Origin of the sequence: Methylobacterium endophyticum (genome assembly GCF_050591105.1) — a bacterium.
In the GTDB taxonomy this organism is placed as follows: domain Bacteria; phylum Pseudomonadota; class Alphaproteobacteria; order Rhizobiales; family Beijerinckiaceae; genus Methylobacterium.
In genome coordinates this window covers 108670-218798 of sequence record NZ_JBNHES010000004.1, presented here as the reverse complement: position 1 = coordinate 218798, position 110129 = coordinate 108670, and the positions used below count along the sequence as shown (strand labels likewise).

The following is a 110129-nucleotide window of genomic DNA, read 5'->3' as shown; positions in this document are numbered from 1 at the left end:
CGCCGAGGATCTGGTGAAGGAGGGCCGGGCCGAGGCGGTGAAGGCCTATCTCGCGCGGATCGCGGCCGGCGGCTACGCGTGAGGCTGACGGGCCAGGTCTACCGGGCCCATCACCCGCGCTGGGCGTTCGCCCCGGCCTCGGGGCAGGGCGCCGCCCTGCATGGAGGCCGCTTCAACCCGAAGGGCCTGGCGGCGCTCTACACCTCCCGCCGGCTGGAGACGGCCTGGCTCGAGGCGCAGCAGGCGTTTCCGTTCAAGGCCCAGCCGATGACGCTGTGCGCCTACGAGGTCGACTGCGCGGATGTCGCCGATCTCACCGATCCGGCGGAACGGAGCCGGCTCGGGATTGCGGAAGCCGATCTCGCCTGCGCCTGGGAGGACATCGCCGCGCGCGGGGCGATCCCGCCGAGCTGGGATCTCGCGCTCCGGCTGCTGGCGGCGGGGGCGAGCGGCATCCTGGTCCGCAGCTTCGCGGCGGCGGCCGGGCCGCGCGACGTCAACGCGGTGTTCTGGCGATGGGCGGACGCGCCGCCGCATCGGGTCCGCGCCGTCGACGACGCGGACCGTCTGCCGAAGGACGATTCCTCCTGGCGGTGAGCCGGCTCAGAACAGCCCGTCGATCTGGCCGTTGGCGTCGAGGCGGATGGTGTCCGCGGCCGGCACCTTGGGCAGGCCGGGCATGGTCATGATCTCCCCGCAGATCGCCACCACGAAGCCGGCGCCCGCCGAGAGGCGCACGTCGCGCACCGCGATGACGTGCCCGCTCGGCGCGCCCATCAGGCCGGGATCGGTGGAGAACGAGTACTGGGTCTTGGCCATGCAGACCGGCAGGTGGCCGTAGCCCTCCTTCTCGAAGGAGGCGAGCTTCTGCGCGGCCTTCGATTCGATCTGCACCGAGCCCGCCCCGTAGAGCTTGGTCGCGATGGCGTTGATCTTGTCGGAGAGCTTGGCCTCGGACTCGTAGGCGTAAGCAAGCGGCTGCTGCGGCCCTTCCGCGAGCTTCACCACGGCCTGCGCCAGACCCTCGGCGCCGGCGCCGCCATCCGCCCAGTGCTTGCAGGTGATCGCCTCGACGCCGAGCCTGTCCCGGCAGAGCGTCTTCAGCGCGTCGTGCTCGGCGTCGGTATCGGCATGGAAGTGGTTCACGCCCACCACCACCGGCAGGCCGAAGTCGCGCACGTTGGCGACGTGGCGCTCGAGATTCGCGAACCCCTTCTCCAGGGCGGCGATGTTCTCGGAGCCCAGCGACTTCTTGTCGACGCCGCCATGCATCTTGAGGGCGCGCACGGTGGCGACGATCACCACGGCCGAGGGCTTGAGCCCCGTCTGCCGGCACTTGATGTCCAGGAACTTCTCCGCGCCGAGATCGGCGCCGAAGCCGGCTTCCGTCACCGCGTATTCGCCGAGCTTCAGCGCGGTGCGGGTGGCGATCACCGAGTTGCAGCCATGGGCGATGTTGGCGAAGGGGCCGCCATGGATGAGGGCCGGGTTGCCCTCCAGCGTCTGCACGAGGTTCGGCTGGAGCGCGTCCTTCAGGAGCACCGTCATGGCGCCCGTGGCCTTCACGTCCTTGAGGGTGACGAGCTTGCGGTCGCGGGTCTCGGCGATGACGATCTTGCCGAGGCGCTCTTCCAGATCGGCGAGGTCCTTCGCCAGGCAGAACACCGCCATCACCTCGGAGGCGACGGTGATGTCGAAGCCGTCTTCCCTCGGAAAACCGTTGGCGACGCCGCCGAGCGACTGGTTGATGGCGCGCAGCGCCCGGTCGTTCATGTCGACCACGCGCCGCCAGAAGATGCGCCGCACGTCGATGTTGAGCTCGTTCGTCCAGTAGACGTGGTTGTCGATGAGCGCGGCCGCGAGGGAGTGCGCCGAGGTGATGGCGTGGAAGTCGCCGGTGAAGTGCAGGTTGATCTGCTCCATCGGCACGACCTGCGACTTGCCGCCGCCGGCCGCCCCGCCCTTCATGCCGAAGCAGGGGCCGAGCGAGGGCTCGCGCAGGGCGATCACCGCCTTCTTGCCGATGCGGTTCAGGGCATCGCCGAGGCCGACCGTGGTGGTGGTCTTGCCCTCGCCGGCCGGCGTCGGCGAGATCGCGGTGACGAGGATCAGCTTGCCGTCGGGCCTGCCCTCCAGCGAGGCGATGTAGCCGTGGTCGATCTTGGCGATGTGCTTGCCGTAGTTGTGGAGCGCATCGTCCGGGACGCCGAGCTTTTCCGCGACATGGGCGATGGGCTTCAGGGTCGCCGCGCGGGCGATCTCGATGTCGGAGGGCATGTTTTCCTCACCTCACGTCTTTAGCGTGGCGTCCGCCATTCGGCGCGCTTCGGCCCCGCGGGACCGCCGGCCGCTTGTGTACGGCGTTAGGCCATCTTGATAGCCCGATCCCCGCACTCTGGGCGAGAGGGCGCGAAAAAGCGCGTTGGATGTTTTTCGAGGCGCCGCAAAAATAAGTTGAGGTCCGCCCTGCGAACCGATCCGCCTAGCGTGTCGGGCCGACCGTCGCGGTGAGGCGAACGTTGAGGGTCTTGAGCACCCGCATGGCGGTATCGAGGCTCGGATTGCCGTCCTCGGACAGGGCCCGATACAGGCTTTCGCGGGAGAGGCCGGCCTCGCGGGCGATCTGGGTCATGCCGCGCGCGCGCGCGACGACTCCGAGCGCATGCCGGAACAGCGCCGCGTCCCCCTCCTCGACGGCCGCCGCGAGATACTCGGCGACGGCCTCGTCGGTGCCGAGATATTCGGCGGAATCGTAGGGCCTGGTCTCCGGCATCGTTCCCTCGATCCTCAGACGGTCGCCGCCAGCGCCTTGGCCTTCGCGATGTCCCGGTCCTGGCTTCCCTTGTCGCCCCCGCAGAGCAGGACGATCAGCGCCTCGCCCCGGAGCACGAAATAGACGCGGTAGCCCGGCCCGTGATCGATGCGCAGCTCGCTCACGCCCTCGCCCACCGGCTTGACGTCGCCGGCGTGCCCGAGGGCGAGACGATCGATGCGCAACGCGATCCGGGCTTTCGCCCGCTCGTCTCGCAACCCCTTGATCCATGCGTCGAAACGCTCGGTTCGCAGGATCCTCGGCATGGCAATGCGTATCCTATAGGCTACACACGATCAATGGCCGGCGACGCCGGGCCTCACGCCACCGCCCGGATCGCTCCCGCCAGACCGTCGACGATCTCGCCGATCTGGTCCTCGCTCACGATCAGCGGGGGGGTGATCGCCAGGGTGTCGCCGCCGGCGCGCACGACGAAGCCCGCGTCGAAGGCGTGGTCCATGGCCTCGAACGCGCGAAGACCCGGCGCGCCGGGGCGCGGGGCGAGGTCGATGGCGGCCGACAGGCCGAGCGTGCGGATGTCGAGGACGTTCGGCAGGCCGCGCAGGCTCATCACGGCTTCCGCCAGCACCGGCTCCAGGGCGCGGGCGCGGGCGAAGAGATCCTCGTCGCGGTAGAGGTCGAGGGTGGCCAGCGCGGCGGCGCAGGCGAGCGGATGCCCGGAATAGGTGTAGCCGTGGAAGAGCTCGACCATGTGGTCGGGCCCCTGCATGAGGGCGTCGAAGACCGGCTCGCGCGCGATCACGCCGCCGAGCGGCACGGTTCCCGAGTTCACCGCCTTGGCGAAGCAGATCATGTCCGGCACCACGCCGTAGCGCTCGGCGGCGAAGGCATGGCCGAGACGCCCGAACCCGGTGATGACCTCGTCGAAGATCAACAGCAGGCCATGGCGGTCGCAGAGCGCGCGCAGCCGCTCCAGATAGCCCTTCGGCGGCGGCAGCACGCCGGTGGAACCCGCCATCGGCTCGACGATCACGGCGGCGATGGTGGAGGCGTCGTGAAGCGCCACGATGCGTTCGAGATCGTCGGCGAGATGGGCGCCCCAGTCCGGCTCGCCCATGGAGAACGCCTGCCGCTCCCGGTCGTAGGTGTGGGGCAGGTGGTCGATGCCCGGCAGCCCGGTGCCGAACGCCTTGCGGTTGGCCGCGATGCCCCCCACCGAGATGCCGCCGAAGCCGACGCCGTGATAGCCGCGCTCGCGCCCGACGATCCGGGTGCGCCGGCCCTCCCCCCTGGCCTGCCAGTAGGCGAGGGCGATCTTGAGCGCGGTGTCGACGGATTCCGAGCCGGAGTTGCAGAAGAACACCCGGTCGAGGTCGCCGGGCGCGAGATGGGCGATGCGCGAGGCCAGCGCGAAGGCGCCGGGATGGCCGAACTGGAAGGGCGGCGCGTAGTCGAGCGCCGCCGCCTGGCGCTGGATCGCGGCGGTGATCGGCGCGCGGTTGTGCCCGGCGTTGCAGCACCACAGGCCGGCGATGCCGTCGAGGACGCGCCGCCCGTCCGGGGTGAGATAGTGCATCCCCTCGGCGCCCGCGATCAGGCGCGGCTTGCGGCGGAAGGCGCGGTTGGCCGTGAACGGCATCCACCACGCGTCGAGGTCGTTCGGGCCGGCGGGCAGCGTCCGCATGGTCTTCCAGTCCCGTGAGGTTCGAGGGCGCGGCGCAGGCATCGGCCGCGCGCCGTGGGTTTCGGGTCTCACCCGGCGGGATGCAAGCGCGCGACCACCCAGATTGCGGTGGAATCGCCCTTCCGGGGGGCCCCCTCCGCTTGCCCGGAACCGAACGGTCGGCGACAACTTCAACGCGATGTCCGGCGGCAGGCCGCATCGCCGACCCCACCCGCCCGTGAGCGTCACCCTGTCGCGGAAGTATCGAGAATCCCGATGGCCCGGTCCCTAGGCCAATCCGCGCGCCTCCTCGTTCCCGGCCTCCTCGCCCTCGTCGTGCTGGCGCCGCTCGCGGTGCTCTCGCCGACCGTCGCCGCCCTCTCGCTCGCCGCGCTCGGCGGGGCGGTGGCCTGGCTCGCCCGCGCTCGCGCGGCGGCGCTCGCGGCCCGCTGCGACAAGCTCTCGACGGAGTTCGGCGTGCTCTCGGAGCGCCTGCTGCGGCTCGAGGCGCTGGCGGGCGCCGAGAAGCTGCGGGCCGACACGGCGCGGGCGGCCGGCGCCGAGGCGCTCTCGGCCGGGGTCGAGGAGGTGACGGTGGAGATCGGCCTGCTCAGCGGCATCGTGCGCGATCTCGCCGCCGTCGTGGCCGCCCAGGACGGCGAGATCGCCCGCCTCAAGGAGGCGCCCCCGCCGGAGCCCGCCGCCCCCGTGCCGCAGAGCCTCGCCGCGCCGGCGGCGCCTCCTCCGCCCGAGCCCTCCCCGCCGGCGCCGCGCCCCGTGCTGCCGGAGATGCCCGCCTCTCCCCGCCCGATCCCGCCGCGCCGCCCCGACCCGGCGGCCTTCGACGCGCTCGATGAGGAACCGCGCGGGAGACGGGGAGACGGCGGCGAGGCGGCGATGGTCGCCGCCTTCGACGGGGCGGGGCTCGAGGTCCATCTCCAGCCGATCGTGACGCTGCCGCAGCGCAAGGTGTCCTCCTACGAGGCGTCGGCGCGTCTGCGGGTCGAGGGTGTCCTGCTGGCGCCGGAGACCTTCGTGCCCGTGCTCGAGCGGCACGGCCGCACCACCGATCTCGACCGGCGCATGCTCCAGCGCGTCGCCACCATCGCCCGCCACCTCGCCGGGCGCGGCAGCGAGGCGGCGGTGTCCTACGGGCTGTCGCCGCTCTCGCTGTTCGAGCCGGGCTTCCTGCGCTCGCTCGCGCGCATCGTCGCGGAGCCGGCGCTGGCCGGACGGCTGGTGCTGGCGCTGCCGCAGGAGAGCTGGCGCAGCCTCGACGCCGAGCAGGCGAGCGCGCTGGCGGCGCTGCGCGGGCGCGTCGGCTTCACCCTCGACCGTCCGACCGACCTGCGCTTCGACGCCCTCTCGCTCGCCGAGCGCGGCGTCGGCCAGGTGAAGGTGCCGGCCGAGCTGCTGCTGCGGGCCGCCGCCGGCCGGCGCGGGCTCTCCGACATCGCCGTCGAGGACCTCGTCGCGGCGCTCGCGCGCTCGGGCATCCGGCTCGTGGCCGACCGGGTCGAGCGCGAGGCCGACGTGCCCGACCTCATCGATCTCGACGTGCCCTTCGCGCAGGGCGGCGTCTTCGCCGGCCCCCGCGCGGTGCGCGCCGAGGTGCTCGCGACGCCGGCCCCCGCCCCCGTTCCCCCCGAGCCGGAGCAGGAACCCGAGCCGCCCGCGCCGCGCCGCAACTTCCGCGATTTCCTGCGCCGGGCGGGCTGACCCGCCCCCGGCGGGGCCGGCGCGTGCGTTGCATCATGGGCCGGCGGCGCCTATGCGGACGGCCTCGCGCCCACTCCTGTCGAGGACATGCCGATGCCGGCCCAGGCCATCCCGGCGGCCAGACCGCCCGCCGACCCGACGCCCCCGGTCCTCGACGGGCTGCGCCAGATCGCGGAGGGGTACGACCTGATCCTCTGCGACGTCTGGGGCGTGCTCCATGACGGCATCCGCGGGCACCGCGCCGCCGCCGAGGCGCTGATCCGCTTCCGCGCGCTGCCGCCGGACGGACGGCCCCGGCGGGTGGTGCTGGTCTCGAACGCGCCGCGCCCCTGGGAGGGCGTGCAGCGCATTCTCGACGGCTTCGGCGTCGACCGCGACGCCTACGACGCCATCCTCACCTCGGGGGACCTCACGCGCGGCATGATCGCCACGGTGCAGGCCGAGCGGGGGCGCGACATCCCCATCCATCATCTCGGGCCGGAGCGGGACGCGGGCATCTTCGACGGGCTCGGGCTGAGCCTCGTGCCGGCCACCGATTGCCGCCTCGTCGTCTGCACCGGCCTGTTGGACGACGACGTCGAGACCGTGGAGGACTACCGCGCGCGCCTCGCCGATTTCCGCGGGCGCGGGGTGCCGATGATCTGCGCCAACCCCGACCTCGTGGTGGAGCGCGGCGGCCGGCTGATCCCCTGCGCGGGCCTGATCGCGGCAGCCTTCGCCGAGAGCGGCGGCGTCGTGACCTATGCCGGAAAGCCCCATCGCCCGATCTACGAGGAGGCGCTCGCCATGGCGGGGCGTCTCGACGGGCGGGAGCCGCCGGCGAAGGCGCGGGTGCTGGCGCTGGGCGACGCGCTGCGCACCGACATCGCGGGGGCGGACGGCTTCGGCCTGCCGAACCTGCTCGTCGCACGCGGGATCCACGCCGCCGAGCTCGGCCTCACGGCCGATTCGGGCGATCTCGGCGGGCTCGCCGACTGGCTCGCGACCAAGCCCGTGCGGCCCGGCGCGGTGATCGAGCACCTGACCTGGTAGACCCGTCTCAGGCGAACAGGGCGTCGATGTCGTTCTGGGAGGTCTCGGGGCCGGCGATCTGCGGGCCGTTGAGGAGCAGGCGCTCGGCGCGCGCCTTGCGCTCGGCTTCCGCCGGATCGTAGCCGGCCTCGTCGCGGGCCTTCACGGCGGCGGCGAAGCGCGCGAGCCGCAGCTCCAGATGGCGCAGGGCCTCCACCACCTTGCCGATGCGCTGGCCGGTGATGTCCTGGAAGGCGCAGGCCTCGAAGATCTCGTAGATCTTCCCCTCGACGTTCTCGCGGTAGCTCGCGTCGTCGGGCAGGGCGAGCATCGCCTCGGCGGAGGCCATGATGGTGTTGGTGGCCCCGGCGGTCGCCGCGAGCACGCTGCCGAGCTCCTCATGCGCCATCGGGATGCGGTCGCGCGTGATCTCGTTCGCGCGCAGCGCGGCGATCTCGGTGCGCATGTGGCTGATGTAGTCGGCGATCTCCACGAGCTCGCGGATGACGCGGCCGGACGCGTCCTCGAAGCCGTTCTCGCCGGTCTTGATCTGAAATCCCATGGCCGTCCCCATCCCGCAGGGCACTCGTCCGACGGAGCGCGTCCGACGCCGCGGCCGGAAAGCCGCGGCGGCCGGCGCGAAGGCGGCTCAGGCGCCGCAGACGGCCTCGATCTTGGTCTTGAGCGTCGCCGCGTTGAACGGCTTGACGATGTAGTTGTTCACGCCGGCCTTCTTGGCGGCGATGACGTTCTCGGTCTTGGACTCGGCCGTGACCATGATGAAGGGCGTCGTGCGCAGGCCCTCGTCGGCGCGCACATGACGGAGCAGCTCGTAGCCCGTCATCGGCTCCATGTTCCAGTCGGAGATCACGAGGCCGTATTTGCGGTTCTTCAGGCGGGCGAGGGCGGCGGTGCCGTCGGAGGCGTCGTCGACCTCCTCGAAGCCGAGCTGCTTCAGGAGGTTGCGGATGATGCGGACCATGGTCTGGTAGTCGTCGACGACCAGGATCGGCATGCTGAGATCGAGGGCCATGGGCTGTCTGCTCCGGGATCGGGGAGCCGGTGCCGCGGCTCCTCGGTGACGCACAAGGGGGCGAGGCGACCTGCGGAAGCCTCTTGCCCGGACATTACGCCCGGTCGGATTGCGAAGCGGTTAACCGCCGCGCGCCCGCGCCGCATCGCGTGACGGTTCCCGCTCGCTTGACCGGGAGGGCGGATTTCTCCAGGGTCCGGCCGCGCCGGAGGCCGGGCATCCGGCCCGGAACGCCCTTCGCAACGCGAGCCTTCAGGATTCGATGTCGTCAGGCGACGAGACGCCCGCGCGGCCCTTCATCCTCTGCCGCGAGGGCGAGGCCGTCCCGGCGGCGCTCGCGGGAGCCGTCGCCGCGCTCGGCAATTTCGACGGAGTGCATCGCGGCCACCGGGCGCTGATCGAGACGGTGCGCGCCCGCGCGGCCCGTGCCGGACGCCCCGCCGTGGTGCTCACGTTCGAGCCGCATCCGCGCGCCTTCTTCTCGCCCGCCCTGCCGATGTTCCGCCTCACCGGGCCGGGCGCGAAGGAGGTCGTCTTCCGGCGCCTGGGGCTCGACGGGCTGATCGTGCGCCGCTTCGACGCGGCGCTCGCCGGCACCGGGGCGCGGGACTTCGTGCACGGCCTGCTGAAGGGCGAGCTCGGCCTGTCGGGGGTGGTGATCGGGCACGACTTCCATTTCGGGCGCGGCCGGGAGGGCAACCCGGCGATCCTCGCCGATCTCTGCCGCGAGGCGGGGCTCGACTGCGTCGTCGTGCCCGCCGTCTCGCTGGAGGCGGGTGCCGAGCCGGTCTCGTCGAGCGCCATCCGCAGGGCGCTGACGGAAGGCGACGTCGCCGCCGCCAACGCGCTTCTCGGCTACCGCTGGTTCGTGGAGGGCCGCGTGCGCCACGGCGACAAGCGCGGCCGCGTGCTGGGCTTTCCCACCGCCAACGTGGCGCTCGGCGACTGCGCCCTGGCGCACGGGATCTATGCGGTGCGCGCGCGCCTCGCCGACGGCCGCGTGGTCGACGGGGTGGCGAGCTACGGCCGCCGCCCGACCTTCGACGACGGCGCGCCGCTCCTCGAGGTCAATCTGTTCGACTTCTCGGGCGACCTCTACGGACAGGACATCGCCGTGGAGCTCGTGGACTTCATCCGCGGCGAGGAGCGCTTCCCCGACGCCGACGCCCTCGTCGCGCGCATGGAGATCGATGCGCGCGAGGCGCGGGAACGCCTCGCGGCGGACGCCGTGCCCTCGATGCTCGGAGCCTGAACCGGGCTCAGCGCCTGGGAAGGTCCGTCGCGGCGAGCCTGCCGGCGGCCCGCGAGAGCGTCTCGTCGCGCGGGCCGCTCAGCGCATAGGCCGAGGCGCCCGAGGTCCAGTAGGCGGTGGCGCCGTCCTCGGAGCGGGTCACGAGGCCGGGCTGGCCCTCGATCCGGCTGCGGGTGGCGAAGAGCGACAGGTCGCCGAGATCGCCGGCATCGATGGCGACCTCGACGCCGGTGCCGTTGCGGGCGGGATAGATCTGCACGTCGCGCACGGTCCAGCCCGTGGGCAGCGCCGGCAGCGCCACCCCGGTCGCCGCCTCGATGCCCGCGCGGTCATAGGCGGTCACGGGCTGCTGCGAGGCGAGGCCCAGGCGCAGACGGGCGGTCTCGCGGGCCTTCTGGGCCTCGGCCACCACCGCCGGGTCGATGGAGGCGGCGAAGGTCTCGGGCACGCCGAACTCGTTGATCTCGCCATGCGCCAGCCAGCCCGCGCCGACCAGCACGGCGATGGCGGCGGCCCGCTTCAGCCGGGCGGCGAAACGGTCCCAGCGCAGCGCCCGCTCGAAGCGGCGGGCGGCGAGCAGGAGTCGGTCGGGCCCCGGACCGGGCTGGTGGGCGAAGGCCTCGCGCAGGGCGTCGCGGTCGTGGAGGTCGGCCATCACCTGCGCCGCGATCTCCGGGTTGCGGGCGAGATGGGCCTCCACGTCGAGGCGGCGCAGGGGATCGATCTGCCCGTCGACATAGCCGGCGAGGTCGATATCCGTGATCGGGTCGGTCATGGCATCGGTCATGGCACTGGTATCCGTCCTCGCGAAGCGGCGGCCCCGCCGTGGAATGCGTGACGGGGTCCGCCGCGCCGGTCTCCCGCGCGCGAACTCCCGTGGTTTCGGGGCGTAACGGGCGGCGTCAGCCGTCGCCGACCGCGCGGCGCCCCTCCTGGAAATCGTCGTCCGACTCGTCCGGTCCCACCAGCCTCAGGCGCGGCCTTGCCGGTCGAGGGTCGGGGGTCTCGTCGCGGGCAGGCTTGAGCCGTCCGCCGCCGTCCTCGAAGGCCCGCAGCGCCGCCCGGCCCCGGCCGAGCCGCGACATCAGCGTCCCGATCGGGATGCCGAGCACGGCGGCCGCCTCGGCATAGGCGAGCCCCTCGATGGTCACGAGATGGAGCGCTGCCCGCTGCTCCTCGGGAAGCGCCTCGAAGGCGCGGCGGATCTGCGCGAGGCGCAGCTGCGATTCCTGGGCGGGCAGCGCCACCTCGTCGCTCAACTGGACGAGCACGTCCGCGTGGCGGGCCTCGACGCGCTTGCGGCGCTGCTCGTCGATGAAGACGTTGTGCAGCACCGTCATCATCCAGGTGCGCAGGTTGGTGTTCGGCCGCAGCCCGGCCCGCGATTCGAGGGCGCGCACCAGGGTATCGTGGACGAGGTCGTCGGCGCGCAGGCTGTCGCGCGTCAGCGCCCGCGCGTAGCGCCGCAGCGGCACCAGCAGCTCCACGATGTCCTGGCGCTTCGCGGAATCCTGGCTCGATGAACCCTGGGCGGCGTCGCGGCGCTTAGAGAAATCGACGATCATGAATAGCCAACGCGCGGGGAGCGAGATTTAATCCGCGCTTCCCCGCACGAGATTTCCCCGCACGAGCGCTACTGGTAGGCCATGCGCAGGTCGACGGAGCTGTCGCGGCCGACATCCTCGTAATGGGCGTCGAGCCAGGCCCTCGCCGCGTCCCGGCCCCGGTCGCGAAGGGTCCCGAAGGCCTCCCAGCGGGTGTCCATGCGCGAGGACGCGGCCTGGTCGTCGAGGAGGTCGGTGCCGTCGATGCGGTGGACGAGGACCTTCTTGTAGTCGCCCTTCCCCAGAACGCCGTCCTCGATCAGGGTGTCGAGGAAGTCGATCGCCCGCAATTCGCGCATCAGGTTGGCGTTGAAGGTGATCTCGTTCAGCCGGTCGCGGATCTCGTCCTGGGTGCGCGGGGTGTGCCGGCGCTCGACGGGGTTGATCTGCACCAGCACGATGTCGCGGGTCAGCGCGCCGCGATGCAGGGGATAGAGCGGCGGGTTGCCGAGATAGCCGCCGTCCCAATAGGGCACGCCCTCGATTTCCACCGCCTGGAACACCGTCGGCAGGCAGGCCGAGGCCATCAGGTGGTCGGCGGTGAGGCGCTCGCGCTCGAACACCGCGAGCTTGCCCGTCCAGACATTGGTGGCCGAGACGTAGATCCCGGCGGTGTCGGCCTCGCGCAGGCGCTCGAAATCCACCTGCGCCACCAGCGCCTTGCGCAGCGGGTTGATGTTGAGCGGATTGGTGACGTAGGGGCTCGGCGACAGCACCTTCGACCAGAGCGTGGCGAGCGGGCTGTCCTTCCACAGGCCGAGCAGCCCGTCGACGGCCCGGCGCTGCGCCGGCCAGAGATCGCCGTCGAGGCTGACCTCGCGCCAGAAGCGCGCCAGCCCGTCGCGGGCGCCCTCCGGGCCGCCCTTCAGCCAGCCATCCGTCATCACCACGGCGTTCATGGCGCCGGCACTGGCGCCCGTCACCGCCTCGAAGGCGAGCCGGCCGTCCTCGATCAGCGCGTCGAGCACGCCCCAGGTGAAGGCGCCGTGCGCGCCACCGCCCTGGAGGGCGAGGGACACCGTCTTCTCCGCGCGCGGACCGGCGAGGATGCGGCGGGGAGGATGGGTGACGGGCCGGTCCTCGGCCTCTCCGGGGATGGCGGTCGCCGGGTTGAGCGGCTCGGCGCCGCGGGCGTGGGAATCGCTCATTGGCTTCTGCATGCTCATGGGTGAGGCGTCCCGAACGGGGCCGTCTCGTCCGGCCTGACATGGGATGTTGCAGTGCGGTAGCAACGGCTACGCCAGTGTGACCTGATCTCCCATGCGCCCGGCGCAAGGCCCGATCGGCCGTGCGCTTCCGCACCGCGCCGGGGCGCCGAACTCGACATCGGCGCCGGGATGGGACATGACACGCGCGGACGCGGGCCGTTCCGCCGCATTCTTGACGCGGCGCGGCGTCACGCTCAGCTAACGGATCGGGCGTAGACGGGTCGTCCGGCCGAGACACTCCGATTCGCGCGGCCGGCGGACGAGCCGCCCCGGACGCGTCCGGGGCTCGGGCAGGCGCCGCAACCGCAGAAGGCCAGGGCAGGGTCCACGATGCAAGCCACCACAGCCGCCCTCGCGAACGAGCCGCTCGGCGGAGCGGGTCCCGAGATCGCCGGCCCCACGCCCCGGCATCGCACGGTGGGCGTGCGCGTCGGCGAGGGCGAGGGCGCCGTCACCGTGGGCGGGGGCGCTCCCATCGTCGTCCAGTCGATGACCAACACCGACACCGCCGACATCGACGCCACGGTGGCGCAGGTGAGCCAGCTCGCCCGCGCCGGCTCGGAGCTGGTGCGCATCACCGTCGACCGCGACGAGGCCGCCGCCGCCGTCCCGAAGATCCGCGAGCGGCTCGACCGCATCGGCGTGCATGTGCCGCTGGTGGGCGACTTCCACTACATCGGCCACAAGCTCCTCTCCGACCATCCGGCCTGCGCCGAGGCGCTGGCCAAGTACCGGATCAACCCCGGCAATGTCGGCTTCAAGGAGAAGAAGGACACCCAGTTCTCGACCATCGTCGAGCAGGCGATCAAGTACGGGAAGACCGTGCGCATCGGCGCCAACTGGGGCTCCCTCGACGAGGCCCTGCTCACGCATCTCATGGACGAGAACGCGAAGCTCCCCCGCCCCATCGACGCGCGCGCCGTGATGCGCGAGGCGATGGTGCGCTCGGCGCTGACCTCCGCCGACCGCGCCGTGGAGATCGGCCTGCCGAAGGACCGCATCATCCTCTCCGCCAAGGTCTCGGCGGTGCAGGACCTGATCGCGGTCTACCGCGAGGTCGCGCGCCGCTCGGACTACGCCATCCATCTCGGGCTCACCGAGGCGGGCATGGGCTCGAAGGGCCTGGTCGCGGCCTCCGCCGCCATCGGCGTGCTGCTCCAGGAGGGCATCGGCGATACCATCCGCTACTCGCTGACCCCCGAGCCCGGCGGCGACCGCACCGTCGAGGTGAAGGCCAGCCAGGAGCTCCTCCAGACCATGGGCTTCCGCACCTTCGTGCCGATGGTCGCGGCCTGCCCCGGCTGCGGGCGGACCACCTCCACGACCTTCCAGGAGCTCGCCCGCGACATCCAGAGCTGGATCATCTCCTCCATGCCGGAGTGGAAGAAGACCTATCCGGGCGTCGAGGGCCTCAACGTCGCGGTGATGGGCTGCATCGTGAACGGGCCGGGCGAATCGAAGCACGCCGATATCGGCATCTCGCTCCCCGGCACCGGCGAGACCCCGACCGCGCCGGTCTTCATCGACGGCAAGAAGGCGATGACGCTGCGCGGCGCCACCCTCGCCAAGGATTTCGAGACGGTGGTGATCGACTATATCGAGCGCCGCTTCGGCCAGGGCGGCGGCGGCACCCGCGACGCGGCCGAGTAGGGAACCCGGCCGGCCCGACTTCCACGGGCCGGGCTCGGCGGCACGCGACACGGCGGCCATGGGTGACGGAAACGGCTTTCGGGACGCTCACGAGCGCCCGGACGTCCGGCCGATCAGACTCGCCCCACCCTCGAACCTCATCCTGACGTACTGCGACGCAGCCTAGAAGGAGCCCTCCAGCCGGCAGCAGGCCGGCCTGGAGACTTGAGGGCCGCCGACTCGGGCGACTTGTGGAGTGAAGTCGAGCCGGGCTCGGCGGGCGGAACGCGCTTCGGAACCCGAAACGGCCCGCCTAGCCGGCGCCCGTCGCTCAGGGCGCCTCGTCGAGCTGCTTCCTGGCGCGGGCGACGGCCGCCTCGCAGCCGGCGTGGTCGCCCTTGCCCTCGGCGGTCCGCGCCTCCTCGATGGCGACCCTGGCCTGCTGGGCCTTGTCGCCGCCCTTGCCGGCCTCCGCCGACTTCTCGGGAGGCGCCTCGGAGACCTTCGGCTCCCCCTTACGCGAGGCGTCCGCGCCCTGGCCCTCGCGCGCGGCGGCGACGCTTTTGCCCCCGGTGGAGGAGGCGATCGCCCCCGTCGCGGCCGCCTTTGCGCGCGTATCGAGAGTGGCGATGTCGTCGGCGCAGGCGGCGACCGCCGGGCCGGCGAGCGCGCCGAGGAGAGCGGCGGCGGTGAGGAAGCGCATCATCGTGTCGGATATCCCGTGTCGGGCCCGCCCCGTCGGCGGGCCTCCCATGAGAGACGGAAACGGCGGACGGGCCTCCGCCGATCCCGATTCTTTTCCGTTCAGGCGCTGAGCTGGTCGCGGATCGGCAGCTCGCGGATGCGCCGGCCGGTGGCCGAGAACACCGCGTTGGCGATGGCCGGCGCCACGGGCGGCACCCCTGGCTCGCCGACGCCGCCGAGCGGCCCGTCATAGGCACCCGAGGGCACCAGATGGACGCGGATCGCCTTCGGAGCGGCGTCGATGCGCACGACCTCGTAGCCGTCGAAGTTGTTCTGCTCGGCGCGGCCGTTCCTGAAGGTGATCTTCGAGGTGAGCGCGAGGCCCATCCCCATCACCACGGCGCCCTCCATCTGCGAGCGGATGCGCTCCGGGTTCACCTGCGGCCCGCAATCGACGGCGATGTCGATGGCGTGGACCTTCACGTTGCCCTTGTCGTCGACCTCCACCTCGGCGGCCACCGCCGTGTAGGTCACGAAGCTGTAATGCCCGGCGATGCCGAGACCCCGGCCCTTCTCGAGCTTGCGGCCCCAGCCGGCGCCGCCGGCCACGGTCTCGATCACCCGGCGCAGGCGCCCGGTGTCGATCGGGTAGCGCTTCGGGTCCTCGCCGTGGTTCCAGACATCGCCGATCTCGGTCGGATCGATGATGCGGGAGGGCCCGATGAGGTCGAGCAGGTAGTCCTTCTGGTCCCGACCCGCGGCATGCGCCAACTCGGCGACAAACGACTGGATCGCGAAGGCGTGCGGGATGTTCGAGACGGAGCGGAACCAGCCGATACGCACATGCGCGTCGGCCTCCGGGTTCTCGAGCCGGATGTTCGGCAGGGCGAAGGGCGTGTTGACGAGCCCCATGCCGAGCTCGAAGGGCAACTCGTGCTTGGCGCCGGGCGCGAAGATCGAGCCGATGGTCGGCGCCACGCTGCGGTGGAGCCAGGCCACCGGCATGCCCTTGTCGTCGAGCCCCGCCTCGAGATGCTCCACCGAGATCGTGTGGTAGTAGCCGTGGTGGATGTCGTCCTCGCGGGTCCAGACGAGCTTGACCGGCGCGCCGCCGACCTCGCGGCTGCACAGCGCCGCCTCGACCACGTAGTCGGGCTTGGACTTGCGGCCGAACCCGCCGCCGAGCAGCGTCACGTTCACGCGCACCTTGTCGGTGGGCAGGCCGAGGCGCTTGGCGATGCGGTCATGGGCCGCCTGCGGGCCCTGCGTGCAGGCCCAGGCTTCGCAGAACCCGTCCTTCACCCGCGCCACGGCAGCCGGCGGCTCCATGGGGGCCTGGGCGAGATGGGGCACGAAATACTCGGCCTGCACCTTGGTCTTGGCCTTCGCCATGGCGGCGTCGACGTCGCCCTGGTTGCGCACCACCTTGCCGGGCGCGCGCGCCGAGGTCTCCAGCGTCTTGCGGAAGGCATCGGTGTCGTAAGCGGCGTTGGGGCCGTCGTCCCAGACGATCTTGAGGGCCTCCCGGCCCTTCATCGCCGCCCAGGTGTTCCTGGCCACCACCGCGACGCCGCCGAGGGGCATGAATTCCGAAGGCAGGTCCACGGCGTCGATCTTGAAGACCTTGACGACGCCCGGCACCTTCTTCGCCTCGCTGTCGTCGTAGCTCTTCACCCGGCCGCCATAGACGGCGGGACGCGCGACGAGGGCGTAGAGCATCCCGTCGAGCTTGGTGTCGAGGCCGTACATCGCCTTGCCGGTGGTGATGTCGCGATTGTCGATGAGGCCGATCTTGCCCTTGCCGATGTAGCGGAAGGCCTCGGGCTTCTTCAGCACCACGCTCTCGCGCGACGGCACGGGCAGGGCGGCTGCCGCTTCCGCGACCTCGCCGTAACCCATCTTGCGGCCGGACTTGGCGTGGGCGAGCACATGGTTCTCGGCCGTGATCTCGGACGCCGGCACGCCCCACTTGGTGGCGGCGGCGGAGACCAGCATCGCCTTCGCGGCGGCGCCGACATGGCGGAACGGCATGAAGAAGTGGCGCAAGCTCCGCGAGCCGTCCGTATCTTGGTTGCCGAAGCGCTCTTCGTCGCCCCAAGCCTGGACCACCTTCACCTTCGACCAGTCGGCCTCCAGCTCGTCGGCGACGGTGAGCGCGATGGAGGTGCGCACCCCCGTGCCCATGTCGGAACGGTGATTCGTCACGGTGACGGTGCCGTCGGAAGCGATGGCGACGAAGACCTTCGGGTCGTCGCGCCAGCCATGCGGCATGCCGTCGGCGCCGAATTTCTTTTCCTGCTGCTCCTTGGTCTGGCCCTCGTCGGCGCGCGCGGTGTCGCGCAGGGACAGGGCCAGCACGAAGGCGCCGAGCCCCGCCACGATGGTGCGGCGGCTGACATTGTCGATGAGGGCGGGGGGCGTGTCGGCCTGCGGCTTAGAGGCGGCGAGCTCGGCCATCAATTTCGCTTCGTGGATCACAGGCGGCCTCCCTGGCTGGAGGCGCCGGCATCCGCCGCCTGATGGATCGCGGCGCGGATGCGCGGGTAGGTCCCGCAGCGACAGATATTGCCGCTCATGCCCTCGTCGATCTGCGCGTCGGTGGGCTTCGGGGTGTCCTTGAGGAGCGAGGCGGCCTGCATGATCTGGCCGCACTGGCAGTAGCCGCACTGGGCCACGTTGAGGTCGCGCCAGGCCACCTGGACCGGATGGTTCCCGTCCGGCGACAGGCCCTCGATGGTCGTGACCTCCTGGTCGGCGGCGGCCGAGACGGGAGTGATGCAGGAGCGGGTGGCGGTGCCGCCGAGATGGATGGTGCAGGCGCCGCAGAGGGCCTGTCCGCAGCCGAACTTGGTGCCGGTGAGCCCGAGCTCGTCGCGCAGGAACCAGAGCAGCGGCATGTCCGGGTCGCCGTCGAAGCTGCGTTTGGCTCCGTTCACGGTGAGAGTGATCATCGCTTCGTCCTGTGCTGGTGCCGGAAACGCCGGAGACCCGAGGGGTTCCGGCGTCGGGTGGCTGTCGCTGTCGCGCGCGAAGGCTTCGGCGCGGGTTGCATTGGCGGCTCGGCCGCCGGGCCCCACCCGCGCTTCATAGTCAGAATAATGCCAATCTAAGACAGCGCCGGCGCGGGGCGATCCCGGTCCGCTCGCGCGGTGTGCCAATTCGCACGAGGCGTCGGCGCCGGCCCTTGACCCGCCCGGCGCGTCCCCGATCCGGCTCGGACGGTCAGGTCAGACCGTCACCTGCGTGCCCACCTCGACCACGCGGCCCGTGGGGATCTGGAAGAAGTCGGTGGCGTCGTTGGCGTTCTTGGCCAGGGTGATGAAGATCTTGTCCTGCCAGAGCGGCATGCCCGAATGCGCGGCCGGACGGATCGAGCGCCGCGACAGGAAGAACGACGTCGCCATGATGTCGAACTTGAAGCCCTCGCGGCGCAGCAGGGTGAGCGTGCGGGGGATGTTCGGCGTCTCCATGTAGCCGAACTTCATCACGACCTTGTAGAAATGCGGCCCGATCGGCTCGATCCGCACCTTGTCGGCGGCGGCCGAGCGCGGCGTGTCCACGGTCTCGACGGTGAGCACGACGTTCTTCTCGTGCAGCACCTTGTTGTGCTTGAGGTTGTGCAGCAGCGCGGCCGGCGCGATCTCGGGGTCGCTGGTGAGGAACACGGCGGTGCCGCGCACATGGTGCGGGGGACTCTTCTCCAGCATGCCGACGAGCTCGATCAGCGGCACGTCGGTCTTGCGGGTCTTGTTGAACAGGATCGTGACCCCGCGCACCCAGGTCCACATCAGGACGATCAGGCAGCCGGCCACCAGCAGCGGCACGTAGCCGCCCTCGAACACCTTCAGCAGATTCGAGAGCAGGAACAGGAACTCGATCACGATGAAGGGCATGATCGCCGCCGCCGCGAGGATCGGCGAGAGCTTCCAGTAGCGCCACAGCACGATGAAGGAGAGGCTCGCGGTGAGCAGCATCGTGCCGGTCACGGCGATGCCGTAGGCCGAGGCCAACGCCGAGGAGGAGCGGAACAGGATCGCCAGCACCACCACGCCGATCATCAGCAGCGTGTTGATCTGCGGCAGGAAGATCTGGCCCGAATGCGACTCCGAGGTGTGGCGGATCTCCAGGCGCGGCAGCAGGCCGAGCTGGATCGCCTGCCGCGACAGCGAGAAGGCGCCGGTGATGACCGCCTGGCTCGCGGTGACGGTGGCGAGCGTCGCCAGGATCACCATCGGGATCAGGCCCCATTCCGGCACGAGCTGGTAGAACGGGTCGGTGGTCTCGGGCTTGGCCAGCACCAGCGCCGCCTGGCCCAGGTAGTTCAGCGCGAGGCAGGGGAAGACCAGCCCGATCCAGGCGAATTGGATCGGACGGCGGCCGAAATGCCCGAGATCGGCGAAGAGCGCCTCGGCTCCCGTCACCGCCAGGAACACCGCGCCCAGCGCGATCAGCGCCCCGCTGCCGTGGCCGAGCAGGTAATGCACCGCGTGCCAGGGGTTGAGCGCCTGGAACACCGAGGGGCTGACGATGATCGCCGGAACGGCCGCCGCGGCGAGCGCCAGGAACCAGACCACCATGATCGGCCCGAAGAACTTGGCGACGCGCTCCGTGCCATGGCTCTGGACGAGGAACAGCGCGAGGACGATCGCCACCGTGATCGGCAGCACGTAATGCTCCAGGGCCGGGGTGACGAGCTTCAGGCCCTCCACCGCCGAGAGCACCGAGATCGCGGGGGTGATGACCGAATCGCCGTAGAACAGCGAGGCGCCGAGCAGCCCGAGGATGAAGACGGTGCGCGAGCCGCCGAGCGCCTTCCGGGCGAGCGCCATCAGCGAGAGGATGCCGCCCTCGCCGTTGTTGTCCATGCGCAGCAGGATGATGACGTACTTGACCGTGACGATGAGGAACAGCGCCCACAGGATCAGCGAGACCGTGCCGACGACCTCCTCCGCGAGCAGGACGTTGTCCGCCCGCGCGGGCGCCAGCGCCTCGCGGAAGGCGTAGAGCGGGCTTGTCCCGATATCGCCGTAGACGACGCCGATGCAGCCCACGAGCAGCGTGCGGAAACCGGCCTTGGCATGGTCGTGGCCGGCCTCGGCGCCGTCGAGAGCGCCGGCCGGCACGGCCGCCTTGCCGCCCCCCTCGCCGGACGCGGGGCCGGGGGCCGCCGCCGGTTGCGCGGCGTCGGGCTGAGCGGCGGAGACGCTCGGATGCACGGGCTGGGTCATGGAGAGTGATCGAGGCTCGGGCGTGGCCGGCGATGGACGAAGGGGCTCACCGGTGTCCTCACGAGAGGAAGCGAAAAGCCTGCCGGCTGCGGGGATGGCCTCTCGGCCCGCCGCTCAAGGGATCGTGGGGCATCTGCTACCACGCCCCCGCGCGGGCGTGAACAGCGACCTTGTGGCCGGGCGGCGAAACAGGCGAGCCGCCGTACCGCGCCTCGGATACCGGCGCGGCCGGCCCGCTTCAGGCGGGCTCCTGCGACAGGCCCAGGCGCGCGGACAGCCGGTCCGCCAGCAGGTTCTCCGAGCTGAAGATGTAATCGAGCTGGCGCACGGTGACGGAGCGGGCGCCCATCCTCACCAGATCGTCGGAGAGGTCGAAGGCCGCGTCCGCCGGGCAGCGGAGGACGGTCTCCTCGCCCGACAGCGCGACCACCCCGCCGCGCCGCCCGATGGCGGCCTCCAGGGCGGCGCCGTCGAGGCCCGACGCGGCGAAGCGAATCTCGCGGCTGGTGCGGGCGGCCTCCTCGGCGGCGATGCGGCGCAGGACGACCTGCACCGTCCGCCATTGCGAGGGCGTCCACTCCGCCTTGAGGGAGGCGACCAGATTCGCCTGCGAGCGCAGGATGACGCCGTCGTCGACGATCTTCAGGGCATTGGCCTTCAAGGTCGCGCCCGTCGTCGTGATGTCGACGATGAGCTCGGCGGAGCCGATCGCCGGGGCTCCCTCCGTCGCGCCCAGGCTCTCGACGATGCGATAGTCGCCGACGCCCTTCTCGGCGAAGAAGCGCCGGGTGAGGTTCAGGTACTTGGTCGCCACCCGCAGCCTGCGCCCGTGCCGGAGACGCATCTCCACGGCGATCTCGTCGAGGTCGCGCATGGTGCGCACGTCGATCCAGGCCTGGGGCACGGCGACGACCACCGTCGCCTGCCCGAACCCGAGGGGCGTCAGCAGCTCCACCTGCGATTCGGCGACCGGAAGGGTCTCGCGGATCAGGTCCTCCCCGGTGACGCCGAGATGGACGGCCCCGTTCGCGAGCTGGTTGGCGATCTCCGAGGCCGAGAGGTAGCGCACCTCCAGGTTCGGCACGCCCGCGATCCGGCCCGTGTAGTCCCGCGCCCCGGTCCCCTGTGAGAGGCTCAGGCCAGCCCGCGCGAAGAAGGCCGTCGCGTTCTCCTGGAGCCGCCCCTTCGACGGCATGGCGAGGACGAGCGGCCTCTCGCCGGCGGCAGTGCCGGGAGCCACCTTGCGATCAGGCATGACGCTCCCCCGAGGACACGATCCGATCGAGCCAGAACGAGCAGCCGACCGCCGGCAGCGGCGTCGCGCTGCCGAGCTGGGCCAGCAGGTTGTCGTAGCGGCCGCCGCCCACGAGGACGCCCTCGGCCGCCTCCGTCGCGTCGGCCGGACCCGCGACGATCTCGAAGATGAAGCCTGTGTAGTAGTCGAGGTTTCGCGCGAACCCGCCGTGGAAGCGCAGATCGACCTCGGTGCCGGCGCGGGCCTCGATGAAGCCGATCCGCTCCTCGAACAGGTCGATCGCCTGCCGGAAGGCGGCGCCTTGCAGGTTCGCCTCGCGCGCCAGGCCCTTCAGGGCGTCGAGGGCCTGGTCGGGAGAGCCTTTGATCGCCTGATAGCGCTCGATGACGGCGCGGTTCTCCGGGTTCAGCCCGGTGCCGCCGCTGGCCTTGGCCGCCGCCTTGTCGAGGAACCGCTCCGCGATATCCGCCGCGCTCCGGCCGCCGACATGGGAGAAGCCCGCGATGGACAGCACGTTCTCGACGAAGACGCGCGCCGCCGAGGGATCCTGCCCCTCGATGGCGGTGAGGAGCCCGTCATTGGGATCGTCGTGGGACGAGACCGTGGTGATCTCGTCGAGGGGCCGCCGCGCCGCCAGGGCCCGCAGCGTCCGCCGCTTCACGGGGGGCGGAACCTGGAGCGCGTCGAGCAGGGCGATGGTCAGCCCCATGTCGCCGAAGCGGACCGCCGCGTGCGGGCGGCCGAGGAGCCGCAGCCCCTCGATGGCGAAGCCGAGGATCTCCGCGTCCGCCGCGGCGATGTCCTCGCGGCCGATCGACTCGATGCCCGCCTGGAAGACCTCGCTCGGTCCCGCCGTGGTCAGCCGGAAGATCGGGCCGCAATAGCTGTAATCGGCGGCCTCGCCCGCGTTGCGCAGGTGATGGGCCCGGCAGACGGGAATCGTGAATTCCGGGCGCAGGCACAGCTCCGCGCCGTTGGCGTCCTGCGTCACGAAGATGCGGCGGCGGATGTCCTCCCCGGACAGCTCGAGAAACGTCTCCACCGGCTGAAGCACGGGCGTCGTGACGGGTCTGTAGCCGGCCTGGGCGAAGAAGGCGCCGAGCCGTTCCTGCATGGCCCAACTGGGGGCGTCGTCTCCTGCCGGCGCGGTCATGATCGGTCCGTACGGTCTGTCGGCCGCTCCTCTAGCAAGGGACGGCAGCCTTGGCGACACCGCGCGGCGCCCAATGACTGCGCAGGGTTATCGGTCCTACCCGCCGGCGATCAGGGGAAGTGCTCGGCGAGCAGCGCCTTCACGCGGTCGACCATCTGGGCTTCGGGCACGGAGAACTGCGCCGGCCGGGCCGATTTCCACTCGGCGTTGCTGGCGATGCCTTCCGATGCCTTGGCCCCCGCGATCAGATCCTTGATCTGGATCTCGCCGGCCTCGCGCTCGTTCGAGCCCTGGATCACGACGAGGGGCGCATGCCGCCGGTCGGCGTATTTCATCTGGGCCTTCATGCCCGCGCTGCCGAGATAGATCTCGGCACGGATCCCGGCCCGGCGCAGGGAGGAGACGAGCCGCTGGTAGTCGGCGACGTTCTCGCGGTCGAGGACGAGCACGACCACGGGTCCTGGAGCGGCCACCGGGGCGGCGAGGGGGCTGCCCACCGCCTGCAACGCGGAGAACAGGCGCGACACCCCGATGGAGAAGCCGGTCGCCGGCACCGGCTCCGCGCGGAAGCGGCCGACGAGGCCGTCGTAGCGCCCGCCCCCCGCCACCGATCCGAACCGGATGAGCTGGCCGTCCTCGTTCGTGACGGGAAAGGTCAGCTCCGCCTCGTAGACGGGGCCGGTGTAGTATTCGAGCCCGCGCACGATGCCGGCATCGGCACGGATGCGGTCGCTGCCATACCCGGCGGCGGAGCACAGGCGCGTGATCTCGCGCAGTTCCGCGATGCCCTCCCGGCCGCTCTCCGAATGGCCCACCGCCGCGAACCAGGGGGCGAAGGCGTCCTCGCCCTCCGGCGCGCCGGGGCCGGACGATTCGGTATAGGCCAGGATATGCCGGATGGCGTCGTCGGAGAGATGGGCGCCCTTGGTGAAATCGCCGCTCTCGTCCTTGCGGCCGGGGCCGAGAAGCTGGGCGACGCCGTCGCGGCCCAGCCGGTCGAGCTTGTCGATGGCGCGCAGGACGGTCAGCCGGCGGCCCGCCTCGCCGTCCCCGAGCAGCCCGACGGCTTCCATGACCCCGTCGAGGACTTTGCGGTTGTTGAGCTTGACGATGTACTGCCCCGCCAGACCGAGACGGTCGAGCGTGTCGGCGGCCATCATGCAGATCTCGGCATCGGCCACGGACCCGCTGGCGCCGACGATATCCGCGTCGAACTGCATGAACTGGCGGAAGCGGCCGGGGCCGGGCTTCTCGTTGCGGAAGACGTAGCCGTTGCGGAAGCTGCGATAGGGCTTGGGCAGCGCGTCGAAATTCTCGGCGACGAACCGGGCGAGAGGCGCCGTGAGGTCGTAGCGGAGCGAGAGCCAGGATTCGTCGTCGTCCTGGAACGAGAAGACGCCCTCGTTCGGCCGGTCGAGATCCGGCAGGAACTTACCCAGCGCCTCGGTGTACTCGATGAAGGGCGTCTCGAGCGCCTCGAACCCGTAGAGCGCGAAGGTCTGCCGGATCACCTCCAGCATCCTGCCCTGGGCGAGGATCTCGCCCTCGCGCCGGTCGGCCAGGCCGCGCGGCAGCCGGGGCTTGAGGGTGTCGGCCTTGCTGGTTCCGGCTTTCGCCATCGGGATCGTCCGCCTGCGGGCTGTCCGCCCTCCCGGATGCGTGACGGCGGTCTGTCTCAAGAGCGAGGCCCGGCACGAGAGGCGCCGGGCCGGTTTCAGGTCTCGTGCGTCCGCGTCAGGGCGGAGCGCCGGTCCTCAGGAGGCGAGCGGCGCGCCGGCCTGCTGCGCTTCCATCGCCTTCTGGCGGTAGAGGCCGACGAAATCGATCGGATCGATGTAGAGCGGCGGGAAGCCGCCGTTGCGGACCGCCTCGGCCACGATCTGACGGGCGAAGGGGAACAGCAGGCGCGGGCACTCGATCATGACCGCCGGGTGCAGCTGGTCCTGCGGGATGTTGCGCATGCGGAAGACGCCGGCATATTTCAGGTCGAAGGCGAAGAGCACCTCGTCCTTGATCTTGGCGTTGCCCTCGAGGGTCAGCTCGACCTCGAAATCCGCCTCGGCGAGCTGCTGCGCGTTGACGTTCACCTGGATGCTGATCTGCGGGCCGGTCCCTTCCTGCGGCTGAAGGGAGCGCGGTGCGTTCGGGTTCTCGAACGACAGGTCCTTGGCGTATTGCGCCAGCGCGTTGATCGCGGGAGCGTCGTCGGTGTGCGGCGTTGCGCCGCCGTTGCCGTTCGGTGCCGGGGAATCGGCCATGGCGTCTGGTCCTCTCCGAATGGTGTCCGTCGCGGCCGGCGTGGTGACGGACGCCGATCCCGAACGTTGCCGGATCTTGCCTGCGCCCAGCGTCTCCGCGAGGGCCTTCCGCAGATGCCGAGCGCGCTAACACGGCGACCCGGTGGGGACAAGCACCCGCCCGCCGCCCTGCCTCCGGCGCGTCTTCCCGCGCGGACGGCCACATGAAAGCGGCCGCCTCTCTGGAATGCCTCCCGGATTCACGCCATATGCGGAGCATGAATAAGGCGGGGCCTCGCGGCGTCGTCCTTAGCGCGTGACTTCACGGTGCGGGTCCGGCACGACGAGCGGATTGCCGACTTCCGGTTCGTGAACGCGGACAGGCGCCAGCGGATTGGTGATGCAGGACAGCTTCGATATTACGACCGTCATCTTCCTGGCCCTGGCGGCGTTCGTGATCTGGCGGCTCCGGTCGGTGCTCGGCCAGAAGACCGGCACCGAGCGCTCTCCCTTCAAGCCCGTGGAGCGCAACCGGATGGAGCCGCCCCCGCGCGGGGACGGCGACAACGTCGTGCGCCTGCCGGGCGCCGACCGGGCCGCCGCGCCGGAACGGCCCGGCCCCGCGCCCGCCACGCCCGATTGGAGCGGTCTCGCGGAACCGGGCTCGGCGGTCGCCCGAGGGCTCGACGCCGCCGTCCAGGCCGAGCCGGGGTTCGATCCGCGCTCCTTCCTCGAGGGCGCCAAGGGCGCCTACGAGGCGATCGTGATGGCCTTCGCCAAGGGCGACCGAAAGACCCTGCGGTCGCTGCTGTCGCGCGAGGTCGGCGATGGCTTCGAGCGGGCCATCGACGAGCGCGAGAAGACGCATCGCGTCATGGAGACCACCTTCGTCTCCATCGACAAGGCGGACATCGTCGGCGTGGACGTACGCAACCGCGTCGCCCAGATCACGGTCCATTTCGTCTCGCACCTCATCACCGTCACCCGCGACGCGGAGGGCAAGACGGTGGACGGGAACGCCGAGGCGGTGGTCGAGGTGCCCGACGTCTGGACCTTCTCGCGCACGCTGGGCTCGCGCGATCCGAACTGGCTGCTCGTGGCCACCGAAGCCGGCTCCTGAACCGACCGCGCGGGCGATGACGGCCGATCGCAGAGTCGTGCTTGCCGGCGGCCTTGCTGCCGCCCTGCTGCTCTCGGGCGCGGCGGTGGCCACGGCGGCGCCGCAGCGGGTCGGCGACGCGGTGCTCGAACCCGTGCCGCTGCGCGAACTGCCGGGCTTTCCGGGGCCCGATCCGGGCGCGGCGCTTCTCCATCTCCGCGCGGTGTGCGGCAGCCGGCTCCCCGCGCCGGTCTCCTATCCCGTGGCGGATCTCGACGCGGACCTGGCGCGGCTCTGCCGGGACGCGGCGAGCCTGGCGCCCGAGGAGGCGGCCACCTTCTTCGCGACCCGGTTCGACGCCTTCCGCATCCTGCGCCCGGCGAACGGGACGGTGCCGGAACGGCGCACGGGCTTCCTGACGGGATATTTCGAGCCCGAGCTCGACGGCGCGCTCGAGCGGTCGGCGGCCTATCCGGTCGCCGTGCTGGGGCGGCCGGACGATCTCGTCAGCTTCCAGACGGGGGAGTCGCCCGCCGGGCTCGACCCGGCGCTACGCGCGGCCCGCCGCGTGGGAGACCGCCTGGAAGCCTATCCCGACCGCGCCTCCATCGAGGACGGCACCCTCGGCGACAAGGCGCGCCCCCTCCTGTTCCTGCGCGACGCGGTGGACCTGTTCGTCCTCCAGGTCCAGGGCTCGGGGCGGGTGCGCCTACCCGACGGCCGCTCGGTCCGCGTGCTCTATGACGGCCGCAACGGGCGCCCCTACACCTCCATCGCCAAGCTGATCGTGGCGGAGGGCCATCTCCCCCTGGAAGGGCTGACGCTGGCGCGCTGGACGGGGTGGCTGCGCGACCACCCGGAGGACGGCAGACGCCTGATGCGGGCGAACGCGTCCTACATCTTCTTCCGGCTCGAAGAGGTCGCCGATCCCGCTCTCGGACCGCCGGGAGCCGCCAAGGCGCCCCTGGTTCCGGGGCGCAGCCTCGCGGTGGATGCCGGCCTCTGGCCCTACGGCACCGTGTTCTGGCTCGAAGGGCGTCTTCCGGGCGCCGGCCGGGAGGATCGCGGCCGGCTCGTCGTGGCGGCGGATACGGGATCGGCGATCGTCGGCCCGGCGCGCGGCGACCTGTTCGTCGGCACGGGGGCGCAGGCCGGCGCCGTCGCGGGCGACCTGCGCGACGCGGTCGGCTTCGTCGTGCTGCTGCCGAAGCGCGGAGCGGCGAGCCCGTGAACGGCCGGGGACCGCGACGGCCGAGACGCCTCTCGGGCGAGGAATCCCGCCTGTGGAGCGAGGTCGCCCGCTTCATCACGCCCCTGCGCGGACGCGCCGTGCCGGTGCCGGCCTCCGCGCCCAAGGAGGTCGTCTTGGCCGTGGAATCGCCGAAACCGGCGACCGTCGCGCGGGCCCCGATGCTTCCTACGAGCGCGCCCTACCAGGCTCCCGCGCCCCGGCCGCTGCCGGCGGACGGCCTGGAGCACCGCACGCGCAAGGGTCTGTCGCGCGGCAGCCTGCGGATCGACGCCCGCATCGACCTCCACGGAATGTATCAGGCCGACGCCCACGCGGCCCTGAGCGGATTCCTCATCCGGGCCCGCGCGGCCGGTCATCTCCACGTCCTCGTCGTGACCGGCAAGGGCGGAGCCGGCTTCGACGACGCCTTCTCGGAACGCGGCGTGCTGCGACGGAGCGTGCCCCACTGGCTGCGCTCGCCGTCCCTGAGCCACGTCGTCCTCGGGTTCGAGGAAGCCGGCCGGCGCCACGGCGGCGCGGGCGCCCTCTACGTGCGCCTGAGGCGGCGCTGACGCGAGGGCCTTGAGCCGGCGTTCGATTTCCTGTAAGGCTGCCGGCACCCTCCTGATAAGCGCCGTCAAGCATCGCGAGCCGCAAGGGCTCACCCGAGAACGATGCAGGAAGGCCCGCCGCCCGCGCGGGTCCTGTCTCAGACGCCAGACGCGTCCGGCGCACCATCCCCGACGCCTTCGCTCCCTTCTCCTCCTCGATCCAGAATTCCCATGACGCCAGATCACGACGTCCTCGCCGCGGCATCGCAGACCGAGGATCCCGTAGCCGCCGACATCGTCGCGGTGCGCGAGGTCAAGCTCCAGGACCTCAAGTCCAAGACGCCCACCGACCTCATCGCCTTCGCCGAGGAGGTCGAGGTCGAGAACGCCTCGACCATGCGCAAGCAGGAGCTGATGTTCGCGATCCTGAAGCAGCTCGCTGCCAAGGAGGTCGAGATCATCGGCGCCGGCACCGTCGAGGTGCTTCAGGACGGCTTCGGCTTCCTGCGCTCGTCGGATTCGAACTACCTGCCCGGCCCCGACGACATTTACATCTCGCCCACCCAGATCCGCCGCTTCGGCCTGCGCACCGGCGACACCGTCGAGGGGCCGATCCGGGGTCCGAAGGACGGCGAGCGCTACTTCGCCCTGCTCAAGGTCAACACGATCAATTTCGAGAACCCCGAGAAGATCAAGCACAAGGTCCATTTCGACAACCTGACGCCGCTCTTCCCGACGAAGCGCTTCAAGCTCGAGCTCGAGAACCCGACCAAGAAGGACTTCTCGCCGCGCATCATCGACATCGTCGCGCCCATCGGCAAAGGCCAGCGCGCCCTGATCGTGGCGCCGCCGCGCACCGGCAAGACGGTGCTGATGCAGAACATCGCCCAGTCGATCACCCTCAACCATCCCGAGTGCTACCTCATCGTGCTGCTCATCGACGAGCGCCCGGAAGAGGTGACGGACATGATCCGCTCGGTGAAGGGCGAGGTCATCGCCTCGACCTTCGACGAGCCGGCGACCCGCCACGTCCAAGTGGCCGAGATGGTCATCGAGAAGGCCAAGCGCCTTGTCGAGCACGGCCGCGACGTGGTCATCCTGCTCGATTCGATCACGCGCCTGGGACGCGCCTACAACACCGTGGTGCCGTCCTCCGGCAAGGTGCTGACCGGCGGCGTCGACGCCAACGCCCTCCAGCGGCCGAAGCGCTTCTTCGGCGCGGCCCGCAACATCGAGGAGGGCGGCTCGCTCTCCATCATCGCCACCGCGCTCATCGACACCGGCTCGCGCATGGACGAGGTGATCTTCGAGGAGTTCAAGGGCACCGGCAACTCCGAGATCATCCTCGACCGCAAGGTGTCGGACAAGCGCATCTTCCCGGCCATCGACATCACCCGCTCCGGCACCCGCAAGGAGGAGCTGCTGGTGCCGCCGGACGCGCTCAAGAAGACCTACGTGCTGCGCCGCATCCTCAACCCGATGGGCGTCACCGACGCCATCGAGTTCCTCATGGACAAGCTGCGCCAGACCAAGAGCAACGGCGACTTCTTCGATTCGATGAACACCTGAGGGTGTCAGCCGGATGAGCGACGACGGTCTGACGCTGTTCGCTCCGGCGAGCGGCTTCGGGCGCGCCGCCGTCTCCGTCATGCGCATCAGCGGGCCGGCCTCCGGTCCGCTGATCGAGGCCCTGGGCCGGAGCCGCCCACCCGCGCGACGGCTCGCCCTGAGAGCCCTGCGCGACCCCGCCGACGGGACCCTGCTCGACAGGGCCCTCGTCGTCTTCATGCCGGGCCCCGACACGTTCACCGGCGAGGACATGGCCGAGCTGCACCTGCATGGCGGCCTCGCCGTGCGGCAGGCGGTGTTTCGCGCCCTCGCCGCCTTTCCCGGATGCCGTCCGGCCCTGCCGGGGGAGTTCGCGCGCCGGGCGGTGCTGAACGGCCGGATCGGCCTGACCGAGGCCGAGGGCATCGCCGATCTCGTCGACGCCGAAACGGAGGCGCAGCGCCGGCAGGCCCTGCGCCAGCTCGACGGGGCGCTCGCGCGCCAGGTCGATCTCTGGCGCGACGAGGCCCTCGATTGCCTCGCCGGCGCGGAAGCCGCCCTCGACTTCTCCGACGAAGGCGATGTCGACGACCAGGGCCTCGACCGCGTGGTGCAGGCGCGGACGCGGGCGCTTCACCAGGCCGTCACGGCGGTCCTGGCGGACGAACGGGCGGGCGAGCGGCTCCGGGACGGCTTCGTCGTGGTGCTGGCCGGGCCGCCCAATGCCGGCAAATCGACCCTCCTGAACACCCTCAGCCGGCGCGACGCGGCGATCGTCTCCCCCATCCCCGGCACGACCCGCGACAGCATCGAGGTCCGCTGCGACCTGCGCGGCCTGCCGGTGGTGCTGATCGACACCGCGGGCCTGCGCGAGTCCGACGACGCCATCGAGGCGGAGGGGATCGCCCGGACCCGGCGGCAGATGCGGCAAGCCGATCTCGTGCTCTGCCTGATCCCCGCCGACGATCCCGCCGATCCGCCGGACGACCTGCCGGCGGGTTCGCTCGTCATCCGCACGAAGGGTGATCTGGAAGCCCCCTCCGCCGACGGCGGCTCCGGCGGAGCCTCTTCGGCCGAATTGACGATCTCCGCCGTCAGCGGAGCGGGCATCGCGGCGTTGCTCAGGCTCGTCCACGAGCGGGCTCGCTCGGCGTTCGGGGCCGGCGATGCGCTCGTCACCCGCGAGCGGCATCGTGAGGCGCTGGAACGATGCGCCGCGCATCTGGCACGGGCCGGGCAGGCGGACCAGCGGACGCCGCCGGAGCTGATCTGCGAGGATCTGCGTCTCGCCGTGCGCGCGCTCGGCGAGATCGGCGGCCATGTCGGCGTCGACGACGTCCTCGACCGGCTGTTCAGCGGCTTCTGCATCGGCAAGTGACGCGGCCAGTGACGCCGCGCACCGCCGGATTGTCAGCGGCTGAGGAACATCCCGGTCATCAGCAGGCAAAAGCCCGCGAGCCCGAAGAACCCTTCGCGGTGGCGCGTCTCGTCGATGAAATGGGTGACGGCACCGCTCGCGCAACACAGGGCGCCCGCCCCGATGACCCACGACCCCATGACCTGCGTCCTCTTCGATCGCAGACTTTCCCCCGTGCGCCGTTGCTCGGGGACGAGCTCTCGCCGGAGAGACCGATGGTGCTCGTTAATCTCCGGTTAAGCAAAGCGGATGCCACGATTTCGCCATGCTGGGCGCGGGATTTCCGCCGACCGTGATGCTTTTGCCATCACGGCACGCGGGCACCTGCATCATGGACGGGCATGGCGGGAAAAGCGGCTCCCCACCGTCCGGCATGGCGCGCCCGAGGGAATCGTTGACCCGCTCGCGCGGGGGCGCATAAGCCAATCGCATGATCTCAGGTTCGTCCTTCTTCGATGTCGTGGTCGTCGGCGGCGGCCATGCCGGCGTGGAGGCGGCCGCGGCCGCCGCCCGCTGCGGCGCCAGGACCGCCCTCGTCACCCACGATGCCGCGACCATCGGCACGCTCTCCTGCAACCCGGCCATCGGCGGGCTCGGCAAGGGACATCTCGCGCGCGAGGTCGATGCCCTCGACGGGCTGATGGGGCGGGTGGCGGACGCGTCCGGCATCCAGTTCCGACTGCTCAACCGGAGCAAGGGACCGGCGGTGCGCGGGCCGCGCACGCAGGCCGACCGCCGGCTCTACGCCGAGGCCATGCAGCGGGCCGTCGCCGAGACGGTCGGGCTCACGGTCGTCGCGGGATCGTGCGAGGACATCGTCCTGCGCGAGGGCGCCGTTGCCGGCGTGGTCCTCGGCGACGGCCGGCATCTGCCCTGCGGCGCCGTCGTCCTGACCACGGGAACGTTCCTGCGGGGGCTCATCCATATCGGCGACACGCAGGTTCCGGCCGGCCGCGCCGGAGAGCAGCCCGCCATCGGCCTCGCCCTGACCCTCGAACGGCTGGGCCTGCGCCTCGGACGCCTGAAGACCGGGACGCCCCCGCGCCTCGACGGCACGACCATCGATTGGTCCGCCGTCGCCATGCAGGACGCCGACGCGGATCCGGTGCCGTTCTCGACGCTCACGGAGCGGATCACCGTCCCCCAGATCCGCTGCGGGATCACCCGCACCACCCAGGCCGCGCATGACCTGATCCGCGCCAACATCGCGCGCTCGCCGATGTATTCCGGCCAGATCGGCAGCCGTGGCCCCCGCTACTGCCCCTCGATCGAGGACAAGGTGGTTCGCTTCGGCGACCGCGACGGACATCAGGTCTTCCTCGAGCCGGAGGGGCTCGACACGCCGCTCGTCTACCCGAACGGCATCTCCACCGCCCTGCCGGAGACGGTCCAGCGCGACCTCGTCGCGCTCATTCCGGGGCTGGAGAAGGCCCGGATCGTCCGGCCCGGCTACGCCATCGAATACGACTACGTCGATCCGCGCGAGCTCGACGCGAGCCTCCAGGTCAAGCGCCTGCCGGGGCTCTTCCTCGCCGGGCAGATCAACGGCACGACCGGCTACGAGGAGGCCGCCGGCCAGGGCATCGTCGCCGGCATCAACGCGGCCCGGCAGGTGGCGGGGGCGGAGCCGGCGATCTTCGACCGGGCCGAATCCTATCTCGGCGTGATGATCGACGACCTCGTGACCCAGGGGGTCAGCGAGCCCTATCGGATGTTCACCTCCCGCTCCGAGTACCGGTTGTCCCTGCGGGTCGACAATGCCGACGAGCGGCTGACCCGGCGCGGCCTCGCCCTGGGCTGCGTCGGCGCCGCCCGTGCCGCCCATTTCGAGGCGAGCCAGGCGGTTCTGCGCCGGACGCGGGACCTCCTCGACGGCTTGAGCCTCACGCCGTCGGAGGCCGCCCGCCATGGCCTCGCCCTCAACCGGGACGGCGTGCGCCGCTCCGCCTTCGAGCTCTTGTCCTATCCCGAGATCGACTGGGCGCGGCTGTCGGCGATCTGGCCCCAACTCGGCGAGGTCGCCCCGCGAGTCGCCGAGCGCCTGTCGACGGACGCGACCTACGCGGTCTATCTCGACAGGCAGCAGGCCGACATCGCCGCCTTCCGGCGCGACGAGGCGATCCGCCTACCCGCCTCCCTCGACTATGGCACGATCTCCGGCCTGTCGAACGAGCTGCGCGCCAAGCTGGAGACGATCCGGCCCGGCACCCTCGGCCAGGCGGCACGCATCGAGGGCGTCACCCCGGCCGCCCTGACCCTGCTCGCCGTCCATGCCCGCAAGGGCACCCGCTCCCTCGCAGAGGCCGGCTGAGCCGATGGGTGAGCGCGAGCGCGTGCTGGCCGATTACGCTGTTTCACGTGAAACAGCGGCGGGGCTCGACCTCTACGTGGAGCAGTTGAGGCGCTGGCAGCGCGTCAAGAACCTCGTCGGCCCCTCGACGCTCGCCGAGGTCTGGACCCGCCATATCGCCGATGCGCTGCAACTCCTCGCCATCGCCCCCAAGGCGACGAGCTGGCTCGATCTCGGCTCGGGGGCGGGCATTCCCGGCCTCGTCCTCGCCATCGCCGGCCGCGACCGGCCCGGATTCACCGTGGAGCTCGTCGAGAGCAACGCGCGCAAATGCGCCTTCCTCATCGAGACGGGCCGGCTCTGCGCGGCGCCCGTGCGCGTCACCAACGCGCGCATCGAGACGGTCATCGCGGAGCGGGCCGGCGTCGACATCGTCTGCGCGCGCGCCCTCGCGCCCCTCGATCAATTGCTCGCCTGGGCCGCTCCCCTGTTGAAATCAGGCACCACGGGGCTGTTTCTCAAGGGACGTGAGGCCGAAGCGGAATTGACCCGCGCCGCGCAAGGGTGGAGATTCGAGGCCGATCTGCTGCCGAGCCGCACCGACTCGGAGGCACGGATCGTCCGCGTCACCGTACCCGGTCCCTCATCGCCATGACCAGCGCGCCTCATTCCCCCGCCCGAACCTCGGAGCGGCCTCTGCGGATCATCGCCTTGGCCAACCAGAAGGGCGGCGTCGGCAAGACCACCACGGCCATCAATCTCGGCACCGCCCTCGCCGCCATCGGCGAGCGCGTGCTGGTGCTCGATCTCGACCCGCAGGGGAACGCCTCGACGGGGCTCGGCATCGACCGCCGGCAACGTCGGGTCTCGACCTACCATGTGATGACCGGCGAGGCGCCCCTGGCGGACGCCGTCGTCGCGACCTCGGTGCCGCGCCTCCTGGTGGCGCCCTCGACCATGGACCTGCTCGGGCTCGAGCTGGAGCTCGCCAGCGCACCGGACCGGTCGCACCGCCTGCGCGGCATCCTCGCCGATATCGGCGGCGACGGCACCAGCACCGAGGGCGTGAGCTACGTGCTCATCGACTGCCCGCCCTCGCTGAATCTGCTGACCATCAACGCGCTGGCCGCGGCGGATGCCGTGCTCGTGCCCCTGCAATGCGAGTTCTTCGCGCTGGAGGGCCTCAGCCAGCTCCTGCGGACGGTGGAGCAGGTCCGCAGCGCCCTCAACCCGCGCCTGTCCATCCAGGGCATCGTGCTGACCATGTTCGATCCGCGCAACAACCTCTCCGCGCAGGTGGTGGCGGATGTGCGCGGCTTCATGGGCGAGAAGGTCTACGAGACCATGATCCCGCGCAACGTGCGCGTGTCGGAAGCGCCCTCGCACGGGAAGCCGGTGCTGCTCTACGATCTGAAATGCGCGGGCGCGCAAGCCTATCTGCGCCTCGCTTCCGAGGTCATCCAGCGCGAAGGCCGGGTGCCCGCCGCCGCCTGAGAGGCTAGGCGGCATGAAACATGAGTGGCGTCGAGGGAGTCGGGACAGGTGGCGGCGATGGCGGATGATGTGGCACGGCCCCGGCTGGGGCGCGGCCTCGCGGCCCTGATCGGTGATTTCGGCAACGATATGCCGGATGCGGGCCGCCCCCAGGGGCAGCGCAAGGTCGCCGTCGAGTTCCTGCGCGCCAATCCGCGCAATCCCCGCCGCCGCTTCAGCGAGGCCGATCTCGAGGAGCTGGCGGCCTCGATCCGCCTGCGCGGCATCATCCAGCCGATCGTGGTGCGCGCGGTGCCGAAGGTGCCCGACACCTACGAGATCGTCGCCGGCGAGCGCCGTTGGCGGGCGGCCCAGCGGGCGGGGCTCCACGAGGTCCCGATCGTCGCCGTCGAGATCGACGACCGCACCTCCCTCGAATACGCCATCCTCGAGAACGTCCAACGCACCGACCTGAACGCCATCGAGGAGGCCGGCGGCTACGAGCGGCTGATGAGCGAGTTCGGCTACAGCCAGACCGAGCTCGCCGACATCATCGGCAAGAGCCGCAGCCATCTCGCCAACACGCTGCGCCTGCTGCAACTGCCGGCCACGATCCAGGACCGGGTGACGGCGGGCGAGATCACCGCCGGCCATGCCCGCGCCCTGCTCGCCGTGCGCGACCCGGATGCCGTCGCGCGCCGTATCGTCGACGAGGGGCTCTCCGTCCGCGAGGTCGAGGCTCTCGCCGCCGCCGAGGCGCCCCATACCGAAGGGCCGCGCCCCGGCCGCCCGCGCGGCGCCGGCGAGAAGAGCGCCGATATCCGCGCCCTCGAATTCGGTCTCGCGCAGGCGCTCGGCGTCACCGTGGCGGTGAAGGCGAAGACGGGGGGCGACGGCGAGATCCGCATCCGCTTCGCCAATGCGGACGAGCGCGACGCCCTCTGCCGGAAGCTGGGGCTCCAGCCGGAAGGCTGAGGCGGCGTTCAGCGCTTCCGGCGCTCGGCTTCCACCGCGATCCGCAGCAACGCCGCCGAGGCGTGGATGTGGGCGAGGTCCGGGCCGGCCCTTCGGGAGGCCAGAACCGCGTCCTGCAACATCTCCACGGCCCGCCTCAGGGCGGGGGACGACCAGCGCGCGAGCTGCGTCTCGACGCTGCCGCGCCGGCTGAAATGCAGCCCGCGCCAACCCGCCACCATCATCGAGGGCGTCTTGTCCTCGCCGTCGAGACGGGTGGAGAGCAGCGTGGTGGCATGCCGCAACGCCGCCCCGAGCATGACGCCGGCATCGAGCCCCTCGTGCCGGAAGCGGCGCCAGGTCCTCTCGACCTCCGCCGGGCGCCCGGCGAAGGCGGCATCCACCACCGCGTTGAGCACGCTTCCGGCGACATCGCTGACGATGGCCTCGACATGGTCGAGGGTGACTTGGCCCTCGCCCTTCGCGTAGAGGGCGAGCTTCTCGATCTCGGACAGGCTGGCGCCCCGGTCCCCGCCGAGGCTCGCCACGAGGACATCGCGCGCCTCCCGCTCGATCCCGAGGCCGCGCTCCTTCAAGGTCCGCTCGACGAGCTCGGCGAGCGAGCGGGCATCGTCGGGATAGCAGGGAATCGCCAGCGCCTTCGCCGATCCCTCGCAGAGGGTCCGCAACGGATTCGCCTTGGCGAGATCGCCGGCCTCCACCACGATGCGGACCTCGGCGATGGGCGAATCGAGCAGGGCCGCGACGGCGGGCGCGTAGTTGCGGCTGCCGGGCCTCACCCAGATCGACCGCTTCCCGCCGAACAGGCCGACGGTGCCGGCCTCGTCCGCGAGCCGTCCCGGATCGCCGGCGAGCACGTCGCCGTCGATGCGCACCATGGCGAAGGGATCGCTCGGGTCCGCGACGAAGCTCTCGGCCAGGCGCTTGGCCCGATCGGCCACCAGCCCGGTGTCGGAGCCGTAAACCAGCAGGACGGGACAGCGCGGGTCGGGCCCGCGTCTCAGCAGGCCCTCGACGTCGCCGGCCCGGACCGCCGTCAAGGCTTCGTGACCAGCACCGAGGCGATGCGGGTCTTGATCTGCTCCGCCAGCACCTTCGCGAGCCGGATCTCGGCGTCGCGCGCGGCGCGCAGGCTGGCGAAGCGCTGCACCGAGCGGTCGTAGGTGGCCGTCGAGGTGGCGACGCCCTCGGTGATGATCCTGGTGCCGTCGAGGTTCTCCAGGGAGAACTTCACCGTGCCGACGATGGTGCCGGCTTCCGCGCGGCCGGTCTGGGTCGAGACGATGGGCGTCTGGATCGCCTCGCTGCCCTGGAGCTTCAGCCGGTAGCGCTTCGGCGAGGGCTGGCCCGAACCGTCGAGATCGAAGATCAGCTCGCTGCGCAGGTAATGGCCGATCCGCTCCTGGTCGCGGGCCATGCCGATGTCGTCCACCTGCACGGAGGCGAGCAGCGCTCCGAGGGGCTCCCCCGAGGCCGTGGGCCCGTAGAGCGGCCGGAAGCAGGCGGACAGGTTCAGGGCGAGCGCCGCCGCCATCCCGATCCGCACGGCCCGTTTGGCCAGAACCCGCGTCCGCACGCCCATCATGGCCCCCGTCGCCGTCCCCTGCCCGACCGATCCCGCTGTGTAGGCCGAGCGGAGCCGTTCGTCATCCGTATGACCGATCAAGCTTTACGATTTCTCTGCGGCGAGACCGTGATGCCGCGCTCAGACGACGATGTTCACGATCCGCCCCGGCACGACGATGACCTTGCGCGGCGCCCGCCCTTCGAGAGCCTTCTGCACGGCCTCCAGCGTGAGGGTCGCCGTCTCGACGGCCGCCGCGTCGGCGTCGCGAGGGACGGTGACGTCGGCGCGCTTCTTCCCGTTGATCTGCACCGGCAGGGTGATCTCGTCCTCGACCAGCAGGGCCGGATCGAAGGCGGGCCAGGGCGCCTGCGCCGCGAGACCGGGCTTGCCCAGCACCTGCCAGCAGGCTTCGGCGAGATGCGGCATCATCGGCGCGACGAGCTGCACGAGGATCGTCGCCGCCTCGACGGCGGCCTCCCGCGCGACGCCGGCCCGGATCGCCTCGTCCAGCGCGTTGGCGAAGGTGTAGACATGGGCGACGCAGCGGTTGAAGCGCAGCTTCTCGATGTCCTCGCCCACGGCGGCCAGGGCCCTGTGGGCGGCCTTGCGCAGGGCGAGGACATCGCCGGCCCCCTCCGCCGCCGCGGCCCCGTGGACGAGCCGCCAGACGCGCTGGACGAATCGCGCCGCGCCCTGAACCCCCTCCTCCGTCCAGATCACGTCGCGTTCGGGCGGCGAATCGGAGAGCATGAACCAGCGCGCGGTATCGGCACCGTAGCTCGCGATGATGTCGTCGGGGTCGACGACGTTCTTCTTCGACTTCGACATCTTCTCGATGGGGCCGATCGCCACCGGAGCGCCGGTTTTCACGTGAAACGCCTCGCGCCCCCTCCCATCGGCCGAGAAGCGGATATCCGCCGGGGCGACCCAGGCGCCCGATGTGTCCTTGTAGGTCTCGTGGACGACCATGCCCTGCGTGAACAGGCCAGCGAAGGGCTCGGACACGCCGCTCCAGCCGGTCTCCCGCATGGCCCGCATGAAGAAGCGCGAATAGAGCAGGTGCAGGATCGCGTGCTCGATGCCGCCGATATACTGGTCGACGGCGAGCCAGTGATCGACGGCCTTGCGGTCGGTCGGCTCCTCGGTCAGCCACGGCGCGGTGAAGCGGGCGAAGTACCAGGACGAATCCACGAAGGTGTCCATGGTGTCCGTCTCGCGCCGCGCGGGGGCACCGCAACGCGGGCAGGCGACATTGCGCCAAGCCGCGTCCCGCTCCAGCGGGTTTCCGGGAACGTCGAAGGACACCTCGTCGGGCAGCCTCACCGGCAGATCGGCGGCCGGCACTGGCACCGGCCCGCAGGCGTCGCAATGGATGATCGGGATCGGGCAGCCCCAATAGCGCTGGCGCGAGACGCCCCAGTCGCGCAGCCGGAACTGCACCTTTCGCGCGGCCACGGGTGCGCTACCCAGCGTCTCCGCCTCCAGCCTGTCCGCGACGGCGGCGAAGGCCGCGTCCGTGGTCATGCCGTCGAGGAAGCGCGAGTTGATCATCCGCCCGTCGCCGTCGAAGGCGGTGTCGGTGATGACGAAGCTCGCCGGGTCCTGGCCCTCGGGGCAGACCACCGGCGTGTTGCCGAGCCCGTATTTGTTGGCGAAGTCGAGGTCGCGCTGGTCGTGGGCCGGGCAGCCGAAGACGGCGCCGGTGCCGTAATCCATCAGCACGAAATTCGCGACATAGACCGGCAGCAGCCAGGACGGATCGAGGGGGTGGCGGACCTTGAGGCCGGTATCGAAGCCGAGCTTCTCGGCGGTGTCGATGGCCTCCTGCGCCGTGCCCATGCGGCGGCATTCCTCGGCGAAGGCTTGCAGGGCGGGGTTCGCGGCGGCGAGCGCCAGGGCGAGCGGGTGATCCGCCGAGACGGCCAGAAACTTCGCGCCGAACAGCGTGTCGGGACGGGTCGTATAGACCTTGATCTCGCTGTCCGTGCCCTCAGGTGCGGCATCGAGCGAGAAGCGGACCTCCAGCCCTTCCGAGCGGCCGATCCAGTTCCGCTGCATGAGCCGGACCTTCTCAGGCCACCGGTCGAGCCCATCGAGGGCGTCGAGCAGGTCCTGCGCGAAATCGCTGATCCTGAAGAACCACTGCGTCAGCTCGCGGCTCTCCACCAGAGCGCCGGAGCGCCAGCCGCGCCCGTCGATGACCTGCTCGTTGGCGAGCACGGTGTGGTCCACCGGGTCCCAGTTCACTTTTGCCGTGCGGCGCGTGACGAGGCCCTTCTCCAGGAAGTCCAGGAACATGCGCTGCTGGTGCTTGTAGTAGGCAGGATCGCAGGTCGCGATCTCGCGGCTCCAGTCCAGCGACAGGCCCATGGACTGGAGCTGCCCGCGCATGGTGGCGATGTTGGCGTAGGTCCAGTCGCGCGGGTTGACCTTGCGCTCCATGGCTGCGTTCTCGGCGGGCAGGCCGAAGGCGTCCCAGCCCATCGGGTGCAGCACGTTGAAGCCGCGTGCGCGCTTGTAGCGGGCCACCACGTCGCCCATGGCGTAGTTGCGCACATGGCCCATGTGGATGCGCCCCGAGGGATAGGGGAACATCTCGAGCACGTAGTATTTCGGGCGCGGATCGTCGTTCCTCGTCTCGAAGAGATGCGCGTCGGCCCAGGCCCGCTGCCAGCGCGGCTCGGAATCCTTGGCGTTGTAGCGCTCCGTCTGGCGGGCGGAGGAGGACGGGGTTTCGGCGGTCATGGGGATGCTGGCCGGAATCGTTCGAATGGTCGCGGGAAACGGTCGGGGCGCCAACGCCTTGATGGGGTGGAGCCGCACCGGCCAGTACCACAGGACGGCGGCGCATGGTCAATCGCGGAGCGCCATCCGTCTTGTCACCCCGGCTCGGCGTGATAGTCCGCCCGCAAACCCGAGCCGAGGCCCGTTCATGGACGACAGCACCACACATGGAAGCGCCTCGGGCCTCGATGCCGTGCGCGCCGGCATCCGCCAGGCGGCGGAGGACAACGGGCGCGATCCGGCCGAGGTGACGCTCGTCGCCGTCTCGAAGATCATGCCGGCGGAGGCCATCGCGCCGGTGCTCGCCGCCGGGCAACGCGTCTTCGGCGAGAACTACGTGCAGGAGGCCAAGGCCAAGTGGCCGGCGCTGCGCGAGCGCTACCCGGACACGGAGCTCCACCTCGTCGGCCCGCTCCAGTCCAACAAGGCGCGGGAGGCTGTGGAGCTGTTCGACGTGATCCACTCCCTCGACAGGCTGTCCCTGGCGGCGGCCCTCGCCAAGGAGATCGAGCGGACCGGGCGCCGGCCGAAGCTGCTCATCCAGGTCAATACCGGCGAGGAGGAGCAGAAGGGCGGCGTGATCCCCGCCCAGCTCGACACGCTGCTCGCCGAATGCCGCGACACCCACGGGCTCGCCATCAACGGCCTGATGTGCATCCCCCCGGCGGAGGATCCGCCGTCCGCCCATTTCGCCCTGCTCGCCCGCGCCGCCGAGCGGCACAACCTGCCGATCCTCTCCATGGGCATGAGCGCGGACTATCCCGCCGCGATCCAGATGGGCGCGACGCATGTCCGCGTCGGCACCGCCATCTTCGGGGAGCGTCCGCGCCGCGCCTGAGGGTCGGTACGGGATCAGCCGACGACGAGGCGGGTGCGCGGGCCGACGCGGCGCAGGAGCCGCACCAGATCGGCCCGGCGCAGGGCGACGCAGCCTTCCGTGGCGCCGAACCCCTCGCGCGCCGCGTGCAGAAAGATCGCCGAGCCGCGCCCCCGGCGGATCGGGCCGCGGTTGTAGTCGAGATCGACCACGAGGTCGTAGAGCCCGTCCGCCCGCCACATGGCCTCCGCGCCGACGCCCGGCGCCGGCAGCCTCAGCGGCCGGTTGTAGCGGCGGTCGCCCGCGTCGTCGCACCAGCCGTCCTCGGGTTTCGTGCGGCGCAGCCCCAGCCCGCTCGACGGCCTCGGCAAGCGGTCCGCCCGGTAGAAAGCCGCGCGCATGCGGAAGGCGCCGCAGGGCGTGATGCCGTCGCCCTCGCGCTTGGTCCGGGCGGGGCCGGAACGGCCGAGGGCGCAGCGAATCACGAGGGGACCGGCGAGGACCTCTCCTCGGGTCTTGTCGCGGCAGAGCCGCCGCACGCGGATCCGCGCGAGCGTCGTCCGGATCATAAGGCCCGCGTTCCCTCGGTCGTCGTCGCGACGGGGTAGGCGGGTAAGGAGCCGGCTATGCATGCCGGAGAGAGCCAAACGCCTCTCGCGGCGGGCAAAAATATAAAATAATTGCGCACAATCCGGTTTTCAAACGTGAATCGTGCCTTATTCTCGTGCATATGCCCGTTTCCCCAACAGCCACGCTGCGGCCCGCTTCACACCGTCGATCGAGCGGCGCAGTATCGGACGGCCAGCGGGATGCGGACAAGCGCCGAACGGTGTCGCTTCGGCTTCGGAACGGTTGTTGAGAGTCTCAGGGACGATGACCAAGGCCCATCGCATCCTCGTCTGCGACGACGATCCCATGCTTCGCGAAACGCTGGCCGAGCAGCTCGACCTCTACGAGGAGTTCGTGGTCTCCACCGACGGCGAGGCGGGGGCGTCCATCGCGCGGGTGGCGGAGGAGCGCGTCGACCTCGTGGTCATGGATGTGCGGCTTCCCGACCTCGACGGGCGCGAGGCTGTGCGGATCATGCGCCGCAACGGGTTTCGCGGTCCGATCATCATGCTCACCGCCCAGGACTCGGAGGACGACACCGTCGAGGCCCTGGAGGCGGGCGCCAACGACTACGTCACCAAGCCCTTCAAGTTCGCGGTGCTGATCGCCCGCATCCGCGCCCATCTGCGCCAGCACGAGGCCAGCGAGGACGCGGTCTTCCAGATCGGCCCCTACACCTTCCGCCCGAGCGCGAAGATGCTCGTCGGCGAGCGCGGCTCGAAGCTGAAGCTCACCGAGAAGGAGACCGCGATCCTGCGCTATCTCTACCGGGCCGGCCACGAGGTGGTCGGGCGCGACACGTTGCTCGCCGAGGTCTGGGGCTACAACGCCCAGGTCACGACCCACACCCTCGAGACGCATATCTACCGCCTGCGCCAGAAGATCGAGCCGAACCCGGCCATCGCCGCGATCCTCGTCACCGAGGGCGGCGGCTACAAGCTGATTCCCTGAGCCGCCGCCATTGGCGCGGGAGACCGCCTTCCGCTAAGGAACCAGGCGGACGAGGCACCGCTTGAGGGACCGGCCGGGACGTGGCGCTCGACGACGACATCGCCATCCTCGCGGCCGCGCCCCTGTTCGGATCGATGAACCGCGACGCGCAGCGCCTGCTGTGCTTCGCCGGAGACCGGCGCAGCCTCTCCCCCGGCGAGACCCTGTTCGCGCGGGACGAGCCCGCCGATGGCGGGTTCGTCGTCCTCTCCGGCCGGATCGAGCTGGCGCCGCGCGTCTCCGGCGGCGAGCCGGTGAGCGCCGGCCGCTCGGCCCTGATCGGCCGCAACGCCCTGATCCTCGGCGGCCGGCGGCCCACCTCGGCCCGCGCGACGGAGCCCTCCGAGGTGATGCGGATCACCCCCGCGCTGATGCGGCGGGTGCTGGTGGAGTTCCCCGAGGCCGCCGCCGCCATCCGCGAGACGCTGGCCGCCGAGCTCGCCGAGCTCAATCTCGGGCTCGCCGCCGCCGGCCGGCGCTTCGCGGCCGATTGAGGCCCTTTCTCCCCATCTGATTCCGAACTCCGCCGCCGCGAGCCGGTTGGGCCTGGACCGGGAGCGGAATCCACCGCCTTCCGACGAGAATCGGGACGAACCGCCATGGCCGCCAAGGAAAAGACCCTTCACGACGCCTTCTACGAGATGCTGAAGGACGTCTATTACGCCGAGAAGCAGTCGGTGAAGGCGTGCAAGAAATCCGCGAAGGCGGCCGAGCACGCAGAGCTCAAGCAGGCCTTCGAAGCCCATGCCGAGGAGAGCGCCCATCAGGTCGAGCGCCTGACGCAGGTGTTCGAGATCATCGGCAAGCCCGCCCGCGCCAAGACCTGCGAGGCGATGCAGGGCATCACCTCCGAGATGGAGGAGGATCTCGAGGATTTCGCCGGGACGCCGGCCGCCGACGCGGTGCTCGCGGCCTGCGCGCAGGCGGTGGAGCATTACGAGATCGCCCGCTACGGCACCCTCAAGACCTGGGCGAGCCAGCTCGGCCACGAGGACGCGGCCAAGCTCCTCGACGAGACCCTCCAGGAGGAGAAGAAGGCCGACGCGCTGCTCACCCGGATCGCGGGCCGCATCAACGCGGAGGGCGCCAAGGCCGCCGCCTGACCCGAGCGCGCCGTTCGCGGGTCGGAGGGCTCGCGGACGGCGGCTTCAGGATTTCAACTGACAGGCCGGCCCGCCTTCTGTAATCACGGGCGCCCGTCCCGTCCGACCGGAAGCCGTTCATGTCCCACGCCGATCTCGCCCGCACCGTCGAAGCCGCCTGGGAGGACCGGGCCGGGATCGACACGGGCACGCGCGGCCCCGTGCGCGAGGCCGTGAACGAGGCCCTCGCCCTGCTCGACGCGGGCGCCGCGCGCGTCGCCGAGAAGGTCGACGGCGAGTGGGTCGTGAACCAGTGGCTCAAGAAGGCGGTGCTGCTGTCCTTCCGCCTCAACGACATGGCGCCCGTGCCCGGCGGCCCCGGCGGCGGTCCCTGGTGGGACAAGGTGCCCTCGAAGTTCGAGGACTGGGGCGAGGCGGAGTTCCGCGCCGCCGGCTTCCGCGCCGTGCCGGGCTGCTTCGTGCGCCGGGGCTCCTACATCGCGCCGGGCGCGGTGCTGATGCCGTCCTTCGTCAATCTCGGCGCCCGCGTCGGCAAGGGCACCATGGTCGACACCTGGGTGACGATCGGCTCCTGCGCGCAGGTGGGCGAGAACTGCCACATCTCCGGCGGCGCCGGCATCGCGGGCGTGCTGGAGCCGCTCCAGGCGAACCCGGTCATCATCGAGGACAACTGCTTCATCGGCGCGCGCGCCGAGGTGGCCGAGGGCGTCATCGTCGGCGAGGGCAGCGTGCTCTCCATGGGCGTCTATATCGGCGCCTCCACCCGGATCGTCGACCGCACCACCGGCGAGGTGATGTATGGCCGCGTGCCGCCCTATTCGGTGGTCGTCTCCGGCACCATGCCCGGCAAGCCGCTGCCGGACGGCTCCCCCGGACCGGGGCTCTATTGCGCGGTCATCGTCAAGCGCGTGGATGCCGGCACCCGCGCCAAGACCGGCATCAACGAGCTGCTGCGGACCTGACATCCATGCCGGGGCCGGACGGAGAAGCGCGGACCCTGGTTCTCGACGCGGCGGGGCAGCGCGTCCCGACGCCCTATGACGTGTTCGGCACCGGGCCATCGCAGGCGCTGCTGCTGCCCGCCCTCTCCTCGATCTCGACCCGCGCCGAGATGGCGGGGCTGGCGCGCGCGCTCTCGTTCGACCACCGCTGCATCGTGCCCGACTGGCCGGGCTTCGGGGCGCGCGACCGGGACCGGGTGCCCCTGGCGCCGCCGCTGCTCCACGCCTTCCTCGACGCGCTGATCGCGGCGCTGCCGGGTCCCTATGCGATGGGCGTGGCGGCGGGGCACGCCGCCTTCTATCTCGCCGCCGCCGCGGCCCGTCATCCGGGGATCTTCGGGCGGCTGGTGCTGGTGGCGCCGACCTGGCGCGGCCCGCTGCCCACGGTCATGGGGGCCGGGCGCCGGCCGCTCTTCCGGGCCCTGCGCCGGGCCGTCGAGACACCGCTCCTCGGCGAGATGCTCTACCGGGCCAATATCAGCCGGCCGGTGATCGGCCGGATGATGCGCGCCCATGTCTATGCCGATCCCGCCAACGTCACCGCGCGGGTGGTCGCGGAGAAGCACGCCGTGACGCGCCGACGCGGCGGGCGCTTCGGGACGGCGGCCTTCGTCACGGGCGGCCTCGATCCCGTCGAGACCCGCGAGGATTTCCTCGCCCTGTGGTCGGGCGATCTGCCGCCGGTGACGCTGCTGCGGCCGGCCGGGGCGCCGCGCCGCTCCGGCGCCGAGATGGACGCCCTCGCCGATGCGCTGCTCGCCGGAGGGCAAGCGCCGTCCGTCACGGTTCCGGGCGCGCTCGCTCCCCACGAGGAGCACCCCGCCGCCGTCGCCGCCGCGATCGGGCTCGCACCGTGAGCGGATCGCCGCCACGCCTCCGTCATCGCCGGGGATGTATCCCGGCCCGCCATGCGTTCACGGTCTGAGAAGCCGTTCCCCGCGAATTCGAGAAGAGGCCGACCGATGCCGAGACCCGTTTCGCGAGCCGCGCTCCTCCTGCTGGCCGCCCTCGCCGCCCCCGGCCAAGCCGTCGCCGCACAGGAACCCTCGGCGCCGTCCGTGGGCGCGGACCCGATCCGGCCCGACGCGCCGAGCCCCCGCCCCTATCTCTCCGAGGCGACCGCTCCCGACACCGTCGCGATCCTGCCCGCTCCCCCGGCGAGCCATTCGGCGGGGGAGAACGCCGACAAGGTGATGTTCGGCGCCACCCGCGCCCGGCAGGGCGGCGCGCGCTGGGCGCTCGCGGCCGCCGACGTGGCCGAAGGCTCGGCCGCGATCCTCGACAACCTGGCCTGCGTGCTCGGCACCCGCATCGACACCAAGCGCGTGCCGACCCTGGTCACGCTCCTCGACCGGGCCCGCGTCGACATCGCGAACGCCACCCGCGCCCCGAAGGTGCATTACCGGCGCCTGCGCCCCTTCGTGGGCAACGACCAGCCGATCTGCGTCCAGCGCACGCAGAAGCTCGCCGACAGCTACAGCTACCCCTCGGGCCATTCCTCGCAGGGCTGGACCTATGCCCTCATCATGGCCTCCCTGGTCCCGCAGAAGGCCACCGCGATCCTACAGCGCGGACGCCTCTACGGGGAAAGCCGGGTCGTCTGCGGCGTCCACTGGCTGAGCGACGTGGAGGCCGGGCGCACCAACGGCGCCGCCGTCTACGCGGCGCTCCAGGGCGATGCCGGCTTCCGGGCGGATCTCGAGAAGGCCCGCGCCGAGCTCTCCCGCGCCATGGCCGAGCCCTCGGCGCAGCCGCCGGCGGAGACCTGTGCCCGCGAAGCCGCAGCGGCCCTGGAACCGGCACTCTAGTTTCGAGCTTTTCTAACTCATTGAAAAATAGAGTGTTATTGTCTTGATGATCGAGATTTGAGTTGCCATGCCTCGGGCCTTGTCAGTCCGAGGCCCACAGATCATGCCGCTCCCGCGTCGCACCGTCCGACTCGCCGCCGCCCTCGTGCCGCTCGCCATGACCGGCCCCGTCGCCGGGCAGGAAGCGAGCGTCCAGCTCGACCAGCTCTCGGTGGAGGGAGCCGGAGCGGGCGTCCCGGCGGGGGATGCCGCCGCGACGAGCGGCGGAGGCGGCGGCCCGAGCGGCGTCACCGGCTACACCGCGCGCGTCAGCCCGACCGCGATGAAGACCAACACGCCGCTCATCGAGACGCCGCAATCCGTCACGGTGGTGACGCGCCAGCAGCTCGACGACCGCAACGTCCAGACGCTCGACGACGCGCTCAACTACACGCCCGGCGCCGCCACCAACATCGCCGGCTTCGATCCTCGCTTCGATTCGATCTCGATCCGGGGATTCGACGTCACCTATAACGGCATCTATCGCGACGGCCTGCGCCAGATCGGCGCCAACCTGACGACGCCGCGCATCGAGCCCTACGGCCTGGAGGCGGTGACGATCCTGCGCGGGCCCGCCTCGGGGCTCTACGGGCTCGGCTCTCCCGGCGGCATCCTCGACGCCACCTCGAAGCGCCCGGTCTTCACGCCCTTCGGCGAGGTCCAGGTCCAGGCCGGAAACTACGACCGCTATCAGGGCAACTTCGATCTCGGCGGCCCGGTCGAGGGATCCGACGGCACGATGGCCTATCGCGTCACCGGCCTCACCCGGCAATCGGACACGTTCCTTCTCGGGGCGAAGGACGACCGCGTCTTCATCGCGCCGAGCTTCACCTGGAAGCCTTCGGCCGATACCACCTTCACGGTGCTGGCCGAGTATCAGCAGACCCGGCTGCCCGGCACCGCCTATTTCTACAACGATCCCGGCTTCAGGGTATCGCGCTTCTACACCGGCGACGCCCGCTTCAACGACGTGAAGCAGGAGCAGTACCGCATCGGCTACGCCTTCGAGCACAAGGTCACGCCCGACCTCATCGTCCGGCAGAATTTCCGCCATTACCAGACCTTCGTCGACTTCAAATACGTGTCCATCGACGCCATCGACGCCGCCCGCACGGTGGGCTCCCGCTCGACCGGGCGTCTGCGCGAGGCGCTCCGGCAGAGCACCCTGGACAACCAGATCGAGGGGCATTTCGCCACCGGCCCGGTGCAGCACACCCTGCTCGCGGGCCTCGACTACACGCATGCCGATTTCGGCACCCGCTCGGGCTTCGGCGCCGCCCCCGATCTCGATCTGGTGAACCTGAACTACGGGCAGCAGTTCATCGCGTCGCCCGCCCTCGGCGCGACCTCGCGCAACGCCCTCGACCAGCTCGGCCTCTACCTACAGGACCAGGCCAAGCTCGACCGCTTCGTCCTGACGCTCACCGGCCGCCACGACTGGATATTCCAGAGCAACCTGGACGCCGCCGGCACCCGGACGCAGCAGAACGACACCGCCTTCACCGGGCGCGTCGGGCTCAATTACCTGCTCGCCCCCGGTCTCGTGCCCTATGCGAGCTACGCGACGACGTTCACGCCCCAGCTCGGCGTGAACGTCGTGACCGGCGCCGCCTTCAAGCCCGCCACCGGCGACCAGATCGAGGCGGGCGTGAAATACGCGGTGCCGAACACCACCATCACCGGCTCGATCGCGGGCTTCGACATCGTCCAGTCGAGCCTGCTGCGCCAGGATCCGACCAATCCGGTCAATCAGGTGGCGACCGGAGCCGTGAACTCGCGGGGCTTCGAGATGGAGGCGACCGGCAACCTCGCGCCGGGCACCAACCTGACGGTGGCCTATTCCTATCTCGATTTCCGCTTCATCCGGCAGACGTCCTACGTGACGGGCGGTCCCATCGACGGCAACCGGCTCTCCGGCATTCCGGGCAACACCTTCAAGAGCTTCCTGACCTACCTGTTCCCGCCGTCCTCGGCGCTGAGCGGCCTGACCGTCGGCGGCGGCGTGCGCTACTCCGGGACGAGCTTCGTCAACGACGAGAACACGGCGCGCAATCCGACCGTGACCCAGTGGGATGCCCTCGTCGCCTACGACTTCGCGGCGCTCGATCCGCGCTACAGAGGCTTCCGCGCCCAGATCAACGCCTACAACGTCTTCGACCGGAGCTATACGAACTGCCAGAGCGGCTTCTGCTACCGGGGCGCTCCGGCCACGGTGATCGGCAGCCTGATCTATCGCTGGTGACCCCTCGCGCCGGCCCGCCGACCGTTCCGGGACGCGGGCCGGCCGCGCATCGTCAGCCCTCGGCGCGGGAGCCGGCCGGCGGGGCTGGCGCCTTCCCCCGCCTGCGGCGGCGGGCCAGCATGTTCAGGGCCTCGACGCCCGCCGAGAAGGCCATGGCGGTGTAGATGTAGCCCTTCGGCACATGCGCCCCGAACCCTTCCGCGATCAGCGTCATGCCGATCATGATGAGGAAGCCGAGCGCCAGCATCACCACGGTGGGGTTGGCGGCGATGAAGCGCGAGAGCGGGTCGGCCGCGAGCAGCATCACCGTCACCGCGACGATCACCGCGATCACCATCACCGGGACATGCTCGGTCATGCCCACCGCCGTGATGATGCTGTCGATGGAGAACACGAGGTCGAGCACCAGGATCTGGCCGACCGCCGCCGCGAAGCCGATGCCGGCCTTGCCCGCGGTCTTCTCCTCGGGGGTCGGGTCGACGCTCTCGTGGATCTCCTTCGTCGCCTTCCAGAGCAGGAACAGGCCGCCGGCCACGAGGATCAGGTCGCGCCAGGAAAACGCCTTTCCGAGCACCGAGACGACCGGCTCGGTCAGGTGGACGATGAAGGCCACCGTGCCGAGGAGCCCCAGCCGCAGGATCAGCGCGAGCCCGATGCCGATGCGCCGGGCCTTGGTCTGATGCTCGGGCGGGAGCTTGTTCGTCAGGATCGAGATGAAGATCAGGTTGTCGACGCCGAGCACCACCTCCATCACGATGAGGGTGGCGAGGGCGGCCCAGACGGTCGGGTCGGCGGCGAGCTGGAGGAGATGGTCCACGGGGGCGCTGATCCTGGTGTCAGAGGGCGGGGACGGCGCCGGCGCCGACGCCCGGACGCAGGGAACGGGGCGGCGAGACGATGCGCACGGCCTTCGGGAAGATCCTGAAATGGGCCGGCGTGAAGGTGGTCAGCTCGCCGTCCGTGTTGACCGGCCGGCGCTTCTTCGTGCGCAGCACGATCTCGGTGGTCTTGAAGGCGCGCACGTCCTCGGCCTGCCCCTGGGTGCCCCGGCGCAGGGCCGGCAGCAGGGCGAGAAGGCGCCACCAATGCGCGACCTCGAGGCTGTAGAAATCGAGATTGCCGTCGTCGACGGTGGCGTCGGCCTCCACCGTCATGCCGCCGCCGTAGTAGCGCCCGTTGCCCACCGAGGCCTGGATGGTCGTGATCGTCTCGACCACCCCGTCATGCTCGATGACGACGGAGAAGGGACGTACCCGGCGCAGGACCCGGACGGCGGCGATGGCGTAGCCCAGCGTCCCCCATTTCCGCTTCGATTCGGCGGTGAGGTCGCCGGCGAGCTCGGCCGAGAAGCCGATGCTCGCCACGTTGAAGAAGTAATGCCCGTTGACCCAGCCGAGATCGACCGGCCGCGCCTCCTCCGAGGCCGCGAGCCGCGCCGCCGCCAGGGGATCGAGGGGCAGGCCGAGGGAGCGGGCGAGGTCGTTGGCGGTGCCGAGCGGCAGGATCGCCATGGGCAGTCCCGTCTCGACGATCGCCGGGGCGGCGCCGTTGAGGGTGCCGTCGCCGCCGCCGAGGATCACCAGATCGACATCCTTCGCCCGCGCCCGGATGGCGTCGCGGCAGGATTGGTCGGGGCCGGGCTCCACGAGATCGAGACCGCCGGCCCGAAGCGCCTCGCGCACCGCCTCCAGGGGCGACCCGCCGCTGCGCGCCTTCGGGTTGACGACGAAGAGCGCCCGGCGCCGCTCGCCGTGAGCGCTCATGAGGACGCGGCGCCCGGCATGCGGACGGAATCGGTGACGGGCACGGGCGGTCGGCCTCCGGTGCATTCGCGCCGCGTCAGCGCAAAGGCAGGCAGATCAGTCCGACATCACGGTCGACGCCTCGACCGCCAGAGGGGCCCGGACCAGGGGAACGCGGACGGGCGGCGGGCCTTACGTCCACGTTCCCTGAAGTGGGCGCCCCCGCGACGATCTCAACCCCGCGAGCGGCGAGATTCGCGATGGGACGCCCCGCCGTCGGGCTCGCTGCATCCTTGCCGCGCCCGCGAGGTCTTGCCGCGCCCGCGAGGTCCGTGGCATGCCGGTCGACATGGACGCCGCCGATCCGGCACCGGCGATGGAACCGGCGACCCGTCCGGCGACGTTCCCCCGAACGGCCGACACGCCCCGGCCGAACGGTCCGCCTCGTCCGAGAGCGGCCCGTGGAAGCGATCCTTGGCGGCGAGCCGGTGGTGTCGATGCGTCCCTTCTCCCGCCTGACCGCCGCCCTCCTCCTCTGCACCGGCCTGCCGGTCGCGGGCGCCTCGGCGCAAGCCCAGGGGCAAGGGCAGCCCGGCTGGGTCGATCCCCCGGCGAAGGCCGCCGCGAAACCGCCCGAACCGGCCACGAACGCGGCCGCCAAATCCGAACCCAGCAAACCCGACACCGTGACGTCCGAGGCCGCCGATCCCCCTGCGCCGAGCCGGACCGCGGAGCGGCATGCCCCGTCCCGCCGCGCCCTGCGCCGGCCGCCCCGCGCCGCCGTCGTCACGAGAGAGCCGCTGCCGGCGGCCGTGCCCGTGGGCGATGCCCGCCTGCGGGAATGGGCGGCGGCGTCCCAGGCGCTCGCCCGCGACTATCTCGACAGCGTCTCCGGCTCCGCGATGCTCGCCGAAACGCCCCGATTCTACGGCGAGCGGGTCCGTTTCCACGGCCGGACCATGACCCTGGCGGCGCTGACGGCGGAGAAGCGGCGCTTCGTGCAACGCTGGCCCGAACGCCGCTACGAGCCGCGCCCGGACTCGTGGCGCACCGCGTGCAGCCCGGCGCTTGCGCTGTGCCGCGTCGAGGCGGTGTTCGACTTCCGCGCCGAGAACCCGGCCAGGGGCCTGCGCTCGCAGGGCGTCTCGTCCGTGACCTTCGAGGTGAGCCTCGCCGGCACCCGCCCGGTGATCGTTTCCGAGACGAGCCGGGTGCTGCGCCGCGACGGCCCCGTGAGCGCCCTCGGCGCCCCCCGGCGGCCGGCCTGATCCCGGCCGCGATGCAGAGCGAGGCCGACACCGCCGGCGGGGAGAGCGCGCTCCACCCCGTGCCCGATCCGGCTCGGGCGCGTCTGCGCGACCTGATCCGCCGGGAGGTCGCGGCCCGGCGCCCGCGCCCGATCGCGCGGCGGACCCTCGAACTCCTCGCCGAATCCGCCATCGAGCCCGCCGAGGGCGAGCCGCCCTATCGCGTCGTGGATCGGCGCGGCGAGCCGCGCTCGCGCATGGCGGAGGAGGGGGGAGCGGCCGAGCCCCTCACCCTCGCCGAGGTCCTGGCGGAACTCCAGGAGCGCCACCCGGCCCTGTTCGAGCCGCCCCTGCCCGAGCCGGAGCCGGTCGAGGCATCCGAGAGCGGCGCCTCCGAGACCGCCGCCGCGCAGGCCGCCAGACTACGCGGCGACGCGGCGCGCTACATCGAGCTGCAATCGGCCAAGGCGCGCGTCGTCACCCGCGCCGTGGCCGCCCGCTCGACGGAGAAGGGGCGCAGCCTCGCGGCCTCCGCGGGCGCGGCCTATGCCGCCCTTCGCGCCAAGGCGGCCGGCCGGGCCACTCGGCCGGATTCCCCGCTGCCGGCCGGGGAGCAGGCCGCCCCCGGCCTCGCAGCTCCCCTCCCCGACGCCACGGAACCGTCCGTGCCCCTCGGAGACCGGCTGCGCGGCCGGGCGGGCGACGTCCTCGCCCGTGGCCGCGACGCGCTCGGGCAGGTCAACGATCACCTCGACGGGCGCTGGATCCTCGGATCGGCCACGGCGGCGGCCGTGGTGACGGCGGCGGTTGTGCTCGTCGGAACCGCCCGCGAGGGAGCGGACATGCCGGCCAGGGAGCCTTCCCCGGACACGGCGCGGGCACAGCCCCCGGCGGCCCGGCCGGACACCGCGCAGGCCCCTCCGCAGAGCCCCGCGCAGGCCGCCAAGGGCGAGCCGCCGCGAGACTCCGCCCCGCCCGACGCCGAGCCGGCGCAGGGGTCGCAAGCCTCGCCCGCGACGCCGCCCCCCGAGGAGGAGCCGGAGGCACCGGCTCCCCTCCCCGGCGATGTCGCCGGCCCGGCGGAGGTCGTCGACACCGCCACCTTGCGGATCGGCGGCCGCACGGTCCGCCTGTTCGGGGTGGAATGGGTGCGCGGCGGCAACGCGGCGGACCTGACCCGCTACCTCGCCGGCCGCCCGGTGAGCTGCCAGCGCGCGCCCGGCAGCGAGAACCATCTCTGCCAGGTGGAGGGCCGCGACCTCTCGGAAGTCGTGCTGTTCAACGGCGGCGGCCGGGCCTCGCCGGAAGCGAGCCCCGATCTCGCCGCCGCCGAGGACCATGCCCGCACCGAGCGCCTCGGCATCTGGAAGCGGTAACCCGGCTCATGCCGCCCCCCACGGGTCGCGTGGACCCGTGGGGCCGCAGGATCAGCCGAAGGCGCCGACCTCGTGCTGGATCATGCCGGAGATCTCGCGCACCTGCGTGAACATCGTGCGGATCGGCGCGAACAGGTTGGAATGCTCGGCCTCGTAGGTTCCCACGTCGCGCGGGCCCGCCGGCTCGCCGAAATTGAGCCCGAGCGTCGGGTCGGGCGTCACCGGGAAGATCTCGTTCAGGAGCGCCAGGCAGCCGTCGATGTCGAGGCGCAGGAAGCGCTCGATCAGCGCGTCGCGGGTCACGCCCGATTGCGGCCGGAAGCCGGGGATGTGCACGGCGAGGAACCAGATCCGGTGGATCAGGGCGAGGCGGATGGCGTGGAGCAGCGTCAGCCGCACGGACATCTTGCCGAGGTCGGGCGCCACATGGGCGAGGCTCAGCCAGTCCGTCGTGAGGCGGCCGAACAGGCGGCGCAGGCCCGGCGCGAGGTTCAGCCGGTCCAGGGCCGAGGCGATCACCACGAGTTCGTCGCGGCGGGCGTCGCGCTGGGTGCGGCGCGCCCGCTCCAGCCACATGGCCGGGTCGAGGCTGTCGATATAGGCGCGCAGCACGTCGAGGTCGCCGACGCTGGCCGCGTGCTGCACGAGGCGGAAGGCGCGCGAGAAGCGCACCGAATCGCGCCGCATGTCCCGGAAGAGGTCGGGCGCCCGCTCCGCCGCCCGCCCGAGCCCGTGCAGGGAATTCGCGAGATAGCCGAGCTGGTGCAGGATGGCGTTGTTCGGAATCGCGCGCATCTGGCGCGGATGGGTGATCATCGCCGGGCCGCCGGAATCGGTCTGGCGGGCGACGGGGCGCGAGCCGGTGCGGTCGATCAGGCTCGGGCCGAAGGTGCCGAGCAGCGCCGCGTAGCCGGGATCGTCGACAAGCTGCTCCATGTCCTCGCGGACGATGGTGAAGAACTCCAGCGCGAAATCCGCCTCGGCGTAGATCGGGTCGTCGGTCTCGTCGGCGCCCGCCTCCGGGTTCGAGAGCGCGTAGTCGGCAAAGCTGTCCTCCTCCGCCAGATCGAGGGCGAAGACGTGCTCGGCGATGCGCGCCATCGCGGCGCCGGCGAGCGCCGGGGTGCCGAACAGCAGGTAGCCGTCCGTGCCCTGGAAGCTCGATTCGAGCCGGACCCTGATCCCGGCCTTGCGGTTGCGGGTGCGGGCGTCCTCGGGAGCGAGATAGGCGAGGCGGTCGCGCAGCGAGGTCGGGTGCGCCCCTCGGCCGATCGATTCGCCATGGGTGTCGAAGATCGCGAGCTCGATGTCCGACAGGCCGTTCTGGAGCAGCAGCTCGGTGAGGCGGATGCGCAGCCGCTCGATCCAGAAGGTCGCGGCGAGCTGGCCGACATAACGGCCGGAATCCGAGTAGCCGAACTGCACGGTGAGCCGGCCGATGCGCTTGAGATACTGGCGCCAATGCGGGTTGCGCAGGGCGTCGTCGAGGACACGGATGCCCTGCTCGAGGGCCGAGGCGGTCTCGAAGAGCGGCGTGATCTCGAGCTTGTCGGCGATGCCGTAATGGCGCGCCAGCCAGAGGGCGGCGAGCAGGGTGTAGCCGGTCTCGGTCTCGGCGATGAGGAAGCGCACCGGATGGGTGCCGTCCACATGCTTGAGGATCTGCGCGATGGTCATCATCAGCCGCGCGGCCGAGGCCCGCTCGGCGGCGAGCGAGCCGAAATCGACGGCGACCGGGGTCACGTCGTTGAGCAGCGTGTGGATGGTGGCGAGATGCGAGCGGCGGCGGGCGGCGTCCGTGGGCTCGCCCACCACGTCGATGACCCGGCGCACGGCGTTGTGGATCTGGCTGGCGTTGAGCCGGAAATGCGGCAGCGCGTTCGAGAGACCGTGGGTGGCGATGCCGGAGCGCAGCACCGCGATGGCGTGCCGGTCGGCATCGTCGGTGGCGGCCGTGATCGCGCCGGCGAGCCCTCCGAGCAGCGCGCCGGCATCGGTCTGGGCGCGCTCGCGCTCGATGATGAGGGCGAGCGCGAAGCGGTGCACCGCTTCGAGGGAGGGCTGGTCGCCGAGACGCGGCGCCACGGCGAGCTGGCGGTTGACCGCCGCGAGCGCCCCTTCGGCGAGCTGGCGCACCACCTGCGTCGCCGGGATGTCGGGCAGATGGCGCACCACCCGGTCGAACTGCATGCGCTTCGATTCGAGGCGGTAGCGCAGCGTATCCCACCAGCCGATATCGGTGCGCCCGTCCGTGTCGCAGCCGACCCAGGAGGCGATGGCGAAGGGGCGGGGCACCAGCTCCGTCCAGCGGTCCGGCCAGCGCTCGCGGGCGGCATCGAGCAGGGCACCGTTGAAGGCGTCGAGCGCCTCGCGGGCGTGGTTGGCGGCGACGCAGGCTTGGTCGAACTCGTCGTCGAGGCTGATCTTCGCGTCGGGCCGGGTCGAGAGCGCGGCCGCCCGCGACAGGATCGGCCCGCGCGCCGCCTCGTCCGGCTCGCTCGCCGCCGCAGCGAGCATGCCGGCCACCGCCCTCGGCATGCCGAAGGTCGGGTGCGCGGTGAACACCACGGCGAAGCCCGTGCGCCCGACGAGATCGCGGAAGGTCTCGAAATCGCCGGCCGCCTTCGGGATCGCCGCGACGAGCCGCGTGGCGACCGCGGCCTCCGCGCCCTCGTCGGGCCCGAGCCCGACATAGTCCCGCAGCCGGGCGGCCCGTGCCGCGAGCGCCTGCGCCCGCAGGCTCGCGAACAGGCCATCGAGGTCGGCCGCGACGATCTCGCGCCGGTCGAGCTGCTTGGTGATCGCCAGGGTGACGGCCAGCACGGGATTGCGGAACGGATCCTCGCTCGACTGCCCGCGCGACTCCTCGACGAGGCCGAGCAGCCGCGTCTCCAGATCGCCCTCGGCGCCGCCGGTGTCCCGCCCCATGCCGCCGCTCGTCTCGTCCATGCGCATCGGATGCCCTTGAAGCTGGGAGATGGCCCGCCGCCGTATCGCGGCCGGCGGCGTCGCGTTCGGCGCGGGAAGAGCCACGCAAGGACCGTTCCGACACGGGGTGCCGGCGAACGGCGAAGGGTGCAACGGCCCTCGCCATCCTGTATCGCTCCACCCCGATGGAGACCATCCTGATCCTCGCGGCGCTGGCGGCCTGCGTCGCGGCCGGCGTGACCGTCGCGGCGATGGCGGCACGCGGCCGCCGGGCGCCGCTGCGCCTCTCGAACGATCTCGACGAGGCCGACGAGGCGCTGCTGCTCGGCGACGTCGCGCCGAAAGCGCCCCCCATCGACCGCTCGGCCGAGATCCTCGACCTGGAGCCGGTCCGCGACGAACGCTCCGGGATGAGGCAGGGAGAGACGCGATGATGCCGCGCAAGCAGGCATGTCCGGCAGCCGCCGGGCTCATTCTCGCGACGATCACCCTCGCGACGATCACCGGGCTTCTCCCTCCGGCCCTGGCCCAGGAGGCGGTGCCGGAAACGCCGGCCGCCGTGTCGCCCGCGCCGGAGGAAGTGGCCAGGCCGCGTCCGAAACCGCGCCCGCCCGCGCGAAAGCCGGCGGCGAGGCCCCCCGTCGCCCAACCGGCGGAGGCGCCGGCCGAATCCCAGGGACAGGCCGCTCCGGCCCCCGAGGGCGAGGGGAAGACGGAGCCGGTCCCTCCGGCCGAGAAGAAGCCCCCTGCCCGCAAGCCCGTCCAGCGGGCACCGAAGCCCATCGCCAAGCCGGCCGATTCCAGCGCGACCGATCCCAAATCCGCGGAGATCAAGCCCGCGGAGATCAAGCCGGCAGAGACCAAGCCCGCCGCCGCGCCGCCGCCGGCGCTTCCCTCGCCGACTCCGGCCGCCCTGGCGCCGCCCCCCGCCGTGCCTTCGGAGCCGCCCTCCGCCTGCGGCTCGCGGGCCGCGCTGTTCGAGGGCGAGCGGGGGTTTTCCGCCCATGTCACCCGGCTCGGCCGGGTCTCGGTGGAGAACCCGCTGCGGCCGCTGACGCCGGAGGTGACGCGCGTCCTCCAGCTCACCATCGGCGGCAAGGTCGCCACCGCCTACGGGCCGGACCTCACGGCGCTGCGCCGGGGCGGCTCCCCCGCCGTGCTCGAGGGCCAGCTCGGCGGCGGCATCCGCTGGGAGCCGGAGCTGCCCCTGCTGCCCGAGACCCTGACCATCGTGTCGGAGACCGGCGAGCCCCTCGCCCGCCTCGGGTTCCGCGCCTGCACCGATGCGCCGGCGGTGAAACCCGTCCCCGAGGCCCGCGCCAAGGACCAGGCGAAGGAGCGCAAGGCCGGCGCGCGCCGGGCCGGAGAGGCCCCGGCCCCCAAGACGCCGCCGGGCTTCCATCTGCCGCAAGGGGCGATCTCGCAGTGACGGGGGAGCAGGCATGACCGCGCAGACGATGACGGCGGCGCAGGTGATCGCGGCCCTCGGGCTGCGCCCCCACCCGGAAGGCGGCCATTACCGCGAGACCTTCCGCGATCCCCGCGAGGTCGGGGGCCGCTCGGTCGGCAGCGCGATCTACTATCTCCTCGATGTCGGCGAGGTCTCGGCCTGGCACCGGGTGGACGCCGCCGAGATCTGGCACTGGCACGCGGGGGCGCCCCTCGTCATCACCGTGAGCCCGAACGGCCACGATGCCTCGGCGCATCATCTCGGGCCGGACCTCCTACGCGGGCAGCGTCCGCAGCTCGTTGTGCCGGAAGGGCACTGGCAGACGGCCACCAGCCTCGGCGCCTGGACGCTCGTCGGCTGCACGGTCTCGCCGGCCTTCCGCTTCGAGGGGTTCGAGATGGCCGCGCCCGACTGGCGCCCGACCCCGCGCGGATGATCTTATCCGGTCCGGCGCCCGGCCCGCACCGCCACGAGGGCGCCGGAGACGATCAGGCCGCAGGCGATGCCGAGGGCCGGCGTCGCGGGGGCGTATCCGGCAAGGACGAGGATCAGCGTCGACAGCACCGGCGCGGCATAGGCCGCGACCCCGAGGAGCCGGATGTCGCCGCGCTTCACGCCGATGTCCCAGAGATAGAAGGCGGCGCCCACCGGGCCGATCCCGAGGGCGGCGATCGCGCCCCATTGGAATGCGTTCGCGGGCCGCACCGTCGTCTCGAAGGCGAGGTGGCAGAGGAGGCTCAGGCCAGCGGTGGCGAGGCAGAAGCCGGCGACCGCGTCGGTCGGCACCGCCCCGACTCGGCGCGAGAGCACCGAGTAGCCCGCCCAGACGAAGGCCGCCGCGAAGGCGGCCGCGTAGCCGGGGAGCGCCGTTACCGGAAACGAGACTCCGCCGCGCCCGAGAAGCAGCACGACGACGCCGGCAAGCCCGAGGAGCGCCCCCGCGACATGGCCCGTCCGCAATCCGCCGGCACCGGGCAGACGCGCGGAAAACAGAACGATCAGCAGCGGCCAGAGGTAGTTGACGAGCCCGGCCTCCGCAGGCGGAGCGAGCCGGAGCGCCGCGAAGTAGAGCGCGTGGTAGCCGAACAGGCCGCCGACCCCGAGCGCCCAGATCCGCCAGGGCTGGGCGAGCGCCCTCATGCCGGAGGGGCGCAGGAGCCAGCTCGCGCAGCCGGCGAGACCGCCGATGGCGAAGGTCATGGCTGCGAGCTGGAAGGGCGGCACAGTGCCGGAGGCGGCGGTGAACAGCGCCAGCAGCGACCACAGCAGGATCGCGCCGGAGCCGAGAAGGGTGGCGGCGGGGATCGAGGGGGATGCGCTCATCGCCCCGGCCGCTAGCATGCCGGGAGCGCGGCGTCCCCCGTCGGGAACGCCGCGCCCGTGATCGATCAGGCGATGTACTGGGCGCCGTTGATGGTGAGCGTCGAGCCGGTGATGAAGCCCGAATCCTCGGCCGCGAGATATTCCACGGCGCGGGCGATCTCCTCGGCCTCGCCGAGACGGCCGACGGGGATCGTCGAGATGATCTTGTTGCGCACGTCCTCCGGCACGGCCATCACCATGTCGGTGGCGATGTAGCCCGGCGCGATCACGTTGACCGTGATGCCCTTCGACGCGCTCTCCTGGGCCAGCGCCTTGGCGAAGCCGATCACGCCGGCTTTGGCCGCCGAGTAGTTGGCCTGGCCGATCTGTCCCTTCTGGCCGTTGATCGACGAGATCAGGATGATGCGGCCGAAGCCGCGGTTGCGCATGCCCTCGATGACGGGGCGCGTCACGGTGAAGGCCGAATCGAGGTTGGTCTTGATGACCGCCTGCCACTTCTCGAAGGTCATCTTGTGGAAGAGACCGTCGCGGGTGATGCCGGCGTTGTTGACCAGGATGTCGACCGGTCCGACCTCGGACTCGATGGTCCGGATGCCGGCCTCGCAGGCGGCGTAGTCGCCGACGTCGAACTTGAAGACCGGGATGCCGGTCTCGGCCTTGAAGGCCTGGGCCGCCTCGTCGTTGCCGCCGTAATTGGCGGCGACGCTGTAGCCCTTGGCCTTGAGGCCCTTCGAGATCGCGGCGCCGATGCCGCGCGTTCCGCCCGTGACCAGGGCGACGCGTGCTTGGGACATGGTTTCCTCCGTTTTCTTGATATCGCTGGACGGGCGCCGCTGTCGGGTCGCCCGCGAAGTCCGGTGTCATGCCGCGTGCGGATGGCGCCCGCACGCGGCATACATTGGCCCCGGCCTCAAGCCGAATACGACATGAGTCCGGGGCGATGGGTGCTCAGGGGCGCTCGACGCAGAGGGCGACGCCCATGCCGCCGCCGATGCAGAGCGTGGCGAGGCCCTTCTTGGCGTCGCGGCGCTTCATCTCGTGCAGCAGGGTGACGAGGACGCGGGCACCGGAGGCGCCGATGGGGTGGCCGATGGCGATGGCGCCGCCGTTGACGTTCACCTTGGCGTCGTCCCAGCCCATGTCCTTGTTCACGGCGAGCGCCTGGGCGGCGAAAGCCTCGTTGGCCTCGATCAGGTCGAGATCGGAGGGCTTCCAGCCGGCCTTGTCGAGCGCCTTGCGGGAGGCCGGGATCGGGCCGGTGCCCATGATCTTCGGGTCGACGCCGGCGGTCGCCCAGGACTTGATCTTGGCGAGCGGGGTGAGGCCGCGGCGCTCGGCCTCGGACGCCGACATCAGCACGATCGCGGCGGCGCCGTCATTGAGGCCCGATGCGTTGGCGGCCGTCACCGTGCCGTCCTTGGAGAAGGCGGGCTTCAGCTTGGCCATCGCCTCGATGGTGGCGCCGTCGCGGATGTACTCGTCGGTGTCGACGACCACGTCGCCCTTGCGGCCCGAGACCGTGACGGGGGCGATCTCGTCCTTGAAGCGGCCTTCCTTCTTGGCGGCCTCGGCCTTGTTCTGCGAGCGCACCGCGAACTGGTCCTGCTGCTCGCGGGTGAGCTGGAAGGCCTGGGCCACGTTCTCGGCGGTGGTGCCCATGTGGTAGCCGTTGAAGGCGTCCCACAGGCCGTCCTTGATCATGGTGTCGACGAGCTTCACGTCGCCCATCTTATGGCCGCCGCGCAGGTACTGCGCGTGGGGGGAGAGCGACATCGACTCCTGGCCGCCGGCCACGATGACCGTGGCGTCGCCGTTGGCGATCTGCTGCATGCCGAGGGCGACCGTGCGCAGGCCCGAGCCGCAGACCTGGTTGACGCCCCAGGCGGTGGCCTTCTCGGGGATGCCGGCGGCGATGGCGGCCTGGCGGGCGGGGTTCTGGCCGGCGCCGGCGGTGAGCACCTGGCCGAAGATCACCTCGTCCACGTCGTCGGGGGAGACGCCGGCGCGCTCGAGCGCGGCCTTGATCGCCACCTTGCCGAGCTCGTGCGCCGGCACCGTGTTGAAGGCGCCGCCGAACGAGCCCACGGGGGTCCGCGCCGCCCCGACGATGACGATGTCTTCGCTGGCTGCCATCTGAACTGTCTCCTCATCCCGGCGGCGTGGCCTTGGTCGGATCGCCCGCTCTGCCGCCGTCTGAGGGGGATGAAAGCCCTGAGGGGGCTTAAGTCAAGCATGCTCGCGAGACCGCGCGTGACGCATTCGCCGCGACGAAAGCCTATCGCGCCGCAACGACTTGGGGCGTGCACGGCACTATTCCGCGTGGAAGGGCGGCAGATTGATGTTTTCCACGCCCCCTGAAAGTCTTAAGGTCGTCTCCCGAGCGCGGAGCGGCTGCCGGCGGCGCGGGTGGACATGAAGGATACGGCGCGGGATCGACCGCGTTGCGAGAGGCCCCATCCATGGCGGAAAACGGCAAGGTCCATCAGACCGTCATCAAGAAATACGCGAACCGGCGGCTCTACCACACCGGAACCTCGACCTACGTCACCCTCGAGGACCTCTCGACCATGGTCCAGGGCGGCGAGGACTTCGTCGTCTACGACGCGCGCTCGGGCGACGACATCACCCGCTCGGTGCTGACGCAGATCATCTTCGAGCAGGAGAACAAGGCCGGCGACGACAACCTGCTGCCGGTGGCCTTCCTGCGCCAGCTCATCCGCTTCTACGGGGACAGCATGCGCACCATGGTGCCGAGCTTCCTCGAGTTCTCCATGGCGAATTTCGCCCGCGACCAGGACGGCCTGCGCGAGAAGCTCGCCCAGAGCTTCGGCCCCACGGTGTTCCAGCAGGCCATCGAGCAGCAGGTGCGGGCCAACATGAGCTTCTTCGGCGACGCCATGAAGATGTTCACGCATTTCGGCGCGGCGGGCCCCGGCGGCCAGCCAGGCCTGGCGCCCCCGGCGACGCCCCCCGCCGTGACGGGGCCGAGCGACATCGACGACCTCAAGCGGCAGATGGCCGAGATGCACGAGCGCCTGGAGGCGCTGGCGCGCAAGTAGCCCGGCGCCCGGCCATGCCGGTCCGTTCAGGAAAAGGTTGACGAACCGTTAACATCGGCCCCACCCTTGCAGCATCCGTCGCGGGAACGACGAGACGCGGGGCCGATGGCGCGATCTGGCACAGAACCGGGCGAGGAGCGGGACGGCACGGCCGTTCGCGCCCTCGCGCTCGTCCCGGAGACGGGCGCCCATCGCCGCGACGACGAAAAGCCCGCGCAAGGCCGTATCCGGCCGCCCGCGGGCTTCGTGACGCAGTTGCTGATGGGGGCCGATCCGGGCCTGCGGCCGTCGCGACTGTCCCGCACGCGGGACGCGGCGGCCCTCTATGCGAAGGCCGCGCGCCTGCTCCAGCATAGGGCCTGATTCACAATCAGGCCCTATGCTGCCGCTCTTCGTTGTCGCATCGGTCTCGCCGAAAACCGGAACCACTTTTCGGCACGATGCTCTCGCCTGACGAATCGTGCGCCCGGCCTTCAGGCCTCGGCCGACTTCACCTTGAGGACCTGGCGGCCCCGGTACATGCCGGTCTTCAGGTCGATATGGTGGGGGCGGCGCAGCTCCCCCGAGTCCTTGTCCTCGACATAGGTCGGCGCCTTGAGGGCGTCGGCGGAGCGGCGCATGCCGCGGCGCGAGGGGGAGGTTTTACGCTTCGGAACGGCCATGACGAGGATCCTGCTGGTTCAGACGGCAAAAGGGCGCCTGGAGGCTGAGGCTCCCTTGCGGGAGGCAGCCTCGGCACCGCATGCGGACCGGATTCGAGGCGGGCTTATAGCGCCGGGACAGGCCGCTGGCTAGAGCCGGATCGCGCCGGAGGATACGGATCCCCCGCACGTCCGTCGCGGCCGGTTCATCCGTGGGCCGCCGTCCATTAAGGCGCGGTTCAACTCGAGAGGCACAGACCTCACGGCGCACGGATGCCGCCTTGTCCCTTCTGCGGCGAAGTTCCGGGAGACGACGCCATGACGAAGCCCGTTTCGACCAGCCTGTTCCGCACCCTCGCCGTTATGGCCTGCCTCGCGGCCGCCCCGGCGCTCGCCCAGACGCCGAGCCCGGCGACCCCGACGAAGCCCGTGGCCCCGCCGCCGGCCGCTCCCGCCAAGCCCAGCGCCCCCGTCGCCGGCGCGCCGAACGCCGCCAAGGGCGCGCTCCTCGACATCAACACCGCCACGGCGGAGGAGCTCGACGCGCTCCCCGGCATCGGCGCGGCCCGCTCCGGCGCGATCATCAAGGGCCGCCCCTACAAGGGCAAGGACGAGCTCGTGCAGAAGAAGATCATCCCGCAGAACGTCTATGACGGGATCAAGGACAAGATCATCGCCAAGCAGAAATAGTTTTTGGGACTTGGCGTAGCGCCTTGGAAACCGCGCGGGCCCAAGCCGGGCTCGCGCGGACGAACCGCGGGAAACGCGCGTCTTGCGGCTCGGGGAGGCGGGTGATACGCGGCGAAAATCCGCTTGATCCCCAAAGACCTGTGTCGAAGCTCCGCATGCCCGCCCCCATCATCCGCCTCCACAAGGGCGACCTGCCCGACGGCTACGACCCCGGAGCGGCCATCGCCGTCGATACCGAGACGCTGGGGCTCAACCCCTTACGCGACCGGCTCTGCGTGGTGCAGATCTCGCGCGGCGACGGCGAGGCGGACGTGGTGCAGATCGCGCCCGGAACCGGCCCCGACACCGCGCCGAACCTGTCGCGGGTCCTCGGCGATCCGAACGTCCAGAAAATCTTCCACTTCGCCCGCTTCGACCTCGCGGTGCTGTTCCACCGCCTCGGGGTGATGCCGGGGCCGGTCTACTGCACCAAGATCGCCTCGAAGCTCGCCCGCACCTATACCGACCGGCACGGGCTGAAGGACGTGGTGCGCGAGACGGTGGGCGTCGACCTCTCGAAGCAGCAGCAATCCTCCGACTGGGGCGCCGAGACGCTCAGCCAGGCGCAGCTCGAATACGCGGCCTCCGACGTGCTCCATCTCCACGCCGCCCGCGACAAGCTCGACACCATGCTGGCGCGCGAGGGCCGCACCGCCATGGCGCGGAGCTGCTTCGATTTCCTGCCCACCCGCGCGCTGCTCGACCTCAAGGGCTGGCCGGAGACGGATATCTTCGCCCATACCTGAGCGGGTCAGGGTCCCTCGGCGGGCGCCGCGCGGCAGCAGCCGACGAAGGAGCGGTGGACCCAGCCGGTGCCGCCGCCGCGCAGCCGCACGCTGACCCAATCCCCCTGCCGGCCGAGCACGGAGAACAGGGCGTCGGGCCCGAGCTTCTTCAGCCGGATGCCGGCCTGCGCGCTCGGCAGGCTGCGCAGCGCCACCCAGTTGTCGCCGTAGGGATCGAGCCCGACCGGATAGGAGAAGTTTTGGGACCGCGCCGGCGGAAGATCCGCGCGCGGGCGCGGCTCCTCCCGAGAGCTCGGGGCGGCCTCTTGTGCCCGTCTCTCGGCGGGCAAGGGCAGGGGAGGCGGCAGGGGCTGCGGCAGGGCCGGGCTCTCGATGCGTGGCGTTTCCGGCGGCCGGGGCGTCTCAGGCGGACCTTCGGGGCGCGCGAGCGAGATGAAGCGGGCGCCGCGCACCTCGTTGTAATAGGCCGGCACCTGCTTGTGGTTGGCGCTCTCGGCGAGCCTCGCCACGTCGTCGCGCACCGATTCGCCGAGATCGATCAGGTTGAGGTCGGCCCGCTTGAGGCGGTCGACGAAGACCCGCGTGAACACCGAGTTCGGGTTGGCATCCGCGCCCGGCAGGCGGTCGAGGGCCTGCTGGCCGGCGCCCGCCGCATAGAGCGAGAAGACGCCCTCGGCCGGCTCCACGCGGGCGAGCCCGCGCGTCAGCCCGACGCTGCGGGTGCCGCTCTTCGGAAACGGGTTGTCGCGGCAGGCGTCGATCACCATCACCACCACCCGCGCGCCGCGCTCGCGCAGCTCCGCGCTGAGGTCGGTCTCGGCGAGCGAGCGGGTGCGGGCGAGAAGCTCCTGGCCGGGCTCGATCGCCGGGATGTCGGAGGGCAGCAGGTAGTTCGTGCCCTGGAGCGCGATGCCGTGGCCGGCGAAGTAGAACAGCACCGTGTCCCCCGCCTGGACCTTGTCCTTGAAGCCGCCGAACCGGCGCAGCAGCATCTCCTGCGTGACGGTGCCCGAGAGCAGCGTCACCCGGAAGCCGAGCGCTTCGAGCGTCGTGCCCACCGCCTTCGCGTCGGCGACGGGGCGTTCGAGCTGCGCCCCCGCGCCGAGATTCGCGTAGGCGTCGACGCCGACCACGAAGGCGAGCCGGTCCGCCGCCCGCGTGGCCGTCGCGGCGCCGAGCACGAGCAGGGCGAGGACGACGCCCGGCCCGAAGATCCGGCCGTGCCTGCGGAAGCGTCGTGTCTCGCGAGGGGTCATGCGCCAATGCCTGCCGGGCCTTACGAGCGGCCGGATATAGCCGATCCCGCGCGCGGAAGCTCCCACGCGCGCAAGCGTCACCGCCGGCGGCGCGCTTGCGAAAACCACTTAAGCGCCCGATCTCCCTCCCGTCATGGTTGAACAATTCGAAACGCTCAGGCCATAACTTCGCCACCGCGCGCGGGCACGTCCCGTGCATCCGGTCCTCGGTCCTTGTCGAGGCGAAAGGTCCGAGGCCGGCTTCTCCGGGAAAGTGATGTCTGTGGTCGAGGCCGTCGAGACGGGACTGATGGCGGGGCCGAACCCCCGCCGGGAAAAGGCCCACGCCCGCGCGAGGAATCACAGCGCCCGCGTGAAGGGCTTGCGCCTGGTGATTCCGCTGGCGGCCGGCGGCGCGATTCTGGCGCTCGCCGCCGTGACCCTCAATCCCTTCGGCGCGCTGGCGCCCTCGGTCGGCTTCGGCCCCGTCACGCTGTCGGGCACCAAGGTGCGGATGGAGAACCCGCGCCTGTCCGGCTTCCGCAAGAACGACCGGGGCTACGAGGTGACGGCGAGCGCGGCCCTCCAGGACGTGAGGAAGCCGAGCCTGATCGAGCTCGAGGCCATGCGCGGCCACATCGCCACCGACGACAAGGGCGGCATCGCCCGGATCGAGGCGGCGACGGGCCTGTTCGACACCAGCCGCGAATCGCTGGAACTGAACCGCGACATCCGTCTCTGGACCGACAAGGGCGAGGAGGCCCGGCTGAAATCGGCCTCCGTCGACTTCAAGGCCGGCACGGTGAAGTCGAAGGAAACCGTCACCGTCACGGTGCCGAGCGGATCGGTGATCGCCGACACGCTCGACGTCGTCGACAACGGCAAGGTCATCTCCTTCGTCGGCAACGTCCACTCCGTCTTCCATCAGGACAAGGCGGCCAAATCCGGCGAGAAGACCGGCGAGGCGACGATCCGCACCTCCTCCGCCGAGCCGACGCCGTGAACCGTTCTTCGCGCTCCCTCGCCTACGGGCTCGGCCTCCTGATCGCGCTCGGCGGCGCTCCGGCGCTCGCCGAGAAGCCCGCCGCGACGACGGCCGGCAAGAAGGATTCGGGCCTCGGCGCGCTGGGCGGCGGCGGCAAGGAGCCGATCAAGATCGACGCCGACCGGCTCGACGTGTTCGACCGCGAGAACAAGGCGATCTTCGCCGGCAACGTCGTCGCGGTGCAGGGCGACAGCACCATCCGCTGCTCGACCATGACGGTCTATTACAAGCGCGGCAAGGATGCCGCGAAGGACGGGAAGAAGTCCGATTCCGCCCCCGCCGAAGGCGAGGAGAAGGCGCAGCCGGCGCTGGGCGAGAACGGCATCCAGAAGGTCGATTGCGCCGGCCCGGTGACGGTGGTGCAGAAGGAGCAGGTCGCCACCGGCGACAACGCCGTGTTCGACCAGGCCGCCAAGCGCATCGTGCTCACCGGCAACGTCGTGCTCAGCCAGTGCCAGAACGTCACCCGCGGCTCGCGCCTCGTCTACGACATGAACACCGGCCGCGCGAACATGGACCCCGTGGCGGGCGGGCGCGTCTCGGCCCTGTTCGTGCCGGGCGAGAAGTCGGACAAGCCCGGCGCCGGCAAGGGCTGCCCGCAGCCGGCCGCAGCCGCCAAGGCCGCGCCGAAGCCGGCGGAAGCGGCGAAGGATACCGCCAAGGATACCGCGAAGACGCGGGCGCAGGCCAATTGAGCCCTGCCGTGCTGAGCTCCCGCCGCGCGGCGGCGGCGTCCACCGGCGCGGCGAAGGCGCCCTCCTTCGTGGCACGCCTGCTGGGCCGGGGCCGGCAGCGCCCCGTCGCCCCGGCGACGGACGCCGAGTTCGAGGCCGAGGCGGAGGGCGGCCCCGGCATCCTGTGCGTGCGCGGCCTGCGCAAGAGCTACGGCGCCCGCACCGTGGTCCACGAGGCGGGGCTCACCGTGCGCAACGGCGAGGCGGTGGGGCTGCTCGGACCGAACGGGGCCGGCAAGACGACGATCTTCTACATGATCACCGGGCTGGTCTCCGCCGATCGCGGCTCGATCACCCTCGACGGCCTGCCGATCACGCAATTGCCCATGTACCAGCGGGCGCGGCTCGGCATCGGCTACCTGCCGCAGGAGGCCTCGATCTTCCGGGGCCTGTCGGTGGAGGACAATATCCGCGCCGTGCTCGAGGTGGCCGAGCCCGACAGGAAGGCCCGCGAGCGCAAGCTCGACGAGCTTCTGGAGGAATTCGACATCGCGCGGCTGCGCAAGTCGCCCTCCATCGCGCTCTCCGGCGGCGAGCGGCGACGCTGCGAGATCGCCCGCGCGCTCGCCTCCAACCCGAGCTTCATGCTGCTCGACGAGCCCTTCGCCGGCATCGACCCGATCGCGGTGGGCGACATCCAGGATCTGGTGAAGCACCTCAAGGGGCGCGGGATCGGCGTGCTCATCACCGACCACAACGTGCGCGAGACGCTGGGCCTCATCGACAGGGCCTATATCGCCCATTCCGGCCGCATCCTCACCGAGGGCACGCCCGAGCAGATCGTGGCCGACCCCGAGGCGCGCCGGCTCTATCTCGGCGAGGATTTCCGGCTGTAGCCCTTCGCCGGGACCCGATCGGCGCCGCGAGCGCTTGCCGCCAAGCGAAAGCCTTCCTTCAGCACCGTCCCGGATGATGGGAGCGGCTGTGTCCCGCCGGCCACGTTCCGAACGGGCCGGTCGATAACCGTTCATCACGTTTTGACGTGGGCGCGGGTTGGGGCTAGACCTCGGTCAACCACGAATGCAAGACTCGTGCCGAGGCCCGCAGGGGATCGGCGGGCAGGGTCTGCGGAAAAGGGGCGGCCACCGCGATGAGCTTGCTGCAACGGCTGGAAATGCGCCAGGGCCAGGCCCTGGTGATGACGCCACAGCTCTTGCAGGCGATCAAGCTCCTCCAGCTCTCGCAGCTCGATCTCGCGGCCTATGTCGACGCCGAGCTGGAGCGCAACCCGCTGCTCGAGCGGGTCGAGGGCGATGCCTCCGAGCCCCGCGAGGCCGCCGAGGGCGCCCCGGAACCGGATTTCGGCGGCGCGGAGGCCGGAGGCGGCGAGGATTGGAGCCCCCCCGAACTCAACCCCGCCAGCGGCGAGATCGAGACCGACCACGACACCCGCCTCGACAACGTCTTCCAGGACGAGCTGCCCACCGCCGCCCGCGACAGCGTCGCCGAGGGCGGGGCGGGGGACATGCTCTCCCTGACGCCCGCGCCCTACGGCAGCAGCGGCGGCAGCTTCGACTCGGACGCGCCCGACTTCGAGGCGACGCTGACCGTCGAGACCTCCCTGCGCGAGCATCTCGCCGCCCAGCTCGATCTCGCCACCCGCGATCCCGTCGACCGCCTCATCGGCGGCTTCCTGATCGATGCCGTGGACGAGGCGGGCTACATGCGCGAGCCCATCGACGCGGTGGCCGAGCGGCTCGGCAGCGGCATCGACGACGTGGCCCGCATGCTGAAGCTCGTGCAGAGCTTCGATCCGCCCGGCGTCGCCGCCCGCGACCTCGCCGAGTGCCTGGCGATCCAGCTCCGCGAGCAGGACCGCTTCGATCCCGCCATGCAGGCCCTGGTCTCGCGCCTGGACCTCGTGGCCAAGCGCGATTTTCCGTCGCTGCGCCGCCTCTGCGGCGTCGACGACGAGGATCTCGTGGAGATGCTGGCGGAATTGCGCCGGCTCGACCCGAAGCCCGGCCGCGCCTTCGGCTCCAGCGCCGTGGAGGTGCTGATCCCCGACGTGTTCGTGCGCGCGGCGCCGGACGGGTCCTGGCTGGTGGAGCTTAACGGCGAGGCCCTGCCCCGCGTCCTCGTGAACCAGAGCTACTATGCCCGCGTCTCGCGCGGCGCGGTGGCCGACGGCGACAAGTCCTTCCTCTCCGAGTGCCTCCAGACCGCCAATTGGCTGACCCGCAGCCTCGAGCAGCGCGCCCGCACCATCCTGAAGGTCGCCACCGAGATCGTGCGCCAGCAGGACGGATTCTTCCTGCACGGGGTCTCGCATCTGCGCCCGCTCAACCTGAAGACGGTCGCCGAAGCGATCGGCATGCACGAATCCACGGTCTCCCGCGTGACCTCGAACAAGGCCATCGGCACCAGCCGGGGCACCCTGGAGATGAAGTACTTCTTCACCGCCGCCATTCCCGGCGCGGCGGGCGCCGCCTCGCATTCGTCGGAGGCCGTGCGCCACCGCATCCGCCAGCTCGTCGACGGCGAGACCCCGAACGACGTGCTGTCGGACGACGCGCTGGTGCAGCGCCTGCGCGGGGAGGGCGTCGACATTGCCCGCCGCACGGTGGCGAAGTACCGGGAATCGCTGCGCATTCCCTCCTCGATCGAACGCCGCCGCGAGCATGTCGGACATGCCGGCCGGTGACGCTGCGCCCTCTCGGCACGCGTTGACTTCCGGGCGGCGCGCTCCTTAACTCCGTGCCCGGCAAACCGCCGGCGAAGCGGAGGTCACATGGGGGCATTGCGCGTCACGGGCCACGGCCTGGACCTGGGAGAATCCCTGCGGGGACGGGTCGACGAGCGCATGGCGGCGACGATCGCGAAGTATCTCGACAGCCATATGGGCGACACCTGCTCCGGGCATGTCACCCTGCGTCGCGACGGCACCGCATACCGCACCGATTGCGTGCTCCACCTCGTCTCCGGCCTGACCATCGAGGCCACCGGCGCCGCGCACGACCCGCGCGCCAGCTTCGAGCAGACGGCCGACCGGCTGGAGAAGCGCCTGAGGCGCTACAAGCACAAGCTCAAGGACCACGGCGCCGCCGCCCATAACGGCGCCACCGTCGAGGCGGCCTATGCCGTGTTCGCGGCGCCCGAGGACGACGAGGACGAGCCCGACGAGGATGCCGGCGCCGAGGCCCACCCCCCGGTGGTCGCTGAGAGCACCAAGACCCTCCAGCGCCGCTCGGTGAGCGAGGCCGTCACCGCCCTCGATCTCACGGGGGCGCCGGTGATCGTCTTCGTTCACGCTGGCACCGGACGCATCAACGTCGTATACCGGCGCAGCGACGGGGCGATCGGCTGGGTGGATCCGCCGGCGGCCTGATCCGGGCCGCGGCGGGACTGGAACCGGCCCGAGGCCCGTTGATTGGTTGTGGGGACGCAACCGGCCGCTGGCCGGCTCGGGTCCCCACCCACGGGGGGCTGCTTCCTTCATGCCGATGCTGGAGTTCCTCGATCCGAATTCCGTCGTGCCCGCCCTGCGCGCCCGCGCCAAGAAGCAGGTGCTTCAGGAACTGAGCGCGGAGGCCGTGCGCCGGCTCCCCGCCCTCGACGAGCGCGAGGTGTTCGAGACGCTTCTTCAGCGCGAGCGCCTCGGCTCCACCGGCATCGGCGACGGCGTGGCGATCCCGCACGGCAAGCTCGCGCGCCTCGACCGGCTGTTCGGCCTCGTCGCCCGGCTCGAACGGCCGGTGGATTTCGAGGCGCTGGACGGGCAGCCCGTGGACATCGCCTTCCTGCTGCTCGCCCCCGAGAGCGCGGGGGCCGACCACCTCAAGGCGCTGGCCCAGGTGGCGCGGGTGCTACGCGAGCCCGGCATGCTGGAGCGTATCCGCGCCGCCCGCGACGCCAGCGCGCTCTATGCGCTGCTCACCCACACCTCGGCCTCGCAGGCGGCCTGACCCTTGGTGCGCCGCTCCATCGCCCGCCCGCTCCTCGCGGCGACGGCCTTCCTCGGCCTAGGGGCCGGCGTCGCATGGGCGCAGGCGAGCGCCGACGGCACCTGCGCCAGGGACACCCTGGTCGCGCAGTCGATGCAGCGCCAGGCCATCGACCAGCTCGAACAGACCGACGGCGACGAGGCCAAGAGTTGCCGGATCTGGCGGCGCCATGTGGAGACCATGCGCCGCGTGGCCGCCGTCTACGGGCGCTGCCTCTCCGGCTCCGAGCGCAACGAGCGGCTCGCGCAGGTCCAGGGCTCGGAGAAGGAGTTTTCCGGGCTGCTGAAGACCCGCTGCCGCGGCCAGTAGAGCCGGCGACCCAGGTCCGAAACGGAATCAGTCGGCGGAGGCGCGCATCAGCGGCTCGGCGACCATCTTCACGGGCTTGCGGCGCCCGAGCAGTACGGCGGCGCGGGAGCGCTCGGGATCGTCCTCGAATCGGGTCCGCACCCAGGCCGCGAGGAACTTCACGTATTCAGAGGCGAGGAGCCGGGCCGAGGGCGGATGCGCCCACCAGCGCCCGGCATCGAGCCCCTCCGTGACGACGGGATGGGCGAAGACGCGGTCGTCCGCGAAGCCGTCATCGGCCTTCAGCGCGTGGTCGATCTCGATGAGGGTGCGCGGCATGTGATAGTTCGAGGTCACGACGGCGACCGTGTCGAAGCGGTTCAGGCGCATCCAGCGCCGGGTCTCGATGGCGTTGCCGATGGTGTTGCGGGCCCGGTAGTCGAGATCGACGCAGCAATCGATCCAGTGGCGCTGGGTCGGGTTCAGCCGGGCGATCTCCTCCCGGCTGGTGCGCTCGTTGACGCCGCTGATGAGGAGCCGGCGCCCATAGCCGCCGGCGAGCAGGTCGATGGCGTCGCCGATGCGCTGGGCGCCGCCCGTCAGCGCCACGATCCCGTCGGTGCGGCCGGCCGGGGCGCGCTCGGCGCGTTCCAGCCCGTCGACGAAGGTCACGAAACCGCCGGCGAAGGCGAGCCAGCCGACGCAGGCCGCGCCGAGCACCGCCTTGCCGAAGCCGCCGATGCCGCGCGGCGCCTTCCGCTCGGACACCCGGCCCCGGCGCGGCGTGCCGATGGCGGCCGGCTCGCTCCAGGCCCAGCCGATCGCGTCGGCTCGTCCGTTGTCGGTTGCGGCAGACATCCGCGGCGTCGTTCTCCAGCGCTCGGCCGGCGAGTCCGGCCTTGGACAGACGCGCATTGCGCGCCTCAGATGTTCACAAATGGTTAACGGCCCCGTCAAGCCTCTCGCCCGGCACCCGAATCCGGCAGGTGGAGAAGTCGGACAACGCGGGCGCCCCCGCGCGGGTTCAGGCGAGGAAGCGGCGCACCGTCAGACGCGAGACCACGCCCGTGACGAGGGAGGCGATGACGCCGATGAGCATCACGCTGGCATAGCCCCGCCAGCCGACATGGAAGCTGCCGAACAGCGCCTCGATCTCCTCCCCCGCCGGGCCCGACCGCCAGGCCCCCGCGAGCAGGCCGGCGAGCACGAAGGCCGCGATGGCGCAGGCCGCTCCGATGGCGCCTCCGCGCAGCCCCAGGCCGAAGAAGCGCCGCTGGAAGGCGCGGGCGATGAAGTCGTCGTCGGCGCCCACGAAATGCAGCACCTCCACCACCTCCTTGTTGCCGGCCATGGCGCCGCGCGTGGCGAAGGCCACCGCGAGCCCCGTGGCGATCAGCACCAGGGCGACGATACCGACGCCGACGCCCACGAAGGTGTTGGCCATGGTCGAGAGCCGCTGGAGCCAGAGGGCGTGGTCGTCGAGGCTGGCGACGCCGGGCAGCGCCTCCGTCAGCCGCGCGCGCAATTGCTTCAGGTCCGCGGCTTGGCTGTCCGACAGGCGAAGCGTGATGAGGCGCGGCACCGGCAGGTCCGAGAGGTCGAGCCCGCTGCCGAGCCAGGGTTCGAGCAGGCGCTCGGCCTCGGCCTTGGAGAAGACCCGCGTGCCGGCGATGCCGGGCTCCGCCTTGGCGATTGTGTCGGCCCTGGCGATGTCGGCGTCGAGGTCGCGGCCCGGTCCCGGCCGCACCTGGATCGTCACCTCGCGCGAGACCGCGCCCTGCCACTGGCTCGCGCTGGTGGCGGCGATCTCGGCCGCGCCCGCGCAGAGCGCGGCGAGGAAGGTGAGGATCGCGATGACGGCGGCGAGCGAACGGCTCGCGGCGGAATCCGTCGGCACCAGGGGCGCATTGCGCCTCAGCGTCGGGGGCAGGGCCGGTTCGGCCGCCGCCGTCATCGGCGTCACGGGGCGGGCTGTCGTCTCGGCCATCATCCCTCGATCCGCAGGCGGCCCTCGCCCAGCACCATGCGCCGCGCCTCCACGAGGTCCATCAGGCCGTAATCGTGGGTCGCGATGATGACCGAGGTGCCGAGCCGGTTCAGCTCCACGAAGAGCCGCAGCAGCCGGCGTCCGAGCTGGGGATCGACGTTGCCGGTGGGCTCGTCCGCGAGCAGCAGCTCGGGCCGGGCGATGAGGGCGCGGGCGATGGCCGCGCGCTGCTTCTCGCCGCCCGAGAGGAGCGGGGGGAGCACATGCATGCGCTCGCCCAGGCCCACCCAGCGCAGCAGCTCCACGACCTCGGCCCGGTAGCTCGTCTCGAGCCGCCCCTGGACGCGCAAGGGGAGCGCCACGTTCTCGTAGGTGGTGAGGTGGTCGAGCAGGCGGAAATCCTGGAAGACCACGCCCATGCGCCGCCGCAGGGCCGTCAGCGCGGCGCTGGAGATGCCGCTGACCTCCTCGCCGAACACCGAGACGAGGCCGCGCGTCGGGCGCACCGACAGCAGGATCAGGCGCAGCAGGGTGGTCTTGCCGGCGCCGGAGGGGCCGGTGAGGAACTGGAAGGAGCGCGGCGCGATGCGGAAGCTGACATCGCTCAGCACCTCCGGCCCGAGGCCGTAGCGCATGCCAACGTTCTCGAAGGCCACCACCGGCGCCTCGGCCCCGGAGAGAAGGCTGTCGCTCTTCACGCGCTCGTTCAAGATCGGCCCATTCGCGGTCCCGCCCGACGATCCCGCCGCCGCGCCGGGTGGCGGTGATTCGTCCCCTCTGGAATGAGCGGGCGGCGCGGGGTTTTCAAGTCGGTCGCGCGGCGGGCGCCGTCCGGCGACCGCTTCAGGAGGGGGGCAGCTCCTCAATATACTCGCGCCAGACGGCCGCGCCGCCGAGGGTCGCGACGAAGGCCGCGTGCGCCGCCCGCTCGGCCGGGCTCAGGCGGGAGCGCGCCGCGGCGGTCCTCTGCACCGCCGCCGCCACCTCTCCGGGACCGGAGGCGGCCTCCTCTTCCTCGGCCGGCATCAGGCCGAGGCTCGTCTGCTTGCCGCCGAGGAGCTCGATATAGACGCTTGCCAGGATCTCGGCGTCGACGAGCGCGCCGTGCTTGGTCCTGCGGCTGTTGTCGATACCGTAGCGCGCGCAGAGCGCGTCGAGGTTGTTGGCCGCGTTCGGGTGCTTGCGGCGCGCGAGATGGAGCGTGTCCACCACGTCGGCGAGGTCGATGGCGCGGGGGGCCGCCGCGCCGAGCCGGGCGAATTCCGCGTTCAGGAAGCCGACGTCGAAGGCGGCGTTGTGGATGACGAGCCGCCCCTCGCCGCAGAAGGCCAGGAAGTCGTCGAGCACGTCGGCGAAGAGGGGCTTGTCCGCGAGGAAGGCGTCGGTGAGCCCGTGGACCGCGAGCGCTCCCTCCGAGACCGGGCGCTGCGGGTTGATGTAGCGGTGGAAATCGCGCCCCGTCGGGACATGGTCCAGAAGCTCGACGCAGCCGATCTCGATCAGCCGGTCGCCGGCCTTGGCGTCGATGCCCGTCGTCTCCGTATCGAGCACGATCTCGCGAATCGCCACTGGTTCACCCCCGTTCCGGCCCGTTCACAAAGCCCGTCCGTTCCGTGCCACGGCCCGCCCGACAGGGACAAGGCCGGCCCGTCCGCTCCCGGACGGCGGAATTCCCGCGCAATGCGGTAGCGCACTTACCGCGCCGTCCCGCGCCCGAAAGCACCGCCTTCACGCCGAATTAACCCTGTCGGCGGACAACCGCAGTCCGGTCCCGGCCGTCCGAGGACAAGGCTCGCGCCCCGATGCTCATCACCTGCCCGCGCTGCTCCAGCTCGTTCCGAATCGACGTCGATCGCGTCGGGCCGGAAGGGCGCTCGGTGCGCTGCGGGGCCTGCCGCGAGCCCTGGTTCGTGTCGCCGGCCGACGTCCTGACCGCGCAGGCGGCGGAACTCGGCGCCGCCGCCGACCCGGAACCCGCCGCCGCGCCGTCCGAGCCCGATGCGGAACTCGCCGCCTGGCTCGCCCCCCCGCTCGAGCCCGCCCCGTGGGAGAGCGCCGTTCTCGACAACGTGCCGCCGCCCCCGGCCCGGCCTATGAAACCCAACGCGCGCGGCAACGCTCGGAGCGGACGCCCGGCCGAGGCCGGGGCCTCGATCCGCAAGGGTTTTGCGGGGCTGTCGCCCGCCACGGCGGCGGGGCTCGCGATCCTCGCGGCGATCCCGCTCGCCTGCCTCGCGCGCGTGCCGGTGGTGCGGGCCCTGCCCCAGACGGCGGGGCTCTATGCGAGGATCGGCCTGCTGGTGAACCTGCGCGGCCTGGAGCTGCGCGACGTCGCCGCCTTCCGCAATCCCGCCGATGCGGGACGCCCGGCCGAGCTCGTGGTCGAGGGCGATCTCGTCGGCACGGCGCGGGGCGATTCGCCAGTGCCGGGGATCGAGGTGAGCCTGCGCGATGCCGCCGGACAGGTGGTGGCGACCTATCCCGTATCGGCGCCGCGCTCGGTGCTCGGCGAGGCCGAGACCGTGCGCTTCCGGGGCCGCTTCCCCGATCCGCCCGCCGGGGGCCGCTCCATCGAGGTGCGGTTCGCCGCCATGGGCGCGCGCGACGCGGCGAAGGGCGAACCGGCTCACGGCTCCTCGGACAAGGCCGAGGCCGGCCATGCTCCCGCGCCGGGAAAGGCCGCTCAGGATTCCGCCCACGATGCTTCGGCCCACGGCGATTCGGCTCACGGTCATGAGCCCGCGCCGGCGCCGGCCTCCGCCGCGAGCCACGCCCACTGAGCGGCGAACGGTCAGCAAATGGGCGCGTCAACCCGCGCGGAGGCTGCTATAGGAGCCTCATGACCACACCCGCCCATCGCGTCCGCGTCCTCTTCGACGAATCGAGCATCGCCCGCCGCAACGAGGAGCTGGCGGAAGCCGTGCGCGCCACGCAGCCGCGCGACCTGCTGGTGGTGGCCGTGCTCAAGGGCAGCTTCATGTTCGCGGCCGATCTGCTGCGCGCCATGCACCGGGTCGGGCTGACCCCGCAGGTCGAGTTCGTCCATCTGTCGAGCTACCGCACCGGCACCGTCTCGTCGGGGCAGGTCGAGATCCTGCGCGACGTGCAGAGCGAGGTGCGCGGCCGCGACGTGCTGCTCGTGGACGACATCCTCGAATCGGGGCGCACCCTGGTCTTCGCCAAGGACCTGCTGATGGCGCGCGGGGCCAAGCGCGTGCTGAGCGCGGTGCTCCTCGAGAAGCCGGGCAAGCGCGCCGTGACCATCGAGGCGGATTTCGTCGGCTTCACCTGTCCCGACGTGTTCGTGGTCGGCTACGGGATGGACGCGGCCCATGCCTACCGACAGTTGCCCTTCGTCGGCGTCGTCGATTTCGACAGCCCCGACCCGGACCTGTTCGGCGGCGCCTGAAGGCCGGTCCCGCTGAGGCCGCGGCGTCACACCACGGCGTCATCCGCGCGCATCTCCGGCCGGCGGGAACCTTTGCCGCAGCAGACGCTTGACAAGCGACTGAACTGCTTGCGTCTTTCGCAAGTGCGTAAGGCTGCGACGGACCGAGATGGCGCGTATTCTCCTCGTTGACGACGAAGAGACGGTGAGAGGCTTCCTCAAGCGCGGTCTCGAGATCGACGGCCATGCCGTCGTCACCGCCATCGACGGCAGCGACGGGCTCGACCGTCTGACCGAATCGGATGGCGGCTTCGACCTGATGCTCACCGATATCCGCATGCCGCTCATGGACGGCATCGCCCTGGCGCTGGCGGCCAAACGCGACTTCCCCGACCTGACGATCCTGCTGATGACGGGCTTCGCCGACCAGCGCGAGCGGGCGAGGGGTCTCGACGCCATCGTCACCGACGTGCTGACGAAGCCGTTCTCCCTGTCCGACCTGCGCTCCACGGTGAACCGGGCGCTCGCCGCCTGACGCTGTCGCTCAGGGCAGGAGATCCCCCGCGTTCGGGCCGTTCATGCCGGGGGCGGGCGGCCCGCCCCCGGAATTTGGTCGGCTCAGAGGATGAAGTCGCCCGCGTTCAGCGATCCCATACCGGGGGCCAGGAACACGTCGATGCGCATGTCGGCCACGTAGCCGTCGACATTGATCCAGACGCTCTGGATGGTGTCGCCGGACGGCTGGTGCTCGACGGCACCCACCCAGACCGAGCCCGGAGCCGAGCTGCTGACGAAGCTGAAATGGTCGCGCCCGTCGGAGATGGCGAGGCTGCTCAGGTCGATCCGGTCGCCCTCGGCGCGGCTGAAGTCGCGGATCTGGTCGTAGTCGGTGAGGGTACTGTCGGAGACGCGGGTGTAGACGAAGCGGTCGGCGCCGGCGCCGCCCATCAGGTAGTCGCCGCGATCGTCGCCGTAGAGACGGTCGTTGCCCTCTCCGCCCGACAGCGAATCGATGCCGCCGTTGACGGTGTGCGAGAGGAAGTTGTCGCCGTGCAGCTCGTCGTTGCCGGAGCCGCCCATCAGGATGTCGTTGTCCGCGCCCCCGAAGAGGAAGTCGTCGCCGGAGCCGCCGTCGAGGGTGTCGCCATCGTCGCCGCCGAAGAGCCGGTCCGAGCCCGAGCCGCCATAGAGCTTGTCGTTGCCCGCGCCCGTGATGATGACGTCGTCGCCCGAGCCGCCATAGACCGTGTCCCAGCCGCTGCCGGTGGTGATGGTGTCGTTGCCGGCGCCGGCATTGATCGACTGGGCGATGAAGTACTTGTACTCGAAGGTGTTATTGCCGGATCCCAGGTTCTGGAAACCGCTCTTGTCCATGTCCTCGACCAGAGTGAACGTGTAAGGCACGTATATCTTGCTGGCATCGAAGGTGGTCGACAGGGCAAGCGTGAATGTGAACGGCATGGTCGGCTCCGGATGAAGAACAATGGATCGATGTTTCGTCGCAACGCCATCAATCCCTAGTTTTATTCATCCCGTACGTGCGTTCAGGCACACCATTTACTGAATGCTTTTCGCTTCTTGAAAATCGATCGGCACGAAAATCAAGACATCCTTATTCCGTGCGCCGTCGTTCCGACGCGATAATCTGAAGCGATGCGTGCCGTAGCGCACGCATGCGCCGTTTCATGGGCGGGACCGATCAATCGATCCGCCAGTCGATCGGCGCCAGCCCCCGCTCCGTCAGCCAGGCATTGGCCTTCGCGAAGGGCCGGCTGCCGGGGAAGTCGCGGGCGCGGTTCAGCGGCGAGGGGTGTCCGCTCTCGATGACCGCATGCCTTGAGGCGTCGACGAGAGCGGCGCGGGCGCGGGCCTGCGCCCCCCAGAGCAGGAACACCGCCGGGCGCGGGCCGGCCGAGACTGCCGCCACGGCCTCGTCCGCGAGCCGCGACCAGCCGTAGCGCAGATGCGCGCCGGCCTTCCCCGCCTCCACCGTGAGCGCGGTGTTGAGGAGCAGCACGCCCTGCCTCGCCCAGGGGCTGAGGTCGCCGCCGCGCGGAGGCTCGGGCGACGCCTCGGCGAGGATCACCTTGAGGGAGGCCGGCAGCCGGCGGGAGCCGACATAGGAGAAGGCGAGCCCGTTGGCATCGCCCGGCGTCGGGTAGGGATCCTGCCCGAGGATGACGACCTTCACGGAGGCGCGCGGCGTCAGCGCGAGGGCCCGGAAGACGGTGCCGGGGGCCGGCAGCACCTGCGCGCCCTCGGCGATCCGGGCATCCACGCGGGCGGCGACTACCTCGGCGGCGCCGTCCTGGAAGAAGGGCAGCGCCGCCCAGTCCGAACCGGATTCGCGGAACGCGTCGAGGGCGGCGCGGACGGGGCCCGTCATCGGCGGACCATGATGCGGCCGCCCGCTTCGACGGAGAGAGGGGAGGTCTTGCGCACGAAACCCATCACCTCGTTGGCCAGGAGCTTCCCATCGCTCGGGCCGATCAGGATGCGGCCCTTCGCGAACATGCCGTAGCCGTTGCCGCCCTCGTAGAGGAAGGAGTTCGTGGCGATCCGGTAGAGACGGTCCTCGTCCAGCGCCTCGCCGGCGATGGTGACGGCGGCGACGCGCCGGCCGGCGGGCGCGGTGGCGTCCACCGTGACCGCCATGCCGGAGACCTGCGGGAAGCGGCCCGCCGGCCGGCCGAGATCGGCCAGGCCGTTCTCCAGGGCCTCCCTGACCTGCCGGCCGCTGAGGGCGACGAGCACGGTGGTGTTGCCGAAGGGCAGCTCGGTGAGGATGTCGCGGCGCGTCAGCACGCTGCCGGCGGGATAGAGCCGGTCGCCGCGAATGCCGCCGCCATTGGTGATGGCGGCTTGCGCCCCCGTCGCGTCGCGCAGCGCATCGGCGACGAGATCGCCGAAGCTCGATTCGGCCGCGCGCACGCTGACGATGCGGCTGTCGAGGGGCGTCAGGGTCTCGCCCAGCGCTCCATCGAGCTCGCGCGAGAGGCTGCTCTCATACTGCCGGACGAGGGCGAGCGTCTCCGGGTCCGGCGTGACGGTCGCGGTGTCGTGGATGCGAAAGCTCGGACGCCAGGTCACGCGCCGCGCCTTGCCCTCGCCGCTCACCTCGGCCCGCACGTCGACGGCGGTGACGTAACGGGCGTCGAAACTCGATTCCACCAGCACGCGGGCGCCGTCGTAATGGACGAGGAGATCGTGGTCGTGGCCGGAGAGCAGGATGTCGACCTGGCCGCCCGCGACGATGGCCAGATCTGTCGGCCGGGCGGTATGCGCCACGGCGACGATCATCTCGGCACCTTCCGTCCGCAGCAGCGCGCATTGGTCGGCGAGGGTTTCCATCTCCGCCGAGAAGCGCAAGGGGCCGCTCTGCGACTTCTCCGGCGTGCTCGCGAGCGCGATGCCGACGACCCCGACCCGGATGCCGCCGAGGGAGACGATCATGCGGTCGCGCACACCCGGCAGCGGCGTGCCGTCGCCGGCGCGCAGGTTCGCGGCGAAGACGGGAAAGGCCGCCTCCTTCATGCGCTCGGCGAAGACGGCGGGCCCGAAATCGAACTCGTGGTTGCCCGGCACGAAGATGTCGGGAGCCGCGAGGTTGAGCAGCGCCACGATGTGGGCGCCCCGGTCGAAGCCCGACATCAGCGAGGGCGAGAGCGTGTCGCCGGCATGGGCGTAGAGCATCGGGACGCCGCGCGCCCGCTCGGCTTTCACCACGGCGTTGAGGCGTGCGAAGCCGCCGCGCCCGTCGACCTCGGCCATCTGGTAGATGTCGTTGACGAGGAGCAGGCTGAAGGTCGGTTCGGAAGCGGTCTTCTCCCCGGCCTGTGCAGGCAGGCCGGCGGCGAGCACCGCGCCGGCTCCGAGGCCGAAGGTCTGGCGGCGGCTGGGGCGTGGCATCGGGGCGGCATCTCCGAGGGGCGGCCCCGGAGTTCTAGACGGCGATCGTGACGCTCTGTCAGCGCTTTGCGAGACCGTCCCGCACGGCCTTGGCGTTGCGTCTCACCATCGGCCAGATCCAGGCGCCGGAGGCGAGGTAGGCGGCGGCGGGCATGGGCTTGAGCGCCACCGCGAGACGCTCGGCGAGACCGGGCGCGGCGATCCTCGGGACCGGCGCATCGGTCTTGCGGTAGACCACGGTGGTGTCCTCGCGCCAGTAATCCTCGTGCGGCACCAGACCGGCGCGGCGGGCGGTGAGGTCGAAGGTCTCGCGCACGAAGCCGTGGACATGGGCGAAATGGAAGCGCTCGTGCGGCGGCTTGCCGGTGGCGGCCATATTGGGCACGGCGGCATAGATCACCCCGTCCGGCTTCAGCCAGCGGGCGAGGCGCTCGATCACGTCGGCCGGATCGCGCAGGTGCTCCATGACGTGATGCGTGGTGACGACGTCGAAATAGCCCGGCTCGAAGCGGTCGTCGCCGGCATCGTCCAGCACCTCGACCCCGTGATGCGCGCGGGCGTAAGCCGCGTAGTCGCGCCCCGGCTCCACGCCGATGGCCTCGCAGCCGAGGGCGCGCGCCGCCGCCAGGAACTCGCCCGAGCCCGAGCCGAAATCGAGCACCCGCGCGCCGGGTTTCAGCTTCGGCGCCAGCAGGCCGGCGCGGAAGGCCGCCTCGCGGGCGGAGCGGTTGAGGTGGTGGCGCGGCGGACCGCCGGCGAAGGCGAGCTGGTAGTCGGCGCGATAGGCGGTAGCGTAGTAGTCCGCGAGCTCGGCCACCGTCGGCATCGGATCGGTGCGGATCAGGCCGCATTGGGTGCAGGCGACGGAGCGCAGCGTCTTCAGGCGGCGGTCGGTCTCGGCGACCACGATGCTCTCGTCCGATCCGCACAGATTGCAGGCGGCCGGCGCCCCCGTGTAGGGGTAGCCGGTGAAGGGCATGAAATGCGTGAGGAAGTAGCGGGGAGACGGCATGTCGCGCCCTCGATGACGGGAGATTCCCGGCTGGAAATTTCGCTCTCGGGTTTCGTGCTCTAGTTAGATATGCCGGGCGGCACAACCGCGACGCCCCGCTCAACAGCAAGGGCGGTCGCCGCCGCCGGAATCCCGATGAACGAACGCGTCGCCCCCACCGACCTCGCGCCCGCCGCGACCCTCGCGCCGCAGGCCTCGGGCGGGACGCTGCCCGAGGGCCATCCGGCCGTGCGCTGCGGCCGCGTCGGCGTGCTGCTGATGAATCTCGGCACGCCCGAGGGCACGAGCTACTGGCCCATGCGTCGCTACCTCAAGGAGTTCCTCTCCGACCGGCGTGTCATCGAGGTGCCGCGCCTGATCTGGTGGCCGCTGCTCAACCTCGTGATCCTGACCAAGCGCCCCGGCCCGAAGGGCAAGGACTACGCGAGCGTCTGGAACACCGAGCGTGACGAGGGGCCGCTGAAGACCATCACGCGGGCCCAAGCCGAGCGCCTCCAGGCGGCCATGGGCGACACCGTGGTGGTCGACTGGGCCATGCGCTACGGCAAGCCGGAGGTGTCCTTGCGCATCCAGGCCCTGCTCGACCAGGGCTGCGACCGTATCCTCCTGGTGCCGCTCTATCCGCAATACGCCGCCGCCACCTCGGCCACCGCCTGCGACCAGGCCTTCAAGGCGCTGATGCAGATGCGCTGGCAGCCGAGCGTGCGGGTCTCGCCGCCCTATCACGACGATCCGGTCTACATCCGGGCGATCGCCGATTCGATCCGGGAGGGCCTGGCAAAGCTCGATTTCGAGCCGGAGGTGATCCTCACCTCGTTCCACGGGGTGCCGAAGAGCTACCTGCTCAAGGGCGACCCCTACCATTGCCAATGCGTGAAGTCGGGCCGGCTGATCCGCGAGGCGCTCGGCTACGCGACGGACAAGATGCGCACCACCTTCCAGTCGCGCTTCGGCAACGAGGAGTGGCTCAAGCCCTACACCGACGAGACGGTGAAGGAGCTGGCGAGAAGCGGCGTGAAGCGCATGGCCATCGTGGCGCCGGGCTTCACCGCCGACTGCCTGGAGACGCTCGAGGAGCTCGACGGCGAGAACCGCCACTATTTCGAGGAGAACGGCGGCGAACGCTTCGCCTACATCCCCTGCCTCAACGATTCCGACCTCGGCATGAAGGTCATCGAGCACGTGGTCGCACGCGAGCTTCAGGGCTGGGTCTAGACGGCGACGCGCCGCCGTCTATCCTTCCCGGCAACGGATCGCGGGATGGGAGGGACGGCAATGGGCTTCTTCATCGGGATCGCCTGCCCGTGGCTGGTTCTCGCCGTGCTGGAGACGATGGCCCAGCGCCGCGCCCGCGAGCTGGCGGGACCGGACCTGATCCTCAACGCGACGCCGTCGACCTCCGCCTACCTCGCGCCGACCCTCGCCTGAGAGAGGGGAGGGCCGTCCGAGGCCCGTCCCCCCCTCTCGCGCTTTCGGATCAGGGCTTCTTCGGCTCGCCGACGGGCGCCTCGGCAGGGGCCGGGGCGGCGGCCGTGCGCTCGATCTTGGCGCTCTCGCGCAGCTTCAGGATGATGTCCTGCTGGGCCTTGCGCACGAGGTACTGGTCCACCTGATCCTTCATCTCGGCGAAGCTCGGCACCGGCTTGGTGCGCTTCTCCTCGACCTTGATGACGTGCCAGCCGAACTGGGTCTTCACCGGGTCCGAAATCTGCCCCGGCTGCATCTTGAAGGCGGCCTCGGCGAAGGGCGCCACCATGCGCTCCTTGGTGAACCAGCCGAGATCGCCGCCCTCCGCCTTCGAGCCGGGATCCTTGGAGGCTTCCGCCGCCACCTTGGCGAAATCCTCGCCGCCCTTGAGGCGCGCGGCGATCTTCTTGGCCTCCTCCTCGTTCTCCACGAGGATGTGACGGGCGTGGACCTCCTCCTCCGGCTTCATCGCCTTGGCGGTCTGGTCGTAGAGGGCCTTCGCCGCCTCCGGGGTCGCGGCCTTCTTGGCCTCGCGCTCGAGGTAGTCGTCGAGGAGGAGCTTGTCGCGGAAATAGCTCATCTTGCGCTTGAACTCGGGGGTCTCGCCGACCTTGGCGGCCTCCGCCGCCTGGGCGCCGATGCGCAGGTCGACCATGTAGTCGACGAGCAGGTTCTTCTTCTGCGCCTCGTCCACCCCCGGCAGGGAGAGCGCCGGATCCTCGGCCGCGATGGCGAGATCGCCCTGCGTGATCTTCGAGCCGTTCACCGTCGCGACCACCGTCTCCGGTGTTGCGGCGGCAGCGGCCGGAGCGGCCGCCGGTGTCGGCGTCTGCGCCAGGGACGGGGCGACGCCCATCAGGGAGACGGCCGTGACCGTGGCGAGGGCGAGCGCGCTCGCGCGGCGGGTGTTCGTCATCGGCATCTCTGGGGCGTCCTCGGATAGGCTCTTCGGGGAGCCTTCTTCGAAAAAGGCTCTCGGAAAGGTCTCGGCGGCCGGGCGGCCGCGGCAATCGCGCTCTCAGGTGGCTCGCGGACGGTCCAAACGCAAGCGCCGCCGGACGATCGATATCCACACGGAGCCGTGAACGGCGCGCCGGATCCGGCGCATTCGAGGCAGGCACGCGACGCTTCGTTAAGGCGGGCGTGCCTAGCCTTCGCTCTCTATCCCGGAGGGGCGCATGCGGATCGTCTCCATCATCCACGCGGCGAGTCTCGTTCTCGTGCTCGCCGTTCCGGCCACCGAGGCGCAAGCCAAGGGTCGGCGCGGCTTCGGCGGCATCTGGACGGCCGCTCATGCGCCCGTGCCGCTCAGGGGGTCCGGACTGCGCGTGACGCCCGTGGTCGCCGCAGCACCCACCGTCGCGGGATCCGCTCCTGCTCAGCCTCCTCGCGAAGCGAAGGCACCGGAGGCCGGGGGCGATCTCAAGCCGGATGCCAAATCGGACGCCAAACCGACGATTCGCGAGGTCGTCGCCGTCGTGCCATGGTGCGCCAATGGCCGTGTCATCGGGTCGGGCCAGGGCTTCTGCGAAATCAACTGACAGTTGCGCATCGCGCTGCCCGGATCGTTCGGGCGGCGGCTGATATCGAGCGTGACTCCGCTCGACCGGGACCGGCTGCGTCACCACCCGCGCCGGGGTGCCCCTACCGGATGCGCCCGCCGATATTTACCTCTATAAGCGCGCGCAAACGACCCGCGCCGGGCTTTCCCGCGCGGCTTTCCCGACTGCGACCGTGCCGAAGCTTCCGGCACGGCAGTCCCGACTGGTGGTTCCCTCGATGCTCGGTGCCCTCGCCAAGAAGATTTTCGGCTCGTCCAACGACCGCCGGGTGAAGGGCTATCGCCCGCGCGTGGCGGCGATCAACGCGATGGAGCCGGAGCTCGCGGGCCTGTCCGACGACGATCTGCGCGCGCGCACCGCGATGCTGAAGGGCGAGCTCGCCGCCGGCAAGAGCCTCGACGACATCCTGGTGCCCGCCTTCGCCACCGTGCGCGAGGCGGCCAAGCGCGTGCTCGGCCAGCGCCATTTCGACGTGCAGCTCATCGGCGGCATGGTGCTGCACGAGGGCGGCATCGCCGAGATGAAGACCGGCGAGGGCAAGACCCTGGTGGCGACGCTGGCCGTCTATCTCAACGCGCTGGCGGGGGAGGGCGTCCACGTCGTCACCGTCAACGACTACCTCGCCTCGCGCGATGCCGAATGGATGGGCCGAGTCTACCGGTTCCTCGGCATGAGCGTCGGGACCATCGTCCACGGGCTCGACGACGCGCAGCGCAAGGACTCCTACGCCTGCGACATCACCTACGGCACCAACAACGAGTTCGGCTTCGACTACCTGCGCGACAACATGAAGTACGAGCTCGCGCAGATGGCGCAGCGCGGGCACAACTTCGCCATCGTGGACGAGGTCGACTCGATCCTGATCGACGAGGCGCGTACCCCGCTCATCATCTCCGGCCCGGTGGACGACCGCTCCGAGCTGTACGTCTCCGTCGACGCGATCATGCCGCAGCTCATGCCGGAGCATTACGACCTCGACGAGAAGCAGCGCACCGTCTCGCTCACCGAGGCCGGCAACGAGTTCATCGAGGAGGCGCTGCGCGAGGCGGGCATCCTCAAGGACGGCGACCTCTACGACGGCCACAACGTCACCATCGTCCATCACGTCAACCAGGCGCTGCGGGCCAACACGCTCTTCACCCTGGACAAGGACTACATCGTCAAGAACGACGAGGTGGTCATCATCGACGAGTTCACCGGCCGCATGATGCAGGGCCGGCGCTACTCGGAAGGGCTGCACCAGGCGCTCGAGGCCAAGGAGCGGGTGACGATCCAGCCCGAGAACCAGACGCTAGCCTCGATCACCTTCCAGAACTACTTCCGCCTCTACGGCAAGTTGGCGGGCATGACCGGCACCGCCTCCACCGAGGCCGACGAGTTCGCCGAGATCTACAAGCTCGACGTGGTCGAGATCCCCACCAACAAGGAGGTCGAGCGCGTCGACGAGGACGACGAGGTCTACCGGACCGTAGAGGAGAAATACGCCGGCATCATCGCCGAGATCGACAAGGCGCATAATCGCCTTCAGCCGATCCTGGTCGGCACCGGCTCCATCGAGAAGTCGGAATACCTCGCCGAACTGCTGAAGAAGGCCGGCTACACGCCGCTGGACTATTCCGACCTCAACGCGCTCACCGACGTCTACAAGGCCGCCCGCGAGGGCCGCGTCACCAAGCGCTTCGCGGTGCTGAACGCGCGCTTCCACGAGCAGGAAGCCTATATCGTGGCCGAGGCCGGCGTGCCCGGCGCCATCACCATCGCCACCAACATGGCCGGGCGCGGCACCGACATCAAGCTCGGCGGCAATGTGGAGATGCGCGTCGAGAAGGAACTCGCCGGGCTCGAGGACGGCCCCGAGCGGGACGCGAAGGTCGAGGCGATCAAGGCCGAGATCGCGGGCTATCGCGACAGGGTGCTGGCCTCCGGCGAGCCGGCCGATCCGGCGGCGGGCCGCAAGAAGGACCTGCCCGGCGGCCTCTACATCATCGGTACCGAGCGCCACGAATCCCGCCGCATCGACAACCAGCTGCGCGGCCGCTCCGGGCGCCAGGGCGATCCCGGCCGCTCGAAGTTCTACCTGTCGCTCCAGGACGACCTGATGCGCATCTTCGGGTCCGACCGCATGGACGGCATGCTCCAGCGCCTCGGCCTGGAGCAGGGCGAGGCGATCATCCATCCCTGGATCAACAAGGCCATCGAGAAGGCGCAGCAGAAGGTCGAGGCGCGCAACTTCGACATGCGCAAGAACGTGCTCAAATACGACAACGTCATGAACGACCAGCGCAAGGTCGTGTTCGAGCAGCGCCGCGACTTCATGGCCCAGGAGAGCGTGCGCGAGACCGTGGACGAGATGCGCCACGGCGTCGTCGACGATCTCGTCGCCGTCCACATCCCCGCCAACGCCTATGCCGAGCAGTGGGATGCCGCCGGTCTCGCCGAGCGCGCCCGCGAGGTGCTTAACGTCGAGGCGCCGGTGGAGGACTGGGCCAAGGAGGAGGGCATCGCCGACGAGGAGATGCGCGAGCGCCTGCGCAAGGCGTCCGACGAAGGTTACGCGGAGCGCGTCGAGAAGAACACGCCCGAGCTGATGACTTATATCGAGAAGCAGGTGCTGCTCCAGACCCTCGACCATCTCTGGCGCGAGCATCTCGTCACCCTCGACCACCTGCGGCAGGTGATCGGCTGGCGCGGCTTCGCCCAGCGCGACCCGTTGAACGAGTACAAGTCGGAAGCTTTCGACCTCTTCAACGGCCTCGTGGCGTCCTTGCGCGAGCAGGTGACGGGCCAGCTCTCGCGCATCGAGATCATGTACCAGGAGCCCGAGGCGCAGGAGCCGCCGGCCCTGCCGCCGATGTTCGCCCAGCATCTCGACCCCGCCACCGGCGAGAACGAGATGAGCTTCGACGGTCGCGGCTCCGGCAGCGACGGCGGTGCCGGACCGGCCTATGGCTACGCGGCGCAGAGCCTGTCGGCCGACACGGCGGTGCTCGAGCGCAACCCCGACGACGCCACCACCTGGGGCCGTGTCGGGCGCAACGAGCCCTGCCCCTGCGGTTCCGGCAAGAAGTACAAGCACTGCCACGGCACGCTCACGGCCTGAGCCGGTGAGCGGCGGCATCGTCTACGCGGTCGATCCGTCCTTGAGCGCGGCGGAGTTCCGCCGCGTCCTCGTCTCGTCGGGTCTGGCACCGCGTCGCCCCGCCGACGACATCGACCGGCTGGCACGGATGCTGGCGGCCGCGGACCTGATCGTCACCGCCCGCGTCCTCACGCCCGAGCGCACGCTCGTCGGGGTCGCGCGGGTGCTGACGGATTTCTCCTACTGCGCCTATGTCTCGGACCTCGCCGTGGACAAGGCCCAGCAGGGGCGCGGCATCGGCCGGCGCCTGCTCGACACCGTGCGCGAAAAGGTCGGCCCGGAATGCAGCGTGCTGCTCACCGCCGCGCCGGGGGCGGTCTCGTTCTACGAGCGCATCGGCATGCCGCGCGTGGAGCATGCGTTCCGATACGACAAGGAGCGGTAGCCGCCGCGCTCAGGTCTCGACGAGTCCGGTGGTCGCGCCGGATGCCTGGGAATTGCCGGCTCCCTTGGGGAGCGCGAGGTATTCCGCCGAGCGCATCTCGATCAGCCGTGAGACCGTGCGATCGAACTCGAACGCTTCGCGTCCATCGGTCGCCGTGTAAAGGCCGGGCGCCTCCGCCGCGGCGGAGGCGAGAAGCTTCACGCGGCCGTCGTAGAGCGTGTCGACGAGCGTGATGAAGCGCTTGGCCTCGTTGCGGTTTTCCTCGCCCATCACCGGGATGTCCTCGAGGATCAGCGTATGGAAGGCGTTCGCCAGCGCCATGTAGTCGGACGCTCCCAGCGGCTTGGCGCAGAGATCGGCGAAGCGGAAGCGGGCGACGCCTGCGGCCTCCTCCGGCACCTCGACCTCCCGGCCCTTCACCTTCAGCGTCGAGGCGGAGCCCTTCGCCTTTCCCGTGAGGCCGCGGAAGGCCGCGTCGAGCGCCGAATGGGCGGTCTCGTCGGCGGGGACATGCCAGACCGACGCGCCGCCGAGCTTCTCCAGGCGGAAATCCGTACGCGAATCGAGCCGCAGGACTTCCACGCGCTCCTTAAGCTCGGCCAGAAAGGGCAGGAACAGCGCCCGGTTGAGGCCGCCCTCGTAGAGCCGGTCCGGCTCGACATTCGAGGTCGCCACGACCGTCACGCCGCGCTTGAACAGGGCGCCGAACAACCGGCCGAGAATCATGGCATCGGCGATATCGGTAACGGTGAACTCGTCGAAACAGAGCAGGGTCGCCTCGTTCGCGAGCGCATCCGCGACGGGCGCGATCGGATCTTCCGCCTGGACGGTTCCCGCCTTCAGCGCTTGCCGGTAGGCATGGATGCGCTCATGCGCGTCGGCCAGGAAGCCGTGAAAATGCACGCGCCGCTTCTTGCCCGGCGCGGCCTCGTAGAAGAGGTCCATGAGCATGGTCTTGCCGCGACCGACCGATCCCCAGATGTACAGACCCTTTGGAGGTCCTGCGGTCTCCGCCTTGCGCCCGAAGAGCCAGCCCAGCGCGCTGCCTTTGCTCGCCCGCCGCCGTCGTTCCAGCGCGATCACCAGACGGTCGAGCGCCTGGACCAAGACGGCTTGCGCGGGATCGCGTTCGATCGCGCTGCTTCGCACCAGCGCCTCGTAGCGATCGTGGACGGGCCCCGGCGATAGGGGGGTCTCGCGAGCATCCTTCGATGGTTCGGTCACGGCATGGCTCGACGGTTCGCGATGCGTGGGATGGCGGCCTCGAGCCGGAAAGGATCGTCCTGTGCCTCGCGCCGGCAACGCGGGCAAGAGGATAGGCCATTGGTTCAAATGTGAACTAGGTCGTTTTGCTGCATTGCACAATGAATTCGGCCATGCCACATCTCCTCTGCCTTGAGGGAGGTTTCACCCGGCTTCCGAGCGATCACGCGCTTGCCATGCCCCGGAGACCGACAAGCCCATGCCTGAACGTCTTTCACACGGAATCACGATCCGACGTCTGTGGCGAAGCGATCGCGCGGCGGTCCTCGCCTATTTCCTGCGTCTCGATCCAGAGACGCGCGCCAACCGCTTCATGGGGACGGTGAGCGAAGCGGGTGTGCGCGCTTACGCCGAACGCGTGCTGACGACCGAGGGACTTGTGTTCGGCGCCTTCGCCGATGGGATCCTGCGCGGCCTCGGCGAGTTGCGGCCCGACGCCGAAACGCCCATGTCGGCGGCCGTCGGGATGAGTCCCGTGGTGCTTCGTCCGCTGGGCACCTGCGCCGAGGCGGCCTTTGCCGTGGAGCGGCCCTATCGCCGCAACGGGATCGGCTCGGCTCTGTTCGAGCGTATCGCCGAATCCGCCCGCAATCGCGGAGTGGTCGACCTGCATGTGCGCTGCCTGTCGCGCAACGCGCCGATGAGGGAGCTCGCGAGGAAGCACGGCGCCGACCTTCACGCCGCCGGATCGGAGACGGACGGCGCCCTGCATCTGCCGCAGCCCACTCCCTTCTCGTTCTGGCACGAGAGCATCGCCTCGGCTTTCGACATCACCCTCGCACTGACGGCCTCGGGCAACCGCCAACCGATCCCTTGAGATCGGCGGCGGATCGGTCACGACGGGCGGGGCTGCATCGCTTGCGTCGACATTTCCCTGCCGGACGAGACCGGGACGACGGTCAGCCAGCGCGCGAAACGGTATCGTGCTCGGGCAGCACGATACCGCGTGCGGCCAATTCGGCACGGCCTTTGTCGAGCAGCACGTTCGAAGCCGTCTCGACCCGTTCCTGAATGAGGGCGAGGAAGGCTGTGCGTTCCATGCCGGCCGGGATCGGCGGCAGGAACTCGATCACCGCCGTGCCCGGCCGGCGAACGAGGCTGCGGCGGGGCCAGAACAATCCCGTGTTCACCGCCACGGGCACACAGGGCACTCCGAGACGCGTGTAGAGATGGACGAGCCCGAGCTTGTAGGCCGGCGGAGCGCCGGGGGGCCGGCGCGTCCCTTCGGGAAAGATGATGAGCTGGCGCCCCTCAGCGATGGCATCGGCAGCCGCGCTGTTCATCAGCGTCATGGCCTTCGAGCCCTTGCTCCGGTCGATGGCCACCATGCCGGCACGCATCATGTACCAGCCGACCACGGGAATGAAGAGCAGCTCCCGCTTCAGGATGTAGGCGAAGTCCTCCAGAACCAGGGTCATGGCCAGGGTTTCCAGCACGGATTGGTGCTTGGCTCCGAGGAGGAGCGGCCCTTTCGGTATGTTGTCCAGGCCGCGAAATTCGTAGGCCACGCCTCCGAGAACGCGCAGCAGCCAGAGCGAGCCGCCGGCCCAGGCACGCACGAGCTTCAAGGTCGTCGATCGTGAGACGACGCTCGGCAGACCCAGGATCCCGATGAGCACCGTATAGAGATAGAAGCAGGCGTTGAAGGCGAGGGCGCGAAGGACTGGCATCGCTCGGAGGTATCGTTGGGCTCGAGGCCGATGCAGCCCCTGTAGCCCATTTTGCGCCACCCTGCTGCGGCTCTCGGGGAAAAACCGCGGTGCATCTCAATACCCCTCGGCGAGGGTCCCGCGCTGACGCGGATCGGATGCGCCGGCGAGAAGCCCGTCGATCCGCATCACGGAGTTCGCCGAGCCCGAGGGGGTTGCGACCTTCACCTTGTGGCCCTTCGCCCGCAGAAGCGCGAGGGTATCCGGCGACAGGCCCTCCTCGACCAGGAGAACATCCGGCCGCCATTGGTGATGGATACGCGGGAAGGCGACCGCCTCGGCAAGGTTCATGCGCAAATCGACGAGATTGACGATGACCTGGAGAACGGTGGTGATGATGCGGCTGCCGCCGGGGCTACCCGTCACCAGAACGAGCTTGCCGTCGCGCAGCACGAAGGTCGGGCTCATGGACGAGAGCGGCCGGGCGCCGGGCGCCACGGCGTTGCTGTCCCCTCCGACGAGCCCATAAGCGTTGAGGGCGCCGGTTTTGGCGGAAAAATCGTCCATCTCGTTATTGAGAAGCACCCCCGTGCCTTCGGCGACCAATCCGATGCCATAGGAGAAATTGAGCGTGTAGGTGTTGGCTACCGCATTGCCCTCGGCGTCCACCACCGAGAAATGTGTGGTCTCCGTATGCTCGAAAGGCAAAGGATCGCCGGCCTTGACCTCATCGGCGGGTCGCGCGCGGTTCAAGTCGATAGCGGCGCGCAGGCCATTCGCGTAGGGTTTGGCGATCAATCCCGCCACCGGGACCTTCACGCGGGACGGATCGCCGAGCCAGGATGCACGATCCGCATAGGCCGGCTTCATTGCCTCGGCCATGACGTGGAGCGCCTGGGCGCTGCCGGCACCCATGGATGCCAGATCGTAGCCTTCGAGGATGTTGAGCATCTCGATCAGATGCACCCCGCCGGAGCTCGGAGGCGGCATCGAGACGATCTCGTAGCCACGATATTGTCCACGTACAGGTTTGCGAATCACGGGTTTGTAGGAAGCCAGATCGGCTTCGGTCATCACGCCACCGGCATCTCGAACGGATTCGGCGATTCGCCGGGCGATATCGCCTCGATAGAAGGCATCGGGACCGGATTCCGCGATTGCGTGTAGGGTGCCGGCCAAATCGGCCTGAATCAGCGTAGCGCCACGTGGAAGCGGTGTTTCGCCCTGAAAAAAGATGCTGCGGCTCGAAGGCCAGCGTCCCAACAACCCCGCAGCGCGCGGCAGGGAATCGGCAAGGCCCGATTCGACCGGAATACCGTTGCGAGCGAGTTTTTCCGCCGGCGCCATCAAATCGGCCAGAGAGAGCTTTCCCGAACCATACAAACGATGCGCTTCTGCAAGCCCGCGCACCGTACCTGGTACTCCCACCGCCTTGCCGGTTCGCGTCGAAGCATTGCGATCGGGTTCACCCGACGCGTTCAGGAACATCGTAGCGGTTGCGGCCGCAGGTGCAGTCTCACGATAATCGATGGCAATGTCCTCGCCTGTCTTGGCAAGATGCACCATCATAAAGCCACCGCCGCCGAGATTGCCCGCACGCGGCAAAGTCACCGCAAGAGCAAATCCAACAGCTACAGCCGCATCGATGGCATTGCCTCCTTTCTCCAGAACAGCGACACCAACATGTGTCGCTAACGCCTCCTGAGAACTGACCATCCCGTGGCGCGAAAGAACCGGCAGTAACCGCGCTTCATCCGGTGTCACAATACCAGACTCGACTTGCATCGGGCTCGGATCAGCCTGTCCTCTTACTGAACTCGTTGAAGCAATGAAACATGTAATTCCAGATATGATTAAATGAAAGAATGATTTTTTCATGAGAAATGGATATCCTTTTTCATGATGGCGTCCTATACAATATAATTCCGTATTATATTTAAAAGTACAGCATTATTTATTTAAATAATTCCTATCATAGTTGTATAATCTATACCTATATATGAATTTCATTAAGACAAGGCTATGAAGATTAACCTCAGAAAATTTGCTATGTATGTCAATAACCTATGGATCTGTTAGACCTTCTGGACCGGTCGTTTTCGACCGAATCACCATGTCGACGGACGTCAAGAGGTGGACTGCCTTATCGCATAAACGTTACAACGGCGAAGCTTGGCGAGTCGGCGCGCGAGCTTGCTGAAGCACCTGTTGGACGATCGAGAGGACGACAGAACGATGCAGAACATCACCGTATCCGCTCGCGAGCGCGACACCGTACTAGCTGCTCTACGCTACTACCAGTTCTATCGGATGCAGGGGCATCCTTTTGATCCACGACAGGATCATCTTATCGACGCTATCGCCAACGAGACCGGTGACGCTCTTGACGTGTCGGAAATCGACGATCTGTGCGCGGGGTTGAACGGCAACCTTCACGCGCTTGCCGCCTCGTCCTGATACCATAACCAACTCGGGGTAGCTTTTGAGCCACCCCAGATAGCACTGAACAAGTCATCAGAAATTTTCAATTCAATCTAACTGCATAATACCGTTTGAATAAAAATAGTCTATTATCTGATAAATTGGAATTCCCAAAATCGAACTATAAGATCCGATTATTTTTTTGAACAGAAAAACACCTTCGTCTTCAAAATGATAACCTCCAACACTGTCTAGAACATGCGTTGAAATATTTTTCTCTATATATTTTTCGATTTCATATGGCGACAATCGTTTTACGAAGATCGAAGCAGATTGAGAGAAAATAATCTCTCTGGCGTTCGGTCCAATAAGAACAGCTGCCGAATGTAGTGTATGATGTTTTTCAGAAAATAACGCTAATCTATTAAATAATTCATCCCTACTAGAAATTTTATGAAAAATTTCATTTTGAAATTCCAATATTTGATCAGAACCAAGTATCCACTTATGTTCGCGATCTTTATGTATAGACCAAGCCTTTTGCTTGGCTAAAAAGACAGCCATTTTCTGCGGGCTATCTTTAAACGGAACGCCCTGATCAGCATCTCTCTCGTCAACTTTATGTTTAACAATTTCTAACGGTATCGAAAATCTTTCCAATAAAACTCTACGAACACGACTGCTTGAGGCAAGCACAAGTGGAGATGACAAAGTCCAAATAGGTTTCATGGGCTTCATATCGCCAGAAATTTCACTCGATGTTCTCGGTAAAGATCCAGAATAGCAGCCGCAGTTTCTTCAATCGAACGTCTCGTTACGTCAATAATAGGCCACTTATAACGTAAACATATTTTACGAGAATCAGAAATTTCCTTAGCAACAGCATCCTTATCGATGTATAGGGATGAACTATCTGCTTGAAGGCTAAGCAATCTATTTTGTCTAATCTGAACAATTCTCTCTGGAGATGCCAGAAGTCCAACGATTAATGGATTGCGAGCTTCCAACAATTTAATAGGAAAAGGAGCGGATGGTATAAGTGGGAAATTAGTCGTCTTAAGTCCTTTATTCGCAAGATAGATAGATGTGGGTGTTTTAGATGTCCTGCTAACACCCAGCAAAATTACATCAGCTTCTTCCAAATTGTCTGGTAAATTTCCATCATCGTGGGCTAAGGTAAAATTCATTGCGTCGATTCTCTTAAAATAGTCAGCATTTAACAAATGTTGGGCACCCGGACGAGAAATAGTCTCAGCACCAAGATAGGCTTGCAACAACGCGTGTACAGGTTGCAAGACAGATAAAAAAGGTGAACCTGTACTTCGACAGGAGATTTCCAATCGTGCCGCTAATTCATTTTCGACGAGCGTGTATAAAACAAGCCCAGGTGCAGCTTCTATTTCTGAAATAACTCGTTCTAACTGAGCTCGTGATCTTACAAGAGGATAAACATGTTCGATCGCTGAAATGCCTTCGTATTGTGCTGCAGCTGCTCGTCCAACGTTTATAAGAGTTTCACCTGTAGAATCTGATACAAGGTGAAGATGGAAAAAATTACGACCCATTTTTTCAACACATAGGGAATGTGGATTTGCAAAAGTGCGGAAAAAGGAATAGCACGAATAATCGAATTGGACCAGTCAACCGGCGAGTGATAAGGTACTGAAAAAAAACAGGGTTTTCGATTATAACATGGAATTGCTAATTTTTTGTTAAATGGTTTTCTCTATGCGTATCTTGTGTATAATTTTTATAATACGCAATTCACTGTCTATAAACAGAATATATGGTTTTCTATTATTAAATAATAACTGTCTTTATGTTAGCAACGAGTGATGTACATGAACACATCTAAATCTGTGTTGAACGTGTTGAAGGGAAAAACAGAAAATGTTCCTCCAATATGGATGATGCGACAGGCAGGAAGATATCTTCCAGAATACAGAGCTGTTCGAGCAAAAGCAGGATCATTTTTGAATCTCTGTTATAATTCAAAATATGCGGTTGAGGTTACACTTCAGCCCATACAAAGATTTAATCTAGATGCTGCGATTTTATTTTCAGATATCTTAGTTATTCCCGATGCACTTGGACAAAAAGTATCTTTTGTGGAGGGAGAAGGTCCTCGTTTAGATCCTGTAGATTCGTACGATAAATTTATTTCATTGGAAGAATTTGGTTCCAAAGCAATATTTAATCATTTGGAACCTATATTTGAAACATTGGACGTTCTCAAAAGTCGATTACCATCTAACGTGACTCTTTTGGGTTTCTGCGGTGCTCCTTGGACTGTCGCAAGTTACATGATTGCCGGACAGGGAAGTATTGATTTAACAAAAGCGAAGAGCTTTGCAAATGCTAATCCAAAGTTGTTTGATTTGTTAATTCAAAAACTCATTGACGTGCAAAGTGAATATTTAATAAGACAATTTCGGGCAGGTGCAAATGCTGTCCAAATTTTTGAATCTCATGCTGGTAATTTACCTGTGGGCGAAGATTCTATTTTACGTTGGAGTTTTAATCCAATTAGAGAAATGATTTCTCGTGTTAGAGCAGTTATTCCTGACGCTCCTGTTATTGTTTTTGCAAAAGGATCTGGCTTTGAAAATCATTTACGCGTAATTCCTGAGACGAAAGCTAATGCAGTTGGTGTAGACTGGGCTGTAAATTTTTCAGAGTTGAGAAAATTAATACCGATAACTTCACCTACTCAAGGAAATTTAAATCCTTTAACACTTGTGAATGGAGGTTATAAACTTGATGAAGAGGTTGATTCAATTTTAATCTCTGCTACAGGAACGCCGCATATCTTTAATTTAGGACATGGTATTACTCCAGATACTCCAATAAATCATGTCGAACAAATGCTTTCTAGAATCAGAAAATGTTGATAATCTTCAGATAAACAGGTTAGCTGTCTGTGGATCTCCAGATCTTGATCGACTCATTTTGTTGCCGTTTTGACTAAGGAACCAAACATCGCTGATCTACATCTGGGTTATGCTGCGTTCGGTGTTGTCTTCCGAGATAGTTTAGGGACCGAATCAGTGGCACCACCTGCATGCGGTCAACGAGATCGACTGGAGCTTGATGAACTTGGACAGCATATTTGCCCTGGCTCAAGAAGAACTGAAACAAGCTGAGCATGAAGTGTCATATCGTCACCGACACGCTGTCGCGCAACTTGGCCTTTGCCTCACGGAGCCAAGCTGCACTGCAGTGTGATCATGGTCCAAGCATTTGACGCGATCCCAGCTTGCCGCAGCGGGACGCATAGGGGTTCAACGCCCACAAAGCCTACCATGCCAGGGCATTACAGATCTTATCGTGGCTCGCCCTCAGGGGCATTGAGAGTAGTGAAACGCTTGAGCGGGGCAACTGGATGGTCCAAGCGCTTTCGTCACTCGCTCGTGCGCTACTATCGATGTGCTGACATCTACAAATCTTTCACAAGCCTCGTCGCAGGTCTCGTCGACCTCAACCAGATCAGGCGATTCTCTTAAGCTCCTTTAGGTATAAAAAAGTGCGCTATTAGAATCTTCAGCAAAATATGCAGTACAGCATACATATTTTTATATAAATAAGTTATCGATTAGTCTCGTATTTCCAATTACTGCGGCAGCAAAGACACGCTCATGAGACTCAATTTTATCTGTCTTATCGAGATTAAATTCGTTGTTTATTGAAATATATTGTATGTCAGTAAAACCATATTTTTTGATTTTATCTTTTGCCGATAAAATCAGCTCATCAATCGGTTCGCCGCTTCGGGCGCCGGCCGCAATTTCTTGTAGGGTTTCATAGAGCTTGGGAGCTATAGCTCTTTCTGTTTCCGACAGATAACGGTTTCGAGACGATAGCGCCAATCCATCGTGCTCTCTAACTGTCGGAAAACCTTCTATCGCGACAGGAATATCTAAATCTTCCATCACGCGGCGGATGATTTGGAGTTGTTGAAAATCTTTTTCGCCGAATATCGCGATATCGGGAGACACTTGGTTCACGAGTTTCGTTACGACCGTGGCGACGCCGGAAAAATGGCCGGGTCGAAAAGGTCCGCAGAGATGCTTTGCCAGATCTCCGACATCTATCGTGGTTTGAAAGCCGTGAGGATACATGGTCTCCACACTGGGTATCCAAACGGCGTCGACATCGTGTGATTGCAGATTGGCGAGGTCGGTCTTCTCGTCACGCGGGTAACGAGAGAAATCCTCGTTTGGACCGAATTGCGTCGGATTGACGAAGATGCTCACGATCACCCGGTCGCCGAGCGTGCGCGCATGGTCGACCAGAGCGAGATGTCCGCGATGCAGAGCTCCCATTGTCGGAACCAGGACAATGCGCTCGCCAGCCCGCCGCCAAGCCTCGACGGTGCCGCGAAGAAGGGGCAATTCGGTCAGATGGATCAAGGGAGCCGTGCTGCTTGTCGTCGATGACGAGAGAAGAAATTCGGCTTGCCTCCTCTAAGGCAAGCGGATCGCCGTGACGATAAGCATTAGCGGCAATATGGCAACACGGGCCTGCCGAACGGATCATCGATACCGCGTGGTGGAGTGAACCCGTAATAGCTCGGTTTCCCCAAACCATATTCCGACCCAGTGTAGCTGGGATCATTCGGATGGTTTGTCGGCACGGGTACTCTGCGTGGCAAGCAGTGGCTTGCAAAACGATGCTGCTTTTGAAGAAGCGCGTCGTGAGAGTCGCTCCCGTCCTCGCGAGGAAAGTATCGCTGCGGTCCGATGAAGGGATTGGTGATCGTCAAATCCGCCGCAAAAGCAGTCGATACCAACCCTAGAAAATGCATCGCAAAAACAACGCCTCGCATTCGCCTGACGCTCTGCTGCTTGCCGGCCATGAACGCAATTCCCTGTTCGTTGGAGATTTTCAGGGAAGAGTAAACAGGTCGTTAACGATTTGCCCTAACGTTCGTCTGCTGTGCGTGATCCGACAGACCGTCGAGCGATGCCAACGCAGCTGCTTCGGGAGTCGGTGTCGCTCTTGCCGATTGTAACGTTTCGAGGATCTTCAACGACGATCTCAAATCTACAGATGATGTTTTTTTGAGGCCATAGATATGGCTCTCGATTTCGGAAATTTTCGTTTTGACAGGTTCCATCAAATCTATTTTTGCTTTTTTGTTATTATTGCCTTTTAAGAATTTATCGAGGGTATTGAAAAACAAAACGATATTCTCAGACCGTGCGGCATCGCTTAATTGCGTCCATGTCTTTCGATCAAAGAATTCACGCTGCGGTCTGCTCCGAAGCATCAGCCATCCGATATAGAAGGCCAGCGCGCTCGCGCAAATCGTCTTGAACCATGACACGATGGGACGTGGAGGTCCGGCTTCCGTATCCGGCAGTCCTCCTCCGATCTGACGGGCGGGAATCTCGGCTTCGCGCATGGTGCGTGTGTTCGTATCGAACCAGGGGATCGTGATGGCGTCGAGCGGTATGACGTCGTCGATCGCCGGGCGGACATCCCATTGGTATGTCGCGCGCGCCACAGGTCCTGCGGGGGTGATGATGGTCTCCCGCGTGACCGGTCCCGCGAAGGTAAGGATGCCGCGCGTCCGCATGACCGGACGAGGCGGCAGACCTTCAGCCACGAGCCCCTGAGCTTCAATGGTGACGATACGGCGTGCCGATTCGCCGACTTTGAGGGTTTCGGGATCTGGGCTCCACGAATCGGTGATGGAAACGTCCTGTGCCGGGAGCCACCAGGGATCGGCTGCATCCGGGCCGCCGGCGGGGCTCGTCCATTGCGCCACCGGCAAGGATACGGTCTCGGACCGGACATCGATCATGCGTCGGACACCGTCGTCGTTGACGGTCAGACGATGTGTGAACGGCTCGATCGTGAAGTCCCCGGCATGATGCGGAAAGACGGCGATGACCCTGTCGAGGACCAATGCGTTCTGGCCATCGGGCAGTTTGGTCCGACCCCAGTGATCGCGGCCGAGCTGCGTCCAGCTGAAATTCGCCAATGACGGTTGCAGCATCTCCTCGAGCAGGATCTGCTGCCGGTAGACACCGCGAATGCGCAGCAACACCATTTCGCGGGCGAAGGGCTTTGCGTTGCCGCTGGTCTCGGGTGTCACCGTGAGGGTGAGATCGCCGGGTCTTACCTCAGCGATGGCTGGAAACGCGGCTCCGAGCAGGAACGCGACGCTACAGACGAGGAGCGGCCTCACCATGGGTTGCTTCCCGTAGGGATGGCCGTTCCGGCCTCGATCCGCCGTGCCTGCTCGGCCTTCAACCGCATCTTCAGGAACCGGCCCGGATCATCCGGCAGGGTCTGCAGCCACAGGCGATCGGGCTTGATCTCGTGGGCCTCGAAACTTTTTGTCACGCGCCGTGCCTCGCGCTCGGGTGCCTCCGCGACCATTGCCGATCCGCCACCCTTGCGGCCGCGACCGGCGGCGTCACCGACGGAACCGCGAGCCTCGCCGGCACCGGCATCGATCGACGATTGTTCGGCCTTGCCCCGGCGGGACACCTTGCTGTTGCCTGGCAGCGAGGCGCTCGCGTTCGCTTCCCGATTCCCCGCCAGTCCCTCACCGCTCGAGGAGGCCTGGATGTCGTCGCTCTTGTCCTGGTTGCCGGTCTTGTTGTAGCGCGCGCCGTACTGGCCCGTACCGTTGGCGATGCCGCCGTTCCCGCTGCGGACGATCTCGTCCGCGAGCATCCTCGCGATCAGGGACCGGTTCGCCTGGGCGTCCGCGTCGCGAGGATTGAACTGGAGGGCGAAATCATACGCCTCCACGGCGGCGGCGTAATCTCCCATGCGCGCCAGCGCGTTGCCGAGATTATAGGCGCTGCGTCGTCCTCCGTTGCGGAAGAGCGTCGCGGCGTCCCCATATCGCCCGGCTTCGTACAGCGCGACCCCCTTCCATGAGGGATCGGAGAAGACGCCGGCTGCCAGGCCGGGCATCCCGACGCTCATCATCCATCGTCCGAGCCCGTTCCTCGGCTCGGAAGCCAGGCCGAGCCCAACGATCACGGTGCTCGCGAGCATGATGCCCGAGACCCTCGCCGCCTTATGCCAGGGGACGGACGCCAGGAGCGACCGTGAGGACTCCAGAACCGGCATGTCCGGGAAGGCCATCATCCGCTCCTGCGAAACAGGGCGATGGCCGGAACGAGAGCCAGCAGCAGGATCCAGCGGCCGAAATCCGTATAGGCCAGCACACTGTAGCCGCCGGCGGCGAGATGGTTCGCGGTACTCGCGCCCACCGCTTCGAGGACCGCACCCGGTGCCGCGACATCGGCCGTTCTTCCGTTGCCGGTTCTCGTCAGCGACTCAAGGGCGGCCCGGTCGGGTTTCGGCGAACCGGGGGGCAGGACCTTTACGGCCGGCACGAACAGGGCTTGCAGACGCCATCCCTTCGCCGCGATGGCCGCCGCCTCGCGGCCGGCGGCCTCGCCGATGCCGTTGCCGTCCGTGACGAGGACGATGTCGGCGGCGACCACGTCGGCTTCCGCGAGCGTCCTGCGCGCCAGCGCCAATCCGCGTTCGGGATGGCTGCCCCGATCCGGCACGGTATCGGCATCGAGGGCGAACAGGGTCGTGCCCAGGCTGTCGCGGTCGGTGGTCGGCGGCATCGCGAGATAGGCGTCGCCGGCATAGACGACCACGGCCACCGACCGTGTGCCGGCGGCCTCCGCCACGCCTTGAGCGGCCTGACGCACGGCCTTCAGGTCGCCGCCTTCCGCCACCGAGCGGGACAGGTCGATCACGATCACGGTGGCGTCGAGGTTGCGGAAGGTCGTGGCGTCCTTGCGTTCCATCGCCGGTCCCACGAGCGCCAGGGCGATGACCATGCCGGCGACGACGGCCGCGAGATTGGCCTGCCGCCTGCCGCCGAGCACCGCTCCCCGTCGCGCCAGCACGCCCATCAGGGCCGGATCGACGACGCGGTGCCAATCGCCGAGCGGTGCCGCCCGCCACACGGCCCTGAAGGCCAGCGCCCCCATCAGGGGAACCGCCGCGAGCCACCAGGGCCGCAGCAGCGCGAGCGTCCCCAGCAGGCTCACGATCCCCTCCGCGTGACGAGGAGCATCCCGGCGCACAGGAACGCCAAAGTCGCCGGCCAGGGCCACAGGTCGTGCCGCAGGGGCAGGGGAGGCGCCTTCGCCCGTCCCCCTTCGAGGGCATCGATGGAATCGGCCACAGTGACGAGGTCGTCGGTGGTCTTCACCCGGAACGCCTTGCCGCCGCTGATCTCGGCCATGTCGCGCAGGGTCTCGGTGTCGACGACGTCCTGCTCGCCGTCGGCATTGGCCATGTCGCGCGGCCCGAGAGCGATGGTGTAGACCTTCACGCCGATCTGACGGGCGAGTTCGGCCACATCCCTCGGCGTGGTCTGCCCGGCATTGTTGGCGCCGTCCGACAGCAGCACGACGACCTTCGCGGTCGCGGAGGCCGGCTGATCGCTGCCGGTTTGCTTCGCGTCGAGACGGCGCAGGGCCAGGCCCAGTCCGTCGCCGATGCCGGTGGAGCGGCCGACGAGCCCGATCGTCGCCTCTTCCAGGGCGCGCGCGACGCTGGCCGTGTCGAAGCTCGGGCTTGCCGCGACATAGGCCTGATCGGCGAAGATCACGAGGCCGATACGGTCTCCGGCGCGCCGGCGGATGAAATCGGCACCGACCCGCTTGACCGCTTGCAAGCGGCTGACCGTCTCCCCGTCCAGGGCGAAGTCGCGCCGCTCCATGGAGCCGGACAGGTCCATGGCGAGAACGATCTCGCGGCCGGAAGCCGGCAGGGCCGTCGCGGGAAGGACCAGCCTCGGCCCCGCCAGCGCCGCGACGAGGGCGCACCAGAGGCTCCAGACCACGAGATGCCGCCTTCGTCCGCGGGACGCGGCATCGCCGACCGTGCGATCGCGCGCCACCAGCGAAGCGGGCACGAGCAAGGCTCCCGTCGTTCCCGACCTCTCGGCCGGCAACAGGCGCGCCGCGAGGAACGGCAGCGGCAGCAGCAGCAATGCGAGGGGCGTCGCCAGATCGAAAGCCGAGAGGAAGGCGGTGATCCAGCCGGGCAGGAGGGACGTCACCGCGTCATCCCCGCAGGCGCCCGATCAGCCGGTTCAGCTCGGCGTCGAGCAGCGCCGGATCGGGCCGTTCCCGGCGGCCGTACAGGCCGTCCACGAACACCCGGCCGATCCCGTTGCTGAAGGCGTCGGTGGCGAAGATCTCGTCCAGCCGCACGGCCCATGCCGGCCCGCGCAGGCTCGCGGCTTCGTCGCCCTGGAGCGTCCGCACGATCCGCCGCAGCAGGCGCGCCTGCGCCACCAGCCGCGTCTCGGGATCGAGGCGGCCGGCGGCGGCGAGCGCGTTCAGGGCCGAGCGTCTCACGCCGATCCGCGAGCGGCGGTACAGGTGGCGGACGAGACCGGCGACGAGGGCCGCCGCGAATCCCAGCGCCATCGCGACGACGATCTCTCCCTCCACGAGGCCTGCGGCATGCCCCGGCAGATGCAGCCCGCGCAGATGCTCGATGCCGGACACCGTATCGGCGGGGCTCATGGGCCGCGACCTTCACAGCACCGCATCGAGCCGCTCCATCAGGGGGGCGTAGGCCTCGGGACCGGCCTCGACATCGAGCCGCAGCCCCTCGATGCCCTGCCGGGCGTAGGCGACGAGACGCGGATCCGCCGCATCGCCGTTCCCCGTATCCCGCCGGTCCGCCCGGACGGCGCCACGCCGTCCGTCGGCGAGGGCGAACGGATAGAAGCCGGGCGGCCGCAGGCGTTCGAACGCGTCGCTGACCAGGATGAGGCGGATCGAGAGACGCTCCGCCAGCAGGGTCAGCGATCTATCGAACTCGGGTCCGGGGGCGTCGAGGGCGCTGGCGATGACGAGATGGCCGCCGGACGGCAGCAGCCCCTGGGCGATACCGAGCAGCGGGTCGAGGGGCGGATCGGCGCTGCCCGGCGCGTCGAGGGCGCGGGCATGGGCGAGCGCCAGGGCGCCGGTCACGGCCGTCATCGCCCGCTCGCCGCTGGCCGGACGCGTCACCGCCGGTTCGCCCGCGTTGGCGACGACGAGCCCGACGCGGCCACCGTCACCGACGATGCGCCAGCCGAGCAGCGCCAGCGCTTCCGCCGCCGCCACCGAGCGCAGGGCCCGGCGCGTCCCGAACAGCATGGAGGGCCTGAAATCTGCCAGCAGGACAACGGCCCGATCGCGTTCGTCGTGGTGCGTGCGGACATGGAGCTGTCCGGTGCGCGCGGTGGCGTTGCGGTCGATGTGACGCCGGTCGTCGCCCTCGGACCAGAGCCGCACGTCGTCGGGCTCCGATCCCCGTCCGCGCCGCCGCGTGACGATGCCGCCCGGCAGTCCCGCGAGGGTGCGCGTCCCCGGCGAGACGCCCCGCCTGGCGAGATGGCGCAGGCCCATCAGGGCCTCTCCGGAGACGAAGGTGCCGGGCGCGTCGTGACCAGATGCGTTGTGGAGGTCCGATACGGTCGGCGACGCCGCCATGGTCAGAGCGCCCGCACCCGCCGCACGAGATCGTCGACGATCCCGCGCGTCGTCCTGCCCTCCGCTGCCGCCCGCCAGGTGAGGCCGATGCGGTGGCTGAGCGCGTCGGCCGCGAGCTCGGAGATGTCGTCGGGCACGACATGGTCGCGTCCGTGCAGATAGGCCCGCGCCTTGCCGGCCATCATCAGAGCCAGGGTGCCGCGCGGGGAGGCCGGATGCTCGATGGCGGCGCGTAGGTCCGGCGCGGCGGCATCGGTGCGCGTGGCCGCCACGAGCCGCACGAGATAGTCCTTCAGGGCCGGCGAGACGTAGGTCTTGAGCGCCGCCTCGCGGGCCGCGCGGACCTCCTCGACGGTCAGCTTCACCGGCATCGCCTCGGCGTGGTGGTTCAGCTCGCCCTCGACGAGATCGAGGATGCGCCGTTCGGACGCCTCGTCGGGCATGGCGACGACGACATGGAGCAGGAAGCGGTCGAGCTGCGCCTCGGGCAGCGGGAAGGTGCCCGCGTGCTCGATGGGGTTCTGCGTGGCCACCACCATGAACGGGTCCGGCAGCGGATGGGTCTGGCCGGCGACGGTGATCTGGTTCTCGGCCATGGCCTCGAGCAGGGCGGACTGCACCTTGGGCGGCGCGCGGTTCACCTCGTCCACGAGGATCAGGGAATGGAAGAGCGGCCCGGCCAGGAACTCGAAGCTGCCGCTGTCCTGGCGCCAGACCGTGGTGCCGGTGAGATCGGCGGGCATCAGGTCGGGGGTGCACTGGACGCGGGCGAAGGACCCGTCGAGCCCGTCCGCCAGACGCTTCACGGCGCGGGTCTTGGCGAGACCCGGCGCGCCCTCGATCAACAGATGACCGCCCGTCAGCAGGCCGATCAGCAACCGCTCGACGAGCTCGGAGCAGCCGATCAGGCCATGCTCCAGGGCCGTGCGCAGGGCATGGATACGGCCGCGCAGCGCCTCGTCCAGGGAGGCGGCATCGGCGCGTTCGGCGAGACCGGCGGCGCTCATGCCCGCACCGATCCCCGGTCCGCCGCCTCGGCCGGGCGCGGACGACAAACTCCCGCCGGGGCAATGGCTTGCATCCCGCACGTCTCCTCGAAGCGGATTCTTAAGCGATCCACATGCGTTCCCGTGTGCCCGCTGCGAGGCGGCCCCGTCAATCCCGATGGACGGGATCGCGCCGGATCGGTCACGGTCCCGTCACGATGCCGCAGTCATGAGGGGCGATGCTGACCTTCCTGCCGTCGCCCCTGCCCGAAAGCCTGAATTCCGCGATCAGCCTGATCGTCGCCTTCACCCTCGGGACCCTGATCGGGGCGGAACGGCAATACCGGCAGCGCACGGCCGGGCTTCGCACCAACGTGCTCGTCGCGGTCGGCGCCGCCGCCTTCGTCGATCTCGGCATGCGGCTCGAAGGCTCGCGCGGCGCCGTCAGCACCGTCGCCTACGTGATCTCGGGCGTCGGCTTCCTCGGCGCGGGCGTCATCATGAAGGAGGGCATGAACGTGCGCGGCCTCAACACCGCCGCCACGCTCTGGTGCTCGGCGGCCGTGGGGGCCTTCGCCGGGGCGGACCTGCCGCTGGAGGCGGTCTTCGTTACGGCGGCGGTTCTCGCCGGCAACACCCTGCTGCGGCCGCTGGTCAACGCCATCAACCGCGCACCCATCGACGAGAGTGCCTCGGAGGCCACCTACGAGGTTCAGGTCACGACCTCTCCCGAAGGCGCCGGCCCCGCCCGCGACCTCCTGGTGGAGCGTCTCGAGGCGGCAAGCTATCCGGTGGGCGGCATCGAGGTGGTCGAACGCGGCGACGACGCGGTGGAGGTGGTCGCCACCCTCGTCGCCACGGCCGTCGCCGCCGCCGAGCTCGACGCGGTCACGAACGAGCTGACGCGCCTGCCGGGCATCCGCCACGCCACCTGGTCCGTGCAGACGGCGGACTGACGCGTGCGGGATCGCACGTCGGCGCCCTGTCCTTCGGACCGGACGATGCCGACCTGCCGATCACATGGCGGCGGCCCAGGTGGGTCCGGCGCCTCGCGGGAGATGCCATCATGGCTGACGGACACAGGAACGCGCTCATCGTCGGGGCTTCGCGCGGCCTCGGGCTCGGTCTGGTCGAGACCTTCCTGAAACGCGGCTGGACCGTCACGGCGACCCAGCGCAAACCGTCGCCGGAGCTGGCACGCCTGTCGTCGGACGCCTTGCGCGTCGAGACCGTCGATATCGACGACGACGGGGCCGTCGCCGCGCTCCGCGAGAGGATCGGCGACGAGCGATTCGATCTGGTCTTCGTGGTCGCGGGCGTCGCCACCCAGGCGCACGATCCCATCGAGACCGTGCCGCGCGCGGTCGCCGCGCAGGTCTACCTGACCAATGCCGTCAGCCCCGTGCGGTTCGCGGAGGCGTTCAGGGACACCCTCGCCCCCGGCGGCACGCTCGCCGTGATGAGCTCGATCCTCGGCAGCGTCGGCCTCAACGAGGCCGGCGGCTGGGAGAACTACCGGGCCAGCAAGGCGGCACTGAACACCTATCTCCGCAGCTTCGAGGCGCGCCACCGGGACGAGGGCCTTTCGATCCTGCTCCTGCATCCGGGCTGGGTGCGCACGGAGATGGGCGGCGAGGAGGCCGATATCGACATCGCCACCAGCGTCACCGGGACGGCGGACGTCATCGAAAGCCGTCTCGGTGAGACCGGCATCGCCTATCTCGACTACACCGGCAAGACCTTGGACTGGTAGAGAAAAAGCCCGAACGGCCTCAGCGGCGCGGCTCGATCGGCAGGCGGCCGCGCCGTTCCACCACCACGGCGGGACGCGTGCGCCGCTCCACCACCACGGTGCGCGGCGCCCGGTTGGGCGCGCCGGCGGCGATCACGCGCTCGGGCAGGCCGCGCGGCGCGGAGCGGACCGGCTGCGCCGCCGAGAGCACATGCGGCCGGACCTCCTCCGCCGACAGGCCCATCAGGCCGGCGGCGATCTCGACCTGCTGCTCCACGTCATCGGCGAGATCCTGCGCCGCGGCCACCGCCTCGGCGATCGTGGGCGGCTCCTTGCGGACCCGGATCGGCGGCAGGTCCGCGTGCGACTTGGCGTTCTTCTTCACGGGCGCGCCTCACATTCGGTTCGCCGCGCATCATAACGCGGCCGGATGGATTTGTGCACTGCACGCAAGCACCACCCTTGCGTCGGTGCCATGCAATATCGGAAATGGATGCAGGATACGTTCCGCGCCTGCCGCATGGCTCGGACGCTGATACAAGCGTCTGCTGCCGCATTGCCGGACCCCGGAGCGATGTCCTACGACATCCTCCGATGACCGCCGACGTTCCCCTCGACCCGCGCCTGACGCCCGCCCGAGGCGGGTTGGCCGACATTCGCCTGCGCGGGATCGTCCAGGCCGAGACCTTCGTGGAGGGCGTGCCTTGCCGGGTGAGCGCGCCATCGGCACCCCTGTACCGGACGCCATCGCCTGATTCGGGGATCGATACCGAGGCGGTGCGGGGGGACGCGGCGACGCTCTACGCGGAGAGCGGCGGGTTCGCCCTCGTCCAGCTCCTGCATGACGGCTATGTCGGCTACCTGCCGGCGGGCAGCCTCGGCGAGGTAGGGCCTGAGCCGACGCACCGCGTCGGCGCCATCCGCAGCTTCCTCTACCCGGCCCCCGACATGAAACGCCCGCCGACCGGGCATCTGAGCCTAGGCGCGGCGGTCGCCGTGCTCGGAACGGACGGCGATTTCCTCAAGCTCGGCGAGGGCGAATATGTCTTCGGCCCGCATTGCCGGCCGCTTTCCGCCGTCGAGCCGGACTGGGCCGCGACGGCCGCGCGCCTCGTCGGCATTCCCTATCTCTGGGGCGGGCGCACCACGCTCGGGCTCGACTGCTCGGGGCTCGTCCAGATGTCTGTGGAGCTCGCCGGGCTCGCCTGCCCGCGCGACACCGACCAGCAGGAGCGGAGCCTCGGGGAGGCGCTGCCCCTCGATCTCGACCTCTTGCGCCGAGGGGATCTGGTGTTCTGGCGCGGCCATGTCGGGATGATGCTCGACGCGCGCACGCTGATCCATGCCAACGGCCACCACATGAGCGTCGCCGTGGAGCCACTGGCGGAGGCCGCCGCGCGCATTCTCGCCAAGAGCTACGGCCCCGTGACCTCCCTGCGCAGGATCACGTCCTCGCTCACGCCTTCAGCCGGCGCTTGATGCGGAAGATCAGGCCGTCGCGCACGTCGCGATAGCCGTCCATGCGCTGCTCGCGGGAGGCTTCTTGCAGGATCGTCGGATCGGGGGTCGGCCAGTACTCGACATCCGCCGCCACCGTCCGGGTCAGCTCCAGGGCCGCGTGATGGGCCTCCGGCGCCAGGGTGACGATGAGGTCGAAGTTCAGCCCCTCCCAGTCCTCGAGCTGCTCGACGGTACGGGGCCGGTGCTTGGAGGCGTCGATGCCGATCTCATCGAGCGCGGCGATCATGAACGGGTCGGCGGGCTCGCCGCTGCGGACCCCGGCCGACTGCACGTAGATCGACTTGCCGAAATAGTGCCGGCCGATCGCCTCCGCCGCGAGGGAGCGCACGGCGTTGTAGTTGCACATGAACAGGACCGACTGCACGCGCCGCTTGGGGGAGCCGGGCTCATCCATGCCGGGAAGCCGCGCTCAGACGCGGACGGGACGCGGGACGTGCCGGCACGGGAATCGCCGCCCCATGCGCTCAGCCCTTCCAGTGCAGGGCGAAGACGAGGGTGAACAGCCGCCGCGCCGTGTCGTGGTCGACATCGACCTTGCCTTCGAGGCGGTGCCTGAGGGTCTCCGAGGCTTCGTTGTGGAGGCCGCGCCGGCCCATGTCGATGGCCTCGATCTGGGTGGGGGAGGCCGTGCGGATGGCGTTGTAGTAGCTCTCGCAGATCATCTCGTAGTCGCGGATCACCCGGCGGAAGGGCGTCAGCGACAGGAGATGGGTCATCACCGGCGCGCCGTCCGCGGTGGAGATGGCGAAGGAGAGCTTGTTCTCGACGAGCCCGAGCTTGAGCGCGTAGGGCCCCTCGCGCCGGCCCGGAATGGAGAACCGGTTCGATTCCAGAATGTCGAAGATCGCGATGGCGCGCTCGTGCTCCTGGTCCGGGTTGCCGCGCCCGATGGAGCCCTCGTCCAGGCTGACGGCGGTCAGCCGGTCGTTCTCGTCGCCGTCGCTCGAACCGGCCTCCCCGGACTTGACCTCGCTCGACATCGGACGCGCCTCACAGGTTCAGGCGGATCGCGACGGAGCGGGCATGCCCCTCCAGCCCTTCCGACCGGCCGAGCGTTATCGCCGCCGGGCCGAGCGCCCGCAAGCTCTCCGGGGTACAGCGCAGGATGGTGGTGCGCTTCATGAAGTCGATCACCCCGAGTCCCGACGAGAACCGCGCCGAGCGGGCGGTCGGCAGAACGTGGTTCGGGCCGCCGACATAGTCGCCGATGGCCTCCGGCGTGTGCGAGCCCAGGAAGATCGCCCCGGCGTTGCGGATCTTGGCCGAGAGCGCCTCGGCGTCCGCCGTCTCGATCTCGAGATGCTCGGGGGCGATGCGGTCGGCGAGGGGAACCGCCTCGTCGAGATCGCGCACGGTGACGATGGCGCCGTAGTCGCGCCAGCTCGCCCGCGCGATCTCGGCGCGGGGCAGAGTGGTCAGTGCGCGCTCCACCGCCGCCTCGACGGAGGCCGCCAACTCGGCGCTGTCGGTGATGAGGATCGACTGCGCCGCCGCGTCGTGCTCGGCCTGGGCCAGGAGGTCGGCGGCGATCCAGTCCGGGTTGGCGTGCCCGTCGGCGAGGATCAGCACCTCGGAGGGGCCGGCGATCATGTCGATGCCCACCTGCCCGAACACCCGGCGCTTGGCCGCCGCCACATAGGCGTTGCCCGGCCCGACGATCTTGGCCACCGGCGCCAGGCTCGGCGTGCCATAGGCCAGCGCCGCCACGGCCTGCGCTCCGCCGACGCGGTAGACCTCGTGGACTCCCGACAGCCGCGCGGCGGCGAGCACCAGCGGGTTCATCCGCCCCTCCGGCATCGGCACCACCATGACGATGCGCGGCACCCCGGCGACCCGCGCCGGCAGGGCGTTCATCAGCACCGAGGAAGGGTAGCTCGCCGTTCCCCCCGGCACGTAGAGCCCCACCGATTCGATGGCGGTCCAGCGCCAGCCCGCCGTGACGCCGGCGGCGTCGGTTGCGAGGCGGTCCTCCGGCACCTGCGTCCGGTGGAACGCCTCGATGCGCTCGGCGGCGAAGCCGAGCGCATCGAGCGCGTCCCGCGGGCAGGACCGGATCGCGGCGTCGATCTCGTCCTGCGTCACCGCGATGCGGGCGGCGCAGAAATCCTCGCCGAGGCGGTCGAACCGGCGGCTGTAATCGACCAGCGCCGCGTCGCCGCCGGCAACGACCCCCGCGATGATGCCGCGCACGGTCTCGTCCACGTCCTCCGCCACCTCGCGCTTCAGCGTCAGGAGACGCGCGAAATCGTCGGCGAAGGTCGGCGAGGCGCTGTCGAGGCGGAGCATGGCGTTCGTTCGGGGTTCGTTCGGAAGGGAGAAAGGCTCAGGCCGGCGAAGCGGCCGCGTCCTCGGCATGGCCCGGACGCGTCTCGGCCTCCCAGACGGGGCCGAGATCCTTGAGCCGCACCTCGATGCATTCCACATCGAGACGGATCGCGACCTCGCCCGAGAAGATCAGCGTGATCGTGCCCGAGGGCGCGTCCCCCGGCTCGAAGGTCACGGCGAGCAGGCTCAGCACCGCCTCCGAGGCCCGGCCGGGCGCGATGCCTCGGGTACGCACGGACAGCACCCGCTCGAAATGCACCCCTGTCAGCCGCCGGCGCGGCGCGTCGGCCGGGGCCGTCCAGTCGAACCGGCGCAGGGCGAGGGCGAAGCGGCGCTCGCCGGGGAGATAGGCGAGATCGTCCGCGCGCAGGATCGCGTCCTGGAGATGGGCCGAGACGACGGTCAGGTCGTCGGCGTCG

Annotated in this window: 110 protein-coding genes (2 of these 110 only partly in view); 53 read left to right on the top strand and 57 right to left on the bottom strand. The window is 69.3% G+C overall.

The window, feature by feature from the left end:
* Together ACP56T_RS07195 and ACP56T_RS07190 are read left to right on the top strand one after the other, a co-directional pair.
* A protein-coding gene (locus ACP56T_RS07195) for an antitoxin Xre/MbcA/ParS toxin-binding domain-containing protein (protein WP_430911440.1) crosses the window boundary here: on the top strand, positions 1-82 show its end. Its footprint begins 281 nt before the window's first position; the window shows 82 of its 363 coding nt (coding positions 282-363); the start codon falls outside the window, past its left edge; it ends in the stop codon at positions 80-82.
* The gene (locus ACP56T_RS07190) at positions 79-597 is read left to right on the top strand and encodes an RES family NAD+ phosphorylase (RefSeq protein ID WP_430911439.1); all 519 of its coding nucleotides are present in this window, start codon (positions 79-81) and stop codon (positions 595-597) included. The genes ACP56T_RS07195 and ACP56T_RS07190 overlap by 4 nt, the downstream gene beginning before the upstream one ends.
* Positions 598-603: 6 nt before the next feature.
* On the opposite strand, the gene ACP56T_RS07185 is transcribed toward ACP56T_RS07190, so the two are convergent.
* The 4 genes from ACP56T_RS07185 to aptA all read right to left on the bottom strand — a co-directional run bounded on the left by ACP56T_RS07185 (position 604) and on the right by aptA (position 4457).
* Complete coding sequence (locus ACP56T_RS07185; RefSeq protein ID WP_430911438.1) at positions 604-2277, bottom strand: formate--tetrahydrofolate ligase; 1674 nt, start codon at positions 2275-2277, stop codon at positions 604-606.
* A 205-nt stretch (positions 2278-2482) separates the two neighbouring features.
* Positions 2483-2773, bottom strand: a complete 291-nt coding sequence (locus ACP56T_RS07180; RefSeq protein WP_430911437.1) for an addiction module antidote protein — start codon at positions 2771-2773, stop codon at positions 2483-2485.
* A gap of 14 nt (positions 2774-2787) precedes the next feature.
* On the bottom strand, positions 2788-3078 hold the full coding sequence (locus ACP56T_RS07175; protein WP_430911436.1) for a type II toxin-antitoxin system RelE/ParE family toxin: 291 nt from the start codon (positions 3076-3078) through the stop codon (positions 2788-2790).
* A 53-nt stretch (positions 3079-3131) separates the two neighbouring features.
* A complete protein-coding gene (aptA, locus tag ACP56T_RS07170) occupies positions 3132-4457 on the bottom strand; it encodes an omega-aminotransferase AptA (RefSeq protein ID WP_430911435.1) in 1326 nt (441 codons plus the stop codon).
* A gap of 255 nt (positions 4458-4712) precedes the next feature.
* Here aptA and ACP56T_RS07165 point away from each other — a divergent pair, with 255 nt between their 5' ends.
* On the top strand, positions 4713-6155 hold the full coding sequence (locus tag ACP56T_RS07165) for an EAL domain-containing protein (protein WP_430911434.1): 1443 nt from the start codon (positions 4713-4715) through the stop codon (positions 6153-6155).
* A 93-nt stretch (positions 6156-6248) separates the two neighbouring features.
* Positions 6249-7187, top strand: coding sequence for a TIGR01459 family HAD-type hydrolase (locus ACP56T_RS07160; protein WP_430911433.1), 939 nt, complete (start codon positions 6249-6251; stop codon positions 7185-7187).
* Positions 7188-7194: 7 nt separating this feature from the next.
* On the opposite strand, the gene ACP56T_RS07155 is transcribed toward ACP56T_RS07160, so the two are convergent.
* Positions 7195-7728 carry a protein phosphatase CheZ gene (locus tag ACP56T_RS07155; RefSeq protein ID WP_430911432.1) on the bottom strand — a complete coding sequence of 178 codons (534 nt, stop codon included), beginning with the start codon at positions 7726-7728 and terminating at the stop codon, positions 7195-7197.
* Between the two features lie 87 nt (positions 7729-7815).
* Entirely contained in the window at positions 7816-8199 is a 384-nt protein-coding gene (locus ACP56T_RS07150) for a response regulator (RefSeq protein ID WP_430911431.1), read from the bottom strand.
* A 262-nt stretch (positions 8200-8461) separates the two neighbouring features.
* On the opposite strand from ACP56T_RS07150, the gene ACP56T_RS07145 reads away from it, so the two are divergent.
* Positions 8462-9451 (top strand): bifunctional riboflavin kinase/FAD synthetase, encoded by a 990-nt coding sequence (locus tag ACP56T_RS07145; protein WP_430911430.1) that lies wholly within the window; start codon positions 8462-8464, stop codon positions 9449-9451.
* A gap of 7 nt (positions 9452-9458) precedes the next feature.
* Here ACP56T_RS07145 and ACP56T_RS07140 read toward each other — a convergent pair whose 3' ends face one another.
* The 3 genes from ACP56T_RS07140 to ACP56T_RS07130 form a co-directional block, all read right to left on the bottom strand.
* Entirely contained in the window at positions 9459-10226 is a 768-nt protein-coding gene (locus tag ACP56T_RS07140) for an anti-sigma factor family protein (protein ID WP_430911492.1), read from the bottom strand.
* A gap of 127 nt (positions 10227-10353) precedes the next feature.
* Positions 10354-11016, bottom strand: coding sequence for a sigma-70 family RNA polymerase sigma factor (locus tag ACP56T_RS07135; RefSeq protein WP_430911429.1), 663 nt, complete (start codon positions 11014-11016; stop codon positions 10354-10356).
* 68 nt (positions 11017-11084) lie between these two features.
* Positions 11085-12221, bottom strand: coding sequence for a patatin-like phospholipase family protein (locus ACP56T_RS07130; RefSeq protein ID WP_430911428.1), 1137 nt, complete (start codon positions 12219-12221; stop codon positions 11085-11087).
* A gap of 372 nt (positions 12222-12593) precedes the next feature.
* Between ACP56T_RS07130 and ispG the strand changes: the two genes are divergently transcribed.
* Entirely contained in the window at positions 12594-13913 is a 1320-nt protein-coding gene (ispG, locus tag ACP56T_RS07125; protein ID WP_430911427.1) for a flavodoxin-dependent (E)-4-hydroxy-3-methylbut-2-enyl-diphosphate synthase, read from the top strand.
* 310 nt (positions 13914-14223) lie between these two features.
* On the opposite strand, the gene ACP56T_RS07120 is transcribed toward ispG, so the two are convergent.
* From ACP56T_RS07120 to secB, 8 genes are all read right to left on the bottom strand, one after another.
* Entirely contained in the window at positions 14224-14598 is a 375-nt protein-coding gene (locus tag ACP56T_RS07120) for a hypothetical protein (RefSeq protein WP_430911426.1), read from the bottom strand.
* Between the two features lie 98 nt (positions 14599-14696).
* On the bottom strand, positions 14697-17054 hold the full coding sequence (locus tag ACP56T_RS07115; RefSeq protein ID WP_430911425.1) for a xanthine dehydrogenase family protein molybdopterin-binding subunit: 2358 nt from the start codon (positions 17052-17054) through the stop codon (positions 14697-14699).
* Entirely contained in the window at positions 17051-17527 is a 477-nt protein-coding gene (locus tag ACP56T_RS07110; RefSeq protein ID WP_430911424.1) for a (2Fe-2S)-binding protein, read from the bottom strand. The genes ACP56T_RS07115 and ACP56T_RS07110 overlap by 4 nt, the downstream gene beginning before the upstream one ends.
* A 276-nt stretch (positions 17528-17803) precedes the next feature.
* Positions 17804-19804, bottom strand: a complete 2001-nt coding sequence (locus ACP56T_RS07105) for a potassium transporter Kup (RefSeq protein ID WP_430911423.1) — start codon at positions 19802-19804, stop codon at positions 17804-17806.
* Positions 19805-20042: 238 nt separating this feature from the next.
* Positions 20043-21059 (bottom strand): ATP phosphoribosyltransferase, encoded by a 1017-nt coding sequence (hisG, locus tag ACP56T_RS07100; RefSeq protein ID WP_430911422.1) that lies wholly within the window; start codon positions 21057-21059, stop codon positions 20043-20045.
* Positions 21052-22212 carry an ATP phosphoribosyltransferase regulatory subunit gene (locus tag ACP56T_RS07095; RefSeq protein WP_430911421.1) on the bottom strand — a complete coding sequence of 387 codons (1161 nt, stop codon included), beginning with the start codon at positions 22210-22212 and terminating at the stop codon, positions 21052-21054. The genes hisG and ACP56T_RS07095 overlap by 8 nt, the downstream gene beginning before the upstream one ends.
* A 110-nt stretch (positions 22213-22322) precedes the next feature.
* Positions 22323-23831 (bottom strand): histidine--tRNA ligase, encoded by a 1509-nt coding sequence (gene hisS / locus ACP56T_RS07090; RefSeq protein WP_430911420.1) that lies wholly within the window; start codon positions 23829-23831, stop codon positions 22323-22325.
* 135 nt (positions 23832-23966) lie between these two features.
* On the bottom strand, positions 23967-24470 hold the full coding sequence (gene secB / locus ACP56T_RS07085) for a protein-export chaperone SecB (RefSeq protein ID WP_430911419.1): 504 nt from the start codon (positions 24468-24470) through the stop codon (positions 23967-23969).
* A 379-nt stretch (positions 24471-24849) separates the two neighbouring features.
* Between secB and ACP56T_RS07080 the strand changes: the two genes are divergently transcribed.
* The 5 genes from ACP56T_RS07080 (at position 24850) to mnmE (ending at position 30256) form a co-directional block, all read left to right on the top strand.
* Entirely contained in the window at positions 24850-25569 is a 720-nt protein-coding gene (locus tag ACP56T_RS07080; RefSeq protein ID WP_430911418.1) for a Tim44/TimA family putative adaptor protein, read from the top strand.
* Between the two features lie 16 nt (positions 25570-25585).
* Positions 25586-26779 carry a murein transglycosylase A gene (mltA, locus tag ACP56T_RS07075; protein ID WP_430911417.1) on the top strand — a complete coding sequence of 398 codons (1194 nt, stop codon included), beginning with the start codon at positions 25586-25588 and terminating at the stop codon, positions 26777-26779.
* Positions 26776-27351, top strand: a complete 576-nt coding sequence (locus tag ACP56T_RS07070) for a Smr/MutS family protein (protein ID WP_430911416.1) — start codon at positions 26776-26778, stop codon at positions 27349-27351. Before mltA ends, ACP56T_RS07070 begins: the two co-directional genes overlap by 4 nt.
* 210 nt (positions 27352-27561) lie before the next feature.
* Positions 27562-28899: a transcription termination factor Rho gene (gene rho, locus ACP56T_RS07065; protein ID WP_430911415.1), complete on the top strand. Its 1338-nt coding sequence runs from the start codon at positions 27562-27564 to the stop codon at positions 28897-28899.
* A gap of 13 nt (positions 28900-28912) precedes the next feature.
* Complete coding sequence (gene mnmE, locus ACP56T_RS07060; RefSeq protein WP_430911414.1) at positions 28913-30256, top strand: tRNA uridine-5-carboxymethylaminomethyl(34) synthesis GTPase MnmE; 1344 nt, start codon at positions 28913-28915, stop codon at positions 30254-30256.
* A 32-nt stretch (positions 30257-30288) separates the two neighbouring features.
* Here the strand turns inward: mnmE and ACP56T_RS07055 are convergent, their stop codons facing one another.
* On the bottom strand, positions 30289-30435 hold the full coding sequence (locus ACP56T_RS07055; protein WP_430911413.1) for a hypothetical protein: 147 nt from the start codon (positions 30433-30435) through the stop codon (positions 30289-30291).
* 290 nt (positions 30436-30725) lie between these two features.
* Here ACP56T_RS07055 and mnmG point away from each other — a divergent pair, with 290 nt between their 5' ends.
* The 4 genes from mnmG to ACP56T_RS07035 are packed head-to-tail and all read left to right on the top strand — an operon-like array spanning position 30726 to position 35033.
* Positions 30726-32606 (top strand): tRNA uridine-5-carboxymethylaminomethyl(34) synthesis enzyme MnmG, encoded by a 1881-nt coding sequence (mnmG, locus tag ACP56T_RS07050; protein ID WP_430911412.1) that lies wholly within the window; start codon positions 30726-30728, stop codon positions 32604-32606.
* A 4-nt stretch (positions 32607-32610) separates the two neighbouring features.
* Complete coding sequence (gene rsmG, locus ACP56T_RS07045) at positions 32611-33240, top strand: 16S rRNA (guanine(527)-N(7))-methyltransferase RsmG (protein ID WP_430911411.1); 630 nt, start codon at positions 32611-32613, stop codon at positions 33238-33240.
* The gene (locus tag ACP56T_RS07040; protein ID WP_430911410.1) at positions 33237-34079 is read left to right on the top strand and encodes a ParA family protein; all 843 of its coding nucleotides are present in this window, start codon (positions 33237-33239) and stop codon (positions 34077-34079) included. The genes rsmG and ACP56T_RS07040 overlap by 4 nt, the downstream gene beginning before the upstream one ends.
* A 57-nt stretch (positions 34080-34136) precedes the next feature.
* Complete coding sequence (locus tag ACP56T_RS07035; protein ID WP_430911409.1) at positions 34137-35033, top strand: ParB/RepB/Spo0J family partition protein; 897 nt, start codon at positions 34137-34139, stop codon at positions 35031-35033.
* 8 nt (positions 35034-35041) lie between these two features.
* Here the strand turns inward: ACP56T_RS07035 and holA are convergent, their stop codons facing one another.
* From holA to leuS, 3 genes are all read right to left on the bottom strand, one after another.
* The gene (gene holA, locus ACP56T_RS07030) at positions 35042-36073 is read right to left on the bottom strand and encodes a DNA polymerase III subunit delta (RefSeq protein WP_430911408.1); all 1032 of its coding nucleotides are present in this window, start codon (positions 36071-36073) and stop codon (positions 35042-35044) included.
* On the bottom strand, positions 36070-36567 hold the full coding sequence (gene lptE / locus ACP56T_RS07025; RefSeq protein ID WP_430911491.1) for an LPS assembly lipoprotein LptE: 498 nt from the start codon (positions 36565-36567) through the stop codon (positions 36070-36072). The genes holA and lptE overlap by 4 nt, the downstream gene beginning before the upstream one ends.
* 171 nt (positions 36568-36738) lie before the next feature.
* On the bottom strand, positions 36739-39345 hold the full coding sequence (gene leuS, locus ACP56T_RS07020) for a leucine--tRNA ligase (protein ID WP_430911407.1): 2607 nt from the start codon (positions 39343-39345) through the stop codon (positions 36739-36741).
* Between the two features lie 187 nt (positions 39346-39532).
* Between leuS and ACP56T_RS07015 the strand changes: the two genes are divergently transcribed.
* On the top strand, positions 39533-40222 hold the full coding sequence (locus tag ACP56T_RS07015; protein WP_430911406.1) for a YggS family pyridoxal phosphate-dependent enzyme: 690 nt from the start codon (positions 39533-39535) through the stop codon (positions 40220-40222).
* Between the two features lie 14 nt (positions 40223-40236).
* Here the strand turns inward: ACP56T_RS07015 and ACP56T_RS07010 are convergent, their stop codons facing one another.
* Positions 40237-40770, bottom strand: coding sequence for a L,D-transpeptidase family protein (locus ACP56T_RS07010; protein ID WP_430911405.1), 534 nt, complete (start codon positions 40768-40770; stop codon positions 40237-40239).
* A 304-nt stretch (positions 40771-41074) separates the two neighbouring features.
* On the opposite strand from ACP56T_RS07010, the gene ACP56T_RS07005 reads away from it, so the two are divergent.
* The 7 genes from ACP56T_RS07005 to ACP56T_RS06975 all read left to right on the top strand — a co-directional run bounded on the left by ACP56T_RS07005 (position 41075) and on the right by ACP56T_RS06975 (position 47993).
* Positions 41075-41761 carry a response regulator transcription factor gene (locus tag ACP56T_RS07005; protein WP_430911404.1) on the top strand — a complete coding sequence of 229 codons (687 nt, stop codon included), beginning with the start codon at positions 41075-41077 and terminating at the stop codon, positions 41759-41761.
* Between the two features lie 80 nt (positions 41762-41841).
* Positions 41842-42294, top strand: a complete 453-nt coding sequence (locus tag ACP56T_RS07000; RefSeq protein WP_430911403.1) for a cyclic nucleotide-binding domain-containing protein — start codon at positions 41842-41844, stop codon at positions 42292-42294.
* Between the two features lie 105 nt (positions 42295-42399).
* A complete protein-coding gene (locus ACP56T_RS06995) occupies positions 42400-42903 on the top strand; it encodes a YciE/YciF ferroxidase family protein (protein ID WP_430911401.1) in 504 nt (167 codons plus the stop codon).
* A gap of 119 nt (positions 42904-43022) precedes the next feature.
* Positions 43023-43865, top strand: a complete 843-nt coding sequence (dapD, locus tag ACP56T_RS06990) for a 2,3,4,5-tetrahydropyridine-2,6-dicarboxylate N-succinyltransferase (protein ID WP_430911400.1) — start codon at positions 43023-43025, stop codon at positions 43863-43865.
* 5 nt (positions 43866-43870) lie between these two features.
* Positions 43871-44761, top strand: coding sequence for an alpha/beta fold hydrolase (locus ACP56T_RS06985; RefSeq protein ID WP_430911399.1), 891 nt, complete (start codon positions 43871-43873; stop codon positions 44759-44761).
* A gap of 105 nt (positions 44762-44866) precedes the next feature.
* Positions 44867-45712: an acid phosphatase gene (locus ACP56T_RS06980; protein ID WP_430911398.1), complete on the top strand. Its 846-nt coding sequence runs from the start codon at positions 44867-44869 to the stop codon at positions 45710-45712.
* A 103-nt stretch (positions 45713-45815) separates the two neighbouring features.
* A complete protein-coding gene (locus tag ACP56T_RS06975; RefSeq protein WP_430911397.1) occupies positions 45816-47993 on the top strand; it encodes a TonB-dependent siderophore receptor in 2178 nt (725 codons plus the stop codon).
* 52 nt (positions 47994-48045) lie between these two features.
* Here ACP56T_RS06975 and ACP56T_RS06970 read toward each other — a convergent pair whose 3' ends face one another.
* Entirely contained in the window at positions 48046-48810 is a 765-nt protein-coding gene (locus tag ACP56T_RS06970; protein ID WP_430911396.1) for a TerC family protein, read from the bottom strand.
* A gap of 19 nt (positions 48811-48829) precedes the next feature.
* On the bottom strand, positions 48830-49756 hold the full coding sequence (locus ACP56T_RS06965; protein WP_430911395.1) for a lipid kinase: 927 nt from the start codon (positions 49754-49756) through the stop codon (positions 48830-48832).
* 440 nt (positions 49757-50196) lie between these two features.
* Here ACP56T_RS06965 and ACP56T_RS06960 point away from each other — a divergent pair, with 440 nt between their 5' ends.
* A complete protein-coding gene (locus tag ACP56T_RS06960; RefSeq protein WP_430911394.1) occupies positions 50197-51003 on the top strand; it encodes a hypothetical protein in 807 nt (268 codons plus the stop codon).
* A gap of 11 nt (positions 51004-51014) precedes the next feature.
* A complete protein-coding gene (locus tag ACP56T_RS06955) occupies positions 51015-52358 on the top strand; it encodes a nuclease (protein ID WP_430911393.1) in 1344 nt (447 codons plus the stop codon).
* A gap of 51 nt (positions 52359-52409) precedes the next feature.
* Here ACP56T_RS06955 and ACP56T_RS06950 read toward each other — a convergent pair whose 3' ends face one another.
* Positions 52410-55307, bottom strand: a complete 2898-nt coding sequence (locus ACP56T_RS06950; protein ID WP_430911392.1) for a phosphoenolpyruvate carboxylase — start codon at positions 55305-55307, stop codon at positions 52410-52412.
* 164 nt (positions 55308-55471) lie between these two features.
* On the opposite strand from ACP56T_RS06950, the gene ACP56T_RS06945 reads away from it, so the two are divergent.
* The 3 genes from ACP56T_RS06945 to ACP56T_RS06935 are packed head-to-tail and all read left to right on the top strand — an operon-like array spanning position 55472 to position 57172.
* Positions 55472-55720 (top strand): hypothetical protein, encoded by a 249-nt coding sequence (locus tag ACP56T_RS06945; RefSeq protein WP_430911391.1) that lies wholly within the window; start codon positions 55472-55474, stop codon positions 55718-55720.
* The gene (locus ACP56T_RS06940) at positions 55717-56715 is read left to right on the top strand and encodes a hypothetical protein (RefSeq protein ID WP_430911390.1); all 999 of its coding nucleotides are present in this window, start codon (positions 55717-55719) and stop codon (positions 56713-56715) included. Before ACP56T_RS06945 ends, ACP56T_RS06940 begins: the two co-directional genes overlap by 4 nt.
* 28 nt (positions 56716-56743) lie before the next feature.
* Positions 56744-57172, top strand: coding sequence for a cupin domain-containing protein (locus tag ACP56T_RS06935; protein ID WP_430911490.1), 429 nt, complete (start codon positions 56744-56746; stop codon positions 57170-57172).
* 2 nt (positions 57173-57174) lie between these two features.
* Here the strand turns inward: ACP56T_RS06935 and yddG are convergent, their stop codons facing one another.
* The 3 genes from yddG to ACP56T_RS06920 form a co-directional block, all read right to left on the bottom strand.
* Complete coding sequence (gene yddG, locus ACP56T_RS06930) at positions 57175-58059, bottom strand: aromatic amino acid exporter YddG (protein WP_430911389.1); 885 nt, start codon at positions 58057-58059, stop codon at positions 57175-57177.
* Positions 58060-58124: 65 nt separating this feature from the next.
* On the bottom strand, positions 58125-58853 hold the full coding sequence (phbB, locus tag ACP56T_RS06925) for an acetoacetyl-CoA reductase (RefSeq protein ID WP_430911388.1): 729 nt from the start codon (positions 58851-58853) through the stop codon (positions 58125-58127).
* Between the two features lie 154 nt (positions 58854-59007).
* Positions 59008-60192 (bottom strand): acetyl-CoA C-acetyltransferase, encoded by a 1185-nt coding sequence (locus ACP56T_RS06920; RefSeq protein ID WP_430911387.1) that lies wholly within the window; start codon positions 60190-60192, stop codon positions 59008-59010.
* A gap of 326 nt (positions 60193-60518) precedes the next feature.
* Here ACP56T_RS06920 and phaR point away from each other — a divergent pair, with 326 nt between their 5' ends.
* A complete protein-coding gene (gene phaR, locus ACP56T_RS06915) occupies positions 60519-61118 on the top strand; it encodes a polyhydroxyalkanoate synthesis repressor PhaR (protein WP_430911386.1) in 600 nt (199 codons plus the stop codon).
* Positions 61119-61223: 105 nt separating this feature from the next.
* On the top strand, positions 61224-61481 hold the full coding sequence (locus ACP56T_RS06910; RefSeq protein WP_430911385.1) for a hypothetical protein: 258 nt from the start codon (positions 61224-61226) through the stop codon (positions 61479-61481).
* A 110-nt stretch (positions 61482-61591) separates the two neighbouring features.
* Here the strand turns inward: ACP56T_RS06910 and rpmF are convergent, their stop codons facing one another.
* Entirely contained in the window at positions 61592-61780 is a 189-nt protein-coding gene (rpmF, locus tag ACP56T_RS06905; protein WP_003601373.1) for a 50S ribosomal protein L32, read from the bottom strand.
* 297 nt (positions 61781-62077) lie between these two features.
* Here rpmF and ACP56T_RS06900 point away from each other — a divergent pair, with 297 nt between their 5' ends.
* Both ACP56T_RS06900 and ACP56T_RS06895 read left to right on the top strand, forming a co-directional pair.
* Positions 62078-62449: a ComEA family DNA-binding protein gene (locus tag ACP56T_RS06900; RefSeq protein WP_430911384.1), complete on the top strand. Its 372-nt coding sequence runs from the start codon at positions 62078-62080 to the stop codon at positions 62447-62449.
* Between the two features lie 155 nt (positions 62450-62604).
* Positions 62605-63234: a ribonuclease D gene (locus tag ACP56T_RS06895; protein ID WP_430911383.1), complete on the top strand. Its 630-nt coding sequence runs from the start codon at positions 62605-62607 to the stop codon at positions 63232-63234.
* 5 nt (positions 63235-63239) lie between these two features.
* On the opposite strand, the gene ACP56T_RS06890 is transcribed toward ACP56T_RS06895, so the two are convergent.
* Positions 63240-64490, bottom strand: coding sequence for a caspase family protein (locus tag ACP56T_RS06890; protein ID WP_430911382.1), 1251 nt, complete (start codon positions 64488-64490; stop codon positions 63240-63242).
* A 256-nt stretch (positions 64491-64746) separates the two neighbouring features.
* Between ACP56T_RS06890 and ACP56T_RS06885 the strand changes: the two genes are divergently transcribed.
* The 7 genes from ACP56T_RS06885 to ACP56T_RS06855 all read left to right on the top strand — a co-directional run bounded on the left by ACP56T_RS06885 (position 64747) and on the right by ACP56T_RS06855 (position 70501).
* Positions 64747-65472 carry a lipopolysaccharide-assembly, LptC-related protein gene (locus ACP56T_RS06885; RefSeq protein ID WP_430911381.1) on the top strand — a complete coding sequence of 242 codons (726 nt, stop codon included), beginning with the start codon at positions 64747-64749 and terminating at the stop codon, positions 65470-65472.
* Positions 65469-66209, top strand: coding sequence for an LptA/OstA family protein (locus ACP56T_RS06880; protein ID WP_430911380.1), 741 nt, complete (start codon positions 65469-65471; stop codon positions 66207-66209). Before ACP56T_RS06885 ends, ACP56T_RS06880 begins: the two co-directional genes overlap by 4 nt.
* A gap of 11 nt (positions 66210-66220) precedes the next feature.
* Positions 66221-67084, top strand: a complete 864-nt coding sequence (gene lptB, locus ACP56T_RS06875; protein ID WP_430911489.1) for an LPS export ABC transporter ATP-binding protein — start codon at positions 66221-66223, stop codon at positions 67082-67084.
* Positions 67085-67338: 254 nt separating this feature from the next.
* The gene (rpoN, locus tag ACP56T_RS06870; protein ID WP_430911379.1) at positions 67339-68892 is read left to right on the top strand and encodes an RNA polymerase factor sigma-54; all 1554 of its coding nucleotides are present in this window, start codon (positions 67339-67341) and stop codon (positions 68890-68892) included.
* 87 nt (positions 68893-68979) lie between these two features.
* Positions 68980-69576 (top strand): ribosome hibernation promotion factor, encoded by a 597-nt coding sequence (locus ACP56T_RS06865; protein WP_430911378.1) that lies wholly within the window; start codon positions 68980-68982, stop codon positions 69574-69576.
* A 109-nt stretch (positions 69577-69685) separates the two neighbouring features.
* Positions 69686-70153, top strand: coding sequence for a PTS IIA-like nitrogen regulatory protein PtsN (ptsN, locus tag ACP56T_RS06860; protein ID WP_430911377.1), 468 nt, complete (start codon positions 69686-69688; stop codon positions 70151-70153).
* 6 nt (positions 70154-70159) lie between these two features.
* Entirely contained in the window at positions 70160-70501 is a 342-nt protein-coding gene (locus ACP56T_RS06855) for a hypothetical protein (protein ID WP_430911376.1), read from the top strand.
* Between the two features lie 27 nt (positions 70502-70528).
* Here the strand turns inward: ACP56T_RS06855 and ACP56T_RS06850 are convergent, their stop codons facing one another.
* The 4 genes from ACP56T_RS06850 to dnaQ all read right to left on the bottom strand — a co-directional run bounded on the left by ACP56T_RS06850 (position 70529) and on the right by dnaQ (position 74036).
* Positions 70529-71338 carry a YdcF family protein gene (locus ACP56T_RS06850; RefSeq protein WP_430911375.1) on the bottom strand — a complete coding sequence of 270 codons (810 nt, stop codon included), beginning with the start codon at positions 71336-71338 and terminating at the stop codon, positions 70529-70531.
* Between the two features lie 166 nt (positions 71339-71504).
* Positions 71505-72467 (bottom strand): cell division protein FtsX, encoded by a 963-nt coding sequence (locus tag ACP56T_RS06845; RefSeq protein WP_430911374.1) that lies wholly within the window; start codon positions 72465-72467, stop codon positions 71505-71507.
* On the bottom strand, positions 72467-73165 hold the full coding sequence (gene ftsE, locus ACP56T_RS06840; RefSeq protein ID WP_430911488.1) for a cell division ATP-binding protein FtsE: 699 nt from the start codon (positions 73163-73165) through the stop codon (positions 72467-72469). The genes ACP56T_RS06845 and ftsE overlap by 1 nt, the downstream gene beginning before the upstream one ends.
* Positions 73166-73310: 145 nt before the next feature.
* Positions 73311-74036 (bottom strand): DNA polymerase III subunit epsilon, encoded by a 726-nt coding sequence (gene dnaQ, locus ACP56T_RS06835; protein WP_430911373.1) that lies wholly within the window; start codon positions 74034-74036, stop codon positions 73311-73313.
* 233 nt (positions 74037-74269) lie between these two features.
* On the opposite strand from dnaQ, the gene ACP56T_RS06830 reads away from it, so the two are divergent.
* The 3 genes from ACP56T_RS06830 (at position 74270) to ACP56T_RS06820 (ending at position 76390) form a co-directional block, all read left to right on the top strand.
* Entirely contained in the window at positions 74270-75247 is a 978-nt protein-coding gene (locus ACP56T_RS06830; protein ID WP_430911372.1) for a zinc-ribbon domain-containing protein, read from the top strand.
* Between the two features lie 59 nt (positions 75248-75306).
* Positions 75307-75876 carry a hypoxanthine phosphoribosyltransferase gene (gene hpt / locus ACP56T_RS06825; RefSeq protein WP_430911370.1) on the top strand — a complete coding sequence of 190 codons (570 nt, stop codon included), beginning with the start codon at positions 75307-75309 and terminating at the stop codon, positions 75874-75876.
* Positions 75877-76024: 148 nt separating this feature from the next.
* Positions 76025-76390, top strand: coding sequence for a response regulator (locus ACP56T_RS06820; RefSeq protein ID WP_430911369.1), 366 nt, complete (start codon positions 76025-76027; stop codon positions 76388-76390).
* 83 nt (positions 76391-76473) lie between these two features.
* Here ACP56T_RS06820 and ACP56T_RS06815 read toward each other — a convergent pair whose 3' ends face one another.
* The 4 genes from ACP56T_RS06815 to ACP56T_RS06800 form a co-directional block, all read right to left on the bottom strand.
* Complete coding sequence (locus ACP56T_RS06815; protein WP_430911368.1) at positions 76474-77316, bottom strand: calcium-binding protein; 843 nt, start codon at positions 77314-77316, stop codon at positions 76474-76476.
* A gap of 238 nt (positions 77317-77554) precedes the next feature.
* Complete coding sequence (locus ACP56T_RS06810; protein WP_430911367.1) at positions 77555-78241, bottom strand: uracil-DNA glycosylase; 687 nt, start codon at positions 78239-78241, stop codon at positions 77555-77557.
* Positions 78238-79764, bottom strand: coding sequence for a bifunctional metallophosphatase/5'-nucleotidase (locus tag ACP56T_RS06805; protein ID WP_430911366.1), 1527 nt, complete (start codon positions 79762-79764; stop codon positions 78238-78240). Before ACP56T_RS06805 ends, ACP56T_RS06810 begins: the two co-directional genes overlap by 4 nt.
* A gap of 58 nt (positions 79765-79822) precedes the next feature.
* The gene (locus tag ACP56T_RS06800) at positions 79823-80776 is read right to left on the bottom strand and encodes a class I SAM-dependent methyltransferase (protein WP_430911365.1); all 954 of its coding nucleotides are present in this window, start codon (positions 80774-80776) and stop codon (positions 79823-79825) included.
* A gap of 135 nt (positions 80777-80911) precedes the next feature.
* On the opposite strand from ACP56T_RS06800, the gene hemH reads away from it, so the two are divergent.
* Positions 80912-81991 carry a ferrochelatase gene (hemH, locus tag ACP56T_RS06795; protein WP_430911364.1) on the top strand — a complete coding sequence of 360 codons (1080 nt, stop codon included), beginning with the start codon at positions 80912-80914 and terminating at the stop codon, positions 81989-81991.
* A 45-nt stretch (positions 81992-82036) separates the two neighbouring features.
* The gene (locus ACP56T_RS06790) at positions 82037-82204 is read left to right on the top strand and encodes a hypothetical protein (RefSeq protein ID WP_430911363.1); all 168 of its coding nucleotides are present in this window, start codon (positions 82037-82039) and stop codon (positions 82202-82204) included.
* A gap of 49 nt (positions 82205-82253) precedes the next feature.
* Here the strand turns inward: ACP56T_RS06790 and ACP56T_RS06785 are convergent, their stop codons facing one another.
* Complete coding sequence (locus ACP56T_RS06785; protein WP_430911362.1) at positions 82254-83165, bottom strand: peptidylprolyl isomerase; 912 nt, start codon at positions 83163-83165, stop codon at positions 82254-82256.
* Between the two features lie 256 nt (positions 83166-83421).
* On the opposite strand from ACP56T_RS06785, the gene ACP56T_RS06780 reads away from it, so the two are divergent.
* From ACP56T_RS06780 to ACP56T_RS06770, 3 genes are all read left to right on the top strand, one after another.
* Positions 83422-83784 carry a hypothetical protein gene (locus ACP56T_RS06780; RefSeq protein WP_430911361.1) on the top strand — a complete coding sequence of 121 codons (363 nt, stop codon included), beginning with the start codon at positions 83422-83424 and terminating at the stop codon, positions 83782-83784.
* 238 nt (positions 83785-84022) lie between these two features.
* Positions 84023-86905: a preprotein translocase subunit SecA gene (secA, locus tag ACP56T_RS06775; RefSeq protein WP_430911360.1), complete on the top strand. Its 2883-nt coding sequence runs from the start codon at positions 84023-84025 to the stop codon at positions 86903-86905.
* 4 nt (positions 86906-86909) lie between these two features.
* Positions 86910-87329: a GNAT family N-acetyltransferase gene (locus tag ACP56T_RS06770; protein ID WP_430911359.1), complete on the top strand. Its 420-nt coding sequence runs from the start codon at positions 86910-86912 to the stop codon at positions 87327-87329.
* 9 nt (positions 87330-87338) lie between these two features.
* On the opposite strand, the gene zapE is transcribed toward ACP56T_RS06770, so the two are convergent.
* Positions 87339-88553 (bottom strand): cell division protein ZapE, encoded by a 1215-nt coding sequence (zapE, locus tag ACP56T_RS06765; RefSeq protein ID WP_430911487.1) that lies wholly within the window; start codon positions 88551-88553, stop codon positions 87339-87341.
* 238 nt (positions 88554-88791) lie between these two features.
* Here zapE and ACP56T_RS06760 point away from each other — a divergent pair, with 238 nt between their 5' ends.
* The gene (locus ACP56T_RS06760) at positions 88792-89409 is read left to right on the top strand and encodes a GNAT family N-acetyltransferase (protein ID WP_430911358.1); all 618 of its coding nucleotides are present in this window, start codon (positions 88792-88794) and stop codon (positions 89407-89409) included.
* Between the two features lie 82 nt (positions 89410-89491).
* On the opposite strand, the gene ACP56T_RS06755 is transcribed toward ACP56T_RS06760, so the two are convergent.
* Complete coding sequence (locus ACP56T_RS06755; protein ID WP_430911357.1) at positions 89492-90262, bottom strand: lysophospholipid acyltransferase family protein; 771 nt, start codon at positions 90260-90262, stop codon at positions 89492-89494.
* A gap of 96 nt (positions 90263-90358) precedes the next feature.
* On the bottom strand, positions 90359-92026 hold the full coding sequence (gene ggt, locus ACP56T_RS06750; protein ID WP_430911356.1) for a gamma-glutamyltransferase: 1668 nt from the start codon (positions 92024-92026) through the stop codon (positions 90359-90361).
* Between the two features lie 450 nt (positions 92027-92476).
* Here ggt and ACP56T_RS06745 point away from each other — a divergent pair, with 450 nt between their 5' ends.
* Complete coding sequence (locus ACP56T_RS06745) at positions 92477-92698, top strand: hypothetical protein (protein ID WP_430911355.1); 222 nt, start codon at positions 92477-92479, stop codon at positions 92696-92698.
* Between the two features lie 72 nt (positions 92699-92770).
* On the opposite strand, the gene ACP56T_RS06740 is transcribed toward ACP56T_RS06745, so the two are convergent.
* The gene (locus ACP56T_RS06740) at positions 92771-93391 is read right to left on the bottom strand and encodes a Maf family protein (protein WP_430911354.1); all 621 of its coding nucleotides are present in this window, start codon (positions 93389-93391) and stop codon (positions 92771-92773) included.
* Between the two features lie 5 nt (positions 93392-93396).
* Positions 93397-94227 carry a pyruvate, water dikinase regulatory protein gene (locus tag ACP56T_RS06735; RefSeq protein ID WP_430911353.1) on the bottom strand — a complete coding sequence of 277 codons (831 nt, stop codon included), beginning with the start codon at positions 94225-94227 and terminating at the stop codon, positions 93397-93399.
* Positions 94228-94503: 276 nt separating this feature from the next.
* On the opposite strand from ACP56T_RS06735, the gene hemE reads away from it, so the two are divergent.
* Entirely contained in the window at positions 94504-95553 is a 1050-nt protein-coding gene (gene hemE, locus ACP56T_RS06730) for a uroporphyrinogen decarboxylase (protein WP_430911352.1), read from the top strand.
* 681 nt (positions 95554-96234) lie between these two features.
* On the opposite strand, the gene panC is transcribed toward hemE, so the two are convergent.
* The 8 genes from panC to ACP56T_RS06690 form a co-directional block, all read right to left on the bottom strand.
* A complete protein-coding gene (gene panC, locus ACP56T_RS06725; RefSeq protein WP_430911351.1) occupies positions 96235-97071 on the bottom strand; it encodes a pantoate--beta-alanine ligase in 837 nt (278 codons plus the stop codon).
* A 497-nt stretch (positions 97072-97568) separates the two neighbouring features.
* Positions 97569-98858 carry a hypothetical protein gene (locus ACP56T_RS06720; protein ID WP_430911350.1) on the bottom strand — a complete coding sequence of 430 codons (1290 nt, stop codon included), beginning with the start codon at positions 98856-98858 and terminating at the stop codon, positions 97569-97571.
* Positions 98852-99754 (bottom strand): tetratricopeptide repeat protein, encoded by a 903-nt coding sequence (locus tag ACP56T_RS06715; protein ID WP_430911486.1) that lies wholly within the window; start codon positions 99752-99754, stop codon positions 98852-98854. Before ACP56T_RS06715 ends, ACP56T_RS06720 begins: the two co-directional genes overlap by 7 nt.
* A 14-nt stretch (positions 99755-99768) precedes the next feature.
* Positions 99769-100638 carry a vWA domain-containing protein gene (locus ACP56T_RS06710; protein WP_430911485.1) on the bottom strand — a complete coding sequence of 290 codons (870 nt, stop codon included), beginning with the start codon at positions 100636-100638 and terminating at the stop codon, positions 99769-99771.
* A 56-nt stretch (positions 100639-100694) separates the two neighbouring features.
* On the bottom strand, positions 100695-101705 hold the full coding sequence (locus ACP56T_RS06705; protein WP_430911484.1) for a VWA domain-containing protein: 1011 nt from the start codon (positions 101703-101705) through the stop codon (positions 100695-100697).
* A gap of 16 nt (positions 101706-101721) precedes the next feature.
* Positions 101722-102189, bottom strand: coding sequence for a DUF4381 domain-containing protein (locus ACP56T_RS06700; RefSeq protein WP_430911349.1), 468 nt, complete (start codon positions 102187-102189; stop codon positions 101722-101724).
* 12 nt (positions 102190-102201) lie between these two features.
* Positions 102202-103146 carry a DUF58 domain-containing protein gene (locus ACP56T_RS06695; RefSeq protein ID WP_430911348.1) on the bottom strand — a complete coding sequence of 315 codons (945 nt, stop codon included), beginning with the start codon at positions 103144-103146 and terminating at the stop codon, positions 102202-102204.
* 2 nt (positions 103147-103148) lie between these two features.
* Positions 103149-104153 carry an AAA family ATPase gene (locus ACP56T_RS06690; RefSeq protein WP_430911347.1) on the bottom strand — a complete coding sequence of 335 codons (1005 nt, stop codon included), beginning with the start codon at positions 104151-104153 and terminating at the stop codon, positions 103149-103151.
* A gap of 218 nt (positions 104154-104371) precedes the next feature.
* Between ACP56T_RS06690 and ACP56T_RS06685 the strand changes: the two genes are divergently transcribed.
* Both ACP56T_RS06685 and ACP56T_RS06680 read left to right on the top strand, forming a co-directional pair.
* Entirely contained in the window at positions 104372-105088 is a 717-nt protein-coding gene (locus ACP56T_RS06685) for an MgtC/SapB family protein (RefSeq protein ID WP_430911346.1), read from the top strand.
* Between the two features lie 110 nt (positions 105089-105198).
* A complete protein-coding gene (locus ACP56T_RS06680; RefSeq protein ID WP_430911345.1) occupies positions 105199-105885 on the top strand; it encodes an SDR family oxidoreductase in 687 nt (228 codons plus the stop codon).
* Between the two features lie 19 nt (positions 105886-105904).
* On the opposite strand, the gene ACP56T_RS06675 is transcribed toward ACP56T_RS06680, so the two are convergent.
* On the bottom strand, positions 105905-106249 hold the full coding sequence (locus ACP56T_RS06675) for a hypothetical protein (RefSeq protein WP_430911344.1): 345 nt from the start codon (positions 106247-106249) through the stop codon (positions 105905-105907).
* 209 nt (positions 106250-106458) lie between these two features.
* On the opposite strand from ACP56T_RS06675, the gene ACP56T_RS06670 reads away from it, so the two are divergent.
* Positions 106459-107343, top strand: coding sequence for a C40 family peptidase (locus ACP56T_RS06670; protein ID WP_430911343.1), 885 nt, complete (start codon positions 106459-106461; stop codon positions 107341-107343).
* On the opposite strand, the gene ACP56T_RS06665 is transcribed toward ACP56T_RS06670, so the two are convergent.
* The 4 genes from ACP56T_RS06665 to ACP56T_RS06650 form a co-directional block, all read right to left on the bottom strand.
* Positions 107321-107779 carry an arsenate-mycothiol transferase ArsC gene (locus tag ACP56T_RS06665; protein WP_430911342.1) on the bottom strand — a complete coding sequence of 153 codons (459 nt, stop codon included), beginning with the start codon at positions 107777-107779 and terminating at the stop codon, positions 107321-107323. The two genes, ACP56T_RS06670 and ACP56T_RS06665, sit on opposite strands and share 23 nt — an antisense overlap.
* Positions 107780-107849: 70 nt before the next feature.
* On the bottom strand, positions 107850-108365 hold the full coding sequence (locus tag ACP56T_RS06660) for a UPF0262 family protein (protein ID WP_430911341.1): 516 nt from the start codon (positions 108363-108365) through the stop codon (positions 107850-107852).
* Between the two features lie 10 nt (positions 108366-108375).
* Positions 108376-109671: a histidinol dehydrogenase gene (hisD, locus tag ACP56T_RS06655; RefSeq protein ID WP_430911340.1), complete on the bottom strand. Its 1296-nt coding sequence runs from the start codon at positions 109669-109671 to the stop codon at positions 108376-108378.
* A 37-nt stretch (positions 109672-109708) separates the two neighbouring features.
* Positions 109709-110129: the 3' portion of a DUF2948 family protein gene (locus ACP56T_RS06650; RefSeq protein WP_430911339.1), read on the bottom strand. The gene runs 26 nt beyond the window's last position; only the last 421 of its 447 coding nucleotides appear in the window; its start codon lies off the right edge, out of view — the gene reads right to left on this strand; its stop codon occupies positions 109709-109711.

Coding starts and splice junctions, on each gene's coding strand:
- ACP56T_RS07185 (WP_430911438.1), bottom strand. CDS start 2,277: ATGCCCTCCGACATCGAGATCGCCCGCGCGGCGACCCTGAAGCCCATC.
- ACP56T_RS07180 (WP_430911437.1), bottom strand. CDS start 2,773: ATGCCGGAGACCAGGCCCTACGATTCCGCCGAATATCTCGGCACCGAC.
- ACP56T_RS07175 (WP_430911436.1), bottom strand. CDS start 3,078: ATGCCGAGGATCCTGCGAACCGAGCGTTTCGACGCATGGATCAAGGGG.
- aptA (WP_430911435.1), bottom strand. CDS start 4,457: ATGCGGACGCTGCCCGCCGGCCCGAACGACCTCGACGCGTGGTGGATG.
- ACP56T_RS07165 (WP_430911434.1), top strand. CDS start 4,713: ATGGCCCGGTCCCTAGGCCAATCCGCGCGCCTCCTCGTTCCCGGCCTC.
- ACP56T_RS07160 (WP_430911433.1), top strand. CDS start 6,249: ATGCCGGCCCAGGCCATCCCGGCGGCCAGACCGCCCGCCGACCCGACG.
- ACP56T_RS07155 (WP_430911432.1), bottom strand. CDS start 7,728: ATGGGATTTCAGATCAAGACCGGCGAGAACGGCTTCGAGGACGCGTCC.
- ACP56T_RS07150 (WP_430911431.1), bottom strand. CDS start 8,199: ATGGCCCTCGATCTCAGCATGCCGATCCTGGTCGTCGACGACTACCAG.
- ACP56T_RS07145 (WP_430911430.1), top strand. CDS start 8,462: ATGTCGTCAGGCGACGAGACGCCCGCGCGGCCCTTCATCCTCTGCCGC.
- ACP56T_RS07140 (WP_430911492.1), bottom strand. CDS start 10,226: ATGACCGACCCGATCACGGATATCGACCTCGCCGGCTATGTCGACGGG.
- ACP56T_RS07135 (WP_430911429.1), bottom strand. CDS start 11,016: ATGATCGTCGATTTCTCTAAGCGCCGCGACGCCGCCCAGGGTTCATCG.
- ACP56T_RS07130 (WP_430911428.1), bottom strand. CDS start 12,221: ATGAGCATGCAGAAGCCAATGAGCGATTCCCACGCCCGCGGCGCCGAG.
- ispG (WP_430911427.1), top strand. CDS start 12,594: ATGCAAGCCACCACAGCCGCCCTCGCGAACGAGCCGCTCGGCGGAGCG.
- ACP56T_RS07120 (WP_430911426.1), bottom strand. CDS start 14,598: ATGATGCGCTTCCTCACCGCCGCCGCTCTCCTCGGCGCGCTCGCCGGC.
- ACP56T_RS07110 (WP_430911424.1), bottom strand. CDS start 17,527: ATGATCACTCTCACCGTGAACGGAGCCAAACGCAGCTTCGACGGCGAC.
- ACP56T_RS07105 (WP_430911423.1), bottom strand. CDS start 19,804: ATGACCCAGCCCGTGCATCCGAGCGTCTCCGCCGCTCAGCCCGACGCC.
- hisG (WP_430911422.1), bottom strand. CDS start 21,059: ATGCCTGATCGCAAGGTGGCTCCCGGCACTGCCGCCGGCGAGAGGCCG.
- ACP56T_RS07095 (WP_430911421.1), bottom strand. CDS start 22,212: ATGACCGCGCCGGCAGGAGACGACGCCCCCAGTTGGGCCATGCAGGAA.
- hisS (WP_430911420.1), bottom strand. CDS start 23,831: ATGGCGAAAGCCGGAACCAGCAAGGCCGACACCCTCAAGCCCCGGCTG.
- secB (WP_430911419.1), bottom strand. CDS start 24,470: ATGGCCGATTCCCCGGCACCGAACGGCAACGGCGGCGCAACGCCGCAC.
- ACP56T_RS07080 (WP_430911418.1), top strand. CDS start 24,850: ATGCAGGACAGCTTCGATATTACGACCGTCATCTTCCTGGCCCTGGCG.
- mltA (WP_430911417.1), top strand. CDS start 25,586: ATGACGGCCGATCGCAGAGTCGTGCTTGCCGGCGGCCTTGCTGCCGCC.
- rho (WP_430911415.1), top strand. CDS start 27,562: ATGACGCCAGATCACGACGTCCTCGCCGCGGCATCGCAGACCGAGGAT.
- mnmE (WP_430911414.1), top strand. CDS start 28,913: ATGAGCGACGACGGTCTGACGCTGTTCGCTCCGGCGAGCGGCTTCGGG.
- ACP56T_RS07055 (WP_430911413.1), bottom strand. CDS start 30,435: ATGGGGTCGTGGGTCATCGGGGCGGGCGCCCTGTGTTGCGCGAGCGGT.
- mnmG (WP_430911412.1), top strand. CDS start 30,726: ATGATCTCAGGTTCGTCCTTCTTCGATGTCGTGGTCGTCGGCGGCGGC.
- rsmG (WP_430911411.1), top strand. CDS start 32,611: ATGGGTGAGCGCGAGCGCGTGCTGGCCGATTACGCTGTTTCACGTGAA.
- ACP56T_RS07040 (WP_430911410.1), top strand. CDS start 33,237: ATGACCAGCGCGCCTCATTCCCCCGCCCGAACCTCGGAGCGGCCTCTG.
- ACP56T_RS07035 (WP_430911409.1), top strand. CDS start 34,137: ATGGCGGATGATGTGGCACGGCCCCGGCTGGGGCGCGGCCTCGCGGCC.
- lptE (WP_430911491.1), bottom strand. CDS start 36,567: ATGGCGGCGGCGCTCGCCCTGAACCTGTCCGCCTGCTTCCGGCCGCTC.
- leuS (WP_430911407.1), bottom strand. CDS start 39,345: ATGACCGCCGAAACCCCGTCCTCCTCCGCCCGCCAGACGGAGCGCTAC.
- ACP56T_RS07015 (WP_430911406.1), top strand. CDS start 39,533: ATGGACGACAGCACCACACATGGAAGCGCCTCGGGCCTCGATGCCGTG.
- ACP56T_RS07010 (WP_430911405.1), bottom strand. CDS start 40,770: ATGATCCGGACGACGCTCGCGCGGATCCGCGTGCGGCGGCTCTGCCGC.
- ACP56T_RS07005 (WP_430911404.1), top strand. CDS start 41,075: ATGACCAAGGCCCATCGCATCCTCGTCTGCGACGACGATCCCATGCTT.
- ACP56T_RS06995 (WP_430911401.1), top strand. CDS start 42,400: ATGGCCGCCAAGGAAAAGACCCTTCACGACGCCTTCTACGAGATGCTG.
- dapD (WP_430911400.1), top strand. CDS start 43,023: ATGTCCCACGCCGATCTCGCCCGCACCGTCGAAGCCGCCTGGGAGGAC.
- ACP56T_RS06985 (WP_430911399.1), top strand. CDS start 43,871: ATGCCGGGGCCGGACGGAGAAGCGCGGACCCTGGTTCTCGACGCGGCG.
- ACP56T_RS06980 (WP_430911398.1), top strand. CDS start 44,867: ATGCCGAGACCCGTTTCGCGAGCCGCGCTCCTCCTGCTGGCCGCCCTC.
- ACP56T_RS06975 (WP_430911397.1), top strand. CDS start 45,816: ATGCCGCTCCCGCGTCGCACCGTCCGACTCGCCGCCGCCCTCGTGCCG.
- ACP56T_RS06965 (WP_430911395.1), bottom strand. CDS start 49,756: ATGAGCGCTCACGGCGAGCGGCGCCGGGCGCTCTTCGTCGTCAACCCG.
- ACP56T_RS06955 (WP_430911393.1), top strand. CDS start 51,015: ATGCAGAGCGAGGCCGACACCGCCGGCGGGGAGAGCGCGCTCCACCCC.
- ACP56T_RS06950 (WP_430911392.1), bottom strand. CDS start 55,307: ATGGACGAGACGAGCGGCGGCATGGGGCGGGACACCGGCGGCGCCGAG.
- ACP56T_RS06945 (WP_430911391.1), top strand. CDS start 55,472: ATGGAGACCATCCTGATCCTCGCGGCGCTGGCGGCCTGCGTCGCGGCC.
- ACP56T_RS06940 (WP_430911390.1), top strand. CDS start 55,717: ATGATGCCGCGCAAGCAGGCATGTCCGGCAGCCGCCGGGCTCATTCTC.
- ACP56T_RS06935 (WP_430911490.1), top strand. CDS start 56,744: ATGACGGCGGCGCAGGTGATCGCGGCCCTCGGGCTGCGCCCCCACCCG.
- yddG (WP_430911389.1), bottom strand. CDS start 58,059: ATGAGCGCATCCCCCTCGATCCCCGCCGCCACCCTTCTCGGCTCCGGC.
- phbB (WP_430911388.1), bottom strand. CDS start 58,853: ATGTCCCAAGCACGCGTCGCCCTGGTCACGGGCGGAACGCGCGGCATC.
- ACP56T_RS06920 (WP_430911387.1), bottom strand. CDS start 60,192: ATGGCAGCCAGCGAAGACATCGTCATCGTCGGGGCGGCGCGGACCCCC.
- phaR (WP_430911386.1), top strand. CDS start 60,519: ATGGCGGAAAACGGCAAGGTCCATCAGACCGTCATCAAGAAATACGCG.
- ACP56T_RS06910 (WP_430911385.1), top strand. CDS start 61,224: ATGGCGCGATCTGGCACAGAACCGGGCGAGGAGCGGGACGGCACGGCC.
- rpmF (WP_003601373.1), bottom strand. CDS start 61,780: ATGGCCGTTCCGAAGCGTAAAACCTCCCCCTCGCGCCGCGGCATGCGC.
- ACP56T_RS06900 (WP_430911384.1), top strand. CDS start 62,078: ATGACGAAGCCCGTTTCGACCAGCCTGTTCCGCACCCTCGCCGTTATG.
- ACP56T_RS06895 (WP_430911383.1), top strand. CDS start 62,605: ATGCCCGCCCCCATCATCCGCCTCCACAAGGGCGACCTGCCCGACGGC.
- ACP56T_RS06890 (WP_430911382.1), bottom strand. CDS start 64,490: ATGACCCCTCGCGAGACACGACGCTTCCGCAGGCACGGCCGGATCTTC.
- ACP56T_RS06885 (WP_430911381.1), top strand. CDS start 64,747: ATGTCTGTGGTCGAGGCCGTCGAGACGGGACTGATGGCGGGGCCGAAC.
- rpoN (WP_430911379.1), top strand. CDS start 67,339: ATGAGCTTGCTGCAACGGCTGGAAATGCGCCAGGGCCAGGCCCTGGTG.
- ACP56T_RS06865 (WP_430911378.1), top strand. CDS start 68,980: ATGGGGGCATTGCGCGTCACGGGCCACGGCCTGGACCTGGGAGAATCC.
- ptsN (WP_430911377.1), top strand. CDS start 69,686: ATGCCGATGCTGGAGTTCCTCGATCCGAATTCCGTCGTGCCCGCCCTG.
- ACP56T_RS06850 (WP_430911375.1), bottom strand. CDS start 71,338: ATGTCTGCCGCAACCGACAACGGACGAGCCGACGCGATCGGCTGGGCC.
- ACP56T_RS06845 (WP_430911374.1), bottom strand. CDS start 72,467: ATGGCCGAGACGACAGCCCGCCCCGTGACGCCGATGACGGCGGCGGCC.
- ACP56T_RS06830 (WP_430911372.1), top strand. CDS start 74,270: ATGCTCATCACCTGCCCGCGCTGCTCCAGCTCGTTCCGAATCGACGTC.
- hpt (WP_430911370.1), top strand. CDS start 75,307: ATGACCACACCCGCCCATCGCGTCCGCGTCCTCTTCGACGAATCGAGC.
- ACP56T_RS06820 (WP_430911369.1), top strand. CDS start 76,025: ATGGCGCGTATTCTCCTCGTTGACGACGAAGAGACGGTGAGAGGCTTC.
- ACP56T_RS06815 (WP_430911368.1), bottom strand. CDS start 77,316: ATGCCGTTCACATTCACGCTTGCCCTGTCGACCACCTTCGATGCCAGC.
- ACP56T_RS06810 (WP_430911367.1), bottom strand. CDS start 78,241: ATGACGGGCCCCGTCCGCGCCGCCCTCGACGCGTTCCGCGAATCCGGT.
- ACP56T_RS06805 (WP_430911366.1), bottom strand. CDS start 79,764: ATGCCACGCCCCAGCCGCCGCCAGACCTTCGGCCTCGGAGCCGGCGCG.
- ACP56T_RS06800 (WP_430911365.1), bottom strand. CDS start 80,776: ATGCCGTCTCCCCGCTACTTCCTCACGCATTTCATGCCCTTCACCGGC.
- hemH (WP_430911364.1), top strand. CDS start 80,912: ATGAACGAACGCGTCGCCCCCACCGACCTCGCGCCCGCCGCGACCCTC.
- ACP56T_RS06790 (WP_430911363.1), top strand. CDS start 82,037: ATGGGAGGGACGGCAATGGGCTTCTTCATCGGGATCGCCTGCCCGTGG.
- ACP56T_RS06785 (WP_430911362.1), bottom strand. CDS start 83,165: ATGCCGATGACGAACACCCGCCGCGCGAGCGCGCTCGCCCTCGCCACG.
- ACP56T_RS06780 (WP_430911361.1), top strand. CDS start 83,422: ATGCGGATCGTCTCCATCATCCACGCGGCGAGTCTCGTTCTCGTGCTC.
- secA (WP_430911360.1), top strand. CDS start 84,023: ATGCTCGGTGCCCTCGCCAAGAAGATTTTCGGCTCGTCCAACGACCGC.
- ACP56T_RS06760 (WP_430911358.1), top strand. CDS start 88,792: ATGCCTGAACGTCTTTCACACGGAATCACGATCCGACGTCTGTGGCGA.
- ACP56T_RS06755 (WP_430911357.1), bottom strand. CDS start 90,262: ATGCCAGTCCTTCGCGCCCTCGCCTTCAACGCCTGCTTCTATCTCTAT.
- ggt (WP_430911356.1), bottom strand. CDS start 92,026: ATGCAAGTCGAGTCTGGTATTGTGACACCGGATGAAGCGCGGTTACTG.
- ACP56T_RS06745 (WP_430911355.1), top strand. CDS start 92,477: ATGCAGAACATCACCGTATCCGCTCGCGAGCGCGACACCGTACTAGCT.
- ACP56T_RS06740 (WP_430911354.1), bottom strand. CDS start 93,391: ATGAAACCTATTTGGACTTTGTCATCTCCACTTGTGCTTGCCTCAAGC.
- ACP56T_RS06735 (WP_430911353.1), bottom strand. CDS start 94,227: ATGGGTCGTAATTTTTTCCATCTTCACCTTGTATCAGATTCTACAGGT.
- hemE (WP_430911352.1), top strand. CDS start 94,504: ATGAACACATCTAAATCTGTGTTGAACGTGTTGAAGGGAAAAACAGAA.
- ACP56T_RS06720 (WP_430911350.1), bottom strand. CDS start 98,858: ATGGTGAGGCCGCTCCTCGTCTGTAGCGTCGCGTTCCTGCTCGGAGCC.
- ACP56T_RS06715 (WP_430911486.1), bottom strand. CDS start 99,754: ATGCCGGTTCTGGAGTCCTCACGGTCGCTCCTGGCGTCCGTCCCCTGG.
- ACP56T_RS06710 (WP_430911485.1), bottom strand. CDS start 100,638: ATGGGGGCGCTGGCCTTCAGGGCCGTGTGGCGGGCGGCACCGCTCGGC.
- ACP56T_RS06700 (WP_430911349.1), bottom strand. CDS start 102,189: ATGAGCCCCGCCGATACGGTGTCCGGCATCGAGCATCTGCGCGGGCTG.
- ACP56T_RS06695 (WP_430911348.1), bottom strand. CDS start 103,146: ATGGCGGCGTCGCCGACCGTATCGGACCTCCACAACGCATCTGGTCAC.
- ACP56T_RS06690 (WP_430911347.1), bottom strand. CDS start 104,153: ATGAGCGCCGCCGGTCTCGCCGAACGCGCCGATGCCGCCTCCCTGGAC.
- ACP56T_RS06685 (WP_430911346.1), top strand. CDS start 104,372: ATGCTGACCTTCCTGCCGTCGCCCCTGCCCGAAAGCCTGAATTCCGCG.
- ACP56T_RS06680 (WP_430911345.1), top strand. CDS start 105,199: ATGGCTGACGGACACAGGAACGCGCTCATCGTCGGGGCTTCGCGCGGC.
- ACP56T_RS06670 (WP_430911343.1), top strand. CDS start 106,459: ATGACCGCCGACGTTCCCCTCGACCCGCGCCTGACGCCCGCCCGAGGC.
- ACP56T_RS06665 (WP_430911342.1), bottom strand. CDS start 107,779: ATGGATGAGCCCGGCTCCCCCAAGCGGCGCGTGCAGTCGGTCCTGTTC.
- ACP56T_RS06660 (WP_430911341.1), bottom strand. CDS start 108,365: ATGTCGAGCGAGGTCAAGTCCGGGGAGGCCGGTTCGAGCGACGGCGAC.
- hisD (WP_430911340.1), bottom strand. CDS start 109,671: ATGCTCCGCCTCGACAGCGCCTCGCCGACCTTCGCCGACGATTTCGCG.